The organism is Achromobacter sp. FW305-C-13 (assembly GCF_058783475.1).
This window is the reverse complement of record NZ_JBYSYN010000002.1, coordinates 814,366-929,708: the sequence shown is the minus strand read 5'-3', so window position 1 is coordinate 929,708 and position 115,343 is coordinate 814,366. Positions and strand designations below refer to the sequence as shown.

The following is a 115,343-nucleotide window of genomic DNA, read 5'->3' as shown; positions in this document are numbered from 1 at the left end:
CGCCAGCCTGGTAACGATGGTTATCTGACCCAGTTAGTTTGCACCCCCTCAAACGTAAAAGTGGGTCAACTCTGCCTGCAAATCAACAATCACTCCGATAGGGGATCGCAGTACGTCAGCATCCGCTATAGCGAACGCCTGGCCGAAGCGGGCATCGAGCCGTCCGTGGGCAGCCGTGGTGATAGTTACGACAACGCCTTGGCCGAAACCATCAACGGCTTGTACAAGGCTGAACTGATTCACCGCCGCGCATCCTGGAAAGCCAGGGAATCTGTCGAGCTGGCAACGCTGGAATGGGTCGCCTGGTTCAACCATAAGCGCCAGCACTGATCCATCGGCTATATCCCGCCGGCCGAGGCTGAGGCAAACTACTACAACCTACTCGGAACATCAGCCGGTGAGGCTGTTTTACTTTAATCAAACAGCCTCCGCGAAAACCGAGGCGATGCACTGAGACTACAGCGCAGTGCTTTGAGAGCGCAAATCAGGGTGCGGTCTCAAAGCGTTCAATCGTAGTTTTATCGGCAACACTTCGACTATGACGATTAATGGCGTTACCAATCTCGCGCCCGAAACCACTCACCGATTGGCGCTATTTTCCCGACGCCTTAAACGTGCTCGCGAAGAGAGAGGCTGGACGCTGGATCGCATAACCAGGGTAGCCGACCTCGACGCCGCCACTGTCTTGGCAGCGGAAAACGGCGATCCCACGATTCCTATTGGCGCGTACCTCGCGATACTCTGGGCATTGGATCTCGACTCTGACGTTGATAATTTAGCAGCGCCGAGAACCGCCCTACCAAACAATTCAATCGACACCAATTTTTAGGTGAATAGCGATACAACGGCGCCGTTCCATTCGATCTCATTCGCCCCTGTTGAAAGGATGGATTCCGCTATCACCTACAAAGCGCGCTTCGCTTCACGACGACTTTTTAACGAAATCTGACGCCGGCAGACATTGCGCTAGCGCATGCGCTGCTCGGATGCCAAATACGACAAAGTCGAGAACCTGGCCAAAAGAGCTGCCTCAGCCAACTGCTGCGCGGGTCCCATCCTCTTTCCCTGCTTGACTGAAACGAACTCCGAGCTGCTATCAATAAAGAAACCTGGCTCGCCGCCACGCCTCAGAGCTCGGATGGCTTCCATGATCTGAATCTTGAGCATTCTATTAAGCGGAACTGAGGCGCTACCAGCGCGAGTCCCACCTGCCAAAAGAATCGACGGGAGCAATGCCAAGGGAATTAACTGATCGATTCCTACCACGCGAAACCCTCCCCGAACAAGGGCTGCAGTGACAATATTCTGGAGGTCGATTAGATCCCGGATTTGATGCGGAGGATATCGATAGCTTCCCTCAACTGCATGTCGAAGTTCCGTCATGCAGTGTGGACATCGAGAACAAAGAGAGATGCCACACTGAGATGAACGCCGCCCATGATAGTCAAATGCACCCAATGTGCGCTCACAAGCCATACATACGTTCAAGATCGAGGAGCAGTGCTTCGGACAAACCATCCAGTATTTCAGCCGCCAAGTGCTACGCCAATAGGGATGTTCGTCTTCATCCAAGCAATGCGGACAATATCCCAACAGTGGCATCCCTGAACCGCATTCCTTGATCCAAGCGCGCAACCACTTCTCGCTTCGGAAGGCTCCAAAAAATTTAGACATTTGGCGAAGCGTGCCGAAGGAGCAGTCCAAACCTCGAGAAAATTTCGCGAGGATTTGCGGACCAATGGCGAGATCAAGATCCCGCCGCTTGATTACATTGAAGGCACGAAGCAACTCTGCAGCGGTCAAAGCATGGAGCTCTGCTGTTCGCAACAGCCAGGAGAAACACGACTCATCAGCGTGCGGCTTGGCGTGGATGTACAGGAGGCGCTCACTCATCTGACCGCTTCCGAATCACCCAGTGAAAGGTGCAGCTGAGCCGGAATTTTTCGAACATGGCCATCAAGAGTGGCAAGTTCCGGGATGAACGAGCAAACGGTCTCCAACTCTTCGCTGGTCAGTTCTTGGGCTAGCTCAGAACCCAACCATAGCGGCGCCCGTTGCGTCGGCGAGGCTTTCAAACTTTCAACGGCCGAATATACAAGCCGGACCGCAGACGTGACATCAGGAGCGCGAGTCACTTTTCCAGGTATGGGCTTTCCGCATGGCATCAAGGAGACTATGCCAAGGCTCCAGATCAACCGAAGCAAAGAATTGAGAGACAGCTGGTTGAAGAGCGGATGGTGCAACGCTGTGCCCGGCTCGGAACGCGTGAGCTTCTCTTCAAAATATGCGCACAAGCCCAACTCAATCTCGTCCTCCACGTCAATGACTTGATCCACGTAATTGGCGCCGCAAAAACAGTCAAGCATCCCAGGACGACGCCACGATATTCTTCGACCGCAAAAGCCACATTCATCAACCAAGCGAGTTCGATGCTTCCAGCAAGCCGTCGCAATCGAAATCTCCCAGTACGACCTAGCAACGCCCTCTTCAAGCAAGCATATGGGGCACAATCTTGGCCACGCATGCCTTAGAAGATAAGGGCGCGTGAACATAGTTTCATGAAAGATAACCACATCGCGCCCTTGGTCCCTAGCTAGTACCGGAGTGGCACGTGCTAGTGCATCCGGACTTGCACCGAACAAATACGCTACATACTTGACGGATCTCGCAGACAGATATCGATGACCAGGAGATTCGACGATCTCTGCGAGCTCGCTGAACGACACACCGTTCCGACAAGCCATCCTTAAGCCATAACCAGCCCCTGACTCGCCGTCACGAATTTCGTCTTGCTCCGGAAAGGGCCGCCCAAGATTTTGGTCAATCGGTAGCAAAAGGATTCTCCGCAGATGCATCTACACCCCGGTGAGCCACGAACGCATCCTTTAATATCTCCCGAGTCAACTCTGTCTTTTCCGCAGTTACGCCTATGCAAATCGCATGCACCAACAAGGTCTTGGTACTCCGCGGCGACCCCTTGGTCGCCTCCCAGAGGGTCACCGCCGTTCCTCTATCTTTGCTGATGATGGACAGGTCAAATTCTTTGCAGCCCGACGCCAAAGCGTTGAGAAAGCCTCGCCACTCTGTATTGAGCGCGAAATAGCCTAACCTGGCCACCGTTGGGATACGAGAAAGCAACTGTTCATCCAATCCTTCAAGACGGTCTATGGATTCTGTACCAAGCAAGACCACCGGAACCTGGACAAGATTCATGAGTCGCTTCAACCAATCAACGACGGGAGTTGCCGCCTTCACCCCGCCAGTCAGAAAAACGTGTTGAAATTCATCGATAGCGATCAGTCTCGTGCGGTGATGGGCGATCGCCTTGACCAACACAAGATTCACATCATTGTTGTTTCCGCTGGATCTTCCCAAGTTCCGTGCAGCGTAGTTGTAGTTGTCGAGAAGGTCGCCCTGCACCTGAGACACCGAGGGGTTTTCCTTCAGACTCGCAAAAATGATGTCCTTGGACCGCTCTTCATCACTAGCCTGCTCCATCCTGCTCCGAACAAATTCCAACAAGACCGTCTTACCGGACCCGCTGGGAGCGGACACCCTGACTCCCGCAAAGGTTCCCGCAAACTTCCCAACCTCGATAGCGTTCTCGATACTATTAGCCGCCGCATTGAACTTCGTGTGCGGGATGATCAAACCCTGAAACGTCTTAGCGATTTCAGTCGCTTTTCTCGAGTAAGCCATGTTTAGGCCCACCAGCTCTTGGCCGCTGGATCGAACACTTCGAACGTCGGAATCTCATGGTCAAGCAGTAACAATGAGTCTTCGCTTGTGGGCACTGAACAAGCATCATTCGTCGCCGGCAGTTCGGGCACACGGTCTGAACTAGCTCCATCAAGGACGGCAAGCTGCCGCAACTCGCGCCGCAGCTTTTTGCCATCTTTGACTGCCGTCGAGATTTGTTCACGCAGGTCTGCCTTCGCTTGCATAAGGTATTCAATTGCGCCATTACGGCGAAACCTAGCGTGAGCCTCTGATCTCATATATCGATGCTGATAGACCGACAATCCCCGTGCGTAATCGTGATGCAGACACGGAACCGATATCCAACCTCCCGTTGTCGGATCCTGGACCCAAATCGAGCCTAGATCGCCCGGATCGAAGCGCATGGAAGTCTGGAATCTCGGCTGTGGCTGCCGATTGGCCATTTCACCGAGTTCAACGCTGCGGTAGGGCAACCTAAAAAACTCCACACCGCCAGGCCCAACCGTCGTGATTTTCTGGAGCGCAGTCAGAAAGCGGAGTTCGTCTAAGTCGGGTACAAGCACCGGTGCGGGGTCGACTTCCAGACCCTCCTTAAGCCTGTCGATCGGCCGAACTAGTGTACGGTCAGGAATTTCAAAGGGGTGCACATCCACGACCCATTGGGTAATGATGGACGACAACTTGGAGAAGGTAATGCAAGCGTTCTTACTAGGATCGTTGGGTTCCTTCGCCACGCCTGGCTTGTGCGTCCTACCTTCGGGTGGAAGAAGTCTCATAACTTCCAGCATGTATCGTTCCACCGTTGGCTTGAACCAGGGGCGTCGGACAGGTCCAAACTCCAAGTCGCACCCGAGTACGTTTGCGATGCGCTTCAGTTGAGGAGACTGAAACGACAATGCGTTATCCACCACCAGACACTCCCACATACCTGGCGTGATCCACTCGTTTTTTAAGGGGATGCCCGCCACAATATCGTCCTTTAGCGTAAGCGCCATACGTATTGTCTTTGCCACGCGTCCCAGGCTTTCACCTTCGAAGCTGATATAGATCGCAAGTATGTAGTTCGTAAAGGAATCGATGATCATCGTAAACGTCGGACGACCTAGCGGAATGCACCTGTGGTCGTCAATGACGTGGATGTCCAAAATCGTGTGGTCCATTTCAACACGTTCCAGCGGGCGAGTTGCGTAAACGCCGCCGGTAGATCGACGCCACTTGTGTGCCGCATAAGTGGCGCCCTTACGGGCTCGATCTCTCTCGTACGCCGGAACGGTCTGACACAAGCGCCAGAATGATGTCCAGCTAATCGGCATATCAGCTTCGCGATCTAGGACTTTCAACTTGTTCTGATGGTCACCTAGATATATCTCGTACGTTTCACGCAGACTTCTCCCCCCCAGCTTGAAGTAGTGTGCGCGCATGCACTTCCACGCGACGCCAACGATCCACTCCGGCGTCCGGGATGGGCAATGGCGGAACGCCGTGCGCGGAATCAATGATGCGACGTTGTTGCCGCTATTCTCATAAGCCGTCATCCACCGGCAGACGGTCTTCATCGCTGGCGGATTCTTGTCTTCCAGCTTTTCCGCAGTCGCGCAGATCATTGCGGCCAGCTGAGTCGACCCAGCCGAACCTAGGCCGCGACGCCTCGCGGCTATCACGTAGTCTCTTTTGCGATTGAGAGCCCGCTCTTGCTCTACTGTAAGTCTCGAAAGCAAATGAGGGAGCGTCTCGCTAAGCTGCACTTTCGATAGCGACTCGTTTGCTGCACTCGAATCGCCTAGGATCAGCACCCGCCCTGCGCTGACCTCCTTTTGCAAAGCTGCGACTCCGTATGTCCTTCGGGCACCTGTAGCTACATCCTCGAGTTGTACTAAGGAGTTCCTCTCCAACAACCTATCAACCTCAAAATTTCGCTCATCAATCCTGAGGGCTAAGCCACGCTGAATAAGATGACGAGACATCACGCATCTCCTCAAAAGACCTGCATGAATAAATGTGGTCCAGGCTAAGGTCGGGCCGCAGAGCTAGCGCTTTCCGACCAATTGCGCCCAGAAGCTCGTGTGGGGCGAGACCAGTCTTCTCAACGAGCGTTGATAGCGAAATAGGAAAATTCAGCTTCGGAACCCAGCTGCGAACAGCGTCTGCATGCTGTCTGGCCGTCGTAGATATCGCTTGGCGCAGAATCCGAGCAGCACGTTTACGACGCTCACCGCGATCGATGTCGCGCTCAGTGCAAACAAGAAAGTGATAGCCCCGCTCCCGTAGGATTTCGCGGGCAGCGGTCAGCTTGTCGATATGTCTTGGCACGTGAACGTTAGGCTTCACTTCGACGACCAGTTGGGTCGAGTCAGCGAACGTCAGGAGTAGATCTGGGGTGTAGTGCAGCCCACCTGGCAGTACCAGCTTGAACGGTTGATCTTTGATTCGGACCAAACCGGGGCACAGCAGCGCAATACGAATAAAGCCCTGCTCTAACAGGCTCTCGTACTCGATCTGCTCATCTTGGAACCACGGGCAACTGATATAGCCAACGCGCCTATGTGGAGAGCGCGTCACTACCTTTCGGCCAGGCAGGAATGCCATTTCGAACCCCTTAGGCAGCGTTTATCCCCAGTTCAAGAAAAACTGTGAACGTAACTTGACCTCGCCGCACGAAGGAGAGAAACTGGAGGTGTCTAAGCCGCAGAGTCTCATTGCTTTGCGAAGCGCCGGTCATCTTTGAGGTGGTCGGCGTTTTACTTTTCTACATTTCGATCTCTCCCGGGTTCGAAGCACAGTTAGACTAAGTGCGCCGGCTTGTCATGTACGAGGGCGAAAGAAGAGGGCGGACTATTTCAGTTGGCCTAACTTTTATTGCTAACTGGGAAGACGGCTAATTGCACAGCCGTGAGCAGTTGTGGAGCAGCCATACGTCGTAGAAATTCTTCGAGTTTCTGCTCGCCATACCCGTTCATATGTTCAATGCCATCGACCGCCACGGACCAAATGGCGGCGTCCCACAATTGGTGGCGTTCCGATGCTGACGCCGAGAGCACGTCCGCGATGCGCATGATGTCCTCCCGCTTTGGAGGAAGGCGCCTGCCCCTCTCCATATGCGAAAGGTATGACGCATGGAACCCGAGATGCTGAGCCAACTCAGCGAGGGTCACTCCGTGCTGGGCGCGTAGCGCAGCCAGATTCCGTCCAAATATCCGCGACATAAGTGCTCGGCCAGAGAATGGTGCTTTCGACAGCGTAGCAAAAACTGGAGGCGGCGAATATTGTTTGATTAGCATGCGGATTCATTCTGGAAATTCGGTTTTGGGGAGTTCCTGCTGCAAAATTCAAAGGCCCCCTACGTCTAGCTCCTGCGCCTTTCGGCCTTTCAAAATGATGAACCAGGCTACGGGCTCATCTTGTTAATTCTCGGCGGTGGCCGCACTGCAGTAGAGGTAGCCTGCAAACATATCGATGCTTCTGAACTTCGAAGGCCTCACGTCAGCCCCTAGTAGCGACTTGGCTACGGCCGTCGCAATAGTGCGTCTGGCGGGAATACTTCATGCAACTCGCGCAGAGGTCGGGTCATGAAAAAAGCAATTCAACTCGGTACCGCCGTCCGCAGATCAGGATGAGCGCGCTCCGACCGGCACGGGACGTCGATCACACGCCTTCGACAGGTTCCTCTATGCTCGTCCACAGGAAATACGCATCCATCGCGTTCTATTCGGGTGCCTTGTCTCACTGACGCAATGAAATGCAACCCCATTAGGCATCAACGTCAACCACCCACCACAGGAGCACGTATGACTATCCTCTCGATGATGACCGCGGAAGAGCTTATGGAGCGTTTCGCCTGGCAGTTCAAGGCGGGATTTCGAATTTGTGGAAGCGTCCCTCCGTCGTGGAACGGCGTGCTTTTCGATCTCATGCTCGCAATTGAGAATCTTCTCGCCCCTGAAGAGCAAGAGCGATTCTGGTGGACCGACATCAAGGAGAAGCGAGGTGAGCTACGCGCCTACTATGTCAACGACAACGAGGAGGACAAAGAGTGGGAAGTTGCATCTCTCGTTGAACATGCCGAGAACCGCGTGGAGAAAATTATTCCTTAAAGCAGATGTACGAGCGCACCGCCGAGGGGCGAGCACCATCGCTCGATGCAGTGATCCAGCGCAGGAGCCGGGCAGCTCTAAGGACCAAAAAGCGATTCGACGGAATCCTAAGTTCTGCGGGGCGTGTGCCTCCTGCCATGCGACCGCTGTCGGCCAGAAGCGGACATTCGTGAACTTTGACTTGCTAACCTTTCGAACACGCTGATGAAGGCCGATGTGCTCCGACAGCACCTATGTACCCACGAAGAAGCCATAGGTTCGCTCCATATAGCGCTCGACGCATCATTTAGCTTGGAAGCGCCATCCAGGCCTCACAATCAAGGACCCATCCGCTTATGCTGACGCAGCACAGATTTGCATGTAGAAAGCGAACGACTAGGTTGACCAACGAACGCGGAATTTACCCACTAGGAAGCCACTCTCTCTCTGCCGTTGCGACAATAGCAAGTGGCAGTGATAATCGCCCGGGGCCTGAACACGCCTGTTAGGTTATGCTCGTTCAAATTATGAAATTTTCAATAAAAGAGGCTGTTAGTCTTGCAACTATACGAAGCGCTCAAACACGTCAAATCTGAAGAAGATGTCAAGGATCTGTACATCAAGGCCCTGGGCCTGAAATCGTATACCAAAGGCCTAATCGACATCCAAACCAAGGAAATTTGGTTCGAAGCCAAGGACACAGGCAAGCACAGCATCTACTCCCAGTTCACACAGTTGTTGCATTATGTCCAAGTGGCGTTGGACAAGGGCGAACACGTCCCGCCGTTCCTGGCTGTGATCGACACAGAGAAGGCGGCCGTTATGAAGTCCTCCGACGTCATCCCGTTCTTGGCGAAGAAATCGGTCAAGTGGGGCAAGTCGGCGTCCAAGTACACCCAGGAAGCATTGGAAGAAATCAGCGCGCATATCGGCACATATTTCGTGTCATTCCGTCTGGCCAGCAATGAGACTGAGTTCATTCAGACAATAAAAGCAGCCATCAAGTCTGGGGATATTATCCGGACTCAAATCACGCCGGACAACCTCAAGCAGGTGTTTGATAAGTGGGTTTCGTTCATAGGCAGAGAGATTGAAGGAGTCGCCGAGTCAGACTACACGCTGCTTTTCTACGCGGACGTGATGCACGACGGCACGGTGTCGACCTACAAGGGCTTACCTGCCAGCCTTGCCCAAGTAGACGGGCACCCGGCCTTCATCCTGGACGGCAAACTCCGCAAATTGGGCAACAAGGAGGGTTACCGGAGGTTCTGGGCTATCTATCACCGTCCACCAAAGGCGGAATACAGAGACTATTTATTGGAACGGCGGGACAGCCTGATTCCGCTTGATGAGCGCATGTTCAAAGGCGCGTATTACACCTCTTTATCCACTGTGGACAAGGCCTACGACCACCTTACGGGGGTACTTGGGCCAAACTGGCAGAAGAGCTACGTCGTGTGGGATATGTGCTGCGGCGTTGGCAACCTTGAGGTCAAGCACGCCAATCATCGCAACGTGTATATGAGCACATTGGATGAGGCAGACCTCGTCATGATGAAGTCCACTAAGACGTGCCCGGCGGCAACTAAGTTCCAGTACGACTACTTAAACGACGACATCGAAGAAGATGGGACGATTAACTATGAACTGACGAACAAGGTTCCAAAGGCACTGCGTGCCGCGATCGCCGAAGGCAAGAAGATCTTGGTGCTAATCAATCCCCCCTACGCTGAAGCCATGAATGCCATGGCTACTCGCGGGGATGGTGAGTCTTCCGCCAAAAAAAAGGTCGCAGCTACCAAAATGGGTACCACAATGAGCGGCTACGGGTACGCCGCTCGCGAGTTATTCGTGCAATTCTTAGTGCGCATCGCACGAGAGATTCCGAATGCCACTGTCGCTTGCTTTAGCAAGATGAAGCACATCGTTGCCCCAAACTTTGAGCCGTTCCGAGAGCACTGGAATGCAAATTACCTGGGCGGCTTCGTTATTCACAGCAAGGCATTCGAGGGCCTAAAAGGTGACTTTCCGATTGGCTTTTTAATATGGAAGATCTTTCCTCAAAACAAGGTGGCTACTAAGCTTTCCGAGGTGGCCACCGAAGTCATTGATAAGACAGCCAAGCCCATTGGGGCAAAAACGTTCCGCGTCGTAACGTCAGATCGCCTATTGGGCGAATGGATAACGCGAGCCAAGCCGAATAATACTCCCGCGCTTCCTCTAAGCAAGGCGATGACGCCCGCATCTGAAACGGCAAAAGACCTGCGAGGCCAGTGGTGGGCCGACGATGCGATAGGCGGACTTATTTCGCTCGGCTCGGATGTGCAACACAGCATGCAAACTGCGCTACTGTCATCAGGCTATTGCAGCGCAGGAGGATTATTGGTAACCCGAGCCAACGTTGACCAGGTCGCAGTGGTGTTTACTGTGCGCCGTATCGTCAAGCACACCTGGGTCAATGACCGTGATCAGTTCACAGCACCAAGCAAAAAGTTGACCGCTGAGTTTGCCAACGACTGTTTGATCTGGATGCTCTTCAACAACGGCAACCAAACCGTGGGGGCCGACGGAATTAATTGGCGTGGTAAGCAGTGGAGCCTCGTTAACCACTTTATCCCCTACCGCGAGGAAGAGGTCGGCGCTTCGGGCCCGTTCGAGTCAGACTTCATGTATAGGCACCTGACAGCAAAGAAGCTGTCTGCCGAAGCCAAAGAGGTGTTGGCCCAAGGACTTCCACTGTGGAGAGCTTTCTTCGCTGAGACGGACAGCTACAGCGTGCGAAAGCAGCTAATGCTGAATCGTGCCGACGCCGGTTGGCATCAAGTGCGCAATGCGCTGAAGCTGCGCAACTCTAGCGGCGACTTCTCGCCCATAAGTACGAAGGCTTTTGAAAAGGCTTACTTAGATTTGACCGCGAAGATTCGGCCCGGGGTCTATGAATTCGGTTTCCTGCAACTGGATGACTGACTGACCGAACGAAAGGCCCACTGACGTAGCTCTCCTCATCGGCAGATCTTTAACGCGGCTTTACAAGGGAAACCCAATTTACTCTCACCGCTATGACGGCTTCACCCACCTCGCCCCTGACTCGTTGGCCTTCTTGTTTTAGAAGCGATCGTTAAATTGCGGATGGTATTCCTTGCTAGGCTGGCCAGGTCGGCTTTCACCAAGTGCAGTGGGGTACAGAACTACGACGTACGAGCCGCTAGCGATGCCTAATCCTGCCATCGAGCGGACGGCTTCCAGCGTGCTTCGCACGCGTCCAGCCGCCGCTCATATTGAACCTTAGTGATTGTCTGCTGTGGGTCGGATGCGGTCGGTCGGCTCGAGGTACTTTCTGCCCAGGTTAAGGCCAAGGTCTCAAGTTGAATGAAATTCGACATCGGCCGCAGGCACAGATCCCCTACCCCCAACTTGAATGAACTTTTCGGTGCGAAATCCAAGTTGAATGAACTTTTCGGACAAGAAACCAAGTTGAATGAACCAAATAACAACCATGAGCCGAGCACCGTTCTACCGCCCTTTGCTCGCTGAATTTTGAACCTCGGGGGCCAAATCGGGCTTTAACCCGCGTGGACGGGACATCGACACATTTGTCAGCCGCCAACTTGCGTGAACCAAATCTCAAGTTGGATGAAATTCGACACCAGGAAAAGGCGCTGTCCGCCGTGCCGTCATGGTCAGCCGTGCTCAGGAACCAGCGTGTCTGGTTTGCGTTGTGCAAGTCAGTGAATGCCGCCAGGAAAGCGCCATAGCCATGCGCATCGCCCGGCGCATCCGCTGACGTCGAGTTGGGCGCCGTCCGAAGTACCGTCCAGCCGTGAGCGGCAAGATGATCCAGGAAGCGTTGTGGCTGCAATGTCATGTCGGTTTCCTCGGATCGGATGTCTGTGATATTGCAGTCTGACACCTTACTTTGGACACCTTATTTTGTTTCGGCCCCGACAGGATGCTTTTAAATAGCAAAATTCGACCACCCCGGAGGGCTTCGCGTATTACTTGCCTGCGGGGCCCAGCGCCTCTGCCCAGTTCTTTTTCATGGCAGCGATGCGGTCCACGTAGGCGGATTTCAGGCAGGCGGCGTCGGGGCAACGGTCGCGCACGGTGGTGCGCCATAGCGTCTGCTCTTTCGCTACAGGATCGCGCCATTCACCGGTTTCACCGTCACGGCCAGCGGTTTCGGCCTGAATCTTGTCGTAAAGCTCCTTCACCTGATCGTCCAGCTTGGACAATGATGGTTCGGCGCAGATTAGATGTTCGACATGGGTTTTCGCGGCCTTGCAGTCGAAGCCAGCGGCATAGGCCGCTTCGATCTGCAGGAAAGGAGCGCTGGCGAGGACCGCGCAGATTACAGCATGCAGGATCGCGTGTTTGCCTTGAGCGCTTTGCCGGCATCGGCCTTCCATGATGCCGGTCGGTATTGCCGTGAGAACGGGGTTGCGCACGTCCTTCACTCCTGAATAGTCTGCGGCCACGGATATGGTGGACCAAGTGGTCGATTTTCCCGTTTGTCGAAAGGTTGTGCAACTTTTGGCTCTCGTATGCCTTGAACCAGTGGCAGGCGCTCAAGCGCTACGTCGATGACGGCCGGCTTAAAGCGACATCACCCTAAGCGTGACACACAGAATTGGACCTCCAGAGGCGAAATGCGGCTGGAGGCCTCGCCAGTCCTTGTATATCGAAAATTCTCGATTCCCAAACTGGATGACGTAAATCCCAAGTTGGATGAATTTCGACATCGACACCAACCGGCGTACCCATCAAATATGTAACAGCCCGGCCTCCCCCCCTTGAAGCCCGGAACATCATCCCTATAATTAGCACTCGACACCGGTGAGTGCTAACAGCCCTCCCGGGGCTAACCGATCATTCACTTTTTTCAAGTAAACAGGAGTTCCTCATGGCCTTGCGTCCCCTGGGCGATCGCGTGATCGTCAAACGCCTCGAAAACGAGCGCAAGACTGCCTCGGGCATCGTCATCCCCGACAGCGCCGCAGAAAAGCCTGATCAAGGCGAAGTCGTGGCCGTCGGCCCCGGCAAGAAGACCGAAGACGGCAAGATTCTGCCGGTCGACCTGAAGGCTGGCGACAAGGTTCTGTTCGGCAAGTACGCCGGCCAGTCCGTGAAGGTTGATGGCGAAGAACTGCTCGTCATCCGCGAGGACGAAATCCTCGCCGTGGTTCAGTAAACCCCGCCTCAAACGAATTTTCGAAGGAAGCTAAGAAATGGCTGCCAAGCAAGTATTGTTCGGTGACGACGCCCGCGTGCGCATCGTCCGCGGCGTGAATGTTCTCGCCAACGCTGTTAAGACCACCCTGGGCCCCAAGGGTCGCAACGTCGTGCTGGAGCGCTCGTTCGGCGCCCCGACGGTGACCAAGGACGGCGTGTCCGTCGCCAAGGAAATCGAACTGAAGGACAAGTTCGAAAACATCGGCGCACAACTGGTCAAGGACGTTGCTTCCAAGACCTCCGACAACGCCGGTGACGGCACCACGACCGCCACCGTGCTGGCTCAAGCCATCGTCATGGAAGGCCTGAAGTACGTTGCCGCCGGTTTCAACCCGATCGACCTGAAGCGCGGCATCGACAAGGCTGTCGCCGCTGCCGTGGCTGAACTGAAGAAGCAATCCAAGCCGGTCACGACCAGCAAGGAAATCGCTCAAGTCGGTTCGATCTCGGCCAACAGCGATTCCTCCATCGGCCAGATCATCGCTGACGCGATGGACAAGGTCGGCAAGGAAGGCGTCATCACCGTCGAAGACGGCAAGTCGCTGGAAAACGAGCTGGACGTCGTCGAAGGCATGCAATTCGACCGCGGCTACCTGTCGCCCTACTTCATCAACAGCCCGGAAAAGCAAGTTGCCGTGCTGGAAGACCCGTTTGTCCTGATCTTCGACAAGAAGATCAGCAACATCCGTGACCTGCTGCCCGTGCTGGAACAAGTTGCCAAGTCGAGCCGTCCCCTGCTGATCATCGCAGAAGACGTCGAAGGCGAAGCGCTGGCCACCCTGGTTGTCAACAACATCCGTGGCATCCTGAAGACCACCGCCGTCAAGGCTCCGGGCTTCGGCGACCGCCGCAAGGCCATGCTGGAAGACATCGCCATCCTGACGGGCGGCACGGTGATCTCCGAAGAAACCGGCATGTCGCTGGAAAAGGCCGGCCTGGCTGAATTGGGCCAAGCCAAGCGCATCGAAGTGGGCAAGGAAAACACGACGATCATCGACGGCGCTGGCGACAGCAAGTCGATCGAGGCTCGCGTCAAGCAAGTCCGCATCCAGATCGAAGAAGCCACTTCCGACTACGACCGTGAAAAGCTGCAAGAACGCGTGGCCAAGCTGGCCGGCGGCGTTGCCGTGATTCGCGTTGGCGCTGCCACCGAAGTCGAAATGAAGGAAAAGAAGGCTCGCGTCGAAGACGCCCTGCACGCTACCCGCGCTGCAGTGGAAGAAGGCGTTGTGGCTGGCGGCGGTGTTGCACTGCTGCGCGCCAAGCAAGCCATCGCTGACCTGAAGGGCGACACGCCTGACCAGAACGCCGGTATCAAGCTGATCCTGCGTGCTGTGGAAGAGCCGCTGCGCACCATCGTCACGAACGCCGGCGAAGAAGCCAGCGTCGTGGTCAGCAACGTGCTGAACGGCAAGGGCAACTACGGCTACAACGCCGCAACCGGCGAGTACACCGACCTGGTTGAGCAAGGCGTGCTGGATCCCACCAAGGTGACCCGCACCGCCCTGCAAAACGCTGCCTCCGTCGCCAGCCTGCTGCTGACGGCTGAAGCCGCCGTGGTCGAACTGGCCGAAGACAAGCCCGCTGCCCCGGCCATGCCGGGTGGCATGGGCGGCATGGGCGGCATGGACTTCTAAGTCCCGCTTCCCTTGCAAGGCCTCCCCGGCTCACGCCGGGGAACGCAGTATCCTGAGAAACCCCCGGACCTTCGCCCCGGGGGTTTTTCTTTTGGCGTCGCCGGACGCCCACTGGCCGAATTACGCCCTGAGCGGTGCGAACACGTTTGCGCACAAACTGTTGGTTTCGCCTGGGCGCATGCGTCCCTACAATAAAGGGTCCACAGACCGAGTCCAGACCCATGCGCCTTCCTCAGAGCCTGCGAGCCTTGCGTCCGTCCGAAATCGGCGGATTGCTGATGGATTCCGCCAACCAATGGTCAAGCCATCGCGCCTCCAGCAAAGGGGCAGCCCTGGCTTTGTACATGGTGTTCTCGCTGGCGCCCATGCTGATCCTGGTGATCGCGGTGGCGGGCGCGTTCTTTGGCGAGGATGCGGTGCGCTCCGAGTTGTTCTCGTCGCTGCGGGACCTGACCGGCGAACGTGGCGCGGAAGTCATCCAGACCGTGCTGGCCAGCGCCCATGAGTCAGGTGGCGGCTGGATTGCGGCGCTGATTTCGATTTTTGTGCTGATCTTCAGCGCGACGACGGCGTTTGCCGAACTGAAGGCCAGCCTGGACGACCTGTGGGAAGTGCCGCCTAACCAGAAGGGTGGCATCCAGGGCATGGTTCGCAGCCGCATGCTGTCGTTCGGCCTGGTGCTGGTACTGGCCCTGTTCCTGCTGATCTCGCTGACCGTGAATGCAGGCCTGGGCGCCGCGCGCAAGTTCTACGGCGACCTCTGGATGGCGTCCACGTTCGCCACAGTGGCCGACTGGCTGTCCAGCCTGTTCTCGTTCTCGGTGGTGGTGGCGCTGTTCGCCGTGATCTTCAAGCTGCTGCCCAGCGCCCGGATTTCCTGGAAGGACGTCATTCCCGGCGCCATCGTGACGGCGGCCCTGTTCCTGGTCGGCAAATGGGGCATCGGGGTCTACCTGAGCCGCGGCGCCGCGGTCTCCGCGTATGGCGCGGCCGGCTCGCTCATCGCCCTGCTGCTGTGGATCTATTACTCCGCGCAGATCTTCTTCTTCGGCGCGGTGTTCACACGGCAGTTCGCGCTGCGCTTTGGCAAGGCGGCGGATGCCGCCCCGACGGAGCCGCCCCCGGCGGATTCCCCGCCGCCCCCCGTCGCCTGATCCGCTGTCAGGCGGGATCCTGGGGCTCCAGCCCCACCATCAAGCGCAGGCACTTCAAAAATACGGGCCGCAGTTCTGGCGGAATCGGCGCCAGCACCGCGGCCTCGACGTCGGCGTCTTGCGGCAGGATGCGCGCCAGCAGCGCCACGCCCTCGTCCGTGATCTCCAACGCATAGGCGCGGCCATCTTCCGTGGACCGCGTGCGGCGCACATACCCCTTCGCGGTCATGCGGGCCATCATTTCGGCAAAGGAATTGCGGTCCAGGGCGATCAGCTCGGCGATGCGGTTCTGCGTGGCGCCGGGGTTCTGATAGACGGTGATCAACAAGGCCTTCTGGCGCGGCGTGAGGTCTTCGTCCGGGAAGGCTTGCGCGAACAGGGCTTCGGCCCGGAAATGCGCGCGGCGCAGCAGGTGCGAGGCGACCTGGGTCAGGTCGAAAGCTTGCAGGTCGCGGGGCGGAGCCGCTGCAAAACGGGCGGTGGCGGTCATCGGGCTTCCATGGGTTGTGCTTGCCGATTGTAGGCGTTGGCTCCCTCGAAAATGCGCATTGACTTGGCGCCGGCCGCTGCCTATGATCCAAAATATAGTACGTATACGTATTTATTGACCGCCAACCCGAACACCATCCAAGGGGCCAGATCGTGACGATCCGCCAACTGCGCAACTACATCGACGGCCGCTTTGAAGACGGCGCGTCCACCTTCGACAAGCACAGCCCGGTGGACGGGCAGCATATTGCCCAGGTCCATGAAGCCAGCCAGGACCAGGTCAACCGCGCCATCGCGGCCGCGCATCGGGCGCTGCCGGCCTGGGCCGGTTTGTCGGTCGAGGCACGCACGGACCACCTGCTGGCGCTGGCCGACGGCATCACCCGGCGCTTTGACGACTTCCTGCAGGCCGAGATTGGCGACACCGGCAAACCGGTAGGCTGGGCCGGCAAGATCGACATCCCGCGCGGCGCCGCGAATTTTCGTGCCTTTGCCGAACTGGCCCGCACGCTGGATATGGAAAGCTACATGACGGACACGCCCGACGGCCGGCAGGCGCTGAACTACGCCTACCGCAAGCCGCTGGGCGTGGTGGGCGTGATCTCGCCGTGGAACCTGCCGCTGCTGCTGTTGACCTGGAAGGTGGCGCCCGCGCTGGCGTTCGGCAACACCGTGGTCATGAAGCCGTCGGAAGTCACGCCCAGCACCGCCACCCTGCTGGCCGAAGTGGCGGACCAGGCCGGGCTGCCCGCCGGCGTGCTGAATCTGACGCACGGTTTCGGGCCGGGATCGGCGGGCGAATTCCTGACCACGCATCCGGACATCGACGGCATTACCTTCACCGGCGAATCCGCCACGGGCACCACCATCATGCGGGCCGTCGCGCCGGGCGTGAAACCGGTGTCGTTCGAACTGGGCGGCAAGAACGCCGCGCTGGTATTTGCCGATGCCGATTTCGACGCGGCAGTCGACGGCGTCACGCGGTCGGTCTTCGCCAATTGCGGACAGGTCTGCCTGTGCACGGAACGCGTGTACGTAGAGCGCCCCATCTACGAACGCTTCGTCGCCGCGTTGGCTGCCCGCGCGCGCGACATGCGCATCAGCTGGCCCCTGGACCCGGCGACGGAAATGGGCCCGCTGGTGTCGCGCGAGCATCGCGAGAAAGTGTTGTCGTACTTTGCGCTGGCGCGCGAAGAAGGCGCTACCGTGGTGGCGGGCGGCGGCGTGCCAGTGTTTGGCGACTCCCGCGATGCGGGCGCCTATGTACAGCCCACCATCTGGACCGGCCTGAAAGAAGACGCCCGCTGCATCAAGGAAGAAGTGTTCGGCCCGGTGTGCCACGTGGCGCCTTTCGACACCGAGGAAGAGGCCATCCGCCTGGCGAACGACACGCGCTACGGCCTGGCCGCCGCGGTCTGGACGCAGAACCTGACGCGCGGGCACCGCGTGGCGCAAGCCATGAAAGTGGGCCTGGCCTGGGTGAACTGCTGGTTCCTGCGCGACCTGCGCACGCCGTTCGGCGGCAGCGGACTGTCCGGCATCGGCCGTGAAGGCGGCCGCCATTCGCTGCATTTCTATACTGAACCCACCAACGTCTGCATCAAGCTCTGACCCTGTCCACAAAGGAACGCAAGATGACCCAGTCCAACGTCAGCGCCACCGTCGTCGCCGGCAAAGCCACGCCGCGCGGCAAGTATCCCCACATCAAACGCGCCGGCGACTTCCTGTTCGTCTCCGGCACCAGCTCGCGCCTGCCCGACAATCGCATCGCTGGCGCTGAAGTCGACGCCATGGGCACGACCACGCTGGACATCCGCGTGCAGACGCGCGCCGTCATCGAGAACATCGGCGACATCCTGGCGACCGCCGGCGCCACGCTGGCAGATGTAGTCGAGATCAGTACTTTCCTGGTCAACATGAACGACTTCGGTGGATACAATCAGGTCTATGGCGAGTTCTTCGACGCCGATGGCCCGGCGCGCACCACCGTCGCGGTGCATCAGTTGCCGCACCCGCAATTGCTGATTGAGATCAAGGCGGTCGCCTACAAGCCGCTGGCGCGCTAGCTTCCGGCTACGCGGCGGGCAGATGATGGGCGACGGCATTTCGCGTTCACACAGGGAACAGGATGACGGCTCGCGGCGCACCGCCGGCGCCGCCCCACGCATGTCGAACTTCCGCATCACGCCCAACGCGCTCAGCCACAAGCTGAAGCTGCACCAACTGCAGATCTTCGAACGCGTGCTGGCGCGCCGTTCGCTGTCGCGCGCGGCCAGCGAACTGCATCTGACCCAGCCCACCGTCACCAAAGCCATCCACGACCTGGAAGCCTTTTTCGGTGCCACGCTCTTCGAACGGTCGAACCGGGGTGTCACGCCCACCGAACTGGCCCTGGTGCTGGGCCGCCGAGTCCACGCAATGATGGCCGAAGTCCGGTACATGGCCGACGACATCGATGCCGTGCTGGGCGGCGCCAGCGGCCACGTCGTCGTGGGCACCCTGATCGCTGCCTCCGCGAAGCTGCTGCCCGAAGCCATCGCGCGCCTGATGACGGAACACCCCGGCATCCAGGTCACGGTGCGCGAAGGTCCGTCCGCCCAATTGCTGCCCGCGCTGGCCACCGGCGACGTCGACATCGTCGTGGGCCGCCTGCCCGGCGCCGACATGGCCTCAATTTCCGGCGTGGCGGTAGACCACCACAAGCTGTACCGCGAATCGCTATGCCTGGTGGTGGGCGCCCAGCATCCGATGGCCCACGCGCAATCGGTGTCGCTGCCCGACCTGATCGACCACATCTGGATCCTGCCCGCGCCCACCTCGCCGCTACGCGCCTCCGTCGAACGCACCTTCTTCGACGCCGGCCTGCGCCTGCCCGCGCGCCACGTCGAGTCCTTATCGCTGCTGACCAACATCGGCATCCTGATGCACAGCGACGCCCTGGCCTTGATCCCCTACGACGCTGCCGCACAATTCCTGTCCATGGGCCTGCTCGCACGCCTGCCCACCGACGTCTTCGGCGACTTCGGCGACGTCGGCTACTCCATCCGCGCCGACCGCCCGCTGACCCCCGCGTGCCAACGCCTGGTGGACTACCTGAAAACCATCGCAGCGCAACGGCCGTAGTGCGCGCGCGGCGTCGGGCCTTACTTGCCACGATGATGGGTTACGCGCGAAGAACAGCCGCGTCCTTCTGCCCCGCTTGCCGCGCTCCACCCATCCTACAAATGCCACCGCACGCGTTCGTGCCCAGGGTCATCACCTCGTGATCCCCCACGATTCAATCCGCCATCCCAGTAGCACAACTCAAACGCCACGACGCAAGACACCGCCAAAGCCCCAAAAGGCCGCCCGCGCGGCCGGCCTGGGGCGAGCCCCGCAAGATCCTCCACCCCCACCCCACCCGCGGCGAGCACCCCAAGCACACCGTCCTCCCCGCTGACGGCCGCTTGCCGCTGACGCAGCGCGGCGTGGCGCGTGCCCGCGGTGCGCGGGGAGTCGATAAGCCCAAGGGAATCCGTAGGGAGCCGAAGGCGTACGAGGATGACGCAGGGGAAGTCCGGAGCGAAGGCTCCGGACCGCAATCGTTGACCCGCGCACCGCGGGCACGCGCCACGCCGTGCGTCTCAAGAACCAACAACCGCCCCATCAGGGAAACCCCGCGATAGATAACCCGAATGTCCACCCCGACAATTTCTATTATGCAGCCCCCCTCCCCCCGCCTAGACTGCATCAACAACGTCCTCCCCGGAGACCCTCATGCCCGCCTACGGCCCGCCGTTGAATTTCCAGCGCTGGATCCAAGACCACGCGCATCTTCTGAAGCCGCCGGTCGGCAACCAGCAGATCTGGCAGGACGCAGACTTCATCGTCACCGTCGTCGGCGGCCCGAACCTTCGCACCGACTATCACGATGACCCGCTGGAAGAATTCTTCTACCAGATCAAAGGCAACGCCTGGCTGTCCCTGTGGGTGGACGGCAAACCCGAACGCGTGGACCTGAAGGAAGGCGACATCTTCCTGCTTCCCCCGCACGTGCGGCACTCCCCGCAACGCCCCGAGACCGACAGCGCCTGTCTGGTCATCGAGCGCCAGCGCCCCGTGGGCCTGGTCGACGGCTTCGAATGGTATTGCCCGCATTGCCGCCACCTGGTGCATCGCGTCGAAGTGCAGTTAAAGAGCATCGTCACCGACTTGCCGCCGTTGTTCCAAGGCTTTTACGCCAGCACGGAAAAGCGCACCTGCCCTGGTTGCGGAGCAATCCACCCGGGCAAAGGCCACGCGCCCTCGCCCCAAGCCACCCCTGCCTAGTCTCCCTGCGAAGCCGCTTCCCATGATCCAGAAAATCGACATGCACGCCCACTTCTTTCCGCCGATCACCCGGCAGGAAGCGGCCGCGCTGGACCCCGTCAACGCGCCGTGGCTGCGGGCTGACGGCGATGGCGCCACCGGCCAGATCATGGCCGGCGACCGGCCGTTCCGGCCCGTAGACGCGACCCTGTGGGACCCGGCGCTGCGCATCGCCCAGATGGACCGCCACGGCGTGGACGTGCAGATCCTGTGCGCCACGCCGATCATGTTCGGCTACACCTACCCAGGCCAGGCCGCGGCCGATTGGGCGGCGCGCATGAACGACCTGGCGCTTGAGCATTGCGCCCACGCGCCATCGCGCCTGAAAGCGCTGGCGCAGGTGCCGCTGCAAGACCTGGATCTGGCCTGCAAGGAAGCGTCGCGCTCGCGCGCCGCCGGCCATCTTGGCGTACAGATCGGCAACCACGTCGGCCCGCGCGACCTGGATGACGACACGCTGGTGCAGTTCCTGATCCATTGCGCCAACAACGACATCCCGGTGCTGGTGCATCCGTGGGACATGATGACCGACGGTCGCATGAAGAAATGGATGCTGCCGTGGCTGGTCGCCATGCCCGCCGAAACGCAGCTGGGCATCCTGTCACTGATCCTGTCCGGCGCCTTCGAACGCATCCCCCGCAGCCTGAAGCTGTGCTTTGCGCACGGCGGCGGCAGCTTCGCCTTCCTGCTGGGCCGCGTGGACAACGCCTGGCGGCATCGCGACATCATCCGCGAAGATTGCCCGCAATTGCCGTCGTCCTACACCGATCGCTTCTATACCGACAGCGCGGTGTTTGACCCGCGCTCGCTGCGCCTGTTGGTCGACGTGATGGGCGAAGACCGCGTGCTGCTGGGATCCGACTATCCCTACCCGCTGGGCGAACAGGAAGTCGGCCGCCTGGTGGCGCATGCCGACCTGAGCCCCACGGTGCAGCAGAAGATCCTGCTGCGCAACACGCTGACCTTCTTCGGCCTGAACGCATAACGCGCTTTCCGCACTTCACAACACCACGACCGTGCCACACGGCGACTCAAGGGAAAACACCATGAAACGCACCACCACGCTGGCCGCCGCTGCGGTCATGGGACTGGCCTTATCGGCCACCGCAGTGGCCGATGTGAAAATCGGCCTGCTGACGACATTGACCGGCCCCGGCTCCGTGCTGGGCCAGGACCAGCTGGACGGCTTCATGCTGGCCGTGGAGCAAGGTGGCGGCAAGCTGGGCGGCGTACCCGTGCAGGTCATCAAGGAAGACGACCAGTTCAAGCCCGAAGTCGGTGTGCAGGCCGCGCGCAAACTGGTGCAAAGCGACAAGGTGCCGATCATCACCGGCGTGGTGTATTCCAACGTGATGCTGGCCGTGGTGCGGCCGGTGACGACCGCCAGCGTGTTTCTGGTGGGTTCCAACGCCGGCCCCACCAATTTGGCGGGCAAGGACTGTTCGCCCTATTTCTTCTCCACGTCCTGGAACAACACGCAGCGCCATGAAGGCAGTGGCGAAATGGCCAACCAGATGGGGTTCAAGAAGGTCTACCTGCTTGCGCCCAACTATCAGGCCGGCAAGGACGCCATGGCCGGCTTCAAGCGCTTCTACAAGGGTGAAGTGGCCAACGAAGTCTTCACCCAGGTCAACCAGCCGGACTATTCCGTGGAGCTGGCCGCGCTGGCCGACGCCAAGCCGGACGCCGCCTACGTATTCTTTCCCGGCGGCATGGGCGTGAACTTCATCAAGCAATACCGCCAGGCCGGCCTCTTCGGCAAGATTCCGCTGCTGTCGGTGGACACCATCGACGGCGCCACCCTGCCCGCGCTGCAAAAAGACGCGCTGGGCGCCGTGACCAATGTGCCGTACTCGCCCGACCTGGACAACGCCGCCAACAAGACCTTTGCGGCGGCGTTCCGCCAGAAGTACGGCCGCGAGCCCTCCAGCTATGCGGCGCAATCCTTCGACGCCGCCCAGCTGATCGGCTCGGCCTTGAAGAAGACGGGCGGCAAGACCGACGACAAGGACGCCTTGCGCAAGGCCCTGGAAGCCGCCGATTTCCCATCGGTGCGCGGCGAATTCCGCTATCAGCCCAACCACTTCCCGGTGGCCGGATTCTTCCGCGCCGACGTAGAAGCCGGCGCAGACGGCAAGGTCGCCTTCGTGAACAAGGGCCCGATCTTTCCGGACCTGTCCAAAGTCGCCGACCAGTACGCCGCCCAGTGCGTCATGAAGTAAAGCGGGCGGCCAAGACATCCGTCACGGCCGCCGGCAAGAGGTGAACTGATATGTCCACGACGCTGCTGCTGGTGCAGGCCTTGAACGGCCTGCAGCTTGGCATTCTGCTGTTCCTGCTGGCGGCCGGCCTGACGCTGGTGTTCGGCATCATGAATTTCATCAACCTGGCGCACGGCTCGCTCTACATGATGGGCGCCTTCATCGCGGCCACCGTGTTCCGCCACACCGGCTCGTTCCTGCTGGCCGCCGCCGCGGTCATCGCCGGCATGGCGGCGCTGGGTCTGCTGCTGGACCGCATCGCGCTGGCGCGCCTGTATCCGCGCGAACATCTGGACCAGGTGCTGGCCACATTCGGCTTCATCCTGTTCTTCAACGAGCTGACCCGCATCATCTGGGGGCCGGCGCCCATCAGCATGGGCCTGCCATCGTGGCTGTCGGGCACGATCGATATCCTGGGCGTGACGTATCCGCTGTACCGGTTCCTCATCATCGTGGTGGGATTGCTGGTGGCGGCGGGCTGCTACGTGCTGATCCACCGCACGCGGCTGGGCATGCTGATCCGTGCGGGATCCACCGACCGCATGATGGTCGGCGCGCTGGGGGTGAACATCGCACGTCTGAATACGCTGCTGTTCGTGCTGGGCGCGGTGCTGGCGGGGCTGGCGGGGCTGATGGCCGGCCCCATCCTGTCGGCGCAGACTGGCATGGGCGAGCCCATCCTGATCCTGACGCTGGTGGTGATCGTGATCGGCGGCATCGGCTCGGTGCGCGGCGCCTTTCTGGCCGCGCTGATGGTGGGCCTGATCGACACGCTGGGCCGCGCGCTGCTGCCGACACTGCTGCGCGCCGCCTTGCCACCCGCTGCGGCCAACGCGGCCGGCCCGGCCATCGCATCGATGCTGATCTACGTGGTGATGGCGCTGGTGCTGGCCTTGCGGCCGCAGGGCCTGTTTCCCGTCAAGCACGGATAAGGGGAAATTCCATGCACAGGCTTTCTCCTCGAACCCTGGTGGCCGGCACATTGCTGCTGTTGCTGGCGCTGGTTCCCGTCTACGCGCAATGGCAAGGCGAACCCTTCCTGCTGGCGCTGTTCGGCCGCGTGCTGGTCTACGGCGTGGCCGCGCTGGCGCTGAACCTGCTGCTGGGATATGGCGGCATGGTCAGCTTCGGCCACGCGCTGTACCTGGGACTGGGCGCGTATTCCGTTGGCGTGATGTCGCACTACGGTATCGAAAACGGCTGGCTGCATCTGGCGGGCGCGCTCGGCGCGTGCGCCGTGGTGGGGCTGGTCAGCGGTTATGTGGTGATGCGCACCTCGGGCATCGCCTTCATCATGATCACGCTGGCGTTCGCGCAGATGTTCTATTTCCTGGCGACGGGCCTGGACGGCTTCGGCGGCGACGACGGCATGTCGCTGTTCGCAGGCAGCGACTTCGGCGCGTTCCGGCTGGATACGCCGCTGGCTTTGTACTACGCGGCCTTCGGCGTGCTGCTGGCCGTGCTGGGGCTGATGCACCGCATGGTCCACGCGCCATTCGGCATGGCCTTGCGCGGCTGCCAGGCCAATGAACGGCGCATGCGCGCGCTGGGCTTTCCGACCTTGCGCTACCGCCTGGCTGCGTATGTGATTTCCGCAATGATCTGCGGCGTGGCCGGCGTGTTGCTGGCTAACCTGACGATGTATGTGTCGCCGTCGTACCTGGCCTGGACTACGTCGGGCGAATTGATCGTGATGGTGGTGCTGGGCGGCATCGGCACGCTGTTCGGCCCCGTCGTGGGCGCGCTGGCCTTCCTGTTGCTGGAAGAAGGCTTGAAGCTGCTGACGGACCATTGGATGCTGATCATGGGGCTGTTGATCGTCGGCGTGGTGCTGGTGTCGCGACGCGGCGTCTACGGCAATCTGCGCGACACGCCCTGGCGCCGCCGTGCGGCCCGGCCGCTGCGCCAGCCTTCGGGAGAACCGCTATGAGCACGCTGCGTGTGGAGAATCTGCTCAAGCGCTATGGCGGACTGACCGTCACCGACGACTTGTCGCTGGACGTGCATGCCGGCGAACTGCACGCCGTGATCGGGCCAAACGGCGCAGGCAAGACCACGTTGATCGGCCAGCTCAGCGGCGAACTGCGGCCCGACGGCGGCCGCGTGCTGCTGGACGGCCGCGACATCACCCGCATGCCGGTGGAAAAGCGCGTGCGTCACGGCCTGGCCCGTTCGTACCAGATCACATCGGTCTTCAAGCCGTTCACGGCCTTGGAGAATGTGGTGATGGCGGTTCAAGCGCGGCGCGGCCACAGCTTCCGCTTCTGGCGTCCGGTGCTGTCCACCGCCGCGCTGACGGACCCCGCCCAAGACGCCCTGGCGCTGGCCGGCCTGTCCGCCCGCGCCCACACGCCGGCGGGCGAGCTTGCCCACGGCGAACTGCGCCAGCTGGAATTGGCGATGGTGCTGGCCTGCCAGCCGACCTTGCTGCTGCTGGACGAACCGATGGCAGGCATGAGTCAACACGAGTCCGAAGCCATGACCCGCCTGCTGCTGCAACTGCGCGGGCAATACACGATCCTGCTGGTGGAACACGATATGCAAGCGGTCTTCGCGTTGTCAGACCGCATCACGGTCCTGGTGTACGGCCGGGCGCTAGCTTGCGGCACGGCCGACGACATCCGCAACAACCCGCAGGTGCGCGAGTGCTACCTGGGCAGCGAACGCAGCAGCCGCCGCCGCGCGGCGGGCCAACGCAATCCGGCGGTGCCCGCATGAGCGCCCTGCTGTCACTGCGGGGCGTCACCGCACACTATGGCGCCAGCCAGGCGCTGTTCGGCATCGACCTGGATATCGGGCCCGGTGAATTCGTGACCTTGCTGGGACGCAACGGCATGGGCAAGTCCACGACCGTGAAAACGGTAATGGGGCTGAACCGCGCGTCCCAAGGCAGCATCGTCTTCGACGGACGGGACATCAGCCAGCTGCCCGCGTATAAGGTAGCGCAATGCGGCATCGGGCTGGTGCCGGAAGGACGCCACATCTTCCCCAACCTGTCGGTCCGCGAGAACCTGGTCGCCACCGCCCACAACCGCCAGGGCGCGCCGCAGCCCTGGACGCTCGACCGGGTGTACGCGCTGTTTCCCCGCCTGTCGGAGCGCGCCCGTCACCTGGGCAGTCATCTGTCGGGCGGCGAACAGCAGATGCTGGCGATCGGCCGGGCGTTGCTGACCAATCCCCGCTTGCTGATCCTGGACGAGGCCACCGAAGGCCTGGCGCCCGTGGTGCGCGAAGAGATCTGGTCCGCACTGGACACGCTGAAGCAGACGGGGCTGGCGGTGCTGTGCATCGACAAGAACCTGGAACCGCTGCTGGCCACGGCCGACCATCACGCCATCGTGGAAAAGGGGCGCGTAGCGTGGACAGGCTCGTCGCAGGCATTCCTGGACGACGAACCGCGTCTGCTGCAGTACCTGGGGGTTTAGGGTCTGCGCCCTTAGGTTCGGTGCGCGGGGAGCGCCACGCCCAGGCGTGCGCTCCAGTCCGCCATCTGGTCCCACAACGCGGGCGGAACGGGGAGGCCGTGCTGCCGCCGTTCGGCCTGCGCGGCGGCCTCCGGGTCGCCCGGCATGCGAGGCGCACCGGGCGCCTGGGACAATTCCATCGCCATCGCCGCCACGACACCGGCCAATGCCGCGCCGCCGGCGAAACGCAACGGATCGATCACAATGAAGAAAGCGCCCAATTCGCGCGGGCGATCCAGCGCGTCGTACATGGGCGAGATATGCGGCCCGAACGGATTGCCGTTCAAGGGCCCGCACAGCAGTTCGACCATCATGGCAAGGCCATAGCCCTTGTAGCCGTAGCGCTCGCCGCCCAAGGGGCGCAACGCACGGACGTGATCCGCGTCGATGCAATCATGCCCTTGCGCATCCACCGCCACGCCGGGCGGCAGCGTCACGCCGTCGCGCCGGGCGTTCATGACGCGGTTCCAGGGGATGGCCGTGGTGGCCATGTCCAGGCATAGCGGTTCGGCGCCGGCGCGCGGGAACGCCAGCGAAATGGGATTGGTGCCGAAGAATGCCTGATGGCCCCCAAAAGGCGCGGCGATCGAATCGGAATGCGTGAAGGCGATGCCGATCAGGCCTTGCGCAGCCGCCTTGCGGCTATACAGTCCGATCGCCCCGCAATGCGATGAGTTGCTGACGCCGACTGCGGCAATGCCCGCGTCGCGGGCCATTTCCATCGCCAAGGCGTTGGCGCGGTGCGCCACCACGATGCCCTGCCCTTGGCCGCCGTGCAGTTGCGCGGTGCCGGGGCCGGTGCGTTCGATGCGGATCTCGGGGCGGGCCAGAATGGAGCCGTGCGCCACGCGGTTCAGGTAATGGGGCAGCCGCGCGATGCCATGGGAGTCGATGCCCCACAGGCTGGTCTGAGCCAGGCTTTCCACCAGGCACCGCGCATCCTCGTCCGTAAAGCCCTGGGCGCGCAGGCAGTCCTGCCCCCAGTGTTCCCATTCCACAGCATCCACTCGGCATTCCGCATTCATGCTGCACTCCTCAGGTAGCGGCCTCCACGGCGTGGATCACGCCATGCTGACGCAGGGTTTCCAGATGCGCGGCCAGCAGCGAGACGAACTCGGATGCGCCTCCCAGGTCGCCGAACACGGGTTTGAATCCCGACAGCACCATTGCGCGGCGGTGGGCCGCCTGCGACGGCGCCGACGCGCGGGCGGCCACTTCGGCGCGCGCCACCAGCTTGGCCAAGCGTGCCGCCATCGGATCCTGGATCTTGTAGCGGCCGCCCGACTCGTCTTCGCCGCGCAGGTAATGCAGCCAGGCCGCCACCGCCAGCGTCAGGCGCTGGATATCGTCGCCCGTCCGCAAGCGATCGCGGATCGTGTCCAAGAGGCGCTGCGGGACCTTTTGCGATCCATCCATCGCCACCTGCGACGTCGGGTGCGGCAGCGCCGGGTTGGCGATGCGCGCCAGGAATCGGCGGCGGTATTCCTCCAGCCCGCTATCGGGAATACCCTTCAACGTCGGCGCGATCTCCAGCCGCATCATGGCGTCGACGAAACCGCATAGGGCAGGCGTTTGCACCGACTGGCAGATCGTCTGGTGCCCCAGCAACGCGCCCAGATAGGCAAAGGTGGAATGCGGGCCGTTCACCATGCGCAACTTCAGCCGCTCGTAGGGCGCGGCATTACGCACGAAGGTCGCGCCGCCGTGGCTTTCCCAAGCCGGCCGGCCCGCCGCGAACTTGTCTTCGATGACCCAGTTCATATAGGGCTCGCCCACCACCGGCCAGGCATCCTGCACGCCCAGGCGCTGGGTGATCCGCTGCCGGTCATCGTCGCCGGTTCCCGGCACGATGCGGTCGACCATGGAATTCGGGAAGGTGCAATGCGTGTCGATCCAGTGCGTCAGCCCCACATCCACCCGCAAGGCAAAGGCCAGCACCAGGCTGCGCAAGGTATCGCCATTGCCACGCAGGTTGTCGCAAGACAAGAGCGTGACGGGCGGCAGCCCGCGTTCGCGGCGCAGCGCCAACCCATACACCAGAATGCCGATCGTGCTGCGCGGGCGGTGCGGGTTGTCGAGGTCGTGCAGGATGTCGGGATCGTCCCAGCGCAAGTGGCCGGTAGCGGGCTCGTGGCTGTAGCCCTTCTCGGTCACGGTCAGGCTCACGATGCGGGTCTGCGGGTAGGCGATCCGTTCCAGGACGGCGTTGGGATCTTCCTCGGCGACCATCACGCGCAGCACCGAGCCCACCACGCGCAGCTGTTCGCGGGTTTCGCCGTCGGGCCCGCCGTCGCGCAGGGCCAAGGTGTACAGGCCGTCTTGCGGCGTCAGCGCATCGCGGGTGGCGGCGCTGCGCAACGAGACACCCAATATGCCCCAACTGAGGTCGCCGCTGGCTTGCATGGCCAAATCCGTCATCACCGCCTGATGCGCACGGTGAAAGGCTCCCAGCCCCAGATGCACGATGCCGGGCGTGAGCCGGCTGCGGTCATAGATGGGTTTTTCCACGTCTGCGGGCAGGCGCGGCAACGACTCCGTATTCAAACGTTCAAGCATGGTTGACCAATGGCGTAAGGCGCCATGCACCTGTCGGATGACCGGCCAGTCGGCGCGCGGATGAGGATATCCGCTGACGCCGATTTCGTCGATATCGGCAGCGTGACCTATTGCAACGCCGGCGCCCGCCATGCCGCCGCTACATCACCGCGCCCAGCGCCCAGGGCACGAATTCGTTCTGGCCGTAGCCGTGCTCTTCGCTGCGCGTACGACGTCCCGAGGCGGTTTGCAGCATCAGCTGGAAGATGCGCTCGCCCATCTGCGCCACGCTCTGCGCGCCATCCACGACCTCGCCGCAATTGATGTCGATGTCGTCGCTCTGGCGCTGCCACAGCGCGGTGTTGGTCGACAGCTTCAGGGACGGCGCCGGCGCGCAGCCATAGGCGGAACCGCGCCCCGTGGTAAAGCAGATCAGATTTGCGCCGCCTGCTACCTGCCCGGTGGCCGACACGGGGTCGTAGCCCGGCGTGTCCATGAACACCAGCCCGCGCGTGCGCACGGGTTCGGCGTACTCGAACACGTCGGTCAGGTTGGTGGTGCCGCTCTTGGCGATCGCACCCAGCGATTTTTCCAGGATGGTGGTCAGCCCGCCCGCCTTGTTGCCGGCCGACGGGTTGTTGTCCATTTCAGCGTCGTTGCGGGCGCAATAGTCTTCCCACCAGCGCACCCGGGCCAGCAGCTTGTCGGCCACGGCCGGTGTTTCAGCGCGGCGCGTCAGCAGATGCTCGCCGCCATAGATCTCGGGCGTTTCGGACAGGATGGCGGTGCCGCCGTGCCGCACCAGCAGGTCCACCGCCGCGCCCAACGCCGGGTTGGCGCTGATGCCCGAATAGCCGTCGGACCCGCCGCATTGCAGGCCCACCGTCAGATGGCTGGCCGGCACGGGCTGGCGGCGCACCTGGTTGGCTTGTTCCAGCATCCGCTCCACCAGCTCGATGCCGCGCGCCACTGTCTTGCGCGTACCGCCGGTGTCCTGGATGTTGAAGGTGTGCAGCAGGCCGCTTTCGCGCAAGCCCTCTTGTTCCATCAACCCTCCGATCTGGTTGGTTTCGCAACCCAAACCCACCACCATCAGCCCGCCGAAATTCGCATGGCGCGCATAGCCGCCCAGCGTGCGCCGAAGCACCCGCAAGGGTTCGCCTTCGCTGCCCGTGGCACAGCCCGCACCGTGGGTCAGCGCCACCACGCCATCCACGTTCGGACAGGACGCCAGCGCATCGGGGTGGATGTCGCGCCGGAAATGGTCGGCGATGGCGCGTGCCACCGTGGCCGAACAGTTCACGCTGGTCAGGATGCCGATGTAGTTGCGCGTGGCAATGCGCCCGTCGGCGCGCACGATGCCGTCGAACGTGGCCGGTTGCGCCACGTAGTCTGTCGCGTGCGCGCCCTGCCCAACGGCATAGTCGCGCTCGAAGTCCGAGAACTCCAGGTTCTGCGTGTGCACGTGCTGGCCCGGCGCAATGTCCTGCCGTGCCACCCCGATGATCTGGTTGTAGCGGCGCACGGGTTGACCCGCCGCGATGGCGCGCACGGCCACCTTGTGGCCGGGCGGCACCAGGCCCTGCACCGTCACCCCTTCGCTTTCCAGCCGCGTGCCGCTGACCAGCTGACGCCGGGCGATCACGACGTTGTCGGCCGGGTGGATGCGTATCACTGCCGTGTCGTTCTGGGACATGAGGACTCCGGAAAGTAAGGGGTGCGGATTCAGCGGGCGGTTACCCGTCGATCAGCGCCGGATCCCAGGCATGGACCCGCTGGCGCTGTTCGCCCAGCCCGGCAATGCCCAGCTTCATCTCGTCGCCCGCCTTCAGGTAGACGGGCGCGGGCTTCTGGCCCATGCCCACGCCCGGCGGCGTGCCGGTGCTGATCAGGTCGCCCGGATACAGCGTCATGAAGCGGCTGACATAGGCCACCAATTGCGCCACGCCGAACACCATCGTCCGCGTGCTGCCGTTCTGGTAACGCTTGCCGTTCACTTCCAGCCACATCTCCAGGTCTTGCGGATTGGGGACTTCGTCGGCGGTGGCCAGCCACGGGCCGATCGGGCCAAACGTGTCGCAGCCCTTGCCTTTGTCCCAGGTGCCGCCGCGTTCGATCTGGTATTCGCGCTCGGAAACGTCGTTCACCACGCAGTAGCCCGCCACGTGCTTCATGGCGTCGGCTTCGCTCACATAGCGCGCCGTCTCGCCGATCACCACCCCCAGTTCGACTTCCCAGTCGGTCTTGACCGAATCCTGCGGCAGCACGACCGGGTCGTTGGGGCCCACGACGGCGGACGTGGGCTTCATGAAGATGACCGGTTCGGCCGGCACGGCCAGGCCGGATTCGGCGGCATGGTCGGCATAGTTCAGGCCGATGCAGATGAACTTGCCCATCCCGCTCCAGGGCGGCGCCACGCGGCCGGGGTTCGCCACCAGCGGCAGCGCGGACGGGTCCAGCGCGCGCAGTTCGGCAAGCTTGGCGCGCCCAAGCGTCTGCGCGGTGATGTCGGGCAGCACGCCGGACAGGTCGCGCACCTTGCCCTGGGCATCGATCAGGCCGGGCTTCTCGGCGCCCTTGGCGCCATAGCGCATCAGTTTCATAGCAGGTTCCTTGTTGCGGAAAGGGTTAAGCGTTCAATTGGACCAGCCGCCGTCGATCACTTGGGTGGTGCCAGTCGTGAAGGCGGATTCGTCGCTGGCAAGATACACCGCCAGCGCGGCGATTTCAGTGGTGCGCCCGATGCGACCCATGGGCTGGCGCGCCGTGAAGGCGGCTTCCACCGCGGCAATGGATTGGCCGCTGGCCTGCGCCTGGGCCTCGATGCGCTGGCGCAACGACGGCGACTCCACCGTGCCCGGGCAGATGGCGTTGCAGCGAATCCCCCGGGCCACGAAGTCGGCCGCGACGGCCTTGGTCAGCCCGATGACCGCAGCCTTGGTTGCCCCGTAGGCGCAGCGGTTCGGCGCCCCTTTGATGCTGCCGGCCACCGACGCCATGTTGACGATGGAGCCCGACCCTTGCGCCAGCATGCCGGGCAGGCAGGCGCGGATCAGCCGGTACATGGACCGCACGTTCAGGTTGAAGGAAAAGTCCCAGGCGTCTTCGTCGCAATCCAGGATGGTGCCGGCGTGCACGAAGCCCGCGCCGTTGAACAGCACGTCGATGGCACCCGCGCTGTCGGCCAGCGCCTGGATGGCGCGCCCGTCCGTCACGTCCAGCACCTGGGTGCGGCAACCGGAGAGCGTTTGCAGCGCCCCCGCATTGATATCCACGGCAAGCACGTCGGCGCCTTCGCGCGCGTAGGCCTCGGCCACCGCCCGGCCGATGCCCTGGCCCGCGGCGGTCACGATGGCGGTCTTGCCTTGCAGTCTTCCCGACATGGATGTGCTCCTGTTATTTGCCGGCCATGCCCATTGCGGTGGGCAGCCACAGCGTGATCTGGGGGATGTAGGTGATGGCGATCAGTGCCACGAACAGCGGCACCAGCCAGGGAAGGATGGCCATCGTGGTGCGCTCGACCGACAGGCGCGCCACGCGGGCCAGTACGAACAGCACCATGCCCATGGGTGGATGCAGCAGGCCGATCATCAGGTTCAGGGTCATGATCAGGCCGAAGTGGATGGGGTCGATGCCCAGCTTCAGCACGATGGGCAGCAGGATGGGCACCAGGATCGTGATGGCGGCTATGGTGTCGATGAAGCAGCCGACGATCAGGATCAGCACGTTGGCCATCAGCAGGAACACCCACTTGTTCTGCGTCACGCTCAGGATGGCGTCGGTCAGCGTCTGCGCCGCCTGCGTGGTGGTCAGCAACCACGCGAAGACGGATGCGGCCGTCACGATGAACAGCACCGAGGCCGTGGTCTCGATGGTGTCGAACGTGGCTTTGGCCAAGGTCTTGAACGTCATCGAGCGGTAACGCACCAGGCCCAGGAACAGCGCCCAGATGACCGCAGCCACGGCGGCTTCGGTGGGCGTGAACCAGCCCAGCGTCATGCCCCCGATCAGGATCACCGGCGCCATCAACGCCATCACGGCCGAGAAATTGAAACGCCAATCCAGCGCCAGCAACGCGACGAACGCGATGCCGGTCGCCACGTTGGGCGACACGCCGGCCAGCGTCATCAGCCAGATGGACAAGGGAAAGGACAGCACGATCAGCACTTCCAGGCCCGCGCCGCCCAGCCGCTTCCAGTTGAAGGCCACGTCGCCGCCCCAGTTGTTGCGGCGGGCGTAATAGGCCACGGTCAGCATCATCAGGATCGTCAGCACGGCGCCCGGCAGCAGGCCCGCCAGGAACAGCGAACCGATCGACACGTTGGCCATCATGCCGTAGATCACGAACGGCAGCGACGGCGGAATGATGGGGCCCAAGGTCGCCGACGCGGCGGTGACGCCCACGGCGAATTCGGTCTCGTAGCCATGGTCTTTCATGGCCTTGATCTCGATGGTGCCCAGGCCGGCGGCGTCCGCGATGGCCGTGCCCGACATGCCGGCGAACACGACGGAGCCGATGATGTTCACCTGCCCCAGACCGCCGCGCATCCAGCCCACCAGCGCCACGGCGAAGTTGTAGATGCGGCCGGTGATGCCGGCGATGTTCATCAGGTTGCCGGCCAGGATAAAAAACGGCACGGCCAGCAGTGGGAACGACTCCACGCCCGCGATCATGCGCTGCGCGACCACCACGTCCGGCACGCTGCCAGAGATCAAAACGAACAACAACGACGCGCCCGCCATGGACACCGCCACCGGCAGGCCCAGGATCATCAACAGCAGAAAGGTTCCAATCAGTGTGCCCATGTCTTGCTCCTGGAAAGGCACTGCGGATTCGTAAGGGTTTCGGTGCTGCGCAGCGATCCGGCGGTCTCAGTCCTGCGACTCGTAGGCCGCGGGGTTTTCCAGGATCGAATAACCTTGCCGCCAGTTCTGCACAGACACTTGCAGCGATCGCAGGAACATCATGACGAAGCCGGCAAGCGCAACCCAGTAGACATAGGACTTGCTCCAGAACAGCGTGGTCATGGGTTCGTCGCCCACCAGCACGATGTAGCGGTAGGTCAGCCAGACGGCATAGCCGAAGAAGGCCGTGCGCAGGATGTCGATCACCGTCGCCAGCACGCGGCCCACCCGCTTGGGCAGGTAGCGGTACAGGAAATCCACCTGGATATGGCGACAGGCCCGCACGCACATCGCAGAACCCAGGAACACCACACCGATCAGGCAGTACACCGCCAGCTCTTCGGTCCAGGCGTAGGAATCGTTCAGTACGTAGCGGGAGAAGAACTGCAGGAAGACCAGCATCGCCATCGTCCAGAACATGGCCAGGCAGATCCAGTCTTCGGCTTGGTAACCCGCCAGGCTGACTTGGTGATGGTCGGCCTCTTCGAAGCTCTGGACGATCTCGTCCACGGACGTCTGGTGCGGGCCTGCCGCAGAGGCAGAGTGGCCGGGCGCAGCGCTCGGGCCGTGGCTGGCGGCCGCCATCGGCGCCGCCTTCGCGTTCAAATGCATGGCGTTCCCCTGGTCGGAATCGGGTGTTGGGCGGCGGGCCGCTAGGGCCCGCCCGCGCGGCTTACTTCACCGCCTGGATCTTTTCCCAATCCGACTTCTGATAGCCGTACTGCTCGAACGGCACCTTCTCCAGCACAGTCTTGCGGAAGTCTTCGATATTGACCTCTGCCACGTTCAGCCCGCGCTTCTTGAATACCTCGACCATCTTCTTCTCGCTCTCGGCGACTTCGGACGAAGCCTTTTCCGACGCCTGTTGGGCGACTTCGGAGAAGATCTTCTTGTCTTCGTCGGACAGGCTCTTCCACAGCTTGCCCGAGATCACGGTGTTCAAGTGGTCGACGATGTGGCCTGTCAGGACGATGTTCTTCTGCACTTCGTAGAACTTCTTCGCCTCGATGGTGGTCAGCGGATTTTCCTGCGCTTCCACCGTGCCGTTCTGCAAGGCCAGATAAACCTCGGCGAACGCGATGGGCGCGGTGTTGGCGCCACAGGCGCGCGGCATCGCCAGGTACGCCGCCACGTCCGGCACGCGGATCTTCATGCCCTTCATTTCAGAGCACTTGGTGAAGGCGCGGTTGGAGGTGGTCTGGCGCGTGCCGTAATAGGTGGTGGCGACGATGTGATTGCCGCTTTTCTCGTCGTAGCCGCGGGTCAGCTCTTTGTAGATATCGCTCTTGGTGTAGGCGATCAGGTGTTCGGGATTGCGGAATATGTAGGGGTAGTACGTGACGCCGATGCGCGGAAAACTCTTGGCGGCAAAGCTGGACCCGGAAATGATCATGTCCACCGTGCCCAAGGTCAGCCCCTGGTTGATGTCGTTTTCCTTGCCCAGCTGAGAGGCGGGATAGACATCGATGTGATAGCGGCCGTTGGTGCGTTTCTCGATCTCCTGGGCCGCCCACACCGACGAGGTGTGGAACGGTTCGGAGGTCTCGTACACATGCGCCCATTTCAGCTTGGTTTGCGCCAGCGCGCTGCCAGTTGCGGCAAGCAGCGCGGCGGCAAACAGCACTTTGATAGCGTTGCCTCGATTCATGATGTCTCCTCTCTCTGAGGTAGCGAGTCCGGCGAATGTCGTCACGCGCTCGGCCCGCTTTATGTTTCACATGGGGATTTCACATACAGGTTGCACCTTCGTACAGCGACTACGGGTCCCCGAAGGCGTCAAGACGCCGCCGGTTCTTTGCTATCGGCACGCAACGCGTCCGCGCCCGCCGGCCAACTGGCCGTCAAACGGTCGAACGAGCAAGAAAGATGGTGATGCATGGCGGCCCGCGCGGCGGTCTCGTCGCCGGCCGTGATGGCGGCGATGACGCGGCGGTGCTCGGTGATGGCGACGGCCCAGCTGTCGGGGTTCTCGAAGTAGTCGCCCAGCTTCACGGACAGGGGGTTGTGGCGTTCGTCGAACAGTTCACCCACGACGCGGACCAGGACGGTGTTGCCCGCCATTTCCGCCACGCGCAGATGGAACAGGCGGTCGCCGCGGATGGGCACGCTGCCCGCCTGGGCCTCGTCTTCCATCGCGCCCACCGCTTCAAGCAGGCCGTCAACCAGCGCGGGCACGGGGTTGCGGGCCGCCTGGGCGGCAAGTTCGCCTTCGATGGTCCAGCGGGCGCGGATGGTTTCCAGCGGGCTTTCGGCAGTCAGGCTGGCGCGCGGCGCGCCGGCCAGGCTCTGGACGTAGACGCCCGACCCCATGCGCACTTCCACCCACCCTTCGACCTCCAGCGCGATCAGCGCTTCCCGCACCGACGGCCGCGACACGCCCAGCTTCAGCGCCAGGTCGCGCTCGGGCGGCAGCCGGGCGCCGACCGGGAATTCGCCCGCTTCGATCAGCAACCTGAGCTGATCGGCGATCTGGCGATACAAGCGGCGTGGCTCGATAGTCTGGATCGGCATGGGAGTCGGTGGGTGGCAACGACAAAAAGGTAAAGTGGCCTTACCAATTGACCAGAATCCTGCGCCTGCCTTCGATCGGTCACAATTAGGGTTTGCCCATAGCCGCACGTCGCATCACGCGGGCAACCCTTATCTGTTAAAAAGCCGCCACACCCGGCCTTCTTCCGCATCCATGACCTACGACCCGCAACACTCGCCCTTTAAAAGCACCGGCGGCCTGCGCCGCATCCTGAATGCGCTGCGCTACTCCTGGCAGGGCTTGAAAGCGGCCGTCAAATACGAAGCTGCGTTCCGCCAGGAACTGGCGCTGGCCGTGCTGATGATCCCCGCCGCGTTCTTCCTGGGCCGCACCACCGTCGAGGTCTTTTTCCTGGTGGGCACGGTGATCATGGTGCTGGCGGCGGAATTGCTGAATTCCGCCATCGAGGCGCTGGCCGATGCGCTGTCCGTCGAACGCCACCCGCTGCTGGGACGCGCCAAGGACCTGGGCAGCGCAGCCGTGATGCTGCTGCTGATCTTCGCCGGGGCGGTCTGGATCGGGGTGGCCATCAGCCGTTTCGTCATGCATTGACACGGGCCGCATCCCACGGGGGACGCGCCTGTCTTTATACTGAGAGCCATGATGCCTAAATCGACGTCAGCCCCCTCTCAACGCATCGTCATCGTCGGCGGCGGTGCCGGCGGCCTGGAATTGGCCGCCAAGTTGGGCCGGATCCATGGCCGCCAACACATCACTCTGGTCGACAGCCGCCCCTTCCATATCTGGAAGCCCTCGCTGCATGAAGCCGCCGCGGGCACGCTGGACATCCACCAGGAGGGCCTGTCCTACCTGATGCTGGCCCACATGAACGGCTTTTCGTTCGCGCAGGGCCGCTTGCTCAGCGTAGACCGGGCGCGCCGCCAGATCGTGGTGGACGCCGTCAACGATTCGCAAGGCCAGGAAGTCCTGCCCCGCCGCGATCTCGGCTACGACACGCTGGTGCTGGCCCTGGGCAGCACCTCCAATTTCTTCAATACGCCCGGCGCGGCCGAACACGCCGTCACGCTGGACACCACCGAAAACGCCGAACAGTTTCGCCTGACCATGCTGAAGGCCATGGCGCAGGTTGACCTGGCCAAGGTGCGCAATCCGTCGGCCCGGCTGGATCTGGTCATCGTGGGCGGCGGCGCCACCGGCGTCGAACTGGCCGTCGAACTGACCGAAGCCAGCCACGTCGTCAGCGCCTACGGCCTGCCGAACTTCCGCGCCGAACGCGACCTGGCCATCACGCTGGTGGAAGGCGCGCCGCGCATCCTGTCGGCGCTGCCCGAAAAGATCTCCGAAGCCGCGACCAACCGGTTGAAGGAACTGGGCATCGGCGTGGAAACGTCCTGCCGCGTCTCGGAAGTGACCGGCAACAGCGTGAAAACCGCGGACGGCCGCGAATTCCCCGCCCAGCTATGCATGTGGGCCGCCGGCATCAAGGGCCCCGCCCTGCTTGCCGACCTGGACCTGCCGCTGAACAAGCTGGGACAGCTGGAAGTGAACGAACGGCTGGAAACCGCCGATCCGCACATCCTGGCGCTGGGCGATTGCTGCTCGGTGCCCTGGCGCGATGGCCGCACGGTGCCCGCCCGCGCCCAGGCCGCGCACCAACAGGCCGATTACCTGGCCAAGAAACTGACGGCGCGCCTGCGCAACACGGCAGAGCCCACCGGCCCCTACGTCTACCAGGATCACGGTTCGCTGGTGTCGCTGGGCCAGGACGCCGGGGTGGGCAGCCTGATGGGCAAGCTGGCCGGACGGGGACTGTTCGTAAGCGGTACACTGGCGCGCTTGATGTACATGAGCCTGCACCTGATGCACCACAAAGCGGTGCTGGGCATCTCTCGCACCGCCTCCCTGGCCCTGGCCCGCCTGCTTATGCGGCGCACGCGCCCCCGGGTCAAACTGCACTGAACTCCCCCATGAATTTCCTGCAAAAACTCGAACACGCCTGGACCACCAGCAACTCGCTCCTGCAAGTCGGGCTGGATCCCGATCCCCAACGCTTTCCGCGCGAATTGCAGGACAAGCCGGACGCCATCTTCCAGTTCTGCCGCGACATCGTCGACGCCACCGCGCCCTACGCCTGCAGCTTCAAGCCGCAGATCGCGTATTTCGCCGCGCACCGCGCCGAAGACCAGCTGGAAGCGCTGTGCCAGCACATCCGCGACAAGCACCCGGACCTGCCCATCGTGCTGGACGCCAAGCGTGGCGACATCGGCTCCACCGCCGAGAACTACGCCCGCGAAGCCTACGAGCGCTACCAGGCGCACGCGCTCACCGTCAGCCCCTACATGGGCCTGGATTCCGTCGAGCCCTACTTGGCCTGGCGCGACCGCGGCGTGATCGTGCTGTGCCGCACGTCCAACCCCGGTGGGTCGGACCTGCAGTTCCTGAAAATGGATAACGGCGAACCGCTGTACCTGCACGTCGCAGGCCTGGTGGCCGACAAATGGAACGCCAATGGCCAGTGCGGCCTGGTGGTGGGCGCCACGTTCCCGAACGAACTGGCCGCCGTGCGCCAGCGCATCGGCGACGCCCTGCCCCTGCTGGTCCCGGGCATCGGCGCCCAGGGCGGCGACATCACCGCCACCGTGAACGCCGGCGCCAACGCCGCCCGCAGCGGCATGATGATCAACTCCTCGCGCGCCATCATCTACGCCAGCGGCGGCGACGACTGGCGCGAGGCCGCCGGCCGTGCGGCCATGGGCCTGCGCGACGCGATCAACGCAGTGCGTTAAATAAAAAAAATGGGTTGCTAAAAGGCAACCCGTTTTTTTTGACCTTAGCGGCGATTGACCGGCGCCCCCACGAACTCCAGCAATCCCCGCAACGCGAATTCCACCGCGGCCTGGCGCACTTGCGTGCGGTCGCCCGGGAACACGTGCGTCACTGCGCGGCTGGTGATGCCCTCGCCCACCCGCATCGCAAAACCGAAACACACCATGCCCACCGGCTTGCCCGGCGTGGCGCCGCCCGGCCCGGCGATGCCGGTGGTGGACACGGCCACATGCGCGGCAGGCGCCATCAGCAACACGCCATTTGCCATCTCCAGCGCAACGGGTTCGCTGACCGCGCCGAAGTGATGCAGCGCGTCGGGAGAGACGTCCAGCTCTTCCACCTTAGCTTCGTTGCTGTAGGTGACGAAACCCCGCTCGAACCATTCGCTGGAGCCGGCGACCGACGTCATCGCGCCGGCCAAGAGGCCGCCCGTGCACGATTCCGCGGTGCCCAGCATCCAGCCATGGCGCCGCATCGAATCGCCCAGCCGTTCGGCCAGGCCGACGGTGGTGGCTTCAGTCAACTGGGCGGCCGACAGGTTCGACCGCGATCCCACTTCTTGTTGCTCGTTCATCCCAAGACTCCTGTGCGTGCGACCAGCGCCATCACCAGCAAGGCATAGCCGGCCGCCACGATATCGTCCCACATTACGCCGAAGCCGCCCTTGATATGGGCGTCGAAGAACTTGATGGGCGGCGGCTTGACGATGTCGAACAGGCGGAACAGCCCGAACGCCAGCAACTGCGACAACCAGCCAGCGGGCGTCAACCAGAGCACCAGCCAGAACGCCACCATCTCGTCCCAGACCATTCCGACATGATCCGGCTGCCCAAGTTCACGGCCGACGCGGTGGCAGGCCCAGCAACCATAAAGAAAGGCCAGCGCCAGGAACACGCCGATCGCCAGATCCGACGCGGCGGGCGCGGCCGCCACCCAGATGCCCCAGGCCAGCAAGGTGCCCCAGGTGCCCGAGGCCGGCCGGACGAGGCCGCTGCCCAGTCCAAAGGCGATCAGGCGGCCCGGATCGCGGCACACCCAGGACAGTGACGGATACACGGCCCGCGAGCGTTCACGCATGGACGGGGATGGCTTATCGGTAAGGGACATGGCGTTCCTGGGCCGTTGGTAGAGGGGGAGTGTCGGTAGGGGAACCGCTGCGGATCAGGCTGCGGGAAAGTGATCGAAACCGGCCGGCAGCGCGGTCATCGGCTGGCCCTGCCCGTCCAGCACGGTCAGGCCTGCCTGCGCCAGCGTGTGACCCACCCGGGTCACGCGGGCATTGGCCGCGCGGGCGGCTTCCAACACGGCATCGCGGCGGGCGGCGGGCGCGGTAAAGCACAGCTGATAGACGTCGCCGCCGCCCAGCACGGCGCGGCGCAACAGCGCCTCGTCTATGCCCGCCAGGGCCGTGGCCGCCGGCATCCGGGCGTATTCCAGGCAAGCGCCCACCCGGCTGGCGGCCAAGATGTGACCCAGGTCTTGCAGCAGCCCGTCGGACAGGTCGATGGCGGCGTGCGCGATGCCGCGCAGCGCCAGCCCCAGCGCAACCTGCGGTTGGGGCCATTCCAGTGCATCACGGGTCGCGGCCAGCAAGGACGCATCGGCCGGATACTGGCCGTCCAGCAGGCGATAGGCCACGTCGGCCGCGCCCAGTTCGCCCGATACCCAGATATCGTCGCCCGCCTGCGCGCCGTCGCGCCGCAGCGCCTGGCCGGCGGGCACGGCGCCGAACACGGTGACGCTGATCGCCAAGTCATGCGCGCTGCGTGTGGTGTCGCCGCCGATCAGCGGGCAGCCATGGGCATCGGCCAAGGCGTGAAACCCGTCCGCGAAGGCGGCCAGCCAGGGCTCGTCCAGGCGCGGCAAGGCCAGCCCCAGCACGCAGCCAATCGGCCGGGCGCCCATGGCGGCCAGGTCAGACAGGTTCACGGCCAGGGCCTTGTGGCCCAGGGCGCGAGGATCCACGTCGGGAAAGAAATGCCGGCCTTCCAGCAGCAGGTCCGTGCTGGTGGCGACCTGTTCGCCGGGCGGCACGGGAAACAGAGCGCAATCGTCGCCCACGCCCAGCAGGCCCGCCGGTGCGGTCCGGGTGAAATAGCGCGCGATCAGATCGAATTCGGACGCCACGGCAACTCCGAGAAGCCGGTCGGGAAACCGGCGGTGAAACAAGCCGAAGGGGTCAGACGCAGGCCACGCCTGGCGCACCGGCTAGGGTACGCGCAGGGCGGCATGCGCCTGACCCCTTCGGAGTCCGGCAAGCGCGGGTCAACGCCGCTGTTGGGCGGCGGCCTGGACCTCGTTCGCACGCACGTCGGCAGCCAGCTTGTCGAGCACGCCGTTGACGAACTTGAAGCCGTCGGTGCCGCCAAACGATTTGGCAAGCTCAACGGCTTCATTGATGGCGACCTTGTACGGCACTTCGACATGATGAATCAGTTCGAAGCTGCCGATCAGCAGGATGCCATGCTCAACGGGCGACAGCTCGGCCAGCGGGCGGTCGACGTAAGGCGTGAACCGCTCGCGCAGCGCGGGCGCTTCGCGCAGGACGCCGTGCAGCAAGGTCTTGAACCACTGCGCGTCGGCCTCGGAAAAATCCTCGGTGTCGCGCAGGTGGGCATCGATCTCGCCGGCGTCTTGCGTGCCTTCGCCACCGCGCAGCAGCCACGCGTACACGCCCTGCAGCGCGAATTCGCGTGCACGGCGGCGGGCACTGCGCGCATTGGCGCGGGCTTGCGCCGCGCTATCAGCGCTGGTCGTCGTCTTCTTCGTCGTCAAAATCTTCGTCCTCGTCTTCGTCGTCTTCGTCTTCTTCCTCGGGTTCCAGCGCCGCCACCAGGTTGGCCATTTCAACGGCCACCTGAGCGCAATCGCGGCCCTTGCCGGCGGCGCGGGCTTGCGCCTGCTCGTCGGTGTCGACGGTCAACACGCCGTTTGCGACGGGGATGCCGGTTTCCAGGGAGATACGGGTGATTGCCATGGCCATTTCATTGCTGACCACTTCAAAGTGATAGGTCTCGCCACGGATGACGGCGCCCAGCGCGATCAAGGCGTCGAATTCAAACGTTTCGGCCATGTGGGACAGGGCCACGCCCAGTTCCAGGGCGCCGGGAACGGTGGCGACCATCACGTCGCGCTCGTCCACGCCCAGTTCGGCCAATTCCTTCAGGCACGCTTCGAGTTCGGCCTGGCCGATTTCTTCATTGAAGCGGGCGCGTACGATGCCGATGTGCAGCCCTTCGCCGTTCAGGTCGGGGGTAAGGATGTAAGGGTTCATGTGTCGGCCTTCAGTGTGTTGCGGGAGTATTCTGCGGGTCGCAATCGTAACCCGTAATGGTGAGCGAAAAGCCCGCCATGCTGGGCATCTTGCGCGGCCGGGCCAGCAACTTCATTTGGCCCACATTCAGGTCGCGCAGGATCTGGGCGCCGATGCCGTAAGTGCGCAGACCGAAACGGTCCGTGCTGGCGGCCGCGTCGGCCTGGGCCTTCGGGTCATTCCAGCCGGCGATCTGGCCGAACAGGTGCTCGGTGGACGATTGGCAGTTCATCAACACCAGCACCCCGGCCGGAGCGGCTGCAATGGCCTGCAGGGCTTGCGCCACGCCCCAGCTGTGCGGGCTGGCGCCGGTATCCAGCACGTCCAGCACCGAGGCCGGCTCGTGCACGCGCACCAGCGTTTCGACGTCGGGGCTCACGTTACCATGCACCAGCGCCAAATGGGCGGAGCCGGTAGCCGCGTCTTCATAGGCCACGGCCTCGAAGGTGCCCCAGGCCGTCTGCATGGGGCGCTTGCCCACGCGCTTGACGATGGATTCGTGTTCGCTGCGGTATTGGATCAGGTCGGCGATCGTGCCGATCTTCAGGTTGTGCTGGCGGCCGAATTCCACCAGGTCCGGCAGGCGGGCCATGGTGCCGTCCGGCTTCAGGATTTCGCAGATCACCGCGGCGGGCGTCAGGCCGGCCATGGCGGTCAGGTCGCAGCCAGCTTCGGTGTGGCCGGCACGCACCAGCACGCCGCCGGGCACCGCGCGCACGGGGAAGATGTGGCCCGGCTGGACCAGGTCGGCCGGCTTGGCGTCGCGCGCCACCGCCACCTGAATGGTGCGGGCGCGGTCGGCGGCCGAAATACCGGTTTCGACGCCCACGGCGGCTTCGATCGACTGCGTGAAATTGGTGCCGTATCGCGTGCCGTTACGGGCGGCCATCATGGGCAGCTCGAGTTGGCGGCAGCGCTCTTCGGTCAGCGTCAGGCACACCAGGCCGCGGCCGTGGGTCACCATGAAGTTGATGGCTTCAGGCGTGACAAATTCGGCGGCCATGACCAGGTCGCCTTCATTTTCACGGTCTTCTTCGTCAACAAGAATGACGATACGGCCGGCGCGCAGCTCGGCGATGATCTCGGCAACGGAAGCGATACCGAAGGATTCCGGCTCGGAGCCGGGCAAAGAGGACAACTGGACGGACATGGCGGGCACGCAAACCAGGCGGGAAAGCCCGGATTTTACCGCCCCTGGCGCCGGATCCCCTATCGGGCCGCCAGAACGGCGTCCAGCCGGGGCATCCGGTTAAACTTTCGGCCGGAGATCCCCCCATAAAAATCACGTCCCCAACGAGGAAAAAACCCATGCAAGCCCTTGCGGCCATGCCTTTGACCGTCGCCGCGGCGGTTCGCGTCGTCCTGACCGACATCGACGACACGCTGACCACCGAAGGCCGCCTGCCGGCCGACGCCTACGCCGCGCTGGAGCGCCTGGAACAGGCGGGCATCCAGGTGGTGCCGATCACCGGCCGCCCAGCTGGCTGGTGCGACCATATCGCCCGCATGTGGCCCGTGCGCGCCGTGGTGGGGGAGAACGGCGCCTTCTACTACGCCTACGACCGCCAGGCCCGCCGCATGACGACCCATTACTGGACGGACGCCGCCTCGCGCCAGGCCAGCCGCAAGCAGCTGGACGCGATCCGCGACCGCGTGCTGGCCGAAGTCCCGGGCTCGGCCGTCGCCAGCGACCAGGACTACCGTGTGGCCGATCTGGCCATCGACTTCTGCGAAGACGTGCCCGCCCTGCCCGACTCGGCCGTCAGCAAGATCGTCCAGATCTTCCACGACGCCGGCGCCCAGGCCAAGGTCAGTTCGATCCACGTCAACGGCTGGTTCGGCGACTACGACAAGCTGACCATGACCCGCACCATGTTCCAGCGCGAATTCGGCGCGGACGTGGCCAGCGCCCTGGACAGCACGCTGTTCATCGGTGATTCGCCCAACGACGAACCCATGTTCGCGTACTTCCCGATTTCAGTCGGCGTGGCCAACATCCAGGCCCAGCTGCATCGCCTGACGCATCGCCCCGCCTTTGTCGCCGCTTTCCACGGCGGCGCGGGTTTCGTCGAAATGGCGAACCGGCTGCTGGCGGCCCGCCAGGCCCCGCAGCCGCACGCGCAACCGGCCTGAGGTCCGCACACCGTGGCCACCACCAAGACCCCCGCCCCCGCCGCCAACGACGGCCGCCGCAGCATCCAGTCCATCGAAGTGGGCGTGCCGCTGCTGGCCGCCCTGGTCGACGCCGCCAAGCCCCTGACCTTGCGCGACCTGGCCGCGGGCGCCGGCATGACGTCCGCCAAGGCGCACCCCTACCTAGTCAGCTTCATCCGCGTGGGCCTGGTGCAGCAAGACGCCATCACCGGCCAGTACGAGCTGGGCCCCTTCGCCTTGCAGATGGGGCTGGTCAGCCTGCAACGGCTGGACCCGGTGCGCATCGCCATGCCCGAGATCGCCAAGCTGCAATCCGAGATCGGCCATACGCTGGGCATCGCGGTGCTGGGCTCGCACGGGCCCACCATGATCCACATGACCGAAGCCAGCTACCCGGTGCACGTGAACATGCGCAAGGGCACCGTGATGTCCATGCTGCACACCGCCACCGGCCTGGTATTCGCGGCCTGGCTGCCGCCCAAGGTCAGCGAGCACTACATCGCCCGGGAAGAAGGCGACACGGCCGTCATCGCCAGCGTGCCGCCCCCACGCAAGGCCTCACGCGCCAACATCGAAGCCCAGTTGGCCGACATCCGCGTGCACGGCATGGCCCGCGCGCTGGGCAACCCGCTGCCGGGCGTGGACGCCTTGTCGGTGCCCGTGTTCGACAACACCGGCAACATCGTCCTGGGGCTGACCAGCCTGGGGCCCACGGGCCTGTTCGACGTGAGCTGGGACGGCGCCATTGCCCGGCCGCTGCTGGCCTGCGCGCAGGAGATCTCACGCAAGCTCGGCTACCGGGCCTGACACGGAGTTGGCTCGGGTCTGGCCCCGGGTCCGGATCGGACCCGGTGTCGGACTTGTTCGATTGATCGCAAACAAACGAACACAAAGCGAACAATTCGAACAAAACACGAAAAGAAAGGCAGGGACTTTCCCAAGTGTGCCCGTCCCCGCTTGTGTGGTTGAATTCAGCAAATATTCAAATTCATCCCACAAGAGGAGACAAACCATGCACGCAATGCGTCTATTGCAAGCGGCCGCCCTGGCCGCGTTCGCCGTTGGCGGCACCGCCGCCCACGCCGCCGACACCTGCTCCAACCGGGGGGACCTGGACCAGATGTATTGCGACGCCAATAACGATCTGGTGGCCGATACCCCCACCGACGCCTCCAAGCAGAAGACGCCGTCGACCCTGGTGTTCACCTACACCCCGGTCGAAGACCCGGCGGTCTACGAAGACATCTTCAAGCCGTTCACCAAGCACCTGTCCGAATGCACGGGCAAGCGCGTCGTGTTCTACCAGGTGCAAAGCAACGCCGCGGAAATCGAAGCCATGCGCTCGGGCCGCCTGCACGTGGGCGGCTTTTCGACCGGCCCGACCGCGTTCGCCGTGAACATCGCCGGCGCCGTGCCGTTCGCCGTCAAGGGTTACGCCGACGGCTTCCAGGGCTACAACCTGATCGTCATCGTGAAGAAGGACAGCCCCTACCAGAAGCTGACCGACTTGAAGGGCAAGAAGCTGGCGCACACCGCGCCGTCCTCGAACTCGGGCCACATGGCGCCCGTGGCGCTCTTCCCCAAGGAAGGCCTGACGCCGGACAAGGACTACAAGGTGGTCTTCTCGGGCAAGCACGACCAGTCCGTCATGGGCGTGAACTCTGGGGACTACGACGCCGCCGCCGTGGCCTCCGACGTGTTCAAGCGCATGGTCGAACGCGGCCAGGTCAAGGAAGCCGACTTCCGCGTGATCTACAAGAGCGAGAAATTCCCCACCTCGTCGTTCGCCTACGCGCATGACCTGGAGCCGAAGTTCCGCGACCAGATGCTCAAGTGCTTCTACGACTACCGCTTCCCCGCGGAAATGTCGAAGGCCTTCGACGGCGCCGACCGCTTCTATCCGGTGACCTATCAGAAGGATTGGGCCATCGTCCGCCAAGTGGCTGAATCGGGTGGCGAAAGCTTCAACCGCGCCGCCTACGACCGCGAATCCGCCAAGAGCAAGAAGTAATCCAGCATGACGACGTCGCTACGCATTTCCGGCCTGGTCAAGGAATACCGGGCCGGCCGGCCGGTTCTCAATGGCATCAACCTTGAAATCGCCGGTCAAGGACTGACCGCCATCATCGGCCCTTCCGGCACCGGCAAGAGCACGCTTCTGCGTTGCATCAACCGCCTGATCGAACCCACCCAGGGCGAGATCGTGCTGCAGTCCAAGGACGGTTCCGTGGATCTGGCTCGCGTGCGCGGCGCGTCGCTGCGCCGCGCACGCCGGCGCATCGGCATGGTGTTCCAGGAATACAACCTGGTCGAACGCCTGACCGTCATGGAAAACCTGCTGACGGGGCGGCTGGGCTACACCTCCGCCCTGAAGGCCTGGATGCGCCGCTTCGAACCCGAAGACATCGAGCATGCCTACAAGCTGCTGGATACCGTCGGCCTGGCCGGCTTTGCCGACCAGCGCGCCGATGCGCTGTCGGGCGGCCAGCGCCAGCGGGTGGGCATCGCCCGCGCGCTGATGCAGCGCCCGCAGCTGCTGCTGGCGGACGAACCGACGTCGTCGCTGGACCCCAAGACCTCGGTGGAAATCATGGAGCTGCTGTCAGTTCAGGGCAGCGCCACCGGCATTCCCGTCATCGTAAACATCCACGACGTCGAACTGGCGCGTCGCTACGCCACCCGCATCGTCGGCATGTCCGGCGGACACGTGGTGTATGACGGCGACGGCCAAGGCCTGGACGCGACCATGCTCAAGACGATCTACGGAGGCGAGTCTTGGCTGGAATGACGCACCCCCGGGGCAACCGCCCCTTCGCCATGTCCGGGCGCGCCAAGGCGGGCCTGGTCTTGCTGGTGATCTACACCATCTACGCCGGCGCGCAGCTGGATTTCAGCTGGGCACGCTTTGAAACCGGCATGGGACACGCGTCGACCTTTCTTTCGCGCATGTTCCCGCCCAATTTCGAAAAACCCGCGACCTTGTGGAAAGGCATCGCGGAAAGCCTGGAAATCGCGGTGCTGGCCTCGGTGCTGGGCATCCTGTTTGCGCTGCCCGTGGGCCTTTTGGGCGCGCGCAACATGATGCCCGCCTGGGTGTCGTGGCCCGCGCGTTCGCTGGTGGCGCTGTGCCGCGCCCTGCACCCGGTCATCGTCGCCATCCTGTTCGTCAAGGCCGTGGGCTTTGGCGCACTGGCCGGCATCCTGGCGCTGACGGTGGCCTCCATCGGCTTCATCGGCAAGCTGTTCACCGAGGCCATCGAAGAGATCTCGCTCAAGCAGGTGGAAGCCGTGCGCGCAAGCGGCGCGTCGTTCGCCAACGTCATCATCTTCGGCGTGCTGCCGCAGGTGTTCGCCCGCTTCATCGGCTTTGCGACCTACCAGTTCGACTCCAACCTGCGCAACTCCACCATGGTGGGGATCGTGGGCGCGGGCGGCGTGGGCGGCACGCTGTTCTCGGCCTTCCAGCGCTTTGATTACGACTTCGTCAGCGCCATCCTGCTGACGCTGATCGCCATCATCATGCTGGGCGAAATCCTCGCAGGCTTCGTGCGCGCCGTGTTCCTGGACAACCTGGGCTTTGACCGCATCCTGCAAGGCCGCTTCGCAGGCGCCCGCGGCATCGGTTCGACCAAGCCGCCGGCGGCGCGCAAGGCGGAGGTGGAAGAATGAACGTCCATGCCTCCACCCTGAACCCGGCGGGTTCGCCGCGCGTGTGGCAGCGCTACAGCATGGGCCAGCGGCTGCTGCGCTTCGCGCTGTACCTGCTCGTCGTGGCCGCCATCGTCCAGGCCATCCGCGGCGTCGAAGTCATACCGGAGTTCCTGTATGACGCGCCTGAGCAGATGGCCGACCTGTTCCGCCGCATGTGGCCGATCGACTGGGCCTACTACCCGGACGGCGTGCACAACGCGCTGATCGAAACGCTGCACATCGCCACGCTAGGCACCATCCTGTCCGTCTTCATGGCGGTGCCGGTGGGCCTGCTTGCGGCCAACAACCTGACGCCCAGCAAGACCATCAATATGCTGGCCCGGCTGATCCTGGTGTCCAGCCGCTCGGTCAATTCGCTGGTCTGGGCGCTGCTGTTCATCGCCATCTTCGGGCCGGGCGCGCTCGCCGGCACGCTGGCCATCGCGTTCCGCTCGATCGGCTTCGTGGGCAAGCTGGTGGGCGAAGCCATCGAGGAAGCACAGCGCGGCCCCATCGAGGCCGTGACCGCCACCGGCGCCAGCAAGGCATCGGTGCTGTGGTACGCCTACTGGCCGCAGATCCGCCCCGCGTTCTGGTCCATCGTGCTGCTGCGCTGGGACATCAACGTGCGCGAATCGGCCGTGCTGGGCCTGGTGGGCGCCGGCGGCATCGGCATGGCGCTGGACACCGCGTTGAACCTGTTCCAGTGGGACCGCGTCGCGCTGGTGCTGGCCGCGATCTTCGTTGTGGTCGTATTGGCCGAAATCATCATCACCCAGGCGCGCAAACGCATTCTTTAACCGCGTCCCCGTTTTACGCTTGTCGGTTTCCCCTGACCAGCGCTCCTTGGCGCCGCCCTTGTAAAAGGGGCGGCGTTTTTTCTTGCCTGGCAGGCGCCTTCGCTTGTCCGCGACGCGCGTTCACGTCTATGCTCAATGTGAACAAAATATGAACCGTCATCAAATCCCGCCCCCCGGTTGATTAAGATCTCGGCTTTTGCCGTTGGACACCCACCGCCATGTCGGAACAGGAATTGAAACTGCACGTGCCCACGGCTTCGCGCCAGGCCGTGCTGCGAGAGATCAAGCAACGCGAGGCCACGCGCATCCGCCTGCATGCCATGTATTTCGACACGCCCGAACGCGAACTCGCGCGGGCGCGCATCGCCATCCGGCTGCGCCAGGAGGGCCGCGACTGGGTCCAGACGCTGAAGATGCCCGGCATCAACGCCATCACCCGGATTGAACTGAACCACCCGCGCCCCGGCCCCGTGCTGGACCTGTCGGTGTATGCGGGCACGGAAGTCGAAGCCGCGCTTGCCGCCGTCAAGGGTGAACTTGGCCTGCGCTACGAAACCGATGTGCAGCGCCTGCTGCGCAAGGTCCGCACGCGCTTTGGCACCGTAGAGCTTGCGTACGACACCGGCATCCTGCGCGCCGGCGCGTTGGAACTGCCCATCTCGGAACTGGAATTCGAACTGGTGTCGGGCCGCCCTGCCGCCATCTTTGCCAGCGCACGTGGCTGGCAGCAGCGCCACAGCCTCGTGCTGGACCCGCGCAGCAAATCCGAACGCGGTGACGCGCTGGCCCAGTTGGCGCAACGCCTGGCCGATGTGGACGCCCTCCCCGGCGACGATCTGGAAGCCCGCCGCGCCCAGGCCATCGCCCAGTTCTGGGCGCCGCGCGGCGCGGCCGCCGTGAAGCTGCGCGACGACATGACGCCGTCGCAGGCAATGGGCCGCATCGCTGCGGAATGCCTGGACCAGATCGCGCGCAACGCCGCGGTGCTGGCCGAGGTGGACACGGAAGGCGTGTACCGCGCTGGCAACTCCGAACACGTGCACCAGTTGCGCGTGGGCGTGCGCCGCCTGCGGTCGGCCTGGAAACTCTTCGACGGCTGGATCGCGCCGGTGCCTGACGCCATGCTGCAGGGCGTGCGCACGCACTTCGCCGCCTTCGGCGCCAACCGCGATCAGGACGTGCTGAACGAAACCGTGGCGCCCGCGCTGATCCGCGCCGGCATGCCCGTGATTCCGATGGAAGCCGCGCCGCCCGAGCAAGACGCCCAGACCATTGCCGGCGGCAAGGCCTTCCAGGCCTGGTTGCTGGAACTGCTGGAGTGGAGCCTGGATGTGCCGCCTGTGGTGCCCGCCGGCAATGGCCAGACCATCGCCAATGGCACGCCCAGCGACGCGGCGCCCGAGCCAGCCATCCGCCTGGAAGGCGGTGTGGCCGGCCCCAGCGTCAAGCCCACCATCATCCCCATGCTGGCGCCGGAACCCGATCCGCAGCGCCTGCACAAGCAGTTGGCGCGCCGCCTGCATCGCTGGCACAGCAAGGTGGCCGACCAGGGCACGCAGTTCGCCACGCTGGACATCCCCACGCGACACGAGCTGCGCAAGCGCGGCAAGCGACTGCGCTACAGCCTGGCGTTTGCGGAATCGCTGTTGCCCTCGGGCAAGCTGCGCGGCTACCGCAAGCTGCTGTCCAAGGTGCAGGACGTGCTGGGCGAAATCAACGACCTGGCCGTCGCCAAGGAATACTACGAGTCGTGTACGGCCACGCACCCGCAAGCCTGGTTCGCGCTCGGCTGGATCAGCGCGCGCCTGGACGAGCTGGCCGACGAAGCGCAGAAAGCCTTCGATAACCTGGCGCGCAGCAAGCCGTTCTGGAAGTAAAACGCCGCATGTCGCGCCATGGCCCGGGCGTCCATGGCGGGCGCGCGCGTTTACCGCAGCGGTAAGTCAATCGTTGAATACGTTTTCACTTCGACACGCATCTAGCACCGCGTTTCAAAAAAAGCGGCGCGCACAGCAACCGGTCAGCTGGCTGTCAAAAGAACGACATCCGACGCGCCAATACTGGATCGCTGTCGTCCGGCCAGCATGCGCCGGGCGCTCTCGTGGCCCGCAGCATCCGCCCGACATTCGTCCTGTGTGACGGCAACGGCCCCTGCGGGCCGTCAGCCCATCCACACCTGACCGAACCATGGAACCCACTTCCCACTTGCTCGCCCATGCAAGACGAGGCCTCGCGGCCTTTTGTGCACTGTCGCTCGTGCTTTCGCTGTCCGCTTGCGGCGGCGACGACAACGATTCGGACGAACCGGCTCCTCCCCCGCCTACGACGCCCACCACGCCACCCGCCGCGTGCGCGTCGCACTGCGCCCCATGAGCCCGTTCCCCTCCGACCTTCAACGACAGAGAAGCCAATGACGTTCGACGCCTCAAAGAGAAAGTTCTTCAAGACCACGCTGGGAACCACGGCCGCCGTAAGCGCCTTGTCGATGTTCCCGCCCAGCATCCGCCGCGCCCTGGCCATTGAAGCCAGCAGCCCGACCGGCACCATCCAGGACGTCAAGCACGTCGTGATGTTGATGCTGGAAAACCGTTCCTTCGACGGCTACTTCGGCACCTTCCCCGGCGTGCGTGGCTTCGGCGACCGCTTCCCCATTCCGCTGGCCAACGGCAAGTCCGTGTTCCACCAGACGCGCAGCGACGGGACCGAAGAGCTGCCCTATCACCTGGACACGACGCTGGGCAACGCCCAACGCGCCGGCAGCACGCCGCACTCGTGGCCCAATTGCCAGGCGGCCTGGGATCATGGCCGCATGAACAAGTGGCCCAGCGCCAAGCAGCCGTTGTCGATGGGCTATTACGAGAACGCGGAAGTCCCGTTCCACCGCGCGCTGGCTGACGCCTTCACGCTGTGCGACAACTACCACTGTGCGATGCACGCGGGCACCATCCCCAACCGCCTGTTCTTCTGGACCGGCACCAACGGCCCGTCCGGCGACAACGTATCGGTGGTGATGAACGAAATGAACGACGGCGCCGACGTGGGCCCGTCCACCGAAGGCTGGACGTGGACCACCTACGCCGACCGCCTGCAAAAGGCCGGCGTCAGCTGGAAGGTCTACCAGAACATCCCGGACAACTTCGGCTGCAACGAGATGATGAGCTTCCGGCACTGGCGCGCCGAGATCGAAAAGATGCCGGCTGACCGGCAAGTGACCAACCAGGGCGGCCCCGCCTACAACCCCGCCATCGACGACCAGTACAGCCCGTTGGCCAAGGGCTTCGGAAACACCATGCCCGACGGCGGCTTCCTGCAGAGCCTGCGCGACGACGTCATGAACGGCACGCTGCCCGAGGTGTCGTGGATCATTCCGCCGGCCGCATACAGCGAACACCCCGGCCCTTCCAGCCCCGCGAAGGGCGCGTGGTACATCCAGGCCGCGCTGGACGCCTTGACGCAATCGCCCGAGGTCTGGAGCAAGACCGTGTTCCTCGTCACCTACGACGAGAACGACGGCTTCTTCGACCACATGCCCACGCCGTCGGCACCGTCACGCAACGACGACGGCAGCTTGGCGGGCAAGTCCACGCTGACGGATGCCGAGATGGCGTTCGAGTACTTCACGTACCCGCCCGCCACACCCAAGCAGCTGACCGCCGACGGCAAGCCGTTCGGTCCCGGCATGCGCGTGCCGATGTGGGTGATTTCGCCGTGGAGCCGTGGCGGCTGGGTCAATTCGCAAGTGTTCGACCACACCTCGGCGCTGCGCTTCCTGGAGCAGCGCTTCGGCGTCGTCGAACCTAACATCAGCGCGTTCCGCCGCGCGGTTTGCGGCGACCTCACCTCCACCCTGAATTTCGTGTCGCCCAACAGCGCGGCGCTGCCGACCTTGCCGGGCCGCACGACCAAGACGGACGCTGATGGGCTGACAACCTGGCAGGAAGCGCAGCCCGCCATCGCCGTCCCCACGCAACAAACGCTCGCCAAGCAGGCGCCCGGCACGCGCCCGTCGCGCGCCCTGCCCTACGAGCTGCACACGAGCGCCCGCGAAGACGCGCGCGAGAACCGCGTCAGGCTGCTGTTCGCCAACGCCAGCAGCAGCCAGGCGGCGGCCGTCTTCCATGTGTACGATAAGCTGCACCTGGATCGCATTCCCCGCCGCTATGTGGTCGAGGCGGGCAAGTCGCTGGACGATGCCTGGGACGTCGCGGGCGACAGCGGCAAGTACGACCTGTGGGTGCTGGGGCCGAACGGCTATCACCGCGCCTTCGCGGGCGACCTGATGCAGACGGGCGGCGCGCAGCCCGAGATCCAGGTTTGCTACGTGCCTTGCGACGACCCGCAGGTGCAGGTCAAGCTGCACAACAACGGCAGCCAGGCTTGCACGTTCAACGTGCGCGCGATGGCGTACCGCAGCGACGGCCCCTGGACCGCCACCGTGCAACCGGGCCAGACCGGCGAACTGAGCTGGCCGGTCGGCGACAGCGGCCAGTGGTACGACTTTGCGGTGGCCTGCGAGGGCTACGGCGCATTCCAGCGCCGTTTTGCCGGGCGCATGGAAACGGGCAAAGACGGCGTCAGCGACCCGGCGATGGGCCAAGTCGGCTGAGGCTTGATTCAGCGCCAATAGAAACGGGGCGGCGCTTGCGCGCCGCCCCGTTTCTCTGTTCCTTCTGCGGGTGGCTTAGTCCGACAGCAAGGCCGCGGCGAACTCGTCCGCCACGAACGGCTGCAAGTCTTCCAGGCTTTCGCCCACGCCGATCCAGTAGACCGGAATCGGGCGTACGCCCTGGCTACCCGCCGCGACCGCTGCCAAGGTGCCGCCCTTGGCGGTGCCGTCCAGCTTGGTCACGACCAGGCCCGTCAGCGTGATGGCCGCGTCGAACGCGCGGATCTGCGCCAGTGCGTTCTGCCCGGTGTTGCCGTCCACCACCAGCAGCACTTCATGCGGTGCGGTGGCGTCCGCCTTGCCGATGACGCGGCGGATCTTCTTCAGTTCTTCCATCAGGTGCAGCTGCGTGGGCAAGCGGCCGGCGGTATCCACCATGACCACGCCCATGCCGCGCGCGCGGCCCGCGTTGACCGAGTCGAACGCCACGGCGGCGGGGTCGCCGCCATCCTGCGCGATCACGCTAACGTTGTTGCGGCTGCCCCATTCCACGAGCTGTTCGCGCGCCGCGGCGCGGAACGTGTCGCCCGCGGCCAGCAGGACGCTGGCGCCCTGGCGTTGGAACGTGTGGGCCAGTTTGCCGATGGACGTCGTCTTGCCCGCGCCGTTCACGCCGGCGATCATCACCACCAGCGGCTTCGCGCGAGTCAGGTCAAAGGCGCGCTCCAGCGGACGCAGGTGATCGGCCAGCAACTGGCGCAGCGCCGTCTTCACCTTGGCCGGGTCTTCAATGCGTTCCTTCTTGACGCGCGCACGCAGCGCGGTCAGCAGCTTCTCGGTGGCCTCGAGGCCGGCATCGGCCATAATGAGCGCCGATTCGAGTTCCTCGAACAGGTTTTCGTCGACCTTGACGCCGATGAAGATGCCGCCAATGCTCTGGCCGGTGCGCGACAAACCTTGCTTCAACCGCGACAGCCACGACGCCTTCTTGGGCGCTTCGGCGGCAACCGGTTCAGCGGCAGGAGGCGGCGCAGGCACAGGGGCCGGCGCCGGGGCGATTGCCGCGACAGGCGGCGCCGGAGCCAGCGTGGGTGCCGGTGCGGGCGCAGGCGCTGCGGCTGGAACCACGGCGACGGGCGGTGGGCTCATCGGCGCTTGGACGGGGGCCTGGACCGGAGCTTGAACCGGTGTTTGAACCGGTGCCTCGGCTCGCGCATACGGCGCTACAGTCGGCGTAGGCGTCGCAGCCGGCGGCGCGGCAGGCGCGGTCGGTGCGGGGGTCGGCTCGAAAGCAGGACGGGAAACCGGCGCGGGCGCCGGTGCAACGACCTCGGGAGTCGGAGCAGGCGCGGCGGGCGGCGGCGGAATCACCGGCGCGGCAGCGGGCTGCGCAGGCGCCACGACGGCGTCTACGACCTCTGGCGGCGGCGCGGGCTGGGCCGGCGCGGCGGGCGGAGGGGTTTTTTTCTTGAAGAAGCGGCTAAACATGGGTAACAAGTATATTCGTATCGTCGGTGGCCAATACAGGCGCACCCCCATCGCCGTGCCCGACGTGGAGACGCTGCGCCCCACGCCCGACCGGGTGCGCGAGACGCTGTTCAACTGGCTGAATCACCTGTGGGCCGGCGAATTCGCCGACAAGCAGGTGCTGGATCTGTTCGCCGGCAGCGGCGCCCTGGGATTCGAGGCGGCCTCGCGCGGCGTGGCGCATGTGCAGATGGTCGAGCGGGACAAGACCGCGGCGTCCGCGCTGCGGACACTGCGCGACAAGCTCAAAGCCGACATGATACGCATCCATGTGGGCGATGCGATGCAGGTCGCCGAACGGATGGATGCGTCCCGATTTGACCTCATCCTGTTGGATCCACCCTTCGGACAGGGCTGGCTGCCGCGCCTGTGGCCGATCCTGCCGGGCATTCTGGCCGAGCATGGGCTAGTCTATGTCGAGGCGGAAACCCCCATCGAAGCCCCCGAAGGATTCCAGATCTTGCGGCAGGACAAGGCAGGCGCGGTCCACTACCATCTGCTCGAATTTGCTGCATTGCGGAAATAGATCAATAATCCGAGCTTCGGAGGATGGTGTACACCACTAATAACGGTACGGAGCTCGCATGATCATCGCTGTATATCCCGGCACTTTCGACCCGCTGACCCGGGGCCACGAAGACCTGGTCCGCCGCGCGGCCACGCTTTTCGACAAAGTGGTGGTGGGCATCGCCCTCAGCCGCAACAAGAAGCCTTTCTTCAGCATCGACGAACGCGTGGAGATCGCCCGTGAAGTCCTGGGCCATTATCCCAACGTCGAAGTGCAGAGCTTCGGCGGCCTGCTGAAGGATTTCGTCCGCGACCAAGGCGGGCGAGTCATCGTCCGCGGCCTGCGCGCCGTGTCCGACTTCGAATACGAATTCCAGATGGCCGGCATGAACCGCCATCTGCTGCCCGACGTGGAAACGCTGTTCATGACGCCGTCGGATCAATACCAGTTCATTTCGGGCACGATCGTGCGCGAAATCGCCCAACTGGGCGGCGACGTCAGCAAGTTCGTGTTCCCGTCAGTGGAACGCTGGTTGCAGGAAAAAGCCAAGGAACGCCGCGAACAGTCCTGGCCGGGCTGATCCGCCACGCCCCGCACCATCCCGGAAGGGCGCGATTTCGCGCCCTTCTTGCGCTTTTCTGCCCGGCAGTACAATGTGGGTCGCCCCCGGCTTTCCTCCGCTGCCCATCATGGCCCTGCTGATCACCGAAGAATGCATCAATTGCGACGTTTGCGAGCCCCAGTGCCCGAACGACGCGATTTCCATGGGCGAGGACTATTACGTCATCGATCCCGACAAATGCACGGAGTGCGTCGGCCATCACGACGAACCCCAGTGCAAGGTGGTGTGCCCGGTAGAGTGCATTGAACTGCACCCGCAATGGAACGAAGGCCAGGAACAGCTCATGGCCAAGTACCGCCGCCTGACCGGTGCCTCATGAGCGACACGACGCAGTCCGGCATCAACCTTCCCTCCCCGTCCCCCGCACCCCATCACGCCCGCCGCGACATCTCCGCGTCCGCGGTCGCCGCCGGCCTGGTCGCCGTACTGGTCAGCTTCGGCGGCACCGCCGTCCTGATGGTGCAAGCCGGCCACGCAGCCGGCCTGGACGCGGCGCGCATTGGCTCCTGGATCGGCTCGCTGAGCCTGGCGTTCGGCTTCGGCGGCGCGTTCTACAGCCTGCGCACCGGCCTGCCCATCGTGATGGCCTGGTCCACGCCCGGCGCTGCGCTGCTCGTCACCGCACTGGTCGGCGTCCCGTTCAATGAAGCAATCGGCGCCTACGTGCTGGCCGCCGGCTTGACGTTGATCTGCGGGCTGTTCGGCTGGATCGACCCTATCCTGCGCCGGATTCCCGGTGAAATCGCCGCCGCCATGCTGGCCGGCGTACTGCTCAACTTCGGCATGGGCATCTTCAGCAACGTCGGCAAGCAGCCGGCGCTGGTGCTGGCGATGTGCGCCACCTACCTGGCCTGTCGGCGCTGGGCGCCGCGCTATGCGGTGCTGGTGGTGATGGTGGTCGCCATCGCGCTGGCGTTCGGGCTGGACCTGATCCGGCTGGATCTGCTGGACTGGCACCTGACGGAATTCGTCTGGACCACGCCCGCCTTCAGCGCCCAGGCCGCGGTCAGCCTGGGCATCCCGCTGTTCGTCGTGGCCATGGCGTCGCAGAACCTGCCCGGCCTGGCGATCCTGCAAGCCGCCGGCTATCGCCCCCCTGCCTCCCGCATCGTGGCCGCCACGGGCCTGCTGGGCCTGCTGGCCGCCCCCTTCGGCGCGCACAGCGTGACGATGGGCGCCATCAGCGCCGCCATCTGCACCGGCCCCGAAGCCCACCCCGATCCCGCCAAGCGCTACATCGCGGCGGCCACCTATGGGCTGGGGTATGTCGGATTGAGCGTCGTGGCGGGCGCGGTGGCGGTCTTCTTCCAGGCCTTGCCCGCGGCACTGCTGGCCGCGCTGGCCGGCCTGGCGCTGCTGGGCACGATCATGGGCGGCATGGCGGCGGCCATGGCCAATCCGCAACGGCGCGAAGCCGCGCTCATCACCTTGCTGGCGACGGCATCGGGTTTCAGCTTCTGGGGAATCGGATCGGCCTTCTGGGGCCTGGCGGCAGGCCTGCTGGCGCATACCGCTTTCGAATACAAGCGCGCCAAGGCAGGCGCCTGAGAGCGCGCCGCCGGATCCCTCCGGCAGCTTTCCTGAACCGGTTCAGGCAGGCCAGACGGCCACGGGCGTATCCGGGTGCACCTTCATGATGCGGCAAGGCACCTGCACGAAGTTCGAGATCCAGGCCGCGGCCAGTTCGCCTTCGTCGACCACGTCGATGGTCTGTTCGCCCACTTTCATGCTGTAGCGCACGCTGTCGTCGTCTTCGATGACGTCTAGCGGAATGTCCATGCGCAGCATGCCCGGCGCCTTCAGCACCAGATAACCCAGACGCAATTCCACCGACACGTCGGCCAGCCGCGGGCACAGTTCGCGGTTCAGCCACTGGCCGGAATCATTGGCGATCAACCATTGCCGGTGGTAGGCGGCCGCGGCGGGCTGCGGCGTCACGCCGCATTCCGCGATAGGCTGGAAGTCCGAAGTGCTCATTTGCCCAGCAATCCCTTCAAGGCCTTGTCCACGGCCGCGCCGTTCTTGCCCTTGCCCGTCACCGCCTCGCGCAGCTTGTTTTCCAGGCTGCGCTTGAGGATGTTGCCGATCGCGTCCTTCCACATCACCGTATAGGACGGCTTGTCGAAAGGCCCCTTCACGTGCACCGGGATCGTCACGTCCTTCAGGTCGATCAGTTCCTTGCCTTCGGGGTCGGCCGCCGGGTTGACGACGCGCACACGCGCCACCAGGTTCAGTTCGTCCTTCACGAAGTCGATGCTGGCCGGATCGCCTTGAGTCACGCGCAGCAACGTCGATACGACGTTCAGGCGCTTCACGGCAGCCACACCCTTGGTGAAGGCCAGGTCGGCATCCATCTCGGAGAATTCCGTCTGCTTGCTGGTGTCGGCGGGCACGGTCTCGTCTTGCGATTCCGGCTTGAATGCCGCCTTCAGCTCGCGCAGCGTCTGCGTCAGGTTGATCCCCTTGACCGCGCCATCACGCAGGCGCAGTTGCAAGGTGCCGCCCAGGCCGCTCTTCATGGCGTAGACATTGGCGCCCGCAGTCTTCAGGTCCAGCGCCAGGCTGCCCGTGCCGCTCAGCACGTTCTGCTTTGCCAGGTCCATCAGCAGCGGTTCGATCGAAATGCCGGCCAATGACATCTTGGTGGCCAACTGGTTGCCCTGGGCAGCGTCAACCGACAGCGCGCCCGCCAGCTTGCCGCCGTACAGGCCGGCCGTCAGGCTGGAGATCTCGAGCTTGCCCTTGTCCAGCTTGACGGCGGCGGCCACGTCATCGGCCTTCAGGCCGCGCACGACCAGCTTGCCGACCTTCAGGGTGCCATTGACGCTGGGGCCGATCAACGCGGACAGGTTGATCGAGTCATCCGCCGGCGCGGCGGGCGCTGCCGGTTTGGACTCGTCTTTCTTGCCCTCGGCGGGCGGCTTGGCCGGCGCTGCCGCAACAGGCGGCACCAGCTTGTCCAGATCCAGCGTGTCCACGGCCAGCGCAAAATTCACCAGCGGCGTATCGGACAGCTTGGTGATGTCGGCGCTAAGGTCGAACTTGCCGCCTTCCAGCACGGCGTTGATCTTGCTGGTGGCCTGGTCTTTGAGCAGGTCCACGTTCAAGCTGCCAATCACCGGAATTTGCAGATTGCCCTTGGGCAGGCCTGGATCCGTGATGTTCACGTCGCCCCGCAGTCCGGGCAGGCCGCCACTGCGCTGCAGCAGGTTCAAGGTCAGCGGCGAAGCGAAATTCAGCTTGACCACGCGTTCGCCGTTCTTGGACGTGCTGTCCAGCTTGGCTTCCTTGATATCCAGCTCGGCGGCGTTGCCGCTGATGCCGTTCAGGCCGAAGCTGGCGTCCAGGCCGCTGATGCGCACGCGGCCGGTCAGCGCTTCGCCGGTGGCCGACGCGGGCGAGATGTTCAGCGCGGGCGCGTCCACGGCCAGTTCAAACGGGCCATCCGTGGAATTGCCCTTGGCGCGCACGGCCAGCTTTTCGATTTGCAGCTGGCTCTTGTGCGGATCGATCGCCAGCTTGGGCATGGCCACGCTGGCTTCCACATTGGTGGCGCGCGCGGCGGGATCGGTGATGTCGCCCTGGAAAACCACTTCCAGGCCAGCCACGTCCAGCGCCGACTTCTGACCATTGAAGGCCAGGTTGCCGCGCATGGCCAGGCTCTTGGCTTCCGCGCCGGGCAGCTTGCCGTCCATGCGCAGATCCAGCTTCTGGGCTGCATAGCGCTTGGCCGAGGGGTCCAGCGTCAGCAGGGCCTGGCCGGTCAGGTTGGCGTCGACACGGGGGTTGCCGCCTTCGACGCGCGCCGTCAGGCGCACATCGAACGGCTGGTTGAAGGTGACGCGGCCGGTGTTGGCGTTGATCTTGGTCACGGCCACTGCCATGCCCGAAATAGCGTCCTGCAACTGCACTTCGCCGTCCTTCAGGTCCAGGCCGGCGATGTCGATCTGCATGTTGTTGCGCGACGGCGGTAACGTCCCGCTGGTGATGGCCTGCGCCGCGGTCTGGGCGGCCCCCACCAGCGCTTCGGCCGGATTGGACGGCGCGGTGGTGATCGCGGGCGTGCCGCCCACGAGATTGCTGAAGTTGAACTGGCCTTCCTTGTCGCGCACCACGCGCGCCTTGAAGCCGCTGATGGCCACGTGGTCCACCACGAAACTGTTGGACAGCAACGGCCACACCGCAACCGCCAGGCGGGTGCTTTCGATAGAGGCGAAGGTGTCCGGGCTATTGGGCTCGGACAGCGAGACGCCCTGCACCGAGAGGCCGATACGCGGGAAGAGCGACAGCTCGATCTCGCCGTCGATCGTGAGGGTGCGGTGATAGCGTTCCTGCACAAGCTCTTCCAGCTTGTACTTGTACGCGTTGGGATCGAATGTCAGCAAGAAGATGGCCAGGCCAACGACGGCCACGACAACCAACACCACCAGGCCTATCAAAATGCGCTTGAACCACGTTTTCATTGCCGCCCCGTCGGTACCTCGACTGGAAATCCTTGAATGCCGCCCACCGCGCCCAAGCGCGGGGATGGTGCTGTAGCGGTGGAAAACCACGCGCCAATTGGAGCTTTATGCCTTTTAGGGCGAGTCCTCGCTCCTGCCGGAAGCCTGCGGCTGCGGCGCCAAGAAAGAGGGTCTACCAAGGAAGGCCTGCTGAAGACGCCGGCATGACCAGCGTGCAGATTCCGCTATCGTAACAAATCAGACCGGCTTCGCGATGCCCGATCGGGCCTCAATGCCAAAACCCGGGCCATTCACCCCCGCCGCAGACCGTTGGCGAGGTCATGAAGCTGACGGTTTTCTGTCTGGCGGATTGTAGGACTAGAATGATTGATCTATCAATCGTTGATGCATCCAACAATGCCCGCCCCCACCCCCAGCACCCCGCATTCGCCCGGACAGGTGCTTCCCTTCCGCCAAACCTTGCTGGCCATGCTGGGCATGTGCTTCGTCATGATGATGGTCGCCATCGACCAGACCGTGGTGGGCACCGCGTTGCCGACCATTGTGGCCGAACTCAAGGGATTCGAACTGTATGCATGGGTTGCGACGTCTTACCTGCTGACCTCGGTGATCACGGTGCCGATCTTCGGCCGGCTGGGCGACTACTACGGCCGCAAGCCCTTCGTGGTGGCGGCGATCATCCTGTTCACCCTGGCCTCGGTGCTGTGCGGCGCGGCCAACAGCATGTTCACGCTGGTGCTGGCGCGGGCCTTGCAGGGCATCGGCGGCGGCATGCTGGTGGGCACGGCCTTCGCCTCCATCCCCGATCTGTTCCCCGACCCCCACGTGCGCCTGCGCTGGCAGGTGATGCTCAGCTCCGCCTTCGGCATCGCCAATGCGGTGGGTCCGACGCTGGGCGGGGCGCTGACCGAGCATTACGGCTGGCGCTCGGTGTTCTACGTGAACCTGCCCATCGGCATCCTGGGCCTGTGGTTCGTGGCGCGCTACCTGCCGCACCTGCGCAACCATACGTCCGGCAAGGTGCGGCTGGACTGGCAGGGCGCCGTGCTGATCGCGCTGGCACTCGGCAGCCTGCAATTGCTGGTCGAGCTGTTGCCCAAGGAAGGCATCAGCACGGCGATCGTGCTGCTGGGCGTGGGCAGCGTCGCCGCCTTCGCGCTGCTGTACTGGTGGGAAAAGCGCTGCCCGCACCCGCTCTTGCCGCTGGACATGTTCCGCAACCGCGGCCTGGCCACGCTCTTCACGCTGGCGCTGCTTGTGGGCGTGACGATGTATTCACTGCTGTTCTACGCGCCCTTGCTGCTGCAAGGCGGCTTTGGCCTGTCACCCCAGGACGCCGGCCTGCTGATCACGCCCATGGTCGTCTTCATCACGGTGGGCAGCATCATCAACGGCCGCGTCATCACGCGCATCCGCAACCCCAACCGGATGCTCTACGCCGGCTTCCTGCTGATGGCTTTGTCCTGTTTGGGTATTGTTACCACCCACAGCTATACGTCACATGGGCTGATCGCCGCCTACATGCTGATGGCCGGCCTGGGCATGGGCTTCATCATGCCCAACCTGACCGTCTTTGCGCAGCAGACCGCCGGGCGCACGCACCTGGGCATCGCCACGGCGCTGCTGCAGTCCCTGCGCATGATCGGCGGCATGCTCGGCACCGCGGTTGTCGGCACCATGGTGAGCCACAGCTACTTCAGCGGCGTCGAATCCACCTTGCGCGGCGCCTCGGCGCAATGGCTGCCCGAGCTGAACGACCCGCAGATGCTGGTCAATCCGGCGGCGCAAACGCAGTTCCTGGCACAATTGGCGCATCAAGGCCAGGACGGGACGTCGTTGATCGAGATCGCGCGGGTCGCGCTGGTAGGCGCCATCCACGAAGGGCAGCTCATCGCCCTGGCCGTCGCCATCTTCGCGCTGTGGTGCGTGCGGCGCGTGCCCCTGGTGCAATTGGCCCGGCCTCCGAAAGCGGAGCCCGCAAGCGTCGGAGAGTAGCTTTTGCCCAAACAACAACAAGGCCTGCAAGTCATCCAGCACATGGGGCAGACGTACCGTGTGATGCAAAGCGCGTTCAGCAGCAAAGTCGGCCACGCCCTGCCCCGCTGGCGCATCCTGCTCGCGCTGCATGAATGCGGGCAATGCTCGCAGAAGCACTTGGCCGAACGCTGCCGCCTGGACCCCGCGTCATTGACGCGCCAACTGCAGGCCATGCAGAAGCTGGGATGGATCTCGCGCGCGGTCGACGCGCAAGACAACCGGCTGACCAACGCTACACTGACCCCGGCGGGTCAGGCCGTGGTGAACGAAGCCCTGCCCAAGCGCGCAGCCTTCTTCGATGAATCGCTCAAGGGGCTGTCGGCCAACGATGTCGAGACCTTGAACCGGGTGTTAAGCGTGCTGGAAGAGAACTTCGTGCGCGCGGCGGGCGGCAAGGCCGCGTAGCGCATCAGTAAGCGCTCTTGGCGGTTGATTTCCCGCTGGAAATGACTTTGCTAGAAGCGGGGCGTCCATGAGCAAACGCAATCCTCACGAAGCCCCCGCGTACCGCGACATGGAAATCGTCGGCGCGCGCGGGAACAACCTGCAAGGCGTCAGCCTGCGCATCCCCAAGCATCGCATCACCGTGTTCACGGGCGTATCGGGGTCGGGCAAATCGTCACTGGTGTTCGACACCATCGCCGCCGAATCGCAGCGCCAACTCAACGAAAGCCACAGCGCCTTCGTCCGCCACCGTTTGCCGCATTACGGCCAGCCCATTGCCGACGCCCTGCGCAACCTGCCTGCCTCCATCGTTGTCGATCAGAAGCCGCTTGGAGGCAACGCGCGCTCGACGGTAGGCACCGTCACCGACATCCAGCCCCTGCTGCGGCTGCTGTTCGCGCGCGCCGGCCAGCCCTTCGTCGGTTACGCCAATGTCTTTTCCTTCAACCACCCCCAAGGCATGTGCCCAACGTGCCAGGGGCTGGGCTGGGTCGACCGCCTGGATCTTGAGGAATTACTCGACCGCGACAAATCCCTGAACCAGGGCGCGATCCGGTTCCCGACCTTCGCGCCCGGCACGTACCGCTGGAAGCGCTATGTCTGCGCCGGATTGTTTGATTGCGATAAGCCCCTGTCCAAGTATCGCGAAGCCGAATGGCAGACGCTGCTCTACGCGGACGATATGGCCGTGCCCGATCCCCTGCCAGGCTGGCCTGCCACCGCCCGCTTCCAGGGCGTCATCCCGCGCTTCAGGCGCGCGTATCTGGAACACGAACCCAACCGCCTGACGCAAGCCGAACGTGAAGGACTGGCCCGCGTGATCACCCGCCAGCCGTGTTCGGACTGTGGCGGCACGCGGCTCAATCCCACCATTCTCTCGTGCAGGATCCATGGCAAATCCATCGCCGATTGCGCCGCGATGGAGATCACGGACCTCTTGCCGTTCATCCGCGAGATCAACGCCGCGCCCGTCGCCACCGTTGCGACGGCCATCGTCGAACGTCTGGGGCAGATGGCGGGCATCGGCCTGGATTACCTCAGCCTCGCCCGCGAGACGACCAGCCTGTCGGGTGGGGAATCGCAGCGCGTCAAGATGGTGCGGCACCTGGGCAGCAGCCTGGCCGACATCGCCTACATCTTCGATGAACCCAGCGTCGGCTTGCATCCGCGCGACGTCCACCAGCTGAATACGCTGCTGCGCAGCCTGCGCGACAAGGGCAACACGGTGCTCGTCGTCGAACACGATCCCGATGTGATCGCCATCGCCGATCACGTCGTGGACATGGGCCCCGGCGCGGGCGCCGAAGGCGGGCGCGTGGTCTATCAGGGCGATTACGCCGGCTTGCGGCAGGCCGACACGCTCACCGGCCGCTGCCTATCCCGGCCCTCAGCGCCCCTGCGCAAACCCCGGCCGGCGACGGGCCAACTGCCGTTGCGCAACCTGTCGCTGCATAGCCTGCACAACGTCAGCGTCTCCATCCCCACCGGCATCCTGACGGTGGTGACCGGCGTCGCAGGCTCCGGCAAAAGCACGCTGGTCAACCGTCTACTACCGCGCAGCTACCCGCACGCCGTCCTGATAGACCAAGGCGCGCTGGGCGGTACGCGGCGTTCGTCGATCGCCAGCTACATCGGAGCGCTGGACACCATCCGGGCACTGTTCGCCAAGGCCAGCGGCAAACCCGCCAGCCTGTTCAGCAGCAACGCACAGGGCGCCTGCCCGGCGTGCAAAGGGCTCGGCCTCATCCAGACCGACCTGGCATTCATGGACACGGTGGAAACGCACTGTGACGCGTGCAACGGCACGGGCTTCAACGACGAGGCGCGCGCCGTTATTTGGCGGGGCCTGGACATCGCACAGACGCTGGCGCTTTCGGTAGCGCAGGCGGCAACGCACTTTTCGGGGCATGCGGATGCCGCCGACCCGTTGAACCGGCTCGCTTGGGTGGGATTGGCTTATGCGTCGCTGGGGCAGCGCTTGAACACGCTCTCCGGCGGAGAACGCCAACGCCTGAAGCTGGCCGCCCGCCTGCAAGAAGAAGGCAGCCTATACATATTTGACGAACCGACGTCGGGCCTGCACATGGCGGACGTCCAGCGCCTGCTGTCGGTGTTCGATGCATTGACCGAACGCGGCCACACCGTCATCGCGGTCGAACACAATCTGGACGTGATCGCCCACGCCGACTGGCTGATCGAAATGGGGCCCGGCGCAGGCAAACAAGGCGGACGCATCCTGTTCGAAGGAACGCCGGCGCAAATGATGCGCGCGCCGGACTCGGTGACCGGCCCGTTCCTGAAACGGTAGCGGGGCCGGACACGCGGCGCATCCGTAGATGCGCTGCGTGCGACCGGCCCCGCGTAGTCCAGGTAGCTGGCGTCAGACGTTGAACAGGAAGTTCATCACATCGCCGTCCTGCACGATGTATTCCTTGCCTTCGGCGCGCATCTTGCCCGCTTCCTTGGCGCCCTGCTCACCCTTGTACGTGATGAAGTCTTCGTACGCGATCGTCTGGGCGCGGATGAAGCCGCGTTCGAAGTCGGTGTGGATGACGCCTGCGGCTTGCGGCGCGGTGGCGCCGATGGCCACCGTCCAGGCGCGCACTTCCTTCACGCCGGCGGTGAAGTAGGTCTGCAGGCCCAGCAGCTTGAAGGCGGCGCGGATCAGGCGGTTCAGGCCCGGCTCTTCCATGCCCATGTCGGACAGGAAGGCTTGGCGGTCGGCGTCGTCCAGGTCCACGATTTCGGATTCGATGGCGGCGCAGATGGCCACGACCGGCGCGTTGCGCGCGGCGGCGAATTCGGTCAGGCGGTCCAGCAGCGGGTTGTTCGTGAAGCCGTCATCAGCCACGTTGCCCACGTACATCGCGCGCTTGGCGGTGATGAAGCACAACTGGGCGATGTCGGCCTTTTCTTCCGTCGTCAGGTCCAGCGCGCGGATCGGCTTGGCTTCGTTCAGCTGGGCAATGCACTTTTCCAGCACGGCCACGATGCGCTGCGATTCCTTGTCGCCGGAACGCGCCGTCTTCTGGTGGCGCTGCAGGGCCTTTTCGGCGGTCTGCATGTCGGCCAGTGCGAGTTCGGTCTCAATGACTTCGATGTCGGCGATCGGGTCGACCTTGCCGGCCACGTGGATCACGTTGGGATCTTCGAAGCAGCGCACGACGTTGACGATGGCGTCGGTTTCGCGGATGTGCGACAGGAACTGGTTGCCCAGGCCTTCGCCCTTGCTCGCGCCGGCGACCAGGCCCGCGATGTCGACGAATTCGACGGTGGCCGACAGGATGCGTTCGGGCTTGACGATTTCAGCCAGCTTCTGCAGACGCGGATCCGGCACCTCGACCACACCGACGTTGGGTTCGATGGTGCAGAACGGGTAGTTCTCGGCGGCGATGCCGGCGCGGGTCAGAGCATTGAAAAGTGTCGATTTGCCAACGTTGGGCAGGCCGACGATGCCGCATTGCAGAGCCATGGGAATCCTGTGTAAGTACGGTATTGATCGTTAACGTTCTAGTTTACCCCGGCCGGGGGCTGGGGCACTTGCCGCGGCACGGGGGATGCGGCCCCGCTAACTGGCGGCGGAGGGCGCCCAGCGCATGACGGCCCAGATCATCAAAATGGGGCCGGCGTTGAAAGTCGCATGCAGCAGGATGGCCGCGCCGATGCCGCGCCGCACGCGCATCCAGCCCAGCACCAGGCCGGTCAGCCATTGCGGCAGCACCAGCAGCGGCATCAGCCAGTACGGCGTCTTGCTGTAGACGAAGTTCGTCAGGTGCACGGCGGCAAAGGTCAGCGCCACCAGATGGAACACCAGGCCGAAGTGCTTCAGGTAATAGCGCCGCCAGGCCGTGTCCCAGCCGTGCAGCGGCTCGGCGCGCTGACGCGTTCCCCAGCATGCCAGGATCACGAACGCGGCCAGCAGCAGGCCTGTCCACAGCTTCGGGCCGTACAGCACGACGGGCATCAAGGCCGGCACCAGCCACAACACCTGCCTGGGCCGGCGCAAGCCGTAGCGAAAGAGCATTTCTTCCACCAGCGGCGCCCACAATACGGCGGTCAGCCACGGCAGGTTGGTGGGATCGATGCGGTGCGTCGCGCCGCCCATGCCGGCCGCCATCACAGCCACCGGCCCCAGCGCGAACAGGTTCAACGCCCACAGCAGCCCTGCCCACGCCAGCAGGCGCCCGGGGCCGATGCCCGGCCACCAATCGGCCGCCAGGCTGGCGCCCGCGGTGCGCCCCGGCAAGCGCGCGACGGAGTGCGGATGGCGGATGTACCGCCAGAAGTCCACGACCTCGTCGCGAAAGCGCATCTTGCCGCCAGAGGTGGGCTGCGGGCTGCCGGTCATCAGGCGACGTTGCCGCTATGCAGCTGGCGGGTCGCCAGCGCGAAATCGCCGGCCAGCATCGCCGGCACGACGGCGCGGCAGCGGTCGATGACGGCTTCGATTTCTTTCTGTTCCTCGCGGCGCGGCGGATGCAGCACGAAGTCCGCCACTTGCTGGGCCAGATTCAGGGTGCGCGGATGGCCGATGCCGATGCGCAGGCGCCAGAAGTTGGGACTGCCCAGCACGGCCTGAATATCCTTCAAGCCATTGTGGCCGGCATGGCCGCCGCCCTGCTTGAGCTTCACCTGGCCCGGCAGCAGGTCCAGTTCGTCATGCAGCACCAGCACCTGCTCGGGCTCCAGCTTGTAGAAGCGGGCCAGCGCGCCGACCGCCTGGCCGGATTTGTTCATATAGGTGATGGGCTTGAGCAGCAGCACGTTGTCCGCGCCCAGGCGCGACTTGGCCACCATGCCGAAAAAAGACTTCTCCAGTGCAAAAGAAGTGCGCAGGTCGTCCGCCAGGTGGTCGGCCAGCCAGAAGCCGGCGTTGTGCCGGGTGGTTTCGTAGTCAGGACCGGGATTACCCAATCCCACGATGAGGCGTATGGGAATAGACATGATGGAGGGTGTTTAAACCAAAAAACCCTGCGCATGCAAATGCACACGCAGGGTTTCGGGCATAAGCCGCTGGAAAGCCCGAAGGCCTTCCGGCAAGACTTAGGCGGCCGGAGCGGCAGCTTCGGCGTCGTCGGCGGCAGCGCCGCCCTTGACGATGGCAGCAGCCAGCAGCGGGTTGTCTTCACCGCCGTGGGGGACGTACGTCACGCCCATGGGCAGCTTGATGTCGGCCAGGTGGATCGAAGCGCCAGCCAGGATGTTGGTCAGGTCGACTTCGATGAACTGGGGCAGAGCCTTCGGCAGGCAGGTGATTTCCAGTTCGGTCGTCACGTGGCTGATGATGGCGCCCGACAGCTTCACGGCCGGCGAGATTTCAGCGTTCACGAAGTGCAGCGGCACCTTGGTACGCAGGGCTTGGTTGGCGTCGACGCGCTGGAAGTCCACGTGCAGGACTTGCGGCTTGTAGGCGTGCCATTGAACCGAACGCAGCAGAACTTGCTCTTCCTTGGCGCCTTCGAGCTGCATTTGCAGGATCGATGCGTGGAATTCTTCCTTACGCAGGGCGTGGTAGATCTCGTTGTGGTCGAGTTCGATGTTCAGGGGGGCAGCCGTACCACCATAGACAATGGCGGGAACGCGGCCCGCGCGGCGCAGGCGGCGGCTCGCACTCGAACCCTGGACGCTACGCGCAGTGGCGATAAATTTCATGGAAAACTCCAAAAACAAAATAAGGTGAAGAGGCTTCACCAGTTAACGGCACGGCGCGCAACATGCGCGCCGTGTTGATTGCGCCTTGCCGCGACCAGCAAGGTGCAAAAACTAAAATGGGCTGCGGGCCCGGCTGACGCCTACGCGTCAGTCGACGAACAGCGAGCTGACCGATTCCGCGTTCGAGATACGCAGGATGGTCTCGCCCAGCAGCGCGGCGCACGACAGCTGGCGGATCTTGCCGCTGGCCTGGCCTTGCTCGGAGAGCGGGATGGTGTCGGTGACGACCAGTTCGTCCAGTTCCGACGCTTCGATGCGGTCAATGGCGCCGCCCGACAGCACGGGGTGCGTGCAATAGGCGTAAACGGCGCCGGCGCCGCGGTCTTTCAGGGCCTGGGCCGCCTTGCACAGCGTGCCGGCGGTGTCGACCATGTCGTCCATGATGATGCAGGTGCGGCCATCGACTTCACCGATGATGTTCATCACTTCCGACACGTTGGCGCGCGGACGACGCTTGTCGATGATGGCCAGATCGGCTTCCAACTGCTTGGCCAGTGCACGTGCGCGGACCACACCGCCGATGTCCGGGGACACCACGACCAGGTTCGAGAAATTGCGGCGCCAGATGTCGCCCAGCAAGATCGGACCGGCGTAGATGTTGTCCACGGGGATATCGAAAAAGCCCTGGATCTGGTCAGCGTGCAGGTCCATCGTCAGGACGCGGTCAACGCCAGCCACTTGCAGCATGTTGGCCACGACCTTGGCCGAGATCGCAACGCGCGCCGAACGCGGGCGGCGGTCTTGGCGGGCATAGCCGAAATAGGGAATCGCGGCGGTGATGCGGCCAGCGGAAGCGCGGCGCAATGCATCGACCATGACCATGATTTCCATCAGGTTGTCATTGGTAGGGGCACAGGTGGGCTGCAGGACGAAGACGTCCTTGCCACGCACGTTCTCGTTGATTTCGACCATCACCTCGCCGTCCGAGAAGCGACCGACGGTCATCTTGCCCAGGGACATATCGAGGTGGTTGACTACGTCCACGGCCAGCCGAGTATTGGCCGTTCCCGTGAAGATCATGAAGCTATCGTTTGCCATGATGGATGATGCGATGGTCGTTTTAAGACACTAACGAGGTGATGCGGGGTGCTACGAAACACCAGCGGACCCGGAAAATAAAAAAGCTGCTGAACCCGGGCCAGTGTCTTACAGGCGTGTTCAACAGCTTTTTTATGTATTCGGTTGGCTGGGGAGGAAGGATTCGAACCTTCGCATGCCGGAATCAAAATCCGGTGCCTTAACCAGCTTGGCGACTCCCCAACTATCTTGCAATCCAATTCCGCAGTGGATGTTCAGTTAAACCAGCACATGCCTGAACTAACCGAAACCCTGGATGCGTTGCGTTGTTTGTTTCAACAGCGCCGCGCATTATAGCGGATATTTCTGCTTTTGCCAAAACGGCTTCGGAAAGTTCGGAAAACTCGGCGAATAAACATGCGCCTGATCCCGACATGCGAACTGGTATGCCCTGTTCGCTAAGCCACCGCGTTGCCCTGAGAACCTCAGGATAAAGACGGTGAACTACCGGCTCCAAATCATTTTTCCCGAAGGAAAAAGTTGGCGAAGCAAGAAAGTCCGCTATTGTGATGTAAGAAGAATCCCTTGTCAAATCGGGTGCCGAAAATATTCCAACAGTCGGCACGCTGGTATCCGGTTGCGCAACCAGATACGCGCGTTCGGGCAGCGTCACGGCAGTGAGCGCTTCACCCACGCCTTCGGCGAATGCCGATTGCCCGAAGACGAACACGGGCACATCCGCGCCCAGCGGCAAGGCCAACGCCATGAGCTCGCGTCGCGTCAGCCCCGTCCCCCACAGCTTGTTCAGCGCGATCAGCACGGTCGCGGCGTCGCTGGACCCTCCGCCCAGGCCGCCGCCCTGCGGAATGCGCTTTTCCAGCGCGATCTGCGCCCCCTGGCGCGTGCCCGTGGAACGTTGCAGCGCATGGGCCGCGCGCAAGGTCAGGTCATCAGCTTCAGAGACGCCAGGCAGATCGGAGGCGCGGCTGATGACGCCATCCGCGCGCACCTCGAAATGCAACGTGTCGCACAGGTCGATGAAACGGAATACCGTCTGCAGCAGGTGATAGCCGTCAGGACGACGGCCCACCACATGCAGGAACAGGTTCAATTTGGCGGGAGCGGGAACGTCGTACAGAGTCACAGAAAACAACCGGTGCGGGACATGCCCACATTCTAGCCACGCACCGGCCGCCACGCCTGCCCTCAGGCCAGTTGCGGCGCGCCCGCGCCAGCCAGCCGCCCTGCCGGCGCGTCGATCACCTGGCCGTCCGGCAACTTGAAGACGGAGACGGCGCCCGCCAGTTGGCGAGCCTGCTCTTCCAGCGCACCGGCGGCTGCTGCGGCCTCTTCCACCAAGGCCGCGTTCTGCTGCGTCACGCTGTCCATTTGCGACACCGCCCGGTTGACCTGATCGATCCCGCTGGCCTGCTCCTCGGAAGCCGCGGAGATTTCGCCCATCAGGCGGGTCACACGCTGCACCGAGTCCACGATTTCACGCATGGTGGCGCCGGCGCTTTCGACCTGCTCGGATCCCTTGCCGACCGTCTGCGCGGAGTCCTCGATCAGTTGCTTGATTTCCTTGGCGGCGGCCGCGCTGCGCTGCGCGAGCGTGCGCACCTCACTGGCCACGACCGCGAAACCCTTGCCCTGCTCGCCTGCGCGCGCGGCCTCCACCGCCGCATTCAGCGCCAGGATGTTGGTCTGGAATGCGATGCCGTCGATCACGCCGACGATGTCAGCGATGCGGGACGAACTGCCGGAGATGGCGCGCATGGTCTCGACCACGCTGGCCACGGCGTCTCCGCCGCGCTGCGCCACTGCGGCGGACGTGGCCACCATGTGGTTGGCTTCACGTGCAGTATCGGCGTTCTGCTTCACGGTGGACGCCAGTTCTTCCATGCTGGCTGCCGTCTCTTCCAGGGACGCGGCCTGCTCTTCCGTGCGGCTGGACAGGTCGGTGTTGCCCGCGGAAATTTCGCGCGCGCCCACATTGATCTCGTCCACGCCTCGGCGCACCGCGGAAACCGTGCGCACCAGGCTGTCCTGCATGCCCTTCAAGGCGGCCAGCAGTGCACCGATTTCGTTCTTGCCGCGATCGGCGACGCGGCGGGTCAGGTCGCCTTCGGCAATGCGGCGAAAGATCTCACCGGCTTCCAGCAGCGGCCGCACGATCATGCGGCGGATCAGCACATGGGCGCCCACGGCCATCAACAGGCCCAGCGCCAGGATGCCGGCCAACAACGACGAGAACAGGGTGTGGAAGAAAGAAATTTCCGCCATGGCGCCCTGCCCGGCCTCTTCGGCCCGGACCATGAAGGCGTCGCGTTCACTGACCAGCAGCTCTTGCGCCTGCTGCGTGCCCTGCTTGAAATAGCTTTCCATGTCGCCCGCCTCCAGCACACGGCCCACGCTTTGCAGGTTGGCGCTGAGGTTGGTGTAGGCCTGGATAAGATCGGCGGACGCGGTCTTTTCCGCGGCCGACAGGCCACTGGAAAAACCTTGGAAAGCGCGATCGCCCGAGGCGATGCGCTGGCGCGCCAGGCGCAGCGCGGTCGTGTCGCTGGTGTTGCCTTGCGCGACGCGCGTGGCGTAGCGGCTCAAATCGGTGCGGGCCGCTACCAGCGACAAGGCGGCCGTGTTCACGGCGTTGACCTGTTGCGAGGAAAGGCGATAGAGCTGGCCGACGTCCTGGTTGGTCTGGCGCAATGCGACAAAACCCATGCCCCCCACCAGCAGCTGAAACGTGAAAAAGATCGCGATGATTCCTAACAGCATCGTCGCGATGCGCGTGTTCCTGAACATAGGGCATTCTCCAAAAAAGGCGGCGACAGGTTGGCCGCCGCCGCACTTGCGGTCCGCGCGAAGGGTGGCCCCGCGCGGGCATGAGGAGAATTATTCAGTCCGGCCTGACTATTTCAAGCCGTAACACGACCGCCTTTGCCGCGTTTATTTGGCCGATTGCGAAATGCCGGACGTGTTAGGCCTGGCCGCGGGTAGCGGCTACTGCCATTCAAAGGGGGAAGACGACGGAGCGCGAACGGCTCCGTCGGAATCAAGGCTGGTTGACGACCAGACGCACCGTGACGCGGCGGCCGGGTTCCAGGCGCTCGAGGACCAGCAACTGCGGTCCCAGCGTGTCGTAGCGCGACAGCTTGGCCCGCCAGCCGCCTTGCTCGAAGGAGGCGGGACGACCCAGTTCATCGCGAGACACGTCGGAGGCTTCGGGTTGCGCCGGCAGTTTGCCGCGCAGCCAGTCGCGCAAGCCGGACACCGGCACGCTGCTGCCCAGCGCGTCTTCGGCCAGGGCATCGGGGTTGTCGGCAACCAGGCGCGTGCCATCGGCCTTGGTCAGGCTGGCGGCGCCGGGCTGGCCTTCCACGCGAGCTTCGGTCGAACCCAGCGGATTGGTCAGATCCAGCACGTAGCGCCGACCATCGTCCGACCACGAAAAGCCGCCTTGGACGGCGCTCTGCTTGCCGCTTTCTTCGTTCACGGTGATGGCGAAGCGGCCGATGCGCGAAAACGCATCGGGGCTGGCGCCTTCGATGGGTTTCGGCGTGGTGGTGCAGGCGGCCAGCGTCAACGCCAGCATCGCCAGTATCGCCCAGCGCAACCAGGCCGTCACATCAGGCAAGCGTTGCACCCCAACCGTCACAGGCCCACTCCCAGACGCTTGACGACGTCCTGGACGGTCTTGTTCTTGGGATCTTTCATCAGTGCGGCGCGCAGCAGTTCCGTCGCCTGGTCGCGCTTGCCCTGGGACCACAGCACTTCGGCCAGGTGGGCGGCGATGTCGGCTTCCGGACGCACGCTATAGGCGCGGCGCAGATATTCCGCGGCGGACTCGGATTCGCCCATGCGGAACTTCACCCAGCCCATGCTATCCAGGATGAACGGATCGTTCGGCGACAGCTCAAGCGCCTGGGTGATGAGGTCCAGCGCTTCGGGCAGGCGCTGGTTGTGGTCGGCCAGGGTGTAGCCCAGCGCGTTGTAGGCGTGGGCGTGGTCCGGATCCAGCGCGATGACCTGGCGCAGCATGCGCTCCAGGTCGGCCAGGCGGTTCTGGCGTTCGTACAACATGGCCAGTTCGTACTTGATCTCGACCGTGTCCGGCAGCGCCTGGTCGGCCGCTTCCAGCGTGCTCACCGCTTGCTGGATGCGGTCGGCGTCGCGCAGGATCTGCGCCTTGGTCAGCACGCCCAGCGTGCGCTCTTCGTCGTCCTGCGGGCCCGCGGCATCGATCATGGCCAGCGCGTCATCCACCCGGCCGCTCTTGGCACGCAGGGCAGCCTGGCGCATGGCGACGGAATAACGCAGCGTCGGGTCGTCGATGCGGCCCAGTTCCTTGATGGCTTCGTCGTATTGGCCTTGGTCTTCAGCAATACGCGACAGCAGGACGTGGGCGTCCGCCGCGGCGGCACCGGCATCCGTGGCGCCGGGCACCGTGGCGCGCTGGCGCTGCTGCTGCACGTCCAGGTACTGGGAAAGCAGATTCCTGGCTTGCGGCAGCTGACCCGCCTTGTAGGCAAGCTGGGCCTGCATGAAGAGCAAGTCGAAATCTTCCGGCGAACGGCGCGACATGGCTTGCAATTCAGACAGCGCGCCGTTGTAGTCGCCGCTGTCGGCCAGTTGGCCGGCCAGCATCAGGCGGACCTTGCGGGCGCCGGGATTGCGGTTGATATAGGCGCGGGCTTCGGTCTGGGCGCGTTGCGGATCCACCTTCGAACCGTATTCCAGCACGCGCTGGGCGGCGGCTTCGGACTTGGGATCCGCCGCGAGCGCGGCGCGGGATTCCTGCGCGGCGCGCTCGTAGTCGCCCGAGGCGGAGGCCACGTCGGCCAGCGCCAGATGGGCGGCCGGCAGCTTGCGCACGCTGTCGCTCAGGGATTCGTCCAGGATGCGCAGGGCCAGGCGGCGGTCGTTCAGCCGGCTCAGCACGGCCAAGGCCTGGCCGATGGCGGCCGGTTTGTCGCGCGAGGCGTCGATGCGGTTGCGCAGCGCCTGGGCCAGACCCTTGGTCTGCCCGTTGGCGGCGGCCAGCGCCAGTTCGGTGGAGCTGGCCTCAACGTCGTTGGGCGACAGACGCGCCCAGACGCGGGCGGCTTCCAGCGCGCCGGGCAGATTGCCACCAGCCAACTGGAATTCCAGGCCACGCCGGGCCAAACGGGGGTCGCCCGTGTCCCGGGCCAGGCCGATCATGGTGGTAGCCGCTGTGCCGTACATGCCGCGCTGGGCGGCGATCTCTGACGCGAGGACGCGATAGAAGATGTCGGCAGTGAGCGATACGTAGGGCAATTGGCCCGGACGCAGGCGGATCACCTCGGTTTCGGGCTGGCGGTTCTGGGGCGCCATGCGGGGCCCGGTCGCATCACGCGTCCGGCTGTCGGCCGCCTGGGCCGGCAGCGCAAAACCTGTTGCCAGCGCAAGCGCAAGCGTGGCGATCCCGATATTCATTTGTTTGAAAGACGACTTCACGCGGCCCGTCCGGTTGATGGCACAATCTTCGTACACGCAATTGATGATCTTACACTGGCTCATGCCGGAACTGCCTGAAGTTGAAACCACGCGTCGGGGAATCGACGCCGTCATCACTGGCCGGACGCTCAAGCGCCTGGTCGTCCACGAAGGCCGCATGCGCTGGCCCATTCCGCCGGACCTGCCCGCCCTGATCGGCGGCCGCGCCGTCCTGGAATGCGCCCGCCGGGGCAAATACCTGTTGCTGCGCTTCGAACATGGCACCCAGATCGTGCATCTGGGCATGTCCGGGTCGCTGCGCAGCGTCGCCCCGGGTGAATTCCTGCGCAAACATGACCACGTCGAATGGATATTCGACGAAGCCGTCCTGCGCCTGCATGACCCCCGGCGCTTTGGCGCGGTGCTGTGGCACCCGGACGCCGATGGCCCCATCGACACCCACCCGCTGCTGGCCAAGCTGGGCATCGAGCCCTTCGACCCGCGCTTTGACGGGGCCTGGCTGCACCGCCACTTCAAGAACCACAGCGCGGCGGTCAAGCAAGTGCTGCTGGCGGGGCTGGCCGTCGTGGGGGTGGGCAATATCTACGCTTCGGAATGCCTGTTCCGGGCGCGCATCAACCCCAAGACCCCGGCCAACAAGCTATCGCCTGCCCGGTGCGACCGCCTGGCGGACATGATCCGGGCCACCTTGGCCGACGCCCTGACCTCCGGGGGCAGCACCCTGCGGGATTATGTCGGCGCCTCCGGCGAACCCGGGGCCTATTTCGAGATCCATGCCGCGGTCTATGAACGCGAAGGCCTCCCGTGCCGGGTCTGCGCGACGCCGATCCGGCGTTTCGTCCAGGGGCAACGGGCCACTTATTACTGCCCAAAATGCCAAAGAAACTAGCCCCGGCGGCCTGAAAACCCCCGGGAAATCCCTGTAAAAACAAGGCCATTTGTTTATAGCGAACGTATTGCACGAAAACTAACGCCAAGCTATATTCCTTTCACACACCTATTCCTAGAACAGTGGAAGGAGCCTCCATGAGCAAGCAATTCGCCTCGCACGCCGACCTGGACGACAAGGTCGTCTCGTTCGAAAAACTGTCCGACAACGCCTATGCCTACACGGCCGAAGGCGACCCCAACACGGGCGTGATCATCGGCGACGAGGCCGTCATGGTGATCGACACCCAGGCCACCCCGGTCATGGCCCAGGACGTGATCCGCCGCATCCGCGAAGTCACGGACAAGCCGATCAAGTACATCCTGCTGTCGCACTACCATGCCGTGCGCGTGTTCGGCGCCTCCGCCTACAACGCCCAGGAAATCCTGGCCAGCCGCGACACCTACGACTTGATCGTCGAACGCGGCGAACAGGACAAAGCCAGCGAGATCGGTCGCTTTCCCCGCCTGTTCCGCAACGCCGAATCGATTCCGCCGGGCCTGGTCTGGCCGACGATGACGTTCAAGGGCGAAATGACCGTCAATCTGGGCAACCTGGAAGTCAAGCTGCTGCAAGTCGGCCGCGGCCACACCAAGGGCGACACCATCGCCTGGCTGCCCGAGCAGAAGATCCTGTTCGCTGGCGACCTGGTCGAATACCAGTCCACCCCGTATTGCGGCGACGCCTACTTCCGCGACTGGCCCAGCACGCTGGACGCGCTGTCCGGCTTCGACGCTGAAAAGATGGTTCCCGGCCGCGGCCCGGCCTTGAAGAGCGCCACCGAAGTCCGCCAGGGCCTGGCCGGCACCCGCGCCTTCCTGACCGACCTGTACGGCGCCGTGAACCGTGGCGTGGCCGAAGGCAAGGACCTGAAGACGATCTACCGCGAGGTCTATGACTTCATGAAACCGCGCTACAGCGACTGGGTGATCTTCGACCATTGCATGCCGTTTGACGTGTCGCGCGCCTATGACGAGGCCACCGGCCACACGCATCCGCGCATCTGGACCGACAAGCGCGACCTGGAAATGTGGGCGCAGCTGGAAGGCTGACCCGACGGGCCGCGGTAGCCGGCGCTGACCGGAAGCGGCCCTGACCGACCATTGCAAGAAGCGGAATCGCGCGTCGCAGGACGGCGCGCGGGATCGCGACATAAAAACAAAATGACCCACACAGGAGACAACCGTGGGAGACATCGACTTTCAGGCGATGGAGTTCGCCTATGAAAAGCACGCCGACCAAAGCGCCGGCACCGCGCCGCGGCACCAGGTCGTGGTCGTGGGGGCCGGCCCGGTCGGCCTGACCACCGCGTTGGACCTTGCCCGCCAGGGCGTGCGAGTCGTGGTGCTAGACGACGACTACCGCTTGTCCACCGGGTCACGCGCCATCTGCTTTTCCAAGCGCACCCTGGAAATCTGGGACCGCCTGGGCGTCGGCCAACGCATGATCGACAAGGGCGTGTCGTGGAACGTCGGCAAGGTGTTCTTCCGCGAACAGGAAGTGTGGCGTTTCGACCTGCTGCCCGAACCCGGTCATCGCCGCCCCGCCTTCATCAACCTTCAGCAGTACTACGCCGAAGGCTATCTGTATGAGCAGGCGCGCCAGGAACCCAACATCGACCTGCGCTGGAAAAACAAGGTCGCCGGCGTGGTCCAGGCCGAAGACGGCGTCGACCTGACGATCGACACCCCCGAAGGCCCGTACACGCTGCACGCCGACTGGCTGGTCGCCTGCGATGGCGCCCGTTCGCCGGTGCGCAAGCTGATCGGCCAGGAAAGCCATGGCCGCATCTTCCGCGACCGCTTCCTGATTGCCGACGTGAAGATGAAGGCGGACTTCCCGACAGAACGCTGGTTCTGGTTCGACCCGCCCTTCCACCCCAACCAATCCGTGCTGCTGCACCGGCAGCCCGACAACGTCTGGCGCATCGACTTCCAACTGGGGTGGAACGCCGACCCCGTCGAAGCCGTCAAACCCGAGAACGTGCTGCCGCGCATCCGCGCCCTGCTCGGGCCCGACGCGCAGTTCGATCTGGAATGGGTCAGCGTCTACACCTTTGCCTGCGAGCGCATGGACAAGTTCCGCCACGGACGCGTCGTGTTCGCCGGCGACTCCGCGCACCGCGTATCGCCCTTCGGCGCGCGAGGCGCCAATAGCGGCGTGCAGGATGCCGAGAATCTGGCGTGGAAGCTGAAGCTGGTGCTGGCGGGCCTGGCGCCCGAAGCGCTGATCGACAGCTACAGCGCCGAGCGCGAGTACGCGGCCGACGAGAACATCCTGAATTCGTCGCGCGCCACCGATTTCATTACGCCCAAGAGCGACATCAGCCGCAGCTTCCGCAACGCGGTGCTGAACCTGGCCAAGACGCATCCATTCGCGCGTTCACTCGTCAACAGCGGACGCCTGTCGCTGCCCGCCACCTACAGCGGGTCGCCCCTGAACACACCGGATGCGGATGCCTTCACGGGCCGCATGGTGCCCGGCGCGGTCGCGCTGGACGCACCCGTGACGTGCCGCGGCGAGCAGGACTGGTGGATGGCGCAGCTGGATAGCGGCTTCGTCCTGGCGCTGTTCTGTGGCGATGCGCTGCCCAGCGCCAACACGCTCCAGGCCTTGCAGGCACTGCGCATGGCGCCGGTGCCCGTCAAGGCCGTCCTGGTCGCGGGCGCGCAGTGCGACGTGTCCGGCCTGCCCGCGGACTTGCCGGTGGTGGCGGACGCCGAAGGTTGCCTGGCCAAACGCTACGACGCGCAGCCCGGCACCGCCTACCTGATCCGCCCCGACCAGCACATCGCCGCGCGCTGGCGCGCATTCGACGCCGATGCCGTCGCCCGCGCCGTCCGCCGGGCCACGGGCCACGCCTGAATCCAGAGGTCAACCCATCATGCTGATTACCGAAACCAATCTGAGCTCGCCCGACGACTTCTACGAAGCGCTGATCGAAACGCACCGCGACCTGACGAACGAGCAAAGCCAGGAATTGAACGCGGCGCTGATCCTGCTGCTGGCCAACCACCTGGGCGACGTGGCGCTGCTGCGCGAAGCCCTGCAACAGGCCCGCGCCTCAGTCGTGCAAGCGTAGGATGGGTGAAGCGCGGGACACCGAAAAAAAGAACCCCGACGTCGAACGCGCGCAACCCATCAAGCAGCGGTTGCGTTGTGGCGGAAGCAGCCAAGCATCCGGCGCCGCGTGATGGGTTGCGCGCGCTGGGTAGCGGCTTTCACCGGGCCGCATTTACCCCCCGCCCCTCCCTGCCGCGGCCCCGGGCATTTACAACCCCACCGCGAACGTATTCACGATCAACGCGCGCAGCCATTGGTTGCCGCCATCGCGGTCCACCCTGCGCTGCCAGTACATGTTCGTCTGCAGCGCGGGCACCTTTATCGGCGGCGTCATGAAGCGCAGGCCGAACGGTGGCGCGGCGCTGGCGGCCAGTTTTTCAGGCACGGTCGCCAGCAAGTCCGTCGCGCTGACGATGTAGGGCACGGCGGAAAAGTGCGGCACGCTGAAGTGTTCGGCCAGTTCCACGCCCGCGCGTTCCATGGATTGGTTGACCTGCCCATAAGGCGCGGCCCGCGATACGATCAGATGCCGCTCGGCACGGAATGCCTTGATGCCCATGCCTGCGTGCGCCGTGGGATGCGCCTGGCGGAACAAGGTGGCATAGCCCTGCCGGAACAGCATGCGCTGCAGCGTGCCCGCCCCCATCTCGTCGAACGCGCCAATGGCCAGGTCCACCCGGCCCGACTCCATTTCACGCGGCAGGTCCGGCCCCTGCACGCGTACCGAATCGATGCGCACCTGCGGCGCCACCTGCACGCACACTTCCATCAGCCGCGGCATGAAGTGGATTTCGCCCACGTCCGTCATAGCCACCCGGAAGCGACGGTTGCTGGTGGCGGCGTCGAACACGTCCTGATCCTGCAAGGCCTGGCTAAGCATCGTCAGCGCTTCGCTGACGGGGCCGGCCAGCCGCTGCGCGCGCGGGGTGGGCAGCATGCCTTGCGCGGTACGCACGAACAGCTCGTCGCCAAAGGCCTCGCGCAGGCGCCGCAGGGCGTTGCTGACCGCGGGTTGCGTCAGATCCATCCGCCGCGCCACGGCCGACAGATTGCGGTCTTCCAGCAGATGCTGGAACAGGATCAACAGGTTCAGGTCGACGTTGCGCAATTCGGCCATAGGGCCCCCTACTATTCACAAAATTTATAGTCTCTATTTTTGCATTCCCGTAGCCGCAATAGGCGTTTTTTCCGACAATAGGGAATCGGCGCTGGGTTCAACCCAGACCGCCCTCAGATACCGACCGCGCGGCCAAGCACCGCGCCGCCACCCAGGAGGATTCCATGGAACTGAAATATCAGACCGGCTTCGGCAACGACTGCGCGTCCGAAGCGCTGCCCGGCGCCCTGCCCGTAGGCCGCAATTCGCCGCAGCAATGCCCGTACGGCCTGTATGCCGAGCAACTGTCCGGCACCGCCTTCACCGCCCCTCGCAGCGAAAACCGCCGGTCCTGGCTGTACCGCATCCGCCCGGGCGCGCAACACAAGCCGTTCGAGCCCTTTGCCGGCGCGGCAGGCTGGGAAAGCACCTTCGGCCATGGCCCGGTCACGCCCAACCAGTTGCGCTGGAGCCCGATGCCCATCCCTGACGCCCCCACCGATTTCCTGGAGGGCGTGAAGACCTGGGGCGGCAACGGCGGCCCCGACGAACAGGGCGGCGTGGCCATCCACATGTACGCGGCCAACCGGTCGATGCAAGGCCGTTATTTCTACAACGCCGACGGCGAAATGCTGCTGGTGCCCCAGCAGGGACGCCTGCGCCTGGCCACCGAGCTGGGCCTGATCGATCTGGAACCCCTGGAAATCGCGGTAATCCCGCGCGGCGTGCGCTTTCGCGTCGAACTCCTGGATGGCGCCGCGCGCGGCTACATGCTGGAGAACTTCGGCGCCGCCCTGCGCTTGCCCGAACTAGGCCCCATCGGCTCGAACTGTCTGGCGAACGCGCGCGACTTCCAGACGCCGGTGGCCTGGTACGAAGACGTGGAAGGCGACTTTGAACTGATTGCCAAGTTCACGGGCGGATTCTGGCGCGCATCCATCGACCATTCGCCGCTGGACGTCGTGGCCTGGCACGGCACGCACGCGCCGTACAAGTACGACCTGCGCCACTTCAACACCATCGGCTCGATCAGCTTCGACCATCCGGATCCATCGATCTTCACGGTGCTGACCGCACCGTCCGACACCCCGGGCACGGCCAACATGGACTTTGCGATCTTCCCGCCGCGCATCCTGGCCATGGAAGACACCTTCCGTCCGCCCTGGTTCCACCGCAACGTCGCCAGCGAATTCATGGGCCTGATCCAGGGCGTATACGACGCCAAGGCCGATGGCTTCGCCCCCGGCGGCGCCAGCCTGCACAACTGCATGAGCGGCCACGGCCCCGACGCCGAGACTTTCGAGAAGGCCTCGCACGCCGACACGCACGCCGCCCATTACATCCGCGACACGATGGCGTTCATGTTCGAAACGCGCCGCGTCATCCGCCCGACCGGGCAGGCCTTGGCCTCGGTAGAATTGCAGGGCGACTATTACCGGTGCTGGCAGGGCATCGTGAAGCACTTCGATCCCAAGAAGGCGTGACGGCGCCACTGCGCTGATTCCCAGCCACGGCGATGCGTGCAAGCGCATCGCCGTTTGGCTTTTGAATTTTCCGGCGCCGCTGCCCGTCAGTTCTGCCGGCCCCCACACCATTACAGAGACACGCGAACCATGACCACGACGATCAACGAAACCCACGATCCCTCCTTGAAGAGCTGGATCGCCAGCGCCAACACCGGCACGTCCGATTTTCCGGTCCAGAACCTGCCGTACGGCGCGTTCCGCCGCAAGGGCACGCAAGAGTCGTTCCGCCCGGGCGTGGCGATCGGTGACCAGATCCTGGACCTGGCCGCATTGGCCGCCAAGCAACCGTTCGAAGGCCTGGCCGCCGAGGCGCTGGCCGCTTGCGCAGGCGACAGCCTGAACGCGCTGATGGCGTTGGGCCAACCGCACTGGAGCGCCCTGCGCCTGGCGCTGTCGCGCGCCCTGCGCGAAGGCGCCGCCTTGCGCGCCGAAGTCGAGCCGTTGCTGGTGGCGCAGGCCGACGCCGAATACACCACGCCCGCCCGCATCGGCGACTACACCGACTTCTATATCTCGGTGCACCACGCGACGGCAGTGGGCAAGCAGTTCCGTCCTGATAATCCCTTGCTGCCGAACTACAAGTGGGTGCCGATCGGCTACCACGGCCGCGCCTCCAGCATCGGCGTGGACCAGAAGTTCCCCCGCCCCGTCGGCCAGACGCGCCCGGCCAATGAGGGCGACACGCCGCAATTCGGCCCGTGCGCGCGCCTGGACTACGAACTGGAACTGGGCATCTTCGTGGGGACCGGCAACGAACAAGGCGAACGCATCGGCCTGGCCGACGCCGACGGCCACGTGTTCGGGCTGTGCATTCTGAACGACTGGTCGGCGCGCGACATCCAGGCCTGGGAATACCAGCCCCTGGGCCCCTTCCTGTCCAAGAACTTCGCCTCGACGATTTCGCCGTGGATCGTCACGATGGAAGCGCTGGAGCCGTTCCGCACGCAATGGAACCGTGGCCCGTCCGAACCGCAACCGATGCCGTACCTGGCCTCCGACGCGAACCGTGCGAAGGGCGCCTACGATGTGCAGCTGGAAGTGCTGATGACGACGCAACAATCGCGCGAGGCCAAGCAGCCCGCCGTGACGTTGTCGCGCAGCAATTTCCGCGATGCCTACTGGAACGTGGCCCAGCTGATCACGCACCACACGGTGAACGGCTGCAATCTGCAGCCGGGCGACATGCTGGGCACGGGCACGCTGTCCGGGCCGCAGCCGTCGGAAGCCGGTTCGTTGCTGGAATTGAGCAATGGCGGCAAGACGGCAATCGACCTGCCGTGGGGAGAAAAGCGGACGTTCCTGCAGGATGGCGATCAGATCATCATGCGGGCGGCTTGCTTGAAGGCGGGATATCCGAGGATTGGGTTTGGCGAGGCGTCCGGGATGGTGTTGCCGGCGCGGGTTTGAGTTTTCTCTTCGTGGGTGGCGGGGCGGGTGGTGTAATCGCGGAAGCGTTTTATGTAGGTCGCCCGTCGGCGCGGTCGGCCTGACTGCGCGCGCCCACGATTGCGGTCCGGAGCCTTCGCTCCGGACTCGCCTCGGCGGCCCCCCGTTGTCATCTTCGTTGCGGCCTGCGGCCGCTGCCTTCAGATTCCCTCGGGCGCATCAAGGTTGCGCGCAGCCAGGCCGACCACACCGACGGGCTGCGCCGTCTTGGTTTGCGCGCTGCCAGGTTCCGGATTAGTGACGAGATTTGCGGGGCCCGCCTCATGCGGCCGCGCGGGCGGCCGCATTCTGCATACGCGTTCTGACGCGTTGTAGCGGTAGTCGCTTACGCGCTTGTGGGGAGTGGTTTTCTACTGGGCCCCGCCGTCAGATGGGGGAGGTGGAGCGACGGGTGGCGCGCGGCAGATAGCTGCTTGCTTCTTCGCACCTGTACGCGCGCCACCGGTCTAAGAGGGAGAGTGCTTTGTGCTTGCGGCACTGGTGCTTCTTTGACGAGTCATCGATCGTCAATCGACATTCGTCTTATCGCGTTCTCGCATTCTCGCATCCGTAGGATGGGTGGAGCGCGGCACACCCGTCAGCAGGTCAGGGACGTCCGTCGCGCGTAACCCATCGTGGTGGCATGCATCGGTGATGGGTTACGTGCGGCATACAGCCATTTCCTTGGGGCTACCGGAACGCACTCCACCCATCCTACGAAGAAGGAGAAGAACAAGAACAGCGCCACCCACACGCGAAGCGAAGATCCCATGACGCAAGACCATGCGTAAGCTCCCAAAGGCCGCCCGCGCGGCCGGCCGGGAGCGGGCCCCGCAAGATCTTCCACCACCTCCCCCCGTGGAGAAGCACCCTACGCACACCGCCCTCCCCGGCGACCGAGAAATTGCTCTCGACTGAGCCCGGTGGGTCGGGGGCCTGGGGTGCGCGGGGCGTCGATTAGCCCGAGGGAATCTGAAGGCAGCGGCCGCAGGCCGCAACGAAGATGACGACGGGGCAGTCCGGAGCGAAGGCTCCGGACCGCAATCGTTGCCCCGCGCACCCCAGGCCCCCGATCCGCCGGGCGTCTTAAGAACCCAACCCCGGCACCAAAAAAACACCCCCATCAAGGCAACCGATACTTCCCCTCCCGATACACCCAAGACGCCCACAAAGCATGCGCCAACGCCTCCTCCGTCAACTTCGGATCCGCCGGCTCAACCGGCGCGTAGACCTCGTCGCGCCCGACAGGCGCCGCTTCGTACCGGAACTCGCGGGGATCCTTTGACGGCTCCAGCACCAGCAACTTGTCGCCCTGCAGATACCCGAAGTTATCCGCGTACTGCATGATCGCCCGGTTCGGATCGCGTTGCGTCAAGTCCGCGCCCAACATCGGGTTCACGTTATCTAACCCGATCAGCGACAACAGCGTCGGCGCCATGTCGATCTGGCTGACCAGCCGTTCATCCTGGCGCGGTGCGATGCCGGCGCCGAGGATCAGCGCCGGGATCTGGAAATGGCGCACCGGCACGGGGATGGATCCGTAGACCCGTGAATCGTGGTCCGCGATGACCAGGAACACGGTGTTGTCCCAATACGGCGCCTTCTTGGCCTTCTCGAAGAACTGCCCCAACGCCCAGTCCGCATACCGCACCGTGTTGTCCACCGTGGCCGGCTCGCCCACCGGCTGGATACGGCCTTCCGGATATTCCCAGGGCGAATGGTTCGTTACCGAAAACGCCAGCGTGAAGACCGGCTTGTCGCCATCGGCGCGCAGCAGGCGGTCGACCTGGGTGAACATGTCCTCGTCCGATGCGCCCCAGGACCCTTCGAATACCGGGTTCACGAATTTCGGACGATCCACGACTTCGTCGAAACCGTTGCCCAGGAAGAACGCGCGCATGTTGTCGAAGTGCGATTCGCCGCCGTAGACGAAACGCGAGTGGTAGCCGTGCTTGCCCAGCACCTGCGCCAAGGTGAAGAAACCGGTCTGCGAGCGCGGCAGCTTGACCACGGCATCCGCCACACTGGGCAGGAAGCCTGCCGTCACCGCTTCGATGCCGCGCACCGAGCGCGTGCCCGTCGCGTAGGCGCGGTGGAACATCCAGCCTTCCTTCGCCAGGCGGTCGATGTTGGGCGTCAGATCGCGGCCGCCCAGGCTACCCACGTACTGCGCGCCCAGGCTTTCCTGCAGGATGATCACCACGTTCAGCGGCTTGTCGCGACGGACCGTGGCTTTCTGCTCGTGCAGGCTGGGGTAGCGCGGGTCCAGCGGCGCGCCGGTCAGGCCCGCCTTCTCGCGCACGATGGCGTTCATCTGGTCCACCGGCATCTTGGGGTACATCGCCGCAGACGAGCGCTCGTCGCGCATCCGGTAGGCGGCGTCGAACACGCTATACAGCGAATTGAGCGCCAGCGCGTTGACCATGGCGTCCGAACTGAAGGCGACCTTGGCCGGATTGATCGGCCGATGCTCCAGCGTGCCGCGCGCACCCAGCACGACCAACGCCAGGATCACGAAGGAGGCGATCGGCCGCTTCCACCATGCCATGAACGAATCGCGCGAGCGCGTCGGGAACAGCTTGACGGCCAGCCAGGCGGCCAGCACCAGCACCACGAAGGCGGCCAGCAGCACGCCCTTGTAGCCCTGCCACAGCATCGACCCCACTTCCTTCGGGTTAAGCAGATAGATGAAGTACAGCCGGTTCGGACGCGTGTCGTATTCAGCGATGAATTGCGGCGTGGAGACTTCCAGCAGCACATACAGCATCCACCAGATGCGGAACCACCACGCAGTGATGCGGGCCGCCAACGGCCGGTGACCAAACCAGGGCGAAAACACGGCCGGCAGCGCAATCACCATCGACAGCAAGCACACGTCGATGCGCAGTCCACCGAACAGAACGGGCCACAGGCCGCCTGCGGCCTGCACGCGATCCCACATCCAGAATGACAGCCCCAGACGCGACAGCGTCAGCATCACCAGGACGGCAACGATGAACCGGAGTGTCAGGCGGCGCATGCGGCGGCCCTCCCAAAGCGGCGCAAGTCCGCCTGTTCAGATGAAAAAATCCTGCTGGGTGTGCCGAGCAAAGCCATGCCGCCTCGTTGACCTGAAATGAAAACGGGCCAAGGTTAACGCGGTTTGGCGGGCGTCGGCAGCGAATGTCGTCGCCGTGAAACGTTGTACGACATCATATTTCAAATAGAGGGACGCGGTGCGTCGGGTCCCACCGCCTGCTATTGCGCGCGGCGCAGGCGTTCGCGGCTATTGCTCAGATGCGTGCGCATCGCGGCGCGGGCGCTTTCGGCATCCTGGCGCATGATCGCGCTGTAGATGTCTTCGTGTTCAAGGTTCACGCGCGCCAGATACGCCGCGCGGTCTTCGTGCGCGAACTTGGCCGAATTGATGCGGGTGCGCGGAATGATGGCGGAACCCAGGTGCGACATGAGGTCCGCGAAGTAGCGGTTGTCGGTGGATTGCGCCACCAGCAGATGGAACTGGAAATCCGGTGTGATGGTGTCGCCACCGGTTTCCAACGCGCTGCGGAACAGGTCCAACGCACGGCGCATTTCCTGCAACTGCACGTCGCTGCGGCGGATGGCGGCCAGGCCGGCGGCCTCGCTTTCCAGGCAGATGCGCAATTCCAGCAGCACCAGCACATCGCGTACCGTGGCGATGTCGGCAGGATCGACGCGAAAATCGCCGCCGCCGCTGGGTTCCAGCGCATAGGTGCCGACGCCGTGATGCGTTTCCACCAAGCCCGACGCCTGCAGACGCGACAGCGCCTCGCGCACGACGGTGCGGCTGACGCCGAACTGACGCATGATTTCGGATTCGGTGGGGAGCTTGTCGCCAGGGCGGATGTCGCCGCTTCGGATGCGTTCGGAGATATTTTCAACCAGGCCCTGGGCCAGGTTCCGGGGACGACGCTGCGGCAAGACGGGGGTATCGACAGGAGCGTTCATCAGGGATTATCCGAAGGCGGTTGCGCAAAGCTTGACGCTGAAATTTGGCGCTCATTATACTTTGCTCAAGTTGTACGATAACGTACCAGATAAGTCCACTCCCCCGCGCCATCCACCGAGCATTGCGCCATGAGCCGAACTGTCAACAACACGCCTGCCACGTTTCGCTGTCATCGTTTGTTATTGACCGGCGCCGCCGGCAACCTCGGCCAAGTGCTGCGGCCCCGGTTAAAGGCCCATGCGGACGTGTTGCGCGTTTCCGACCTGGCCGAGGTGGGCCCCGCCGCCCCCGGTGAAGAGGCGCTGCCCTGCGATCTGGCCGACGCCGCTGCGGTGTCCCGCCTGGTGCAAGGGGTCGACGCCATCGTTCACCTGGGCGGCGTGTCGGTCGAGCGGCCCTTCGAAGAGATACTGCCCGCCAACATCCAGGGCGTCTACAACCTGTTCGAGGCCGCCCGCCTCCACGGCGTGCAACGCGTGGTGTTCGCCAGTTCAAACCACGTCATCGGTTTCTACGAGCAGGGCAAGCAGTTGGACGCGGACGTGCCCTTGCGCCCCGACGGCTATTACGGCCTGAGCAAGGCCTACGGCGAAAACCTGTCACGCTTCTACTTCGACCGCTACGGTATCGAAACCGTGTGCCTGCGCATCGGCTCGTCGTTCCCGGAGCCCAAGGACCGCCGCATGATGGTCACCTGGCTCAGCTACGACGACCTGACCGACCTGATCACCCGTGCGCTGTTCACGCCGGATGTCGGCCATCTGATCGTCTACGGCGCGTCGGCTAACCGCGACAGCTGGTGGAGCGACGACGCCGCCCGCGTATTGGGGTTCGTCCCCAAGGACTCCTCCGAACGTTTCCGCGCGCAGGTCGAAGCGCAGGCCCCGTTGCCGGCCGATGACCCCGCCGCCCGCTATCAGGGCGGCGCGTTCGTCAAGGCAGGCCCCTTTCCTTTTCCGGCCGAGTAACCGCCACCATGTCCGCCATCGCCGAACGTATCGGGACCATGTTGTGCGGCGTAGGAGAAAGCCCGGTCTGGCGCGTTGCCGATCAGACGTTCACCTGGACCGACATCCCCGGCAAGACCTTGTGGCGCTGGTCGCCGGCAAGCGGCGGCATCACGCAATGGGCGCTGCCGCAGATGGCAGGATGCCTTGCGATGCGTGGCCCGGGCTGGCTGCTGGCGATGGAAGACGGCCTGTACGCCTGCGACGCGCTGCAGGCGGGCGCTCCCTGTGAACCCCGGTTGCTGGCCACCGTCCCGCACGCGGCGCCCGGCATGCGCTTCAATGATGGCCGTTGCGACCGGCAAGGCCGTTTCCTGGCCGGCACGATGGTCATGGATATGAGCCTGGCGCAGCCCGCCGGCAAGCTGTACCGCTACGACGCGCACGGCGTGACGGTGCTGCTGGACGATTTGATCGTGCCCAACGGCACGGCCTTCAGCCCGGACGGCCGGACGATGTATCTGTCGGACTCCCACCCTACGCGTGGCGCGGTCTGGGCGTTCGACTACGACATCGATTCCGGCACGCCGCATAACCGCCGGCTCTTCATCGCCGCCTTGCCCGCCGGCCGTCCGGACGGCGCGGCAGTGGACACGGACGGCGGCTACTGGATCTGCGGCAACGACGCCGGGCGCATCTACCGCTACACGCCAGACGGCAGGCTGGATCGGACCCTCGCCGTCCCCGCCGCCAAGATCGCGATGTGCGCCTTCGGCGGCGCCGCGATGGACACCTTGCTCGTCACCTCGATCCGCCCTCCCTCAGCCGCGCCCGGCTCCCTGGAAGGCGCCGTGTTCGCCCTGCGCCCCGGCGCGCAGGGGCTGGAGGAAACCGCAAGCGCCGGTTAGCACCCGATCGGGGCACGCGCCTGCGCGCCCCATGCCAGGTAGTAAGCAGGTCCGTACCTATCAAAGAGCTTCGAGGCCGTCCCGGCCCTTGACCAAACGCCATACTCCAACCGGAGGTAGACATGCTGCGCCCCACCCTGACCCGCGCCATTTTGGCGGCGGCTGCCTTGCTGACCCTGATTCCCGCCACCCATGCCGCCGAGCTGCGCTCTGCCGACATCCATCCCGACGACTATCCCACCGTGCTGGCCGTGCGCCAGTTCGGCGAACTGGTCAAGCAACGCACCAACGGCCGCATCACGGTCAAGGTGTACGCCGGCGGCGCGCTGGGCAACGAAGACGATTCGATCGAACAGGTGAAACTGGGCGCCCTGGCCATGGCACGCGTCTCCAGCGCCGCCATGCACAACATCTGCCAGACCACCCGCGTGCCCTCACTGCCCTTCCTGTTCCGCTCCAAGGAGCATCTGCACAAGGTGCTGGACAGCGAGATTGGCGACCAGATCCTGCGCTCGTGCGAAGGCGCGGGCTTCGTGGGCCTGGCGTGGTACGACAGCGGTGCGCGTTCGATGTACACGCGCAACAAGCCGATCAAGACCCTGGCCGACGCGAAAGGACAGAAGATCCGCGTGCAGCAATCGGACCTGTCCGTCGCCATGGTCGAAGCGATGGGCGGCAACGCCACGCCGATGCCGATGGGCGAGGTCTACACGTCGCTGAAGACGGGGCTGGTAGATGCCGCCGAAAACAACTTCCCCAGCTACGAAAGCGCGCATCACTATGAAGTCGCCAAGTACTACGCGATGACGGAACACACGATGACGCCCGAGATCCTGATCTTCTCCAAGCGCCAATGGGACAAGCTGCCGCCCGAGGACCAGAAGATCCTGCGCGAAGCCGCTCGTGAATCCGTGCCGTTCATGCGCAAGCTGTGGGACGAACGCGAGCAGAAGTCGCGGTCCGTGGTCGAGCGCGCCGGTTCGCAGATCGTGGAGGTGGACAAGGCCTCGTTCCAGAACGCGATGAAACCCGTGTACGAGCGCTTCGTCACCACGCCCGAAATGAAAGACCTGGTCGCCAAGATCCAGGCCGTCCAGTGAGGGCATCATGTTGGCCACACCCACGAATGAAACAGATGTCGGTGCGGGGGGCCGGGCGCAAGCCCTGGCTGCCCCGCTGGATGCCTATACCCGCGGCTGCGCGGCGCTGGCGCGGGCCTGCATGTGGACGAGCGTGTTCGGGCTGATCTGCCTGATCGTTGCGGTCACCTTGCAGATCGTCGGCCGCCACGTGCTCAACAGCACGCCGACCTGGGCCGAAAGCCTGGCGCTCTTGCTGGTGCTGTACGTGACGATGCTGGGCGCCGCCGTCGGCGTACGCGACGCGGGTCACATCGGCTTCGAATCGCTGCTGGACGCGCTGCCCCCAGCCGGCCAGCGCCGGCTGCGGATCTTCATCCATCTGCTGGTGCTGCTGTTCGGCGTGCTGATGGCATGGAACTGCGGCGTGCTGGCGGAATCCGTCGCGGCCTACAAGATCCCCAACCTGGGGATATCGAATGCCTGGAAGTACATCCCCGCAACCCTGTCGGGCACCTTGATCGCGCTCTTCTCCATCGAGCACATCATCGCCATCCTGCGCAACCATAAGGTGGTACCGGCATGGCGCTGACACTGCTTTCGTTTACGTTCATGGGGTTCCTGGTGATCGGCGTGCCGGTGGCCTTCGCCATCGGCCTGTCGTCCATCACCGCCATCATGGTCGAGGACCTGCCGCTGGCGGTGGCGTTCCAGCAGATGACCTCCGGCATGAACGCGTTCTCGTTCCTGGCCATTCCCTTCTTCATCTTCACGGGCGAACTCATGCTGTACGGCGGCATTGCCGACCGCATCGTCGCGTTCGCCAAGTCGCTGGTGGGGCACGTGCGCGGGGGGCTGGGCATGTCCAACGTCGTGGCATGCACGCTGTTCGGCGGCGTGTCGGGCTCGCCCGTGGCCGACGTGTCGGCGATGGGATCGGTGATGATCCCGATGATGAAGCGCGAGGGCTATCACGCGGACTATGCGGTGAACGTCACCACGCATGCCGCGCTCGTCGGCGCGCTGATGCCCACCAGCCACAACATCATCATCTACACGCTGGCAGCGGGCGGCAAGGTGTCGATCGCGGCGCTGATCGCGGCCGGCGTCGTGCCCGCGGTGATCCTGACCTTGTGCAATCTGGCGGCGGCCTACTTCGTGGCGCGCAGCCGGGGTTATCCGGCGGGCACCTTCCCGGGCTGGCACATCGTCTTGCGTTCGCTGATCGCGGCAGCACCCGGATTGTTCGTGGTGGTGCTGATCATCACCGGGATCCTGAGCGGGGTCTTCACGGCAACGGAATCCGCGGCGGTGGCGGTGCTGTACGCGCTGGCGCTGACGATCTTCGTCTACCGGTCGCTGACCTGGGACCAGTTCGTGCGAGCGGCCAGCAAGGCGGTCAAGACGACGGGCGTCGTATTGCTGCTGATCGGCATTTCGGCCACCTTCGGCTACCTGATCAGCTTCTACGGCGTGGCAGAAAAAACGGGCGAGCTGATGGCGTCGGTGTCGACCAGCCCTTGGGCCATCTTCCTGATGGTCAACGTCATCCTGTTCGTCCTGGGCACCTTCCTGGACATGGCCGCCACCATCCTGATCTGCACGCCAATCTTCTTGCCGATCTGCATGCAGTACGGCATGGGCCCGGTGCAATTCGGGATCGTGATGCTGCTGAACTGCGCCTTGGGGCTGAACACGCCCCCGGTCGGGACGACCCAGTTCGTGGGCTGCGCGATCGGTGGCGTCTCGGTGGGCACCGTCATGCGCACGATCTGGCCCTTCTACGGCGCCTTGCTGGCGGCGTTGGCACTCGTGACCTACGTGCCGGCGTTTTCGCTGTGGTTGCCCGGCGTGCTGCTCAACTGATCGTGCGCCTCGTGGGACGCGCGCCGCGCGCGGTGCCGTCCCACAATCACCGGATAGAAGAACAGCGCGGCTAGAAACCACAGCAACGCCGCCGACCAGAGCGTCTGGCTCAGGAAGTGGGCGCCCTGCAGAATGCGCACCACCGAAAACCCGACACCGGCGGCCACGCCCACGGCCAGCCCCCACCAGCGCCAGGCGGGTCGGTCAAGCGCCCAACCGGCGAAGTACAGCGTCAGCATCGAATAGCCCGCGCCCGCATGGCCGCTGGGCATCGCCCCTCCGGAGCGCTCGCGCACCCAGGTCCACCAGTGCAGCGGATACGGGGTATAGCCGCCCAAGGTTTCCAGATCGTAGGGCCGCGGCAAGGTCGTGTAGTGCTTGAGCTGGTTCACCGCCAACTGCCCCATCAGGCAGGTCGCCGCCAGGGCCAGCGCCGGCCCCCGCCACGGTCGCCAGGCTGGGATGCGGAAGCTGGCCGCGACCACGCCGACGGCCGCCAGGGCGACGCCGATCGGCAGGGCCAGCACCATGCGGTGGCCCACCAGGTCCAGCCAGCGGTTCACGTGCAGGGGGAAATCATCCAGGGCCGGATCGAACAGCGCGCGGGCAATGCGCAGGTCCATGCCCGAGGCATTGGCCCACCAGGCCAGGCAGGCAAGCACCAACGTCACGCCGATCAGCTGACTGCAGAGGTACCAGACGGGCGTCGGCGCGCGCGCCGCAGGCAGCAAAGGGGACGACATGGGTCGATAGACCAGGGACGCATCGGACAAGCGAAGAGCTTAGTGCGCCGATAGTCGAAATTTCGTCAAATCCGGCCCTGTTCCGCGGATGCGACATCGCCGGCAGAATCGGCGACGGCGGCGTCGAACCGCAGGGAGAATCGCGTCCCCCGCAACCCCGGTTCGCGGGATGACTCGACCGTCAGCGACCAGCCTTGCATGTCGCAGACCCGCTTGGCGATCGCCAGCCCCAGACCGCGGGCGGTTTCGTCGCGGTCGCCTGCGTTGGAATCCCGCATCCGTCCGCTGTAGTAGCGGCGGAACAGGAAGGGCAAATCGTCGGCGGCAATCCCCTTGCCGTCGTCGCTCAGTTCCAGCACGCCTGGCGCGCTGAACCGGGTCGTCAGCGTGGCCGGCGCGGCATGCTCCACCGCATTGCGCACCAGGTTGCGCAACACGGTCAGGAGCGCATAGCGGTCCAGCGTCAGGATATGGCCGGGCGGGATCTGGTTGTCCAGGCGCAGTTCGGCGTGCCCTGCCTGGGCCTCGTAGCCGCGCCAGGCGTCTTCCATGCACTCGGCGACGTCCACGGGCGCCGGCGGCAGCAGTTGGTCACGCGCCATCGCCCGGGCGCTCTCCAGGCACACGATCACGTCATCCACGTTATCCACAACGCGGGTCAGGCGCTGGCGCTGATCCGGCGTCAACGCCTGGGTCAGCAGCATCAACTCGCTGTCGGAACGGATCGCTGCCAGCGGCGTGCGGACCTCGTGGCTGAGGTTGCCCGCAAACTCCCGTTCACGGGCGATCGATCGGTCGACCTGGTTCTGCACCCGGTTGAACGCCTCGATCAGCCGGCCGGCCTCGTCGTCGCGAGTAACCGCCATGTCAGGTGATCCCGGCGCCCAGGTCGCCAAGCGGTCGGTCAGGTCCAGCAAAGGCCCCACGGCCACCGCCGCCACCCGCCGCGACAGCGCGTAGGCACCGATCACGCAAATGGCGCCGACCCCCAGCACGATCAGGCCGAAGTCGTGCACGCGCTCCTCGTTGTCGGTCGCGTCGTAAAGCAGGTAGACCTTGCCCCGGCCCGTTTCGGCCACCATCACGTGCCAGGTATAGGCGCCCGGCTCGATCAGGTGCAGCCCGCTGTCCAGCCCCAGCACTTCGTCGGGAATGCCGGCCGGGCGCTGGCCGTCCACGCTCATCCAGGCTCGCATAGAGCCGCCCAGCTCGCGTGCGCCCTGGCGCGGCATGAACTCGTCGCTGGCGCGCGCGTGCTGGACTAACCGGTCCATTTCCGTGTTGAGGATGTCATTGACCAGGTCGTCTTCCATCTGGTCGAAGGTCAAATAGGCCAGCAACGCCAGCGCCGTCACGAACAGCGCGACCGTGCCGGTCAGCGCCCACACCACCCGCTGGGTCAATGTGCCGCTGGCCGCGCGTGTCATGGCGCGTCCCCGGTCGGCACCAGCCGCCAGCCAGTGCCATGCATGGTCTCGATGCCGTCGAACCCGGCATCGGCCAGGGCGCGGCGCAGCAGGTGGACCTGGCTGCGCAGCGCGTCCGAGGACGGAGGCTCGTTGCCCCACAACAGGGACTCCAGCTCTTCGCGCGCCACCACCCTGCCCGGATCGCGCATCAGCGCTTCCATGATCAGGCCGGCCTTGCGCGTCAGGTGCACGGGGGTGCCGTTGACCGATACGCTGCGACTGCGCGTGTCGTATTGCAGCGGGCCGAACTGGCGCACCGTATCCACCGTCGACCCTCTGGCGCGCTGGATCAGGGCCAGCAGGCGCGCTTCGACTTCCAGCAAGGCGAAAGGCTTGGTCAGATAGTCGTCCGCGCCGTGCGAAAAACCTGCCAGCTTGTCTTCAAGGCTGTCGCGCGCGGTCAGCATCAGCACCGGCACGGACACCCGCATGTCGTTGCGCAAGGCGTGCAGCACGGCGTTGCCGTCCATGCCCGGCAGGCCGATGTCCAGGATCACCGCGTCGAAGCGTTGCTCCTTCATGCGTTCCAGCGCCGCGTGGCCGGTATAGGCCGCGTCCGGCAGGAATCCGCGCGCCTCCAGGAAGGTGTACAGGTTGCCGGCGATGATGTGATCGTCTTCAACGATCAGGATCCGGTTATTCGCACCCGCCGCGGGGCTGACTGCCATGGATGAAGCTCCCTGTTGGAAGTAAGAACGGGCATGCGCCCGGGTGTCTCAGGTTTGCAGCACCTTGCCCGGGTTCATCAGCCCTTGCGGATCCAGCGCGCGCTTGATCCGCCGCATCAACGCCAGTTCGACGGCACTCTTGTAGCGCGGCAGTTCGTCGCGCTTGAGTTGGCCGACGCCGTGCTCGGCGCTGATGGAGCCGCTGTGCGCATGCACGCTGTCATGCACCACGCCATAGATCTCGCTTTGCAGGGCCAGCAGTTCGCTTTCGGTCTGGCCGGGCGCGTTGGCCACGTTGTAATGCAGGTTGCCGTCGCCCAGATGGCCGAAGATCACATGGCGCACGCCGGGAAAGCGCGCTTGCAGCAAGGCGTTGGTCTTGTGCACGAAGCCCGCGATGGACGAAATGGGGATGGACACGTCATGCTTGACCGACTTGCCCAGCTCGGCTTCGGCCAGCGGAATGCTCTCGCGCAGGTGCCACAGCGCCTTGCTTTGCGCGACGTTGGCCGCAATCGCGGCATCGTTGACCAGGCCCGCATCGATGGCGTCGCCCAGCACGGCCTCGAAACGGTCGCGCGCATGCGCCTCGCTTTCGCTGTCGGACAGTTCCAGCAGCGCGAACCACGGCGATTCGGCCGACGCGCCTTCAAAAGGCAAGCGCTGCTGCGGAAACAGGCGCACAACGGCTTGCAGGCAAGCGCCGCTCATGAGTTCGAAGCCGGTCAGCGCGGCGCCAAAGCCCGAACGCGCACGCGACAGCACATCCACGGCTTGGTCGATCGTGTCCAGCGTCAACAGCGCGGTACACGAGGCCACCGGCCGCGGGGACAGCTTCAGCGTGGCGGCAGTGATGATGCCCAACGTTCCCTCGCTGCCGATGTACAGGTCGCGCAAGTCATAGCCGGTGTTGTCCTTGCGCAAGCCGCGCAGGCCGTTCCAGATTTCGCCTTCGGCGGTTACCACTTCCAGGCCCAGCGTCAGGTCGCGCGTGTTGCCGTAGCGCAGCACCTGCGTGCCGCCAGCGTTGGTGGCCAGGTTGCCGCCAATCGTGCAGCTGCCTTCGGCCGCAAGGCTGAGCGGGAACAGCCGGTTGGCCGCCGCGGCGGCTTCCTGGACGGCCTGCAGGATGCAGCCCGCCTCGACCGTGATGGTGTCGTTGGCGGTATCCAGGTTGCGCACGGCGGTCAGGCGTGCCGTAGACAGCACCACGGCACGGCCCGAGTCGTCCGGAGTGGCGCCGCCGCACAAACCGGTATTGCCGCCTTGCGGCACGATGGGCACGCCATGATGCATGCACAGTTTCACGGCGGCGGCGACTTCCTCGGTCGAACCGGGCCGGATCACCGCCAGCGCCGTGCCGCGGTAGCGCCGGCGCCAGTCCTGCACATAAGAGTCGGCGTCCGCACCGGTCAGCACGTGGGAGAACCCCAGCAGGGACTGTAGATCGCTCAGCAAAGTCATAGGCGCCGCACAAGAAGGGCCTGGTATCGCCCAGGCGCAGGTCAAGGGATGTGCGGATATTGTAGGGGTGGAATCGCCCCGGCCGAAGCCGCCCTAGCCGACCGCCTGATCCAGCCGCGTGCCGGTCAGCCCGGAGCAGTACGCCCGGGACGCGATGCGGTTCATCAGGAAAGCGCGGTCGACGCCCGCTGGCCCCGGCATTTCGGACAGGGCGCGGTAGGCCCGACGCAAGGCCTCGCCACGCGTCGCGCCGCATACCAGCAGGCGCGTGCAAGGCAGGCGGCGGTCCACGCAGCCATCGATACGCATTTCCAGCGCATGGGCGGCGTCGGGGTCGTGGCCGGCAAAGGGCGCACCCGCAGCGTTTGGCTGCGCCTGCGCGCCCGTCACCCGGAACACGCCGCTGCGGTCATCCAGCGAAAAGGCCACGGTGCCCATCCCCTCCCAACCGCGGTCGCGGGCGACATCGGCGGCAATGAGGCGCAGCGCAGCTTCGACGGAAGCCGGCAGGTGCGGCGCCGGACATTCGGCGATCAGCACCCGGGCCTCGCGCCAGACGCAGCGTTCCCAGGCGCGGCCGGTGGCCAATTCGCCGGTTTCAGAGACGAAAACATGGATATCAAGCCGGCGCTCGCGGCCTGCGGCCGGTCCGGCGTAGTCCGTGGGGGGGCCTCGCCTGCTGCTGGCTCCCCTTGACGACATGACAGTAGAAACTTTGGCACCCATGGCCCCTCCCGGTCTTTCTGCTTGCATAGCAAGCGTATCACCTTCGGATGACGAGCAATTTCCATGCCACGCGGCGCCCTCTGGCAAAGGCGCTTTCGGCCGACTTGGCGGGCGCACCGGATCAAGGCGGGGCACGCCCGCCGTGCACCAAATCAGGGCGCGCGCCAACCCTTAAGACGCCCTACACCGCCCGCCGGATGAGGCCCTCCCCGCCAATGGAGGATAATTCGAGCTTGACCCTCTTCTCATGCGGGTTTTGATGTGCGGGTATACCATGACACCCCGTCAAAATCCGTGCTGTAACACCCCTATCAAGGAATCGTCGTGGGCAATCACAACACGCAGTTTCCCGCCTCTGTCTTCAAGGCCTATGACATCCGCGGCACCGTGCCCGACCTGATTGACGCGACGTTCGCGCGTGCGTTGGGCGGCGCCCTGGCTGCCCGCGCGCGCGCCGAAGGCGTGCAAACGCTGGTCGTCGGCCGCGACGGCCGCCTGAGCAGCCCGATGCTGTCGACGGCGCTACAGGAAGGCATGCTGGAAGGCGGCGTGGATACGCTGGATATCGGGATGGTTCCCACCCCCCTGGTCTATTTCGCCACCCACATCATGCAGTGCGGCTCGGGCGTGGCCATCACGGGCAGCCACAATCCGCCCAAGTACAACGGTTTCAAGATGATGATGGGTGGGCGCGCCCTGTACGGCGATGACGTCCAGGCCCTGAGCGCTGCGATGAACGGCCCCGCAAAGGCGCCGGCCGAGCGCGCGGGCGTGCGCCGCCAATTGGATCTGGTCGCGGCCTACATCGCGCGCGTGGCGTCCGGCGTCAAATTGGCGCGCCCCATGAAGATCGCGATCGACTGCGGCAACGGCGTCGCCGGCGCGGTCGCGCCCCAATTGTTCCGGGCGCTGGGCTGCGAGGTCACGGAACTGTTCTGCGAGGTCGACGGCACCTTCCCCAATCACCACCCCGACCCCGCCGAGCCCAAGAACCTGCAGGACCTGATCAAGTGCGTCGCGGAATCCGACTGCGAACTGGGCCTGGCCTTCGACGGTGACGGCGACCGCCTGGGCGTGGTCACGAAATCAGGCCAGATCATCTGGCCTGACCGCCAACTGGTGCTCTTTGCCCGCGACGTGCTGGAACGCAACCCCGGCGCCACCATCATCTATGACGTGAAGTGCAGCCGCCATGTCGGCCTGTCCGTCGAAGCCGCGGGCGGCGTGCCGCTGATGTGGAAGACCGGCCACTCGCTGGTCAAGGCAAAACTGGCCGAAACCGGCGCGCCGCTGGCTGGCGAAATGAGCGGCCACATCTTCTTCAAGGAACGCTGGTACGGCTTTGACGACGGCCTGTACACCGGCGCCCGCCTGCTGGAGATCGTGTCGCAATTCGCCGACGCCTGCGCGCCGCTCGAAGCCCTGCCGCAAGACGTGTCCACGCCCGAACTGAAGCTGGAAATGGAAGAAGGCCAGCCCTTCACCCTGGTCCAGGCGTTGCAGGACCAGGGCCAATTCCCTGATGCCCGCCGTGTGATCACCATCGACGGCGTGCGCGCGGAGTACGCCGACGGCTTCGGCCTGGCCCGCCCATCCAACACCACGCCCGTCGTCGTGCTGCGTTTCGAAGCGCAGACCGCCGAAGCGCTGCAACGCATCCAAGCCGACTTCCGCCGCGAACTGGGCAAGCTCGCACCAGAAGCCAAACTGCCTTTCTGAATCGCCTATGTCACTTCCCAACAGCCCGGCCTGGCAACAATTCACCACAGCAGCGAATACTGCGTCGCGGCGCGGCGAGCAATTGCGGCTGATCAATGCCCCGGGGCTGCGGCTGGACTTGAGCGCGCAAGCGCATTCCCCCGCCCTGCACGAAGCCTCGACGGCGTTGCTGGCGCAGCAGGGCTTTGATGCCGCCCGCGCCACGCTGTTCGACGGCGGCAACGCCAACTGGACCGAAGGGCGCGCCGCCTGGCATACGGCGCTGCGCGCGCCACAGCCACCCGCAGCGGTGGCCGGCGCCGTGTTGGCCGAACGTGAACGGCTGCGCGAATTCGTGCGCGAAGCCGACAAGGCGGACCGCTACGGCTATGTGCTGCACCTGGGCATCGGCGGCAGCGACTGGGGCCCGCGCCTGGTGACGCGCGCCCTGCGTCATGGCGGCGCCAAGCGGGAAGTCCGCTTTGCCTCCAACGTGGATTCGCACTCCGTCGCCGACGCGATGAGCCGGTTGGATCCGCACGACACGCTGGTCATCGTCGCTTCGAAATCGTTCACCACGACCGAGCCGCTGGCCAACGCGGAAGTCGCGATGAACTGGCTGCGCGAAGCCGGCGTGGCCGATCCCATCAAGCAGGTCGTGGCGATCACCGCCAACGTCGAAGCCGCGTTGAACCTGGGCATCCTGCCTGATCACATTTTCCAGATCTGGGATTGGGTCGGCGGCCGCTACTCGCTCTGGTCGGCCATCGGCCTGCCGATCGCGCTGGCGCTGGGCACGGACGCGTTCGACCAGTTGCTGGCCGGCGCGGCGGCCATGGACGAACATTTCCGCACCGCACCGATCGCGGAGAACGCGCCGGTGCAACTGGCGTTGGCCGGCGTAGTCAACCGCAGCGTCCTGGGTTATGACTCGCTGGTGATCGCGCCCTACGACTCGCGCCTGTACCACATCGTGCCGTGGGCGCAGCAGCTGGAGATGGAGTCGCTGGGTAAAGTCGCCACCGCCGACGGCAGCCCGGCGGGCGTGCCGACCGGCGCTGCGATCTGGGGGATGTCAGGCACCGACTGCCAACACACGTTCTTCCAATGGCTGCACCAGGACACCATGGGCGCGCCCGTGGACTTCATCCTGTGCGAACAGCCCGACCACGCCTATGCGCGCCACCATGAACTGCTGATAGCCAATTGCCTGGCGCAACGTTCCGCGCTGCTGCGCGGCAAATCGTTTGACGAGGCGCTGGCGGAAACGTCCGCCACCGAAAGCGATCCGGCCCGCGCGCGCCTGCTGGCGCAGCACCGCGTCCATCCGGGCGGCCGCCCGTCATCGCTGATCGTGCTGCCGCGTCTGGAGGCCTATACGCTGGGCGCACTGCTGGCGCTCTACGAACACAAGGTATTCGTGCAGGGCGTGATCTGGGGCATCAACCCGTTCGACCAATGGGGCGTGGAGTTCGGCAAGGTGCTGGCCAAGAACATCATGCGCGAACTGGACTCCCCGCAACCCAGCCAGCAGGATCCTTCCACCCGATTCTGGATCGACGCGATCGCGCGCCGCCACTAGCCCGGCACGGCTGGGCGCCGTCAGGCGCTCAGCGCGTCGTATAGGCCGACGTGGATGCTGGCAACGCGTTCGATATTGAATTCGCGTTCAGCCAGCGCCCTACCGGCAGCACCCATGGCCTGCCGCAGCGCCGGATCTTCCGCCAGACGGGCGATCGCATCCGCCAAGGCCTGCGCATCGCGCACGGGCACCAGCAAACCGGTTTCACCCGGCTCGATCGCATCCCGGCAACCCGGCACGTCGGTCGTCACGACGGCGCGCGCGCATGCAGCGGCTTCGATCAACGATTTGGGCAGGCCTTCCCGGTAAGACGGCAGCACGGCAATGTGGGACGCGGCATACAACGCCGCCACATCTGAACGTTCGCCCAGCGCCTGGACCGCCCCCTCGCGTTGCCAGGCATCGACCTCGCTCTGCGTCGCCGACGCGGGGTTGCCCGCGTCCACCCCGCCCACCAACTGCATCGTCACCGGCAAACCGCGCTGGCGCAGGATGCCTGCGGCCTGCACGAACTCCTGCACGCCCTTGTCGCGCAGCAGGCGGGCCACCATCGTGACCACGACCGGCGGCGCCGCCGGCTCGGGCAATGCACGATAGGCATCCAGGTCCACGCCCGCGCCGCGGATCATGACGACCTGATCATCGCGCACTGCGCCCAGCGATTTGAGCAGGTCGCGGTCGTTGGCGTTCTGGAAGATCACGCGACTGTTCGGGTGGCCCAGAGCAATCCGGTACAGCCTTGCCACCACCGAACGCACCAGCCGCATCTTCAGCGAATTGGACAGGAACACGAAGCCCAATCCTGAAATGGCCGCCACCATGCCGCGCACGCGAGCCAGGCGCGCGGCGATGCCACCGTAGAGCACGGGCTTGATGGTAACCAGGTGCACCACATCGGGCCGCACGCGGCGGAACAGGCGCACCAAAGCCAGCAAGGTTCCCAGTTCCTGCAAAGGATGCTTGCCGCTGCGCGTCATGGGAATGGCGTGGTGCATCATGCCAAGGGCCTGGATCTCGGCCACCGCGGGGCCGTCCATCGTGGCCACATGCACGTCATAGCCGGCGCGTTGCGCCGCCAGCGCCACCGGCACCCGGTGCGACATGAAGAACGCGGGGTTATTGACGACGAACATCAAGCGGCGGCCGGCGCTCATGCCTGGACTCCAGAAATACGGCGCCATACGGCGAGGTAACGTTGCACCATGCGGGCAAGATCAAAATTTTCCAGCACGCGGGCACGTCCTGCTTCGCCCGCCCGACCGCTGCCGCGCGCGGCGACGTCGCACAAGGCGGTCTCGATTCCGCGCGCCAGCGCCTCTGCCTGTTCAGGCGGCACCACGATGCCGGTATCGCCGACGATATAGGCGGCGTCGCCCACGTCGGTCACGACGCAATAGACGCCGCAAGCCATGGCCTCGGCGACCACGTTGGGAAAACCTTCCGCGCAGCTGGACAGCACATGCAGGTCCAGCCCGTTCATTACGGCCGGCACATCATCGCTGGGGCCTGCCAGGATCATGCGTTCGCGCAGGTCCAGCTTGTCGATCAGCGCGGCCAGTTCGGCGTTGTCCGGCGCCATGCCGCGCCCGACCAGCACACATCGCAACCCGGCATCGCGGCCGTCACGCACCAAGGCGGCCACGGCGCGCAGCAGGTTGGCATGGTCTTTGAGTGGGTCCCAACGGGCCACGCAACCGATCACCGGCGCATCCTCCGACAGGCCCCATTGCGCGCGAACGCGTGCCCGGGCCTGGGCGTCGGGCGCATAACGCGACAGGTCATAGCCGTTGGAGATCACCACCATCCGATCGCGCCGGTAGCCTTTTTCCGCGTGGCGTTCGGCTGCGTTTTGCGCCGCGCAGATAATGGCGCGCGGCACGCTGCCCGACAGCAGCGCGCAGGCACGCAGAACCAGGCGAGCCGAACGGCTGCTGCGCTCCAGATGCGCGCCGGAATTGCGGATGCCCCAAGCGATGGCGCGCACGCCAGCCAGGCGGGCAGCCAAACCGCCGATCAGGTCGGCGTGGTACATCCAGGTCTGCACGGCGTCGGGACGCGCGCTGGCGATCAAGCGGCGCAAGACCAGGAAGCCGCCCAGGCTGACTCGCCCCCGCTTCATGCCCAGCGCGTGTACGGCAACGCCGGCCGCACGCAGGCGTTCGCCGTAAATGCCTTCATCGGTCAGCGACACCACAATGTGCGTCACGCCAGGTTCGGGATACGTTGCCAGGCGCAGCAGCACGGATTCCGCGCCGCCCTGCCCCAGGCCCGTGATGACGTGCAGGATGCGCATTGCGGGGGTGCTCATCGCGCCTCCTGCACCGCTTCGAACAGTTCATCCCATTCCGACAGCACGCTGGCCAGCGCATAACGATGGCGCACCGCCGTCGCGCCGCGTTCGCCCAACTGCCGGCGCAAGGACAAGTCGCCCATCACGCGCTGCAAGGCGTCGCGCAACGCATCGCGGTCGCCTGCCGGCACCAGCAAGGCGTCCTGGCCGTCGCGCGTCATCTCGCGCGGGCCGCTGGGGCAATCAAAGGCCACGCAAGGCAAGCCCAGCGACATGGCTTCCAGGAGGACGTTGGGAAAGCCCTCCACCAGCGAACTCAACACGAAGGCTTGCCCGCGCGCCAGCTCGTCCCACGGCGTTTCCGTGCGGCCCGGCAGGCTGACCCGCGATTCCAGGCCCAGCCGGGCGATCTGCGCCTCCAGCGCGGCGCGCTCGGGGCCTTCGCCCCAGATCCGCAGGTTCCAATCCGGATTCGACGGCGCCAATTGCGCGAAGACGTCGATCAGCAGATCAAACTGCTTGTCAGAGACCAGGCGGCCCATCGCCAGCAGTTCACGCGGCCCCTCGTCCTCACGTTGCAACACGCGGGGCGCATCCAGCAAGGGCGCAGGCAAGGGATTCGGGATGACGGCCAAGCGCTTGATGCCCGGCACCTGGCGCGAGAACGGGCCGGCGGTGTCTTCCGCCTGCACGGTCACCATGTCGGCGCGCGGGTACAACAGGCGGCGCAGCTTGCGCCACACCGAGCCCGTGGTCGTCTCGGCGACCGGATTCGTCCGCTCGCAGACGATGAGCGGCACGCGCAAGCCTCGCGTGGCGAGGATGGCGGCCACATTGACGTTGGTCAGGAAGGACACCACCACATCGGGTTTGGTGTCGCGGATGTGCTTGCGCAAGGCCATCAGGCGCTTGAACGCAGCCATTGCCCCGGACGCCCGCGTGCCGGCAATATCCGCCAGCCATGCGAGTTCAACCTTGTCCGATAAGGGATAAAAGCACGTGCCCTTGGACGAATAGGTGGGCGTCAAGGTGACGGCGTCCCCGCGTTCGGCCCATGCGCTAACCAGCGTGGCAGCCACCCGTTCGGCGCCGCCCGCATGCATGGAACTGACCAGCATCAATATTCTCATTCGTCAAAGACTCCCAATAGATCCCCCTTGATCCGGTCCTGCGCGATAACGGTCCAGCCAGGCCTGCATCATCAGGACGCCCCACAAGTGGCTGTCCCAATTGCGATGGCCCGACGTGTGTTCACGCCACTTGCGCAGGATGGGTTCCGGTTCGAACCAGCCTTCCTGACGCAGGCGCGTGGGGTCCAGCAATGCGTCCGCCCATTCCCGCAGCGGGCCGCGCAGCCAGGCGGCGAGCGGCACGGCAAAACCGCGCTTGGGGCGGTCCACCAGGGCCTGCGGCACATGGCGATGCAGCACCTGGCGCAACAGCCACTTGCCCGTGTTGCCGCGCACCTTGTACTGGTGCGGCAGGCTCCAGGCGAATTCATAAACGCGGTGGTCGATCAGCGGCACCCGCGTTTCCAGACTGACCGCCATCGCGGCGCGGTCCACCTTGACGAGGATGTCGTCCGGCAGATAAGTGATCGTATCCAGCTTCATCATGGCTTCGAAGGTGGAGCCCTGCATGGTCCGCGCAAATTCCGAGACCGGTTCCACCCCGCCCTTGACCACCTTGGTGGGGTCGGCCCAGTACGACACGAAGTGGCGATAGAAATCGCCGCGCGAGTCGGTGCGCAGCAGCTCGCCCAGCTTGCCGACCTTGCCGCGCCAGGCGCCGCGCCCCGGAAGATGGGTGGATGCGGAAAGCAGCGCGCCCGCGGGCTTGCGCAGCAGCGAAGGAAAGCGCTCGCATTGCTGCCACCAGTTGTTCACGCGGAAATAGCGTGAATAGCCGCCGAAGAGTTCGTCGCCGCCATCGCCGGACAGCGCGACGGTAACGTGCTGCCGCGCCATTTTCGTGACGAGCGAGGTCGGGATCTGCGACGAATCGGCAAACGGTTCGTCGTACATGTCCGCCAGCGACGGCACCACGGCCAACGCGTCCTCGGCGGTCACGTAGAGCTCGGTATGGTCCGTGCCCAGGTGCGTGGCCACGGCTTTCGCGTGCTGCGCCTCGTCATAGCCCTTTTCGTGGAAGCCGATCGCGAAGGTGCGCACGGGCTTGGCGCTCTGCGCCTGCATCAGGGCCACGATAGTGGACGAATCAATGCCGCCCGACAGGAAGGCGCCCAGGCTCACATCGGCCAGCATCTGGCCGCCGACCGCCTTGGACAACACGCCTTCCAGCGCTTCGGTGGCCTGCACGTCGGACTCGAACGTCAGCAGCGACTTGGCTGCGGCGTCCGCGGCATCGCGCGCGGACCAGTACACGCGCGGCTCCGGCATGCGACGGCTGCGGGTGTCGTCAGCGGTGAATTCGACCCAGGTCCCCGGCGGCAGCTTGGCGATGCCCTGGTAGATGGACTGGGGCGCCGGAATGTAGTTGTGCCGCATGAACGACGCCAACGCATTGCGGTTCAGGTCGCGGCCAAAGCCCGGAATGGGCATGAGGCCCTTCAACTCGGAAGCGAACACCAGTTCGGCGCCGGAGTAGCCGTAGTACAGCGGCTTTTCGCCCATGCGGTCGCGCGCCAGCATCAGCTTGCGCGACGCGCGATCCCACAGCGCGATCGCGAACATGCCGACTGCGGCCTGCAAGGTCGCCTCGATGCCCAGCGCGGTGAATCCCGCCAGCAGGGTTTCGGTGTCGGAGTGCCCGCGCCAGGACGGCGCCAGCGCGGATTGCTCCAGCTGCTTGCGGATGTCCATATGGTTGTAGATCTCGCCGTTGAACACCATGACATAGCGGCCGCAGGCGGACGTCATGGGCTGGTGGCCGGCTTCGGTCAAGTCCAGGATCGCCAGGCGGACGTGCGCCAGGGCCAGTTCAGCCTCGGGGTCTTCCCAGAAACCGTTGCTGTCCGGCCCGCGGTGGCGGATGCGGCGGCAGCTTTCGGCCAGCACGCGCTCCTTGTTTCCGACAGGGCCCCAAATTCCGACTATTCCACACATGATGAAGTTCTCGTGGTCACCGTAGCAACGGCGTGCCGCGCGGGCCTAGCGGCCCGGTCCGCGCACGTCGTCAAAAAGTTCTTGCCATTGTTGCAGCACGCGCGTGGCCGAAAACCGGTCGCGCACGTCAGTCGCCGCCTGCGCCATGCGCTGGCGCGCGGCGTCATTGCCCATCACGTCGGCCAGCGCCTTGCATAGCGCGGGCACGTCGCCATTGGGGCGGACCAGCACGCCGTCGATACCTTCGCGCACGATCTCGCGCGGGCCGGTATCGCAATCGAACGACACGGCGGCCAAGCCGCTGGCCATCGATTCAAGCAGAGTGTTGGACAGCCCTTCAAAGCGCGACGTCAAGACGTATAGATCGGCACTGTCGTACCAATCGCCCACGTTGCCGGCGCGTCCGGGCATCGAGATGCGCGACGCCAGCCCGGCTTTGCCGACTTGCGCTTCGAGGGCGGCGCGCTCATCGCCTTCGCCCAGAATAACCAGATCCCAGTCCGGATGCGACGGCGCCAGCGTGGCGAACGCCTGGATCAGCAGGTCGAACCCCTTGTCCGCATGCAGACGGCCGACCGCCAGCAAGCGCTTGCGCCCGTCGCCCGACACCGGGGTCAGCAACGGTTCGGCGCGCGGCAACGGCCAGTGCACGGGGTTGGGAATGACGGCCAGCCGGGAGCCGGGCACGTGCTGTTCGATCCACTCCGCGGTGCCGCGCGTCAATGCGACGACGCGCGCGGCGCGCGGGTAGGTCAGCCGGCGCAAGCGCAGCCACAGGCCCGACAGGGTCTGCGACGGCGGATGCGTATGTTCGGTCGCGATCACGCGGCAACCCAGGCCGGAACTCGCCAGCACGGACAGCACGGACGCCGTGGTCATCATGCCCAGCACGATGTCGGGGCGGAACGCCTTGATCACCCGGCGCAACGCGCGCACGCGCTGCACATTGCTCCAGATGCCACGCAAGCCTCCCCCCTCGCCTGCCGTGTGCAGGACTTCGCGGCGGACGTTGGGATGCAGGGCATAGACATCACCGTCGGCGCTGGCCTGCGTCACGACCATCACCTCTCGCCCCATCTGCGCCCAGTGGGCGCTCAGGTCGGCGGCAACGCGTTCAGCGCCGCCCCCATGCAGCGAGTGGATGAACAGCAGGACGCGCAATGCACGGCCGGATTCGGCTTGGGACATTCAATCGGCCTCCTTGGGTTCGGCCTTGCGCATCGCCACCACCAGGTAGCAGGCGAAGGACAGCACATACATGAGGCTGGTTGCCAGCATGATGCCGGCCGCGCCCATCTTGGGCGCCAGTACGGTGTTCAACGCGGCCTTCAGCGCAAAATTGGCTACCGCGATGGCGGCCATGATGCGATAGCGGTTCTGGCTGGCCAGCAGTTGCACCAGGATCAGCACGCCGAAGTAGAACGGCAATTGCAGCAGGCCCCAGCGCAGCACATGCGCGACGGCTTCGGTATTTTCCGCGGTAAAGGCGCCGCGCTGGAACAGCACGGACACGCCCCACGGCGCCAGCACCCAACCGATCGCGACCGCCACGGCGCCCGCCCCCACCATCAGCACCGACCATTTCAGCGCCATGCTGCGTGCGCGGGCGGTATCGCCTCGGGCCTGCACGTCGGCCAGCACCGGCAGCGCAGCGCGGCCCACCGACACGGCGCCGATACCCAGCAAGAGGGACAGCAGCCGGCTGGCGTAGCCCAGCGTCGCGTTCGCATTGGCGCCCAGGTTGGCGGCGGCATATTGGTCCAGCGGGCCGACGAAGCTCATCGCCACCTGGCCGATCAGCATCACGCCGGCGGCGCCCATCAGTTCGGGCCAGTGCGGTGAACGCAGTGTTAGGCGCGGCGCGCCCCAGAATCCGCCGTCCGCGCGCGCCGCCAGCCAGGCCAGCCAGACAGTCTGGATGGCATAGCCCACCAAGGTGCCCCATAGCAGCGGCCCGACGCCATCGGCGCTGACGGCCAGCATCACCCAGGTCAGCGTCGCCACGGCGGGCACGCTATCGAGCAATGTATTGACGTGGCGTTCATGGGCGCGCAGCCGCGCGGCGCTGATGCCGGCGATCAGCAGCAGGGCCGACACCGGCGCAAAGGCGATGAGCAGGTCGCCCGTCATGCCGCGCACGCGCTCGGGCAATCCCTTGCCCAGCGCATCCACCACATACGGCCAGGCGAACCAGGTGGCGATGGCCAGCGCAATGCCCGCCGCGGCCACCCAGCCTTGAAGTTCTTTGATGAATTGGTCGCGCTCGGCGTCTTCCGCGCGGCGCAGCCGCACCAGGACAGGAATCAAGACCACCGATAGCACGCCCACGATCGTGACCGGCAGCCAGGTGGCCATGGTCATCGTGAATTGGTAGGCGTCCACGGCGTCGCTGACGCCATACCGGTAGGCCACCGCCATCTCTTTGATGGCGCCGGCAGCCTTGCCCAGCAGCAGGAACACGGCCACCCGGAACGCGCCTTTGAAGATGCGCTGATGGTCCGGGTGGATGTTGCCGAGTTTGCGGATGAGTGCTTTCAAATCAACGCAGGAATTGCGTGTACCAGGGCATGGCCACTTCCAGGCCTTGCAGCACCGTGTGCGACGGCGCGTAGCCCAGCAGGCGGCCGGCCTTGCTGACGTCGGCCTGCGAGTGGCGCACGTCGCCCGGGCGGAAGTCGGCGTATACGGGCTTTTTGCCGTAGGCCACGTTCTGGTTGCCCAGGGCCTTGACCAGGAAACCGAACAGGTCGTTCAACGTGCTGCGGCCGCTGACGGCCACGTTGTAGACCTGGTTGCGGCCTTCTGCCGGCGCCATCGCGGCCAGCAGGTTGGCCTGCACCGCGTTTTCCACAAAGCAGAAGTCGCGGCTGGTCTCGCCGTCGCCATTGATGATGACGTCGTCGCCCTTGATCATCGCGGCGGTCCACTTCGGGATCACGGCGGCGTAGGCGCCGTTCGGATCCTGGCGCTTGCCGAACACGTTGAAGTAGCGCAGGCCCACCGTTTCGAACCCGTACGAGCGTGCGAACACGTCCGCATACAGTTCGTTCACGAACTTGGTCACGGCGTACGGCGACAAGGGCTTGCCGATATTCTCTTCCACCTTGGGCAAGGCAGGATGGTCGCCGTACGTGGAACTGGACGCCGCATAGACGAACGACTTCACTTGCGCATCGCGGGCGGCGACCAGCATGTTCAGGAAGCCGCCTATGTTCACCTCGTTGGTGGTGATCGGATCTTTCAGCGAACGCGGCACGGAGCCCAGCGCGGCTTGATGCAGCACGAAGTCCACGCCGTCAACGGCGCGGCGGCAAGCATCCAGGTCGCGGATATCGCCTTCCACGAAGGTAAAGCGCGCCCATTGCTCGGCCGAAACCGAAGCGCGCACTTCATCCAGGTTGCGCTGGTGACCGGTTGCGAAGTTGTCCAGGCCGGTGACGGTCTGATTCAGCTTCAGCAGGGTTTCCAGCAGGTTCGACCCGATGAAGCCGGCGCAGCCGGTCACCAGCCACTTGCGCGGCGCGGCGGTCAATTCCTGCTTGATGGTCTCAAAGCGTGTTGCCATGGCTGAATCCTTACAGGCGCAGATCGGATTCGGCGGGCGACAGCACGTACTTCAAGTCGTACAGCACGTGCTGCTCCTTGCCCAGCTTGCGGATGCCTTCGGCGCCCAAGGCCTTGAACTGGTTGTGCGCCACCGCCAGGATCACGGCGTCGTACTTGCCCTCTTCCAGCTTGGCGACCGGCGTCAGGCCGTACTCGTGCACGGCTTCCTCGGCGTCGACCCACGGGTCGTAGACGTCGACGTCTACGTTGTAGTCGCGCAGTTCATGCACGATGTCCACGATGCGCGTATTGCGCAGGTCGGGGCAGTTTTCCTTGAAGGCCAGGCCCATGACGAGCACGCGCGCGCCTTGCACATGGATGCGCTGCTTGGTCATCGCCTTGACCAGTTGCGACACCACGTAGCCGCCCATCGAGTCGTTCAGGCGGCGGCCCGCCAGGATGATCTCGGGGTGGTAGCCGATCGATTGCGCCTTGTGCGTCAGGTAGTACGGGTCCACGCCGATGCAATGGCCGCCCACCAGGCCCGGACGGAACGGCAGGAAGTTCCACTTGGTGCCGGCGGCTTGCAGCACGGCCTCGGTGTCGATGCCCATCTTGTTGAAGATCAGGGCCAGTTCGTTGATCAGCGCGATGTTCACGTCGCGCTGCGTGTTTTCGATCACCTTGGCGGCTTCCGCCACGCGGATGCTGGACGCCTTGTGCGTGCCGGCGGTGATGATCTGCTTGTACAGCTGATCGACCAGTTCGGCGACTTCAGGGGTGGAACCCGAGGTGACCTTCTTGATGGTGCTGACACGGTGTTCCTTGTCGCCCGGGTTAATGCGCTCGGGGCTGTAGCCCGCATAGAAGTCCACATTGAACTTCAAGCCGGACACGCGCTCCAGCACCGGCACGCAATCTTCTTCCGTGGCGCCCGGATAGACCGTGGATTCATAAATGACGATGTCGCCTCGCTTGAGCACAGCGCCGATGGTTTCGCTGGCCTTGACCAGCGGAGTCAGGTCGGGCTGCTTGTATTCGTCAATGGGGGTCGGCACGGTCACGATGAACACGTTGGCCTCGCCCAGCTCGGCGCGGTCGGCGGTGTAGGTCAATTGAGCGGCTTCGGCCAGCTCTGCATCGCTCACTTCCAGCGTGTGGTCGTGGCCGGCCTTCAGTGCGTCGATGCGGCGCGTATTGATATCGAACCCGATGACCGAGCGCTTCTTGCCGAACTCCACCGCCAGGGGCAGACCGACGTAGCCCAGGCCGACGACAGCAAGTTTCACATCCTGAATTCGCAACATAACTCTCCCTTCACCGTAGAACGATTACGGCATTTTAAATATGGTCGGGTGATAGATAACCGAGCCCCCGACGGCAATCGCCGGGGCACTCAAAACTAATCCGTAGTCTTCAAAACAGATGGCAGCAGCAGCCACCCCGGGCGACGCCAGGACACCAGCCGCGCATACAGCCAGATATAGACGCTGGCGAACACCACGAGGCTGGCGCTAAGCGCCCACGCGTTGTCCCACCAGATCGTGGCCGGCACCAGGCCGATCAGCGCCAGCACCCACATGTAGGGCGACGCCATCGCATTGCACAGCGCCGGCACGGCGTGGCGACGGCCCCGGCTGAATGTCACGCGAACCAGGCGGCGGAACACCAACTGGTGCAAGTGCAAGGCATCCGGCTGGTCGACCGGCACGCCGCGCTTGAAGCGTCGGCGCCAGATCGAGAAACCGGTTTCGAATACGGGGTAGAACAGCACGGCCAGCGCATAGAACGGCGACACCGACGGATTACGCACGACCAGCAACACCGCCAGTTCGGCCAGCATGAAGCCGAGGAAGTAGGCCCCGCCGTCGCCCAGGAACACGCGCCCGAACGGGAAGTTCCAGACCAGGAAGCCCAAGGTCGCCGACGCCAAGGCGGCGGAGATCAGGAAGATCGGCACGTCGCCCACTTGCATCGCCACCAGGCTGATCGACACCGACATCAGGGTGGCAACCATGCCGGCCAGGCCATTCATGCCGTCCACGATGTTCAACGCATGCGTACAGCCGCCCACCGCAATCATGGTGAACAAGAGCGACACCGGCCAGAACGACAGCACGTAGTCAACCGGCGCCATGCCCACACGGCTGACGCCGCCCAGCAGCCACCAGGCGATCGCCGCCGACAGGAAAGCCGCCAGCAAACGCTTGCTGGCGCCGATATCTTTAGTGATGTCTTCCAGCAGGCCAGCCACGAACACCGGCAGCGCGGCGACAAACAGCGCGGGCCACAGCCACGTCAGCGTCATGTTGGCAGGGCCCAGCACCAGCAGGCCCAGCAAGGTGCCAGCAAGCACGGCCAAGCCGCCGACACGGGGCGTCGCGCGAGAATGGTTTGCTTGCGGCTTGTTCAGATCGCTGTCGCCGGTAAACCGGCCATGCCAGCGTTCCGACCACACGATGAGCCCGCCCACCATGAACGCGACCACGCAGATATACAGCCAGGTCACAGAATCACCTCTGGTTGGTCTATCGAGACAGGCCCGCCATTATGGGAGGCAGGTGTAACGCCCATATATGGCAGGGATAAGGAAGTGCAATTCAGGGGCACGAAACGTAACACCCGGGACAGGGCCGTTCGTCCGCCGCCAGGCCGCTGGATGGAGGGGGCTGATGCAACAAAACCGCGGACGCGCGGAGATACGGATTTCATGCGCTGATTGTAGAGCTTTCCGCTGGGGAACACGCGAAATATCCCAGGGAAAACGCGGATGCCGCCATAGGGAGGATATGCCGTCGACTAGCCAGGCCGGGCGAGCCGCGCCAAAAAATAGGGACGCATTAATTCGGCATAAAAAAAAGCCCGAGATCGCAAGATCTCGGGCTAAATCCACCAAAGGAGGAGGGTGGAGGAGACAACCGTGGCATGTTGGGAGCTTGCCTTCTGCTCGCTACGCGTTCGGGGTTTTGCACCGCGCCGACTGCGTTTCAACATCCGATGAGTGAATAGTACCGAGGTTTTTTGTGCGATGCAAGAATTTTTTTAATCTCTTTTGAAGGCCGGTTTTCGCGTTGCGTTTTCGCCGCAAAATTCCCTTGCGCCCCCGGGAGACCCGCATCAACACATGGCTTGGCCAAAAAAAGGGTTTTTGCCGAACGGGTAAACCCATTGCGGACTAACCCTAGACGATACCGGGTAATCCCACCCTGTCATTTGCACCTTAATGGTGCGTTCTGCACCAGTCTGCGGCCGAATTTGCGCACTGCAACATTTCAGCCGCAAGCGGTTCTCAGACCCAATAAGCTGTCGTCGTCATGACCTTGGACATCGCCCGCATGGCCGCTTTTACCGGGGCGGGCAGCGGTACGCCCCCTGCCCGCTCGGCGCTGGCACGATGCTCGGCTTCGTCGTCCTTCATCTTGCGGACGATCTCGCGCGAGCGTTCATCCTGCACCGGCAAGGTGCGTAGATGCTCTTCCAGATGTGCCTCCACCTGCCGCTCGGTCTCGGCCATGAAACCCAAGTTACGCGGCACGCCCGCATAACTGGCCAGCACGCCCAATGCGAACGATCCGGCGTACCAGACCGGGTTCAAGAGGCTGGGCCGGCTGCCCAGTTCGGTCAGGCGCTCGTTGCACCAGACCAGGTGATCGACTTCTTCTGAAGCCGCATTCAGCAGCAGCGCGCGGGGCGCGGGTTCGCGGCAGACCGACGCCTGCCCCCGGTACAACGCCTGCGCGCAGACCTCGCCCACATGGTTCACGCGCATCAGGCCCGCCGCGTGCCGTTTTTCCTGCGCGGACATCGCATTTGGCGCCTCTTCGGACTTGGCCGGATAGGGACGACCGGCGGTCGCGCTGTTGGACAGCACCCGCAATGCGCGGTCCGCTTCGGCCAGCAACGCATCCAGCGGACTGGTACGGCGCAGGAAGGAAAGGGGGCCGGATTGTGACAGGGCGGTGGACATGGACAACTCCTTGGCAAAACTGGCGCACACACCCCTGATGCGGGGCGGGGCTCTCGTGCCTGGAATTGTACGCAACAGGTATCATCAACCATTGACTGCGCTCAAAGCTCAAGGACACACGACATGGAATGCACGATCGACTGGGGCGGCCCCAACGGCATGCTCTTTACCGCCAGCACCGGCAGCGGCCACGTGGCCGTGATGGACGGCGCCGTGGACGGCGGCGGCCACAACCTGGCGCCGCGCCCGATGGAAATGCTGCTGGCCGGCACGGGCGGCTGCACCGCCTATGACGTGGTGCTGATCCTGAAGCGCGGCCGCCACGCCGTCACCGGCTGCAGCGTCAAGCTCCATGCCGACCGCGCGGATGCCGACCCGAAGGTCTTCACCCGCATCCATTTCGCCTTCACGGTCACAGGCCGCAACCTGCCGCAAGCCGCGGTGGAGCGCGCCGTGCAGCTATCGCACGAAAAGTACTGCTCGGCCTCGGCCATGCTGGAGAAGACCGCGGCGCTGACGTTTTCGGTCGAAATCGTCGACACGCAGGAAGCGCCGGCCGCCGCCTGAGGCACGCCCGCGTGGTGTAATTCGCCCTATCCCTTCTTTCCTATCCAGATAAGCGCCGCCGCGTCGCACGCGGCGGCCCATTTGCGTCACCCGCGGGGCGGGCGAACACAAGGACCGCCATGAAACAATACCTGGACCTCGTTCAATCCATCCTGGACACCGGCGCGTGGCAGGAGAACCGGACGGGCATACGCACACTCAGCATGCCGGGCGCGTCGTTGCGGTTCGACCTGCAAAAGGGCTTCCCCGCTGTCACCACCAAGAAGCTGGCGTTCAAGTCCGCCATTGGCGAGATGGTGGGTTTCATGCGCGCCTCGCGCAGCGCCGCGGAGTTCCGCGACCTGGGCTGCAAGGTCTGGGACCAGAACGCCAACGAAAATAGCCAATGGCTGGCCAACCCGTACCGCGAAGGCCCGGACGACCTGGGCCCCGTCTACGGCGTCCAATGGCGCCAGTGGCCGGCCTACAAGGTGCTGGATGCCACTCGCACGGCGCAGGTCGAAGACGCGCTGGCCCGCGGCTACGCCAAGGTGGCGGATCTGGAAGAAGCCGGCGTGCCGAAAGTCCTGCTGTACAAGGCGGTAGACCAGTTGCGCCAATGCCTGGACACCATCCACGAGCGCCCGGGCGATCGCCGCATCCTGTTCCACGGCTGGAATTGGGCCCAGATCGAAGAAATGGCCCTGCCGCCCTGCCATCTGCTCTACCAGTTCCTGCCCAACGCGACCACCCGCGAAATCTCGCTCTGCCTGTATATCCGTTCCAACGACGTCGGCCTCGGCACGCCTTTCAACCTGACGGAAGGCGCCGCGCTGCTGCACCTGGTGGGACGCCTGACCGGCTACACCCCGCGCTGGTTCACCTATTTCATCGGCGACGCGCATATCTACGAAAACCACTTGCCGATGCTACGCGAGCAACTCGCCCGCGAGCCCTTCGAATCGCCCAAGCTGATCCTGTCCGACCGCATCCCCGATTTCGCCGTGACCGGCCGCTATGAACCGGAATGGCTGGAAAAGGTGGAACCGAGCGATTTCTCGCTGTCCGGCTACACCCATCACGCGCCGCTCACCGCGCCCATGGCCGTGTAAGATCGCGCCCGGCACGCCCACTCCGGCGGCCGCAGGAAGCACGCGGGCAGCCGCCGTGGGCGCTTGCCCTCGGGCTGGCAAACCGCGCTTGGCCGCATAAGTGAAGATTGGTGAGCTTCTGGACGCGCGATTTCGGTATAACCCATCCCTTAGCCTCGGACGC

101 protein-coding genes, 1 tRNA gene and 2 pseudogenes (1 of these 104 running past the window's edge) are annotated in these 115,343 nt (G+C 64.4%); 49 read left to right on the top strand and 55 right to left on the bottom strand.

Features of this window, described 5'->3' with window-relative positions; all coding sequences use genetic code 11:
- Window positions 1-417, top strand: a pseudogene (locus AC3WMU_RS15700) (IS3 family transposase); it begins 891 nt to the left of the window's first position.
- 549 nt (window positions 418-966) lie between these two features.
- Here the strand turns inward: AC3WMU_RS15700 and AC3WMU_RS15695 are convergent.
- From AC3WMU_RS15695 to AC3WMU_RS15665, 7 genes and pseudogenes are all read right to left on the bottom strand, one after another.
- Window positions 967-1,893: a TniQ family protein gene (locus AC3WMU_RS15695; RefSeq protein ID WP_492282623.1), complete on the bottom strand. Its 927-nt coding sequence runs from the start codon at window positions 1,891-1,893 to the stop codon at window positions 967-969.
- On the bottom strand, window positions 1,890-2,336 hold the full coding sequence (locus AC3WMU_RS15690) for a hypothetical protein (RefSeq protein WP_492282820.1): 447 nt from the start codon (window positions 2,334-2,336) through the stop codon (window positions 1,890-1,892). The genes AC3WMU_RS15695 and AC3WMU_RS15690 overlap by 4 nt, the downstream gene beginning before the upstream one ends.
- Before the next feature lie 93 nt (window positions 2,337-2,429).
- Window positions 2,430-2,855: pseudogene (locus AC3WMU_RS15685) on the bottom strand (TniQ family protein); the annotation flags it as partial.
- A complete protein-coding gene (locus tag AC3WMU_RS15680; protein ID WP_492282622.1) occupies window positions 2,821-3,699 on the bottom strand; it encodes a TniB family NTP-binding protein in 879 nt (292 codons plus the stop codon). The pseudogene AC3WMU_RS15685 and the gene AC3WMU_RS15680, both read right to left, overlap by 35 nt.
- 2 nt (window positions 3,700-3,701) lie before the next feature.
- A complete protein-coding gene (locus AC3WMU_RS15675; protein ID WP_492282621.1) occupies window positions 3,702-5,684 on the bottom strand; it encodes a TnsB C-terminal domain-containing protein in 1,983 nt (660 codons plus the stop codon).
- A complete protein-coding gene (locus AC3WMU_RS15670; protein ID WP_492282620.1) occupies window positions 5,641-6,306 on the bottom strand; it encodes a Tn7 transposase TnsA N-terminal domain-containing protein in 666 nt (221 codons plus the stop codon). The genes AC3WMU_RS15675 and AC3WMU_RS15670 overlap by 44 nt, the downstream gene beginning before the upstream one ends.
- Window positions 6,307-6,566: 260 nt before the next feature.
- Entirely contained in the window at window positions 6,567-6,923 is a 357-nt protein-coding gene (locus tag AC3WMU_RS15665) for a helix-turn-helix domain-containing protein (protein ID WP_492282816.1), read from the bottom strand.
- Window positions 6,924-7,505: 582 nt separating this feature from the next.
- Between AC3WMU_RS15665 and AC3WMU_RS15660 the strand changes: the two genes are divergently transcribed.
- Both AC3WMU_RS15660 and AC3WMU_RS15655 read left to right on the top strand, forming a co-directional pair.
- Window positions 7,506-7,811, top strand: coding sequence for a hypothetical protein (locus tag AC3WMU_RS15660; RefSeq protein ID WP_492282619.1), 306 nt, complete (start codon window positions 7,506-7,508; stop codon window positions 7,809-7,811).
- Between the two features lie 537 nt (window positions 7,812-8,348).
- Entirely contained in the window at window positions 8,349-10,757 is a 2,409-nt protein-coding gene (locus tag AC3WMU_RS15655; RefSeq protein WP_492282618.1) for a hypothetical protein, read from the top strand.
- A 1,028-nt stretch (window positions 10,758-11,785) separates the two neighbouring features.
- Here AC3WMU_RS15655 and AC3WMU_RS15650 read toward each other — a convergent pair.
- Window positions 11,786-12,235, bottom strand: coding sequence for a lysozyme inhibitor LprI family protein (locus AC3WMU_RS15650; RefSeq protein ID WP_035214170.1), 450 nt, complete (start codon window positions 12,233-12,235; stop codon window positions 11,786-11,788).
- Window positions 12,236-12,690: 455 nt separating this feature from the next.
- Here AC3WMU_RS15650 and groES point away from each other — a divergent pair, with 455 nt between their 5' ends.
- From groES to AC3WMU_RS15635, 3 genes are all read left to right on the top strand, one after another.
- On the top strand, window positions 12,691-12,978 hold the full coding sequence (gene groES, locus AC3WMU_RS15645) for a co-chaperone GroES (RefSeq protein WP_006221616.1): 288 nt from the start codon (window positions 12,691-12,693) through the stop codon (window positions 12,976-12,978).
- Between the two features lie 37 nt (window positions 12,979-13,015).
- A complete protein-coding gene (gene groL / locus AC3WMU_RS15640; protein ID WP_006227642.1) occupies window positions 13,016-14,656 on the top strand; it encodes a chaperonin GroEL in 1,641 nt (546 codons plus the stop codon).
- A 221-nt stretch (window positions 14,657-14,877) separates the two neighbouring features.
- Window positions 14,878-15,810, top strand: coding sequence for a YihY/virulence factor BrkB family protein (locus tag AC3WMU_RS15635; protein ID WP_454677824.1), 933 nt, complete (start codon window positions 14,878-14,880; stop codon window positions 15,808-15,810).
- 7 nt (window positions 15,811-15,817) lie between these two features.
- On the opposite strand, the gene AC3WMU_RS15630 is transcribed toward AC3WMU_RS15635, so the two are convergent.
- Window positions 15,818-16,300 carry a MarR family winged helix-turn-helix transcriptional regulator gene (locus AC3WMU_RS15630; RefSeq protein WP_006227640.1) on the bottom strand — a complete coding sequence of 161 codons (483 nt, stop codon included), beginning with the start codon at window positions 16,298-16,300 and terminating at the stop codon, window positions 15,818-15,820.
- 152 nt (window positions 16,301-16,452) lie between these two features.
- On the opposite strand from AC3WMU_RS15630, the gene AC3WMU_RS15625 reads away from it, so the two are divergent.
- From AC3WMU_RS15625 to AC3WMU_RS15580, 10 genes are all read left to right on the top strand, one after another.
- Window positions 16,453-17,910, top strand: a complete 1,458-nt coding sequence (locus AC3WMU_RS15625) for a 2-hydroxymuconic semialdehyde dehydrogenase (protein WP_492282617.1) — start codon at window positions 16,453-16,455, stop codon at window positions 17,908-17,910.
- Window positions 17,911-17,933: 23 nt separating this feature from the next.
- Window positions 17,934-18,365: a RidA family protein gene (locus AC3WMU_RS15620; RefSeq protein ID WP_006227638.1), complete on the top strand. Its 432-nt coding sequence runs from the start codon at window positions 17,934-17,936 to the stop codon at window positions 18,363-18,365.
- 25 nt (window positions 18,366-18,390) lie between these two features.
- On the top strand, window positions 18,391-19,422 hold the full coding sequence (locus tag AC3WMU_RS15615) for a LysR substrate-binding domain-containing protein (RefSeq protein ID WP_006227637.1): 1,032 nt from the start codon (window positions 18,391-18,393) through the stop codon (window positions 19,420-19,422).
- Between the two features lie 633 nt (window positions 19,423-20,055).
- Window positions 20,056-20,607, top strand: a complete 552-nt coding sequence (locus AC3WMU_RS15610) for a 3-hydroxyanthranilate 3,4-dioxygenase (protein WP_088589320.1) — start codon at window positions 20,056-20,058, stop codon at window positions 20,605-20,607.
- 22 nt (window positions 20,608-20,629) lie between these two features.
- Entirely contained in the window at window positions 20,630-21,631 is a 1,002-nt protein-coding gene (locus tag AC3WMU_RS15605) for an amidohydrolase family protein (protein WP_427959312.1), read from the top strand.
- A 61-nt stretch (window positions 21,632-21,692) separates the two neighbouring features.
- The gene (locus AC3WMU_RS15600) at window positions 21,693-22,868 is read left to right on the top strand and encodes an ABC transporter substrate-binding protein (RefSeq protein ID WP_492282616.1); all 1,176 of its coding nucleotides are present in this window, start codon (window positions 21,693-21,695) and stop codon (window positions 22,866-22,868) included.
- 50 nt (window positions 22,869-22,918) lie between these two features.
- On the top strand, window positions 22,919-23,839 hold the full coding sequence (locus AC3WMU_RS15595; RefSeq protein ID WP_006227633.1) for a branched-chain amino acid ABC transporter permease: 921 nt from the start codon (window positions 22,919-22,921) through the stop codon (window positions 23,837-23,839).
- 11 nt (window positions 23,840-23,850) lie between these two features.
- Window positions 23,851-24,837, top strand: a complete 987-nt coding sequence (locus AC3WMU_RS15590; RefSeq protein ID WP_035214165.1) for a branched-chain amino acid ABC transporter permease — start codon at window positions 23,851-23,853, stop codon at window positions 24,835-24,837.
- Entirely contained in the window at window positions 24,834-25,625 is a 792-nt protein-coding gene (locus AC3WMU_RS15585; protein ID WP_492282615.1) for an ABC transporter ATP-binding protein, read from the top strand. The genes AC3WMU_RS15590 and AC3WMU_RS15585 overlap by 4 nt, the downstream gene beginning before the upstream one ends.
- Window positions 25,622-26,332: an ABC transporter ATP-binding protein gene (locus tag AC3WMU_RS15580; RefSeq protein WP_492282614.1), complete on the top strand. Its 711-nt coding sequence runs from the start codon at window positions 25,622-25,624 to the stop codon at window positions 26,330-26,332. The genes AC3WMU_RS15585 and AC3WMU_RS15580 overlap by 4 nt, the downstream gene beginning before the upstream one ends.
- Before the next feature lie 11 nt (window positions 26,333-26,343).
- Here the strand turns inward: AC3WMU_RS15580 and AC3WMU_RS15575 are convergent, their stop codons facing one another.
- The 9 genes from AC3WMU_RS15575 to AC3WMU_RS15535 all read right to left on the bottom strand — a co-directional run bounded on the left by AC3WMU_RS15575 (window position 26,344) and on the right by AC3WMU_RS15535 (window position 36,322).
- A complete protein-coding gene (locus AC3WMU_RS15575) occupies window positions 26,344-27,396 on the bottom strand; it encodes an Ldh family oxidoreductase (RefSeq protein WP_492282613.1) in 1,053 nt (350 codons plus the stop codon).
- Between the two features lie 10 nt (window positions 27,397-27,406).
- The gene (locus tag AC3WMU_RS15570) at window positions 27,407-28,927 is read right to left on the bottom strand and encodes a mannitol dehydrogenase family protein (protein ID WP_492282612.1); all 1,521 of its coding nucleotides are present in this window, start codon (window positions 28,925-28,927) and stop codon (window positions 27,407-27,409) included.
- Window positions 28,928-29,066: 139 nt separating this feature from the next.
- The gene (locus AC3WMU_RS15565; RefSeq protein ID WP_280029744.1) at window positions 29,067-30,602 is read right to left on the bottom strand and encodes a UxaA family hydrolase; all 1,536 of its coding nucleotides are present in this window, start codon (window positions 30,600-30,602) and stop codon (window positions 29,067-29,069) included.
- A 40-nt stretch (window positions 30,603-30,642) separates the two neighbouring features.
- Window positions 30,643-31,509 carry a fumarylacetoacetate hydrolase family protein gene (locus tag AC3WMU_RS15560; RefSeq protein WP_492282611.1) on the bottom strand — a complete coding sequence of 289 codons (867 nt, stop codon included), beginning with the start codon at window positions 31,507-31,509 and terminating at the stop codon, window positions 30,643-30,645.
- 33 nt (window positions 31,510-31,542) lie between these two features.
- On the bottom strand, window positions 31,543-32,289 hold the full coding sequence (locus AC3WMU_RS15555; protein ID WP_492282610.1) for an SDR family oxidoreductase: 747 nt from the start codon (window positions 32,287-32,289) through the stop codon (window positions 31,543-31,545).
- A 13-nt stretch (window positions 32,290-32,302) separates the two neighbouring features.
- Complete coding sequence (locus AC3WMU_RS15550; protein WP_006227624.1) at window positions 32,303-33,712, bottom strand: TRAP transporter large permease; 1,410 nt, start codon at window positions 33,710-33,712, stop codon at window positions 32,303-32,305.
- Window positions 33,713-33,778: 66 nt separating this feature from the next.
- The gene (locus tag AC3WMU_RS15545; RefSeq protein WP_454677832.1) at window positions 33,779-34,423 is read right to left on the bottom strand and encodes a TRAP transporter small permease; all 645 of its coding nucleotides are present in this window, start codon (window positions 34,421-34,423) and stop codon (window positions 33,779-33,781) included.
- Between the two features lie 61 nt (window positions 34,424-34,484).
- Window positions 34,485-35,459 carry a sialic acid TRAP transporter substrate-binding protein SiaP gene (locus AC3WMU_RS15540; RefSeq protein ID WP_280029746.1) on the bottom strand — a complete coding sequence of 325 codons (975 nt, stop codon included), beginning with the start codon at window positions 35,457-35,459 and terminating at the stop codon, window positions 34,485-34,487.
- 128 nt (window positions 35,460-35,587) lie between these two features.
- Window positions 35,588-36,322 carry a FadR/GntR family transcriptional regulator gene (locus AC3WMU_RS15535; RefSeq protein ID WP_088589308.1) on the bottom strand — a complete coding sequence of 245 codons (735 nt, stop codon included), beginning with the start codon at window positions 36,320-36,322 and terminating at the stop codon, window positions 35,588-35,590.
- A 172-nt stretch (window positions 36,323-36,494) separates the two neighbouring features.
- Here AC3WMU_RS15535 and AC3WMU_RS15530 point away from each other — a divergent pair, with 172 nt between their 5' ends.
- The 3 genes from AC3WMU_RS15530 to pyrF are packed head-to-tail and all read left to right on the top strand — an operon-like array spanning window position 36,495 to window position 39,088.
- Window positions 36,495-36,893 (top strand): diacylglycerol kinase, encoded by a 399-nt coding sequence (locus tag AC3WMU_RS15530; RefSeq protein WP_006227620.1) that lies wholly within the window; start codon window positions 36,495-36,497, stop codon window positions 36,891-36,893.
- A gap of 48 nt (window positions 36,894-36,941) precedes the next feature.
- Entirely contained in the window at window positions 36,942-38,261 is a 1,320-nt protein-coding gene (locus AC3WMU_RS15525; protein WP_006227619.1) for an NAD(P)/FAD-dependent oxidoreductase, read from the top strand.
- Window positions 38,262-38,269: 8 nt separating this feature from the next.
- Window positions 38,270-39,088 carry an orotidine-5'-phosphate decarboxylase gene (pyrF, locus tag AC3WMU_RS15520; RefSeq protein WP_006227618.1) on the top strand — a complete coding sequence of 273 codons (819 nt, stop codon included), beginning with the start codon at window positions 38,270-38,272 and terminating at the stop codon, window positions 39,086-39,088.
- A gap of 44 nt (window positions 39,089-39,132) precedes the next feature.
- Here the strand turns inward: pyrF and AC3WMU_RS15515 are convergent, their stop codons facing one another.
- From AC3WMU_RS15515 to ribBA, 6 genes are all read right to left on the bottom strand, one after another.
- Window positions 39,133-39,702, bottom strand: coding sequence for a CinA family protein (locus tag AC3WMU_RS15515; RefSeq protein WP_088589306.1), 570 nt, complete (start codon window positions 39,700-39,702; stop codon window positions 39,133-39,135).
- Complete coding sequence (locus AC3WMU_RS15510; RefSeq protein WP_315137692.1) at window positions 39,699-40,205, bottom strand: phosphatidylglycerophosphatase A family protein; 507 nt, start codon at window positions 40,203-40,205, stop codon at window positions 39,699-39,701. Before AC3WMU_RS15510 ends, AC3WMU_RS15515 begins: the two co-directional genes overlap by 4 nt.
- Window positions 40,206-40,289: 84 nt before the next feature.
- A complete protein-coding gene (thiL, locus tag AC3WMU_RS15505; RefSeq protein ID WP_492282609.1) occupies window positions 40,290-41,255 on the bottom strand; it encodes a thiamine-phosphate kinase in 966 nt (321 codons plus the stop codon).
- 138 nt (window positions 41,256-41,393) lie between these two features.
- Window positions 41,394-41,903, bottom strand: a complete 510-nt coding sequence (gene nusB, locus AC3WMU_RS15500) for a transcription antitermination factor NusB (protein ID WP_006227614.1) — start codon at window positions 41,901-41,903, stop codon at window positions 41,394-41,396.
- On the bottom strand, window positions 41,872-42,402 hold the full coding sequence (gene ribH, locus AC3WMU_RS15495) for a 6,7-dimethyl-8-ribityllumazine synthase (protein ID WP_006227613.1): 531 nt from the start codon (window positions 42,400-42,402) through the stop codon (window positions 41,872-41,874). Before ribH ends, nusB begins: the two co-directional genes overlap by 32 nt.
- A gap of 10 nt (window positions 42,403-42,412) precedes the next feature.
- Window positions 42,413-43,591, bottom strand: coding sequence for a bifunctional 3,4-dihydroxy-2-butanone-4-phosphate synthase/GTP cyclohydrolase II (ribBA, locus tag AC3WMU_RS15490; RefSeq protein ID WP_006227612.1), 1,179 nt, complete (start codon window positions 43,589-43,591; stop codon window positions 42,413-42,415).
- Between the two features lie 158 nt (window positions 43,592-43,749).
- Between ribBA and AC3WMU_RS15485 the strand changes: the two genes are divergently transcribed.
- From AC3WMU_RS15485 to AC3WMU_RS15450, 8 genes are all read left to right on the top strand, one after another.
- A complete protein-coding gene (locus tag AC3WMU_RS15485) occupies window positions 43,750-44,574 on the top strand; it encodes an HAD-IIB family hydrolase (protein ID WP_006227611.1) in 825 nt (274 codons plus the stop codon).
- A gap of 12 nt (window positions 44,575-44,586) precedes the next feature.
- The gene (locus tag AC3WMU_RS15480; protein WP_006227610.1) at window positions 44,587-45,402 is read left to right on the top strand and encodes an IclR family transcriptional regulator; all 816 of its coding nucleotides are present in this window, start codon (window positions 44,587-44,589) and stop codon (window positions 45,400-45,402) included.
- A 205-nt stretch (window positions 45,403-45,607) separates the two neighbouring features.
- A complete protein-coding gene (gene phnD / locus AC3WMU_RS15475) occupies window positions 45,608-46,606 on the top strand; it encodes a phosphate/phosphite/phosphonate ABC transporter substrate-binding protein (RefSeq protein ID WP_006227609.1) in 999 nt (332 codons plus the stop codon).
- A gap of 6 nt (window positions 46,607-46,612) precedes the next feature.
- Complete coding sequence (phnC, locus tag AC3WMU_RS15470) at window positions 46,613-47,383, top strand: phosphonate ABC transporter ATP-binding protein (protein ID WP_006227608.1); 771 nt, start codon at window positions 46,613-46,615, stop codon at window positions 47,381-47,383.
- Window positions 47,380-48,264: a phosphonate ABC transporter, permease protein PhnE gene (phnE, locus tag AC3WMU_RS15465; protein ID WP_006227607.1), complete on the top strand. Its 885-nt coding sequence runs from the start codon at window positions 47,380-47,382 to the stop codon at window positions 48,262-48,264. Before phnC ends, phnE (AC3WMU_RS15465) begins: the two co-directional genes overlap by 4 nt.
- The gene (gene phnE, locus AC3WMU_RS15460; RefSeq protein WP_006227606.1) at window positions 48,261-49,085 is read left to right on the top strand and encodes a phosphonate ABC transporter, permease protein PhnE; all 825 of its coding nucleotides are present in this window, start codon (window positions 48,261-48,263) and stop codon (window positions 49,083-49,085) included. The genes phnE (AC3WMU_RS15465) and phnE (AC3WMU_RS15460) overlap by 4 nt, the downstream gene beginning before the upstream one ends.
- A 218-nt stretch (window positions 49,086-49,303) precedes the next feature.
- On the top strand, window positions 49,304-50,962 hold the full coding sequence (locus AC3WMU_RS15455; RefSeq protein ID WP_280029757.1) for a CYTH and CHAD domain-containing protein: 1,659 nt from the start codon (window positions 49,304-49,306) through the stop codon (window positions 50,960-50,962).
- A gap of 533 nt (window positions 50,963-51,495) precedes the next feature.
- Entirely contained in the window at window positions 51,496-53,691 is a 2,196-nt protein-coding gene (locus AC3WMU_RS15450) for a phosphocholine-specific phospholipase C (RefSeq protein WP_006227604.1), read from the top strand.
- A 75-nt stretch (window positions 53,692-53,766) separates the two neighbouring features.
- Here AC3WMU_RS15450 and ftsY read toward each other — a convergent pair whose 3' ends face one another.
- Window positions 53,767-54,840, bottom strand: a complete 1,074-nt coding sequence (gene ftsY, locus AC3WMU_RS15445; protein WP_192816753.1) for a signal recognition particle-docking protein FtsY — start codon at window positions 54,838-54,840, stop codon at window positions 53,767-53,769.
- Between the two features lie 337 nt (window positions 54,841-55,177).
- Between ftsY and rsmD the strand changes: the two genes are divergently transcribed.
- The 4 genes from rsmD (at window position 55,178) to AC3WMU_RS15425 (ending at window position 57,896) form a co-directional block, all read left to right on the top strand.
- A complete protein-coding gene (gene rsmD, locus AC3WMU_RS15440; RefSeq protein WP_006227602.1) occupies window positions 55,178-55,744 on the top strand; it encodes a 16S rRNA (guanine(966)-N(2))-methyltransferase RsmD in 567 nt (188 codons plus the stop codon).
- A gap of 58 nt (window positions 55,745-55,802) precedes the next feature.
- Window positions 55,803-56,306, top strand: coding sequence for a pantetheine-phosphate adenylyltransferase (gene coaD / locus AC3WMU_RS15435; RefSeq protein ID WP_006227601.1), 504 nt, complete (start codon window positions 55,803-55,805; stop codon window positions 56,304-56,306).
- A gap of 109 nt (window positions 56,307-56,415) precedes the next feature.
- Window positions 56,416-56,667 carry a YfhL family 4Fe-4S dicluster ferredoxin gene (locus AC3WMU_RS15430; RefSeq protein WP_492282815.1) on the top strand — a complete coding sequence of 84 codons (252 nt, stop codon included), beginning with the start codon at window positions 56,416-56,418 and terminating at the stop codon, window positions 56,665-56,667.
- Entirely contained in the window at window positions 56,664-57,896 is a 1,233-nt protein-coding gene (locus tag AC3WMU_RS15425) for a benzoate/H(+) symporter BenE family transporter (protein ID WP_006227599.1), read from the top strand. Before AC3WMU_RS15430 ends, AC3WMU_RS15425 begins: the two co-directional genes overlap by 4 nt.
- Window positions 57,897-57,938: 42 nt before the next feature.
- Here AC3WMU_RS15425 and AC3WMU_RS15420 read toward each other — a convergent pair whose 3' ends face one another.
- Window positions 57,939-58,325, bottom strand: a complete 387-nt coding sequence (locus AC3WMU_RS15420; protein WP_088589299.1) for an MOSC N-terminal beta barrel domain-containing protein — start codon at window positions 58,323-58,325, stop codon at window positions 57,939-57,941.
- Window positions 58,322-60,811 carry an AsmA family protein gene (locus AC3WMU_RS15415; RefSeq protein WP_424626465.1) on the bottom strand — a complete coding sequence of 830 codons (2,490 nt, stop codon included), beginning with the start codon at window positions 60,809-60,811 and terminating at the stop codon, window positions 58,322-58,324. Before AC3WMU_RS15415 ends, AC3WMU_RS15420 begins: the two co-directional genes overlap by 4 nt.
- A gap of 396 nt (window positions 60,812-61,207) precedes the next feature.
- Here AC3WMU_RS15415 and AC3WMU_RS15410 point away from each other — a divergent pair, with 396 nt between their 5' ends.
- The 3 genes from AC3WMU_RS15410 to AC3WMU_RS15400 all read left to right on the top strand — a co-directional run bounded on the left by AC3WMU_RS15410 (window position 61,208) and on the right by AC3WMU_RS15400 (window position 65,600).
- Window positions 61,208-62,806 (top strand): MDR family MFS transporter, encoded by a 1,599-nt coding sequence (locus AC3WMU_RS15410; protein WP_006227595.1) that lies wholly within the window; start codon window positions 61,208-61,210, stop codon window positions 62,804-62,806.
- 3 nt (window positions 62,807-62,809) lie between these two features.
- Window positions 62,810-63,253, top strand: a complete 444-nt coding sequence (locus tag AC3WMU_RS15405; protein WP_006227593.1) for a MarR family winged helix-turn-helix transcriptional regulator — start codon at window positions 62,810-62,812, stop codon at window positions 63,251-63,253.
- A 67-nt stretch (window positions 63,254-63,320) separates the two neighbouring features.
- Window positions 63,321-65,600: an ATP-binding cassette domain-containing protein gene (locus AC3WMU_RS15400; RefSeq protein WP_492282608.1), complete on the top strand. Its 2,280-nt coding sequence runs from the start codon at window positions 63,321-63,323 to the stop codon at window positions 65,598-65,600.
- Window positions 65,601-65,672: 72 nt separating this feature from the next.
- Here the strand turns inward: AC3WMU_RS15400 and ychF are convergent, their stop codons facing one another.
- The 10 genes from ychF to AC3WMU_RS15350 form a co-directional block, all read right to left on the bottom strand.
- Complete coding sequence (gene ychF / locus AC3WMU_RS15395; protein ID WP_006227591.1) at window positions 65,673-66,764, bottom strand: redox-regulated ATPase YchF; 1,092 nt, start codon at window positions 66,762-66,764, stop codon at window positions 65,673-65,675.
- 96 nt (window positions 66,765-66,860) lie between these two features.
- On the bottom strand, window positions 66,861-67,640 hold the full coding sequence (locus tag AC3WMU_RS15390) for a CPBP family glutamic-type intramembrane protease (protein ID WP_280029801.1): 780 nt from the start codon (window positions 67,638-67,640) through the stop codon (window positions 66,861-66,863).
- Window positions 67,640-68,236 (bottom strand): aminoacyl-tRNA hydrolase, encoded by a 597-nt coding sequence (gene pth / locus AC3WMU_RS15385; protein ID WP_006227589.1) that lies wholly within the window; start codon window positions 68,234-68,236, stop codon window positions 67,640-67,642. Before pth ends, AC3WMU_RS15390 begins: the two co-directional genes overlap by 1 nt.
- A 99-nt stretch (window positions 68,237-68,335) precedes the next feature.
- Complete coding sequence (locus AC3WMU_RS15380) at window positions 68,336-68,944, bottom strand: 50S ribosomal protein L25/general stress protein Ctc (RefSeq protein WP_006227588.1); 609 nt, start codon at window positions 68,942-68,944, stop codon at window positions 68,336-68,338.
- 147 nt (window positions 68,945-69,091) lie between these two features.
- Complete coding sequence (locus AC3WMU_RS15375) at window positions 69,092-70,042, bottom strand: ribose-phosphate pyrophosphokinase (RefSeq protein WP_006227587.1); 951 nt, start codon at window positions 70,040-70,042, stop codon at window positions 69,092-69,094.
- Window positions 70,043-70,187: 145 nt separating this feature from the next.
- Window positions 70,188-70,264, bottom strand: a tRNA-Gln gene (locus tag AC3WMU_RS15370).
- A 1-nt stretch (window position 70,265) separates the two neighbouring features.
- A complete protein-coding gene (ispE, locus tag AC3WMU_RS15365) occupies window positions 70,266-71,165 on the bottom strand; it encodes a 4-(cytidine 5'-diphospho)-2-C-methyl-D-erythritol kinase (protein WP_006227586.1) in 900 nt (299 codons plus the stop codon).
- A gap of 62 nt (window positions 71,166-71,227) precedes the next feature.
- On the bottom strand, window positions 71,228-72,826 hold the full coding sequence (locus tag AC3WMU_RS15360) for a methyl-accepting chemotaxis protein (protein WP_088591631.1): 1,599 nt from the start codon (window positions 72,824-72,826) through the stop codon (window positions 71,228-71,230).
- Window positions 72,827-73,076: 250 nt separating this feature from the next.
- On the bottom strand, window positions 73,077-73,616 hold the full coding sequence (gene lolB / locus AC3WMU_RS15355) for a lipoprotein insertase outer membrane protein LolB (protein ID WP_234818447.1): 540 nt from the start codon (window positions 73,614-73,616) through the stop codon (window positions 73,077-73,079).
- A gap of 59 nt (window positions 73,617-73,675) precedes the next feature.
- A complete protein-coding gene (locus AC3WMU_RS15350; RefSeq protein WP_006227582.1) occupies window positions 73,676-75,562 on the bottom strand; it encodes a tetratricopeptide repeat protein in 1,887 nt (628 codons plus the stop codon).
- Here AC3WMU_RS15350 and mutM point away from each other — a divergent pair.
- The 4 genes from mutM to AC3WMU_RS15330 all read left to right on the top strand — a co-directional run bounded on the left by mutM (window position 75,561) and on the right by AC3WMU_RS15330 (window position 79,509).
- Window positions 75,561-76,388 carry a bifunctional DNA-formamidopyrimidine glycosylase/DNA-(apurinic or apyrimidinic site) lyase gene (gene mutM, locus AC3WMU_RS15345; RefSeq protein ID WP_492282607.1) on the top strand — a complete coding sequence of 276 codons (828 nt, stop codon included), beginning with the start codon at window positions 75,561-75,563 and terminating at the stop codon, window positions 76,386-76,388. The two genes, AC3WMU_RS15350 and mutM, sit on opposite strands and share 2 nt — an antisense overlap.
- Before the next feature lie 137 nt (window positions 76,389-76,525).
- A complete protein-coding gene (locus AC3WMU_RS15340) occupies window positions 76,526-77,479 on the top strand; it encodes an MBL fold metallo-hydrolase (RefSeq protein WP_006227580.1) in 954 nt (317 codons plus the stop codon).
- A 133-nt stretch (window positions 77,480-77,612) separates the two neighbouring features.
- The gene (locus tag AC3WMU_RS15335) at window positions 77,613-79,292 is read left to right on the top strand and encodes an FAD-dependent oxidoreductase (RefSeq protein WP_006227579.1); all 1,680 of its coding nucleotides are present in this window, start codon (window positions 77,613-77,615) and stop codon (window positions 79,290-79,292) included.
- Between the two features lie 19 nt (window positions 79,293-79,311).
- A complete protein-coding gene (locus tag AC3WMU_RS15330; RefSeq protein ID WP_006227578.1) occupies window positions 79,312-79,509 on the top strand; it encodes a DUF2783 domain-containing protein in 198 nt (65 codons plus the stop codon).
- Between the two features lie 189 nt (window positions 79,510-79,698).
- Here AC3WMU_RS15330 and AC3WMU_RS15325 read toward each other — a convergent pair whose 3' ends face one another.
- The gene (locus AC3WMU_RS15325; RefSeq protein ID WP_006227577.1) at window positions 79,699-80,607 is read right to left on the bottom strand and encodes a LysR family transcriptional regulator; all 909 of its coding nucleotides are present in this window, start codon (window positions 80,605-80,607) and stop codon (window positions 79,699-79,701) included.
- Window positions 80,608-80,771: 164 nt separating this feature from the next.
- Between AC3WMU_RS15325 and hmgA the strand changes: the two genes are divergently transcribed.
- Entirely contained in the window at window positions 80,772-82,070 is a 1,299-nt protein-coding gene (gene hmgA / locus AC3WMU_RS15320) for a homogentisate 1,2-dioxygenase (protein ID WP_492282606.1), read from the top strand.
- A 129-nt stretch (window positions 82,071-82,199) separates the two neighbouring features.
- Window positions 82,200-83,519 carry a fumarylacetoacetase gene (gene fahA / locus AC3WMU_RS15315; protein ID WP_492282605.1) on the top strand — a complete coding sequence of 440 codons (1,320 nt, stop codon included), beginning with the start codon at window positions 82,200-82,202 and terminating at the stop codon, window positions 83,517-83,519.
- 1,141 nt (window positions 83,520-84,660) lie between these two features.
- Here fahA and AC3WMU_RS15310 read toward each other — a convergent pair.
- Window positions 84,661-86,556, bottom strand: a complete 1,896-nt coding sequence (locus AC3WMU_RS15310; RefSeq protein WP_006226237.1) for an LTA synthase family protein — start codon at window positions 86,554-86,556, stop codon at window positions 84,661-84,663.
- 218 nt (window positions 86,557-86,774) lie between these two features.
- On the bottom strand, window positions 86,775-87,503 hold the full coding sequence (locus AC3WMU_RS15305; protein ID WP_006226236.1) for a FadR/GntR family transcriptional regulator: 729 nt from the start codon (window positions 87,501-87,503) through the stop codon (window positions 86,775-86,777).
- 129 nt (window positions 87,504-87,632) lie between these two features.
- Between AC3WMU_RS15305 and AC3WMU_RS15300 the strand changes: the two genes are divergently transcribed.
- The 5 genes from AC3WMU_RS15300 to AC3WMU_RS15280 all read left to right on the top strand — a co-directional run bounded on the left by AC3WMU_RS15300 (window position 87,633) and on the right by AC3WMU_RS15280 (window position 92,304).
- Window positions 87,633-88,472 carry an NAD-dependent epimerase/dehydratase family protein gene (locus tag AC3WMU_RS15300; RefSeq protein ID WP_454677839.1) on the top strand — a complete coding sequence of 280 codons (840 nt, stop codon included), beginning with the start codon at window positions 87,633-87,635 and terminating at the stop codon, window positions 88,470-88,472.
- An 8-nt stretch (window positions 88,473-88,480) separates the two neighbouring features.
- Window positions 88,481-89,359: an SMP-30/gluconolactonase/LRE family protein gene (locus AC3WMU_RS15295; RefSeq protein WP_454677840.1), complete on the top strand. Its 879-nt coding sequence runs from the start codon at window positions 88,481-88,483 to the stop codon at window positions 89,357-89,359.
- Between the two features lie 122 nt (window positions 89,360-89,481).
- Window positions 89,482-90,459, top strand: a complete 978-nt coding sequence (locus AC3WMU_RS15290; RefSeq protein ID WP_006226233.1) for a TRAP transporter substrate-binding protein — start codon at window positions 89,482-89,484, stop codon at window positions 90,457-90,459.
- A 7-nt stretch (window positions 90,460-90,466) separates the two neighbouring features.
- A complete protein-coding gene (locus tag AC3WMU_RS15285; protein WP_280029787.1) occupies window positions 90,467-91,030 on the top strand; it encodes a TRAP transporter small permease in 564 nt (187 codons plus the stop codon).
- Window positions 91,021-92,304 carry a TRAP transporter large permease gene (locus AC3WMU_RS15280; protein ID WP_006226231.1) on the top strand — a complete coding sequence of 428 codons (1,284 nt, stop codon included), beginning with the start codon at window positions 91,021-91,023 and terminating at the stop codon, window positions 92,302-92,304. Before AC3WMU_RS15285 ends, AC3WMU_RS15280 begins: the two co-directional genes overlap by 10 nt.
- On the opposite strand, the gene AC3WMU_RS15275 is transcribed toward AC3WMU_RS15280, so the two are convergent.
- From AC3WMU_RS15275 to AC3WMU_RS15255, 5 genes are all read right to left on the bottom strand, one after another.
- Complete coding sequence (locus AC3WMU_RS15275) at window positions 92,256-93,047, bottom strand: phosphatase PAP2 family protein (protein ID WP_454677841.1); 792 nt, start codon at window positions 93,045-93,047, stop codon at window positions 92,256-92,258. The genes AC3WMU_RS15280 and AC3WMU_RS15275 overlap by 49 nt on opposite strands.
- Window positions 93,048-93,112: 65 nt before the next feature.
- A complete protein-coding gene (locus AC3WMU_RS15270; protein ID WP_280029785.1) occupies window positions 93,113-94,474 on the bottom strand; it encodes a sensor histidine kinase in 1,362 nt (453 codons plus the stop codon).
- Window positions 94,471-95,184 carry a response regulator transcription factor gene (locus AC3WMU_RS15265; protein WP_006226228.1) on the bottom strand — a complete coding sequence of 238 codons (714 nt, stop codon included), beginning with the start codon at window positions 95,182-95,184 and terminating at the stop codon, window positions 94,471-94,473. Before AC3WMU_RS15265 ends, AC3WMU_RS15270 begins: the two co-directional genes overlap by 4 nt.
- 48 nt (window positions 95,185-95,232) lie before the next feature.
- Window positions 95,233-96,648, bottom strand: a complete 1,416-nt coding sequence (locus AC3WMU_RS15260) for an FAD-binding oxidoreductase (RefSeq protein WP_492282604.1) — start codon at window positions 96,646-96,648, stop codon at window positions 95,233-95,235.
- Between the two features lie 93 nt (window positions 96,649-96,741).
- On the bottom strand, window positions 96,742-97,374 hold the full coding sequence (locus tag AC3WMU_RS15255) for a BPTD_3102 family carboxylase-like protein (RefSeq protein ID WP_088590740.1): 633 nt from the start codon (window positions 97,372-97,374) through the stop codon (window positions 96,742-96,744).
- A gap of 324 nt (window positions 97,375-97,698) precedes the next feature.
- On the opposite strand from AC3WMU_RS15255, the gene AC3WMU_RS15250 reads away from it, so the two are divergent.
- Entirely contained in the window at window positions 97,699-99,093 is a 1,395-nt protein-coding gene (locus AC3WMU_RS15250) for a phosphomannomutase/phosphoglucomutase (RefSeq protein WP_492282603.1), read from the top strand.
- 7 nt (window positions 99,094-99,100) lie between these two features.
- The gene (gene pgi / locus AC3WMU_RS15245; RefSeq protein WP_006226224.1) at window positions 99,101-100,654 is read left to right on the top strand and encodes a glucose-6-phosphate isomerase; all 1,554 of its coding nucleotides are present in this window, start codon (window positions 99,101-99,103) and stop codon (window positions 100,652-100,654) included.
- A gap of 20 nt (window positions 100,655-100,674) precedes the next feature.
- Here pgi and AC3WMU_RS15240 read toward each other — a convergent pair whose 3' ends face one another.
- From AC3WMU_RS15240 to coq7, 10 genes are all read right to left on the bottom strand, one after another.
- Entirely contained in the window at window positions 100,675-101,808 is a 1,134-nt protein-coding gene (locus tag AC3WMU_RS15240; protein ID WP_006226223.1) for a glycosyltransferase family 4 protein, read from the bottom strand.
- A complete protein-coding gene (locus AC3WMU_RS15235; protein ID WP_424626292.1) occupies window positions 101,805-102,947 on the bottom strand; it encodes a glycosyltransferase family 4 protein in 1,143 nt (380 codons plus the stop codon). Before AC3WMU_RS15235 ends, AC3WMU_RS15240 begins: the two co-directional genes overlap by 4 nt.
- 11 nt (window positions 102,948-102,958) lie before the next feature.
- The gene (locus AC3WMU_RS15230) at window positions 102,959-104,074 is read right to left on the bottom strand and encodes a glycosyltransferase family 4 protein (RefSeq protein ID WP_006226221.1); all 1,116 of its coding nucleotides are present in this window, start codon (window positions 104,072-104,074) and stop codon (window positions 102,959-102,961) included.
- Window positions 104,075-104,077: 3 nt separating this feature from the next.
- The gene (asnB, locus tag AC3WMU_RS15225; protein WP_492282602.1) at window positions 104,078-106,009 is read right to left on the bottom strand and encodes an asparagine synthase (glutamine-hydrolyzing); all 1,932 of its coding nucleotides are present in this window, start codon (window positions 106,007-106,009) and stop codon (window positions 104,078-104,080) included.
- A 45-nt stretch (window positions 106,010-106,054) separates the two neighbouring features.
- Window positions 106,055-107,197, bottom strand: coding sequence for a glycosyltransferase family 4 protein (locus tag AC3WMU_RS15220; protein ID WP_492282601.1), 1,143 nt, complete (start codon window positions 107,195-107,197; stop codon window positions 106,055-106,057).
- Window positions 107,198-108,547 (bottom strand): murein biosynthesis integral membrane protein MurJ, encoded by a 1,350-nt coding sequence (murJ, locus tag AC3WMU_RS15215; protein WP_492282600.1) that lies wholly within the window; start codon window positions 108,545-108,547, stop codon window positions 107,198-107,200.
- 1 nt (window position 108,548) lies between these two features.
- The gene (locus AC3WMU_RS15210) at window positions 108,549-109,574 is read right to left on the bottom strand and encodes an SDR family oxidoreductase (RefSeq protein ID WP_006226217.1); all 1,026 of its coding nucleotides are present in this window, start codon (window positions 109,572-109,574) and stop codon (window positions 108,549-108,551) included.
- Between the two features lie 10 nt (window positions 109,575-109,584).
- Window positions 109,585-110,862 (bottom strand): Vi polysaccharide biosynthesis UDP-N-acetylglucosamine C-6 dehydrogenase TviB, encoded by a 1,278-nt coding sequence (gene tviB / locus AC3WMU_RS15205; protein WP_085946959.1) that lies wholly within the window; start codon window positions 110,860-110,862, stop codon window positions 109,585-109,587.
- Window positions 110,863-110,957: 95 nt separating this feature from the next.
- Window positions 110,958-112,064, bottom strand: coding sequence for an MraY family glycosyltransferase (locus AC3WMU_RS15200; RefSeq protein ID WP_006226215.1), 1,107 nt, complete (start codon window positions 112,062-112,064; stop codon window positions 110,958-110,960).
- A gap of 780 nt (window positions 112,065-112,844) precedes the next feature.
- On the bottom strand, window positions 112,845-113,522 hold the full coding sequence (coq7, locus tag AC3WMU_RS15195; protein ID WP_280029770.1) for a 2-polyprenyl-3-methyl-6-methoxy-1,4-benzoquinone monooxygenase: 678 nt from the start codon (window positions 113,520-113,522) through the stop codon (window positions 112,845-112,847).
- 123 nt (window positions 113,523-113,645) lie between these two features.
- Here coq7 and AC3WMU_RS15190 point away from each other — a divergent pair, with 123 nt between their 5' ends.
- A complete protein-coding gene (locus AC3WMU_RS15190; protein WP_006226212.1) occupies window positions 113,646-114,089 on the top strand; it encodes an OsmC family protein in 444 nt (147 codons plus the stop codon).
- A gap of 119 nt (window positions 114,090-114,208) precedes the next feature.
- The gene (locus tag AC3WMU_RS15185) at window positions 114,209-115,180 is read left to right on the top strand and encodes a thymidylate synthase (RefSeq protein ID WP_280029769.1); all 972 of its coding nucleotides are present in this window, start codon (window positions 114,209-114,211) and stop codon (window positions 115,178-115,180) included.
- Window positions 115,181-115,343 lie beyond the last annotated feature (163 nt).

Coding starts and splice junctions, on each gene's coding strand:
- AC3WMU_RS15695 (WP_492282623.1), bottom strand. CDS start 1,893: ATGAGTGAGCGCCTCCTGTACATCCACGCCAAGCCGCACGCTGATGAG.
- AC3WMU_RS15680 (WP_492282622.1), bottom strand. CDS start 3,699: ATGGCTTACTCGAGAAAAGCGACTGAAATCGCTAAGACGTTTCAGGGT.
- AC3WMU_RS15675 (WP_492282621.1), bottom strand. CDS start 5,684: ATGTCTCGTCATCTTATTCAGCGTGGCTTAGCCCTCAGGATTGATGAG.
- AC3WMU_RS15670 (WP_492282620.1), bottom strand. CDS start 6,306: ATGGCATTCCTGCCTGGCCGAAAGGTAGTGACGCGCTCTCCACATAGG.
- AC3WMU_RS15665 (WP_492282816.1), bottom strand. CDS start 6,923: ATGTCGCGGATATTTGGACGGAATCTGGCTGCGCTACGCGCCCAGCAC.
- AC3WMU_RS15660 (WP_492282619.1), top strand. CDS start 7,506: ATGACTATCCTCTCGATGATGACCGCGGAAGAGCTTATGGAGCGTTTC.
- groES (WP_006221616.1), top strand. CDS start 12,691: ATGGCCTTGCGTCCCCTGGGCGATCGCGTGATCGTCAAACGCCTCGAA.
- groL (WP_006227642.1), top strand. CDS start 13,016: ATGGCTGCCAAGCAAGTATTGTTCGGTGACGACGCCCGCGTGCGCATC.
- AC3WMU_RS15635 (WP_454677824.1), top strand. CDS start 14,878: ATGCGCCTTCCTCAGAGCCTGCGAGCCTTGCGTCCGTCCGAAATCGGC.
- AC3WMU_RS15630 (WP_006227640.1), bottom strand. CDS start 16,300: ATGACCGCCACCGCCCGTTTTGCAGCGGCTCCGCCCCGCGACCTGCAA.
- AC3WMU_RS15620 (WP_006227638.1), top strand. CDS start 17,934: ATGACCCAGTCCAACGTCAGCGCCACCGTCGTCGCCGGCAAAGCCACG.
- AC3WMU_RS15615 (WP_006227637.1), top strand. CDS start 18,391: ATGGGCGACGGCATTTCGCGTTCACACAGGGAACAGGATGACGGCTCG.
- AC3WMU_RS15610 (WP_088589320.1), top strand. CDS start 20,056: ATGCCCGCCTACGGCCCGCCGTTGAATTTCCAGCGCTGGATCCAAGAC.
- AC3WMU_RS15605 (WP_427959312.1), top strand. CDS start 20,630: ATGATCCAGAAAATCGACATGCACGCCCACTTCTTTCCGCCGATCACC.
- AC3WMU_RS15600 (WP_492282616.1), top strand. CDS start 21,693: ATGAAACGCACCACCACGCTGGCCGCCGCTGCGGTCATGGGACTGGCC.
- AC3WMU_RS15595 (WP_006227633.1), top strand. CDS start 22,919: ATGTCCACGACGCTGCTGCTGGTGCAGGCCTTGAACGGCCTGCAGCTT.
- AC3WMU_RS15590 (WP_035214165.1), top strand. CDS start 23,851: ATGCACAGGCTTTCTCCTCGAACCCTGGTGGCCGGCACATTGCTGCTG.
- AC3WMU_RS15585 (WP_492282615.1), top strand. CDS start 24,834: ATGAGCACGCTGCGTGTGGAGAATCTGCTCAAGCGCTATGGCGGACTG.
- AC3WMU_RS15580 (WP_492282614.1), top strand. CDS start 25,622: ATGAGCGCCCTGCTGTCACTGCGGGGCGTCACCGCACACTATGGCGCC.
- AC3WMU_RS15575 (WP_492282613.1), bottom strand. CDS start 27,396: ATGAATGCGGAATGCCGAGTGGATGCTGTGGAATGGGAACACTGGGGG.
- AC3WMU_RS15570 (WP_492282612.1), bottom strand. CDS start 28,927: ATGCTTGAACGTTTGAATACGGAGTCGTTGCCGCGCCTGCCCGCAGAC.
- AC3WMU_RS15565 (WP_280029744.1), bottom strand. CDS start 30,602: ATGTCCCAGAACGACACGGCAGTGATACGCATCCACCCGGCCGACAAC.
- AC3WMU_RS15560 (WP_492282611.1), bottom strand. CDS start 31,509: ATGAAACTGATGCGCTATGGCGCCAAGGGCGCCGAGAAGCCCGGCCTG.
- AC3WMU_RS15555 (WP_492282610.1), bottom strand. CDS start 32,289: ATGTCGGGAAGACTGCAAGGCAAGACCGCCATCGTGACCGCCGCGGGC.
- AC3WMU_RS15550 (WP_006227624.1), bottom strand. CDS start 33,712: ATGGGCACACTGATTGGAACCTTTCTGCTGTTGATGATCCTGGGCCTG.
- AC3WMU_RS15545 (WP_454677832.1), bottom strand. CDS start 34,423: ATGCATTTGAACGCGAAGGCGGCGCCGATGGCGGCCGCCAGCCACGGC.
- AC3WMU_RS15540 (WP_280029746.1), bottom strand. CDS start 35,459: ATGAATCGAGGCAACGCTATCAAAGTGCTGTTTGCCGCCGCGCTGCTT.
- AC3WMU_RS15535 (WP_088589308.1), bottom strand. CDS start 36,322: ATGCCGATCCAGACTATCGAGCCACGCCGCTTGTATCGCCAGATCGCC.
- AC3WMU_RS15530 (WP_006227620.1), top strand. CDS start 36,495: ATGACCTACGACCCGCAACACTCGCCCTTTAAAAGCACCGGCGGCCTG.
- AC3WMU_RS15525 (WP_006227619.1), top strand. CDS start 36,942: ATGATGCCTAAATCGACGTCAGCCCCCTCTCAACGCATCGTCATCGTC.
- pyrF (WP_006227618.1), top strand. CDS start 38,270: ATGAATTTCCTGCAAAAACTCGAACACGCCTGGACCACCAGCAACTCG.
- AC3WMU_RS15515 (WP_088589306.1), bottom strand. CDS start 39,702: ATGAACGAGCAACAAGAAGTGGGATCGCGGTCGAACCTGTCGGCCGCC.
- AC3WMU_RS15510 (WP_315137692.1), bottom strand. CDS start 40,205: ATGCGTGAACGCTCGCGGGCCGTGTATCCGTCACTGTCCTGGGTGTGC.
- ribH (WP_006227613.1), bottom strand. CDS start 42,402: ATGAACCCTTACATCCTTACCCCCGACCTGAACGGCGAAGGGCTGCAC.
- ribBA (WP_006227612.1), bottom strand. CDS start 43,591: ATGTCCGTCCAGTTGTCCTCTTTGCCCGGCTCCGAGCCGGAATCCTTC.
- AC3WMU_RS15485 (WP_006227611.1), top strand. CDS start 43,750: ATGCAAGCCCTTGCGGCCATGCCTTTGACCGTCGCCGCGGCGGTTCGC.
- phnD (WP_006227609.1), top strand. CDS start 45,608: ATGCACGCAATGCGTCTATTGCAAGCGGCCGCCCTGGCCGCGTTCGCC.
- phnC (WP_006227608.1), top strand. CDS start 46,613: ATGACGACGTCGCTACGCATTTCCGGCCTGGTCAAGGAATACCGGGCC.
- phnE (WP_006227607.1), top strand. CDS start 47,380: ATGACGCACCCCCGGGGCAACCGCCCCTTCGCCATGTCCGGGCGCGCC.
- phnE (WP_006227606.1), top strand. CDS start 48,261: ATGAACGTCCATGCCTCCACCCTGAACCCGGCGGGTTCGCCGCGCGTG.
- AC3WMU_RS15455 (WP_280029757.1), top strand. CDS start 49,304: ATGTCGGAACAGGAATTGAAACTGCACGTGCCCACGGCTTCGCGCCAG.
- AC3WMU_RS15450 (WP_006227604.1), top strand. CDS start 51,496: ATGACGTTCGACGCCTCAAAGAGAAAGTTCTTCAAGACCACGCTGGGA.
- ftsY (WP_192816753.1), bottom strand. CDS start 54,840: ATGAGCCCACCGCCCGTCGCCGTGGTTCCAGCCGCAGCGCCTGCGCCC.
- rsmD (WP_006227602.1), top strand. CDS start 55,178: ATGGGTAACAAGTATATTCGTATCGTCGGTGGCCAATACAGGCGCACC.
- coaD (WP_006227601.1), top strand. CDS start 55,803: ATGATCATCGCTGTATATCCCGGCACTTTCGACCCGCTGACCCGGGGC.
- AC3WMU_RS15430 (WP_492282815.1), top strand. CDS start 56,416: ATGGCCCTGCTGATCACCGAAGAATGCATCAATTGCGACGTTTGCGAG.
- AC3WMU_RS15425 (WP_006227599.1), top strand. CDS start 56,664: ATGAGCGACACGACGCAGTCCGGCATCAACCTTCCCTCCCCGTCCCCC.
- AC3WMU_RS15420 (WP_088589299.1), bottom strand. CDS start 58,325: ATGAGCACTTCGGACTTCCAGCCTATCGCGGAATGCGGCGTGACGCCG.
- AC3WMU_RS15415 (WP_424626465.1), bottom strand. CDS start 60,811: ATGAAAACGTGGTTCAAGCGCATTTTGATAGGCCTGGTGGTGTTGGTT.
- AC3WMU_RS15410 (WP_006227595.1), top strand. CDS start 61,208: ATGCCCGCCCCCACCCCCAGCACCCCGCATTCGCCCGGACAGGTGCTT.
- AC3WMU_RS15400 (WP_492282608.1), top strand. CDS start 63,321: ATGAGCAAACGCAATCCTCACGAAGCCCCCGCGTACCGCGACATGGAA.
- ychF (WP_006227591.1), bottom strand. CDS start 66,764: ATGGCTCTGCAATGCGGCATCGTCGGCCTGCCCAACGTTGGCAAATCG.
- AC3WMU_RS15390 (WP_280029801.1), bottom strand. CDS start 67,640: ATGACCGGCAGCCCGCAGCCCACCTCTGGCGGCAAGATGCGCTTTCGC.
- pth (WP_006227589.1), bottom strand. CDS start 68,236: ATGTCTATTCCCATACGCCTCATCGTGGGATTGGGTAATCCCGGTCCT.
- AC3WMU_RS15380 (WP_006227588.1), bottom strand. CDS start 68,944: ATGAAATTTATCGCCACTGCGCGTAGCGTCCAGGGTTCGAGTGCGAGC.
- AC3WMU_RS15375 (WP_006227587.1), bottom strand. CDS start 70,042: ATGGCAAACGATAGCTTCATGATCTTCACGGGAACGGCCAATACTCGG.
- AC3WMU_RS15360 (WP_088591631.1), bottom strand. CDS start 72,826: ATGTTCAGGAACACGCGCATCGCGACGATGCTGTTAGGAATCATCGCG.
- lolB (WP_234818447.1), bottom strand. CDS start 73,616: ATGCTGGCGTTGACGCTGGCCGCCTGCACCACCACGCCGAAACCCATC.
- mutM (WP_492282607.1), top strand. CDS start 75,561: ATGCCGGAACTGCCTGAAGTTGAAACCACGCGTCGGGGAATCGACGCC.
- AC3WMU_RS15350 (WP_006227582.1), bottom strand. CDS start 75,562: ATGAGCCAGTGTAAGATCATCAATTGCGTGTACGAAGATTGTGCCATC.
- AC3WMU_RS15340 (WP_006227580.1), top strand. CDS start 76,526: ATGAGCAAGCAATTCGCCTCGCACGCCGACCTGGACGACAAGGTCGTC.
- AC3WMU_RS15330 (WP_006227578.1), top strand. CDS start 79,312: ATGCTGATTACCGAAACCAATCTGAGCTCGCCCGACGACTTCTACGAA.
- AC3WMU_RS15325 (WP_006227577.1), bottom strand. CDS start 80,607: ATGGCCGAATTGCGCAACGTCGACCTGAACCTGTTGATCCTGTTCCAG.
- hmgA (WP_492282606.1), top strand. CDS start 80,772: ATGGAACTGAAATATCAGACCGGCTTCGGCAACGACTGCGCGTCCGAA.
- fahA (WP_492282605.1), top strand. CDS start 82,200: ATGACCACGACGATCAACGAAACCCACGATCCCTCCTTGAAGAGCTGG.
- AC3WMU_RS15310 (WP_006226237.1), bottom strand. CDS start 86,556: ATGCGCCGCCTGACACTCCGGTTCATCGTTGCCGTCCTGGTGATGCTG.
- AC3WMU_RS15305 (WP_006226236.1), bottom strand. CDS start 87,503: ATGAACGCTCCTGTCGATACCCCCGTCTTGCCGCAGCGTCGTCCCCGG.
- AC3WMU_RS15300 (WP_454677839.1), top strand. CDS start 87,633: ATGAGCCGAACTGTCAACAACACGCCTGCCACGTTTCGCTGTCATCGT.
- AC3WMU_RS15295 (WP_454677840.1), top strand. CDS start 88,481: ATGTCCGCCATCGCCGAACGTATCGGGACCATGTTGTGCGGCGTAGGA.
- AC3WMU_RS15290 (WP_006226233.1), top strand. CDS start 89,482: ATGCTGCGCCCCACCCTGACCCGCGCCATTTTGGCGGCGGCTGCCTTG.
- AC3WMU_RS15285 (WP_280029787.1), top strand. CDS start 90,467: ATGTTGGCCACACCCACGAATGAAACAGATGTCGGTGCGGGGGGCCGG.
- AC3WMU_RS15280 (WP_006226231.1), top strand. CDS start 91,021: ATGGCGCTGACACTGCTTTCGTTTACGTTCATGGGGTTCCTGGTGATC.
- AC3WMU_RS15275 (WP_454677841.1), bottom strand. CDS start 93,047: ATGTCGTCCCCTTTGCTGCCTGCGGCGCGCGCGCCGACGCCCGTCTGG.
- AC3WMU_RS15270 (WP_280029785.1), bottom strand. CDS start 94,474: ATGACACGCGCGGCCAGCGGCACATTGACCCAGCGGGTGGTGTGGGCG.
- AC3WMU_RS15265 (WP_006226228.1), bottom strand. CDS start 95,184: ATGGCAGTCAGCCCCGCGGCGGGTGCGAATAACCGGATCCTGATCGTT.
- AC3WMU_RS15260 (WP_492282604.1), bottom strand. CDS start 96,648: ATGACTTTGCTGAGCGATCTACAGTCCCTGCTGGGGTTCTCCCACGTG.
- AC3WMU_RS15255 (WP_088590740.1), bottom strand. CDS start 97,374: ATGGGTGCCAAAGTTTCTACTGTCATGTCGTCAAGGGGAGCCAGCAGC.
- pgi (WP_006226224.1), top strand. CDS start 99,101: ATGTCACTTCCCAACAGCCCGGCCTGGCAACAATTCACCACAGCAGCG.
- AC3WMU_RS15240 (WP_006226223.1), bottom strand. CDS start 101,808: ATGAGCGCCGGCCGCCGCTTGATGTTCGTCGTCAATAACCCCGCGTTC.
- AC3WMU_RS15235 (WP_424626292.1), bottom strand. CDS start 102,947: ATGCGCATCCTGCACGTCATCACGGGCCTGGGGCAGGGCGGCGCGGAA.
- AC3WMU_RS15230 (WP_006226221.1), bottom strand. CDS start 104,074: ATGAGAATATTGATGCTGGTCAGTTCCATGCATGCGGGCGGCGCCGAA.
- asnB (WP_492282602.1), bottom strand. CDS start 106,009: ATGTGTGGAATAGTCGGAATTTGGGGCCCTGTCGGAAACAAGGAGCGC.
- AC3WMU_RS15220 (WP_492282601.1), bottom strand. CDS start 107,197: ATGTCCCAAGCCGAATCCGGCCGTGCATTGCGCGTCCTGCTGTTCATC.
- AC3WMU_RS15210 (WP_006226217.1), bottom strand. CDS start 109,574: ATGGCAACACGCTTTGAGACCATCAAGCAGGAATTGACCGCCGCGCCG.
- tviB (WP_085946959.1), bottom strand. CDS start 110,862: ATGTTGCGAATTCAGGATGTGAAACTTGCTGTCGTCGGCCTGGGCTAC.
- coq7 (WP_280029770.1), bottom strand. CDS start 113,522: ATGTCCACCGCCCTGTCACAATCCGGCCCCCTTTCCTTCCTGCGCCGT.
- AC3WMU_RS15190 (WP_006226212.1), top strand. CDS start 113,646: ATGGAATGCACGATCGACTGGGGCGGCCCCAACGGCATGCTCTTTACC.
- AC3WMU_RS15185 (WP_280029769.1), top strand. CDS start 114,209: ATGAAACAATACCTGGACCTCGTTCAATCCATCCTGGACACCGGCGCG.